Source organism: Pseudomonas sp. NFX224, from assembly GCF_048565165.1.
Taxonomy (GTDB): domain Bacteria; phylum Pseudomonadota; class Gammaproteobacteria; order Pseudomonadales; family Pseudomonadaceae; genus Aquipseudomonas.
Window position 1 is genome coordinate 975,767 of the sequence record NZ_CP183416.1, and the last position, 115,343, is coordinate 1,091,109.

The window sequence follows — 115,343 nt, forward strand, 5'->3', positions numbered from 1 at the left end:
GTTCTCCTGGAACATGTGGAAGTTGAGGCCAAAATTACTGCCACCAGTGGCGGCAATCACCTTCTGGATTTCGCCTTCCAGGACATCGCCAGCAATGGTCGCACCGGCGAGAAAACCGAAACCGCCGGCCCGGGTCGTGGCGATCACCAGGTTGGCGTCAGCGACCCAACCCATCGCAGTTTGCACAATCGGAAAGCGGCACCCCAGGGCTTCGGTCAGCGGCGTGCTCATCCAGCGGCTCATGCCTGCTCTCCGCTGGCGGCAGCTTTGTTCGCCTGGGCCATGGCCTTGGCGTCGAAGCCGCCAAGCTTGTCACCCGACAGCAACTCGTTGTGCGCATGGGCGAAATGGTGCCAGGCAAACGCGGCGTCCATGGCCGTGCGCTTGCCCTGCAGGTCTTCAACATGATTGATCGCCTGCTTGGTCAGGGCCAGGCCCATGCGCGGTTGACGGGCAATATTGGCTGCCAGTGCGTAGGTAGCCTGCTCCAGCGCCTCGCGAGGCAATACCCGATTGACCATACCCATCTGGTAAGCGCGCTCGGCGCTCATGCGATCGCCGGTGAACAGAAACTCCTTGGCGATGCGCGGGTTGAGCTCATAGGGATGGGCAAAATACTCCACCCCCGGAATGCCCATGCGCACCACCGGGTCCTGGAAAAAAGCATCGTCGCTGGCCACGATCAGGTCGCAAACCCAGGCCAGCATCAGCCCCCCGGCGACACAGGCGCCCTGGACCATGGCAATGGTTGGCTTGGGCAATTCGCGCCAGCGCCGGCACATGCCCAAGTACACCTCCTGCTCGCGGGCATAGAGCTGCTCGCCGCCAGGCTTATTGGTGTGGTCCCACCACAGGTGTGCGCGCTCGAACGGTTTGTTGATGTCCCGTCCCGGCGTGCCGATGTCATGGCCGGCGGAAAAGTGTTTGCCTGCCCCACGCAGCACAATGACCTTGACCGCATCATCGTTGACCGCCTGGCGCAACGCCGCGTCCAGCGCATAGGTCATCTGCGAGTTCTGCGCATTGTTGAAGCCTGGCCGGTTCATGGTCAGCGTGGCGATACCCTCCGCCACGGCGTACAACACCGGCTCCTGCGTTTCATAGACCGAATGGTCTTCACGCTGGACGAATTCACTGTCAGGGCTGTTCATGCTCGTGTCCCTCGCGTTAAGCCGCGCGAATGCCGGCCGGGTTGCCCTTGATCGCCGAGCTGCGGTAATCGTGGGGATCGAGTCGACGGATCAGTGCCAACTGCTCAAGAGTCGGGTGCGCGGTTTCCTTAAGCGCCGACGACTTGAGCAACGGGAAACCGGTGCATTCCTGCACCTGTTCGAAGCTCACGCCCGGGTGCAGGCTGCGCACCTGCACGGCACGGTCCGGGCCGTCGAAATCCATCACACACAGATCGGTGACGATCAGGCGAATGTCCATCAGGTCGCGGCGTACCCCTTGCGGCCAGCGCTCGGCCTTGAAGCCAACGCCGGAGACCATGTCCACTTCACCACTGACGAACACCCGGGTGTTGTGGTTGGGGACGAAGAACGAGTTGATATGGTTGATGCTGTTGCCCGGCAAGCCACGGACACCGAGCATGGCGGCCTTTGGTTTGTGGTAATCACCCACGCAGGACAGGTTGCTCTGGCCCCAACGGTCGATCTGGGTCGGGCCGATCATGGCGTGGCGACGACCACCCCAGACGCACTCGAACACCCGCTCGAAGTTCATCGAGCCCGAGTAACGCGGTACAAAGTCACCACGCGGGCCCAGGGGGATGGGGTCCTCGACCAGATAGGCCTCGCTGTCGGTCATCAGCAATTGCGGACTGTGGCTGAGCTTGGCCAGACTCGCGCCCAGGCGCGGGATCACACCAAGGCCCGAAGCGATCAATTCGCCGTTGTCGCGCCAGGCTTCGCTGGCCGCGACGATCATCAGTTCGGCGAGGGTAAATTCACAGGTAGTCGACATTTTCATCTTCCTCAGAACACCGGCAGGGCCAGGGAGCCCATGCGTTCGGCACCGCCGTTTTTATCCAGATAAGCCACTTCGCCCGCCGCCACGTACTCCTCGACGTAGGCTTGCCAGCCGCCTTCCTCGCCAGCACTGGCGGCATAACGCTTGAGGTGGCTCAGGTCCCAGCCGTACTCGGGCTGGCAGGCGGTCGGGTGGGCGCCAAACGGGGCATGGATCACGCCGCTGACCAGGTAGCGTTCGAAGGTGTTGCAACGTGCCTGTTCGGTGCTCAACTCGAGGCGTTCATGCAGCTGTTCGCAAGACACGAAGCACTGCCCGGCAGCACGGGCGAACAAGTGATCGAAGTACGGATCCGGGCCGGTGACCAGCGTGTTGCCCAAGCGGTCGGCGACGTTGACGTGAACAAAGGCGACATCCAGGTTCAGCGCCGGCATGGCGATCAGTACCTCGCCGTCTGGATAGGGCGATTGGATGGTCTTGAGCTCAGGGTTGAGACGCGTGACGTCGGTGGCCAGGCCGCAGCGGGTCGGCAAAAACGGCAGACGCATGGCCGCCGCACGCAGGCCCCACTGGAACATGCCCTCATCGACCTCCATCAATTCCATGCCACCGGCTTCCCGGGCCTTGCGGTAGTAGGGTTCCAGCGGGATGGCGTCGAGAGTGGCAAAGCCGAATACCAGCTTTTTCACCTTGCCCGCAGCGCAAAGCATGCCCACTTCCGGTCCGCCGTAGGCCACCACGGTCAGGTCCTTGACATCGGATCGCAGGATCTCGCGAACCACCGCCATCGGCTTGCGCCGCGGGCCCCAACCACCGAAGCCGATGGTCATGCCATCACGCAGTTGCGCCACCGCGTCAGCCGCCGTCATTTGCTTGTTCATTGCTCATCTCCTTGTTGTTGGCCGACTGAAAAGTCATGCCCCCACAGGCTTACGCGGGTAAATTCGAAGGCCGAGTGTTCGGCCCAGTTCACTTGCAGGCCGCCGTAGCCGTACTCCAGGTCGAAGCCGGATGGGGTCTTCATGTAAAACGAGGTCATCAGATCGTTGAGGTGCTGGCCCAGGGTGGCCGACAGCGGGACCTGATGGGCCAGGCGCCGGTCGTGGGCACGCCCCACTTCGGTCATCGAGCCCACCTCCACCATCACGTGCACACAGCCAGAAGAGACGGCGAACTCCGCGAGCGCCAAAGAGTGGTGGCGACTGTTGCGGCAATGCAGAAAATGGATCCGGATCGGCGGCGCCAGCGGGTCGGGACGAAAGTTGAAGATGTCCGACAGTTCGAACCCCAGCACATCCTTGGCGAAGGCCAGGGTGGCATCGAAGTCCGGGGCCGGCAGCACCGTGTGCCCCAGGCCCATGTCACCAGTGATAAAACCCGGCACACCCTGGGGCGAGACAAATGGCAGGCAGTCGGAGCGATGCCCCCAGCTCAGCTCGTGACGGTTGCCGGACGGATCAAGGACACTGACCAGCGCCTGTACGCCACGCTGCTCGACCTCGACCGCAGTGCCCGCCTGCCAGCGCACGCCGTTCTGCTCCAGGGTCAGTAGCGCGGCATTGAAAGCGCTTTCGCTGGCCAGTTCCCAGCCAGACGCCAGGTAACCCGCTTCGGCGCCCTCGACGATGAGCATGCGAAAGGGTCGCTCGTCCATCTTCACGTACAGTCCGCCACCGGGTGCAGGCACGACCATCATGCCCAGCACGTCTTCGGCATAGCGTTGCCACTGACTGAGGTTTTTGATTTGAGCGACGAAGTAGCTCAACCCCCGGATATCCATCATGCCCTGCTCCTCAATGACTGGACCTTTGTTGGTCTTCATTGTGCTGAGGGCGGGCACGTGCCTCATCGTCCGTTGAGACTAAGGGTCTGATCTATTTGGGAAAGACAAACGTTCGGGGCGCCAGTGGCGCCCCGAGGTCGGTTGCTGTTGCCTTGCGGTTGCGCGAAGGACACCGCACGGCAGGAGCGGGATTACATGTACAGAATCACCAGGTCGTTGATGACCGAAGGGCGATCACTGCCAACCACATGGGTGTTCACTTCCAGCGTGAGCTGGGTACCGCGCTTGACCCTCGCCACCTGCTTGACCCTGGCCCGCGCATGTATCCGCGCACCGGCTGGCACCGGTGCCGGGAATCGCAGGCGGTCCGAGCCGTAGTTGACCATGGTGCCAAAGCCGGTGATCTCATAGCCCAGCTTCAGTTTGAGCCTCGATTGCAGTACCTGTACCAGCGCACCGTGGGCGATGGTGCCGCCAAACGGACTGTCCTTGCGCGCACGCTCAGGATCGGTATGAATCCAGTAGTCATCACCCGACAACAACGCGAAGGCATCAATCAAGGCCTGATCGACAACAATTTCGTTGCTCCATTCGCTGAAGGTTTCACTGACCAGACTCTGCAGCGCCACCTCATCGTCCATGGCAATCAGGCGCGCAGGTGCAACCTCGGTTTGTTCGACAGGTTGCGTCTGAGGCGTCCCGGCCCAGTGCTGCAGCGCGGCGCCGTCCTGCTCCATGCCGGTAAAGCGCAGTAACCGCGAGCCCTTTGCGTCGACCTCGGCAAACACCGGTTTCAAACGCATGCCGATGCGAATCTGATCCTCTTCAAGCCCCACCAGCGTGGTATTGATCCGAACGCCTTCATCCAGCTCGATGACCGCCAGTTTTTGCGGCATTTCATCGGCGAAGTCCGGCAACGTTGGGATGCGGGCCACAGTAAAGCTGTACAGGCTGGCGCCACCGCTCACGTCACGCCAGGTCAGGTCGTGGGCCAGGCAACGCGGGCAGTGCCGACGCGGATAGAACACCCAGTGTTCGCATGCGTTGCACTGCTGAATCAACAGCCGTTGCGCTTTCAGACCTTCCCAGTACGGTGCAGAAATATCCGTCGGTACCGGCATTGGTTTATTGTTCGACATGCGGGTCATGCTCCCTGAAGAATCAACGCGGCCTGCTCGCTCATCACGCCACCGGTCCCGGAGACATAGACGGCGTCGCAACGCTCAAGCTGGCGTTCACCCGCTTCACCGCTGATCTGAGTGACGGCCTCGATCACCTGTGACATTCCCCCGGCAGCGCCGGCTTGGCCGAAACTGAGCTGGCCACCGTGGGTGTTCATCGGAAAATCGCCGCGCCAGGTCAGGTCATGCTCGCGTACAAAGCGCATGCCCTCGCCCTTGGCACAGAAGCCGGCATCTTCCAGCGTCAACAACGCGGTGATGGTGTAGCAGTCGTAGATTTGCGCCGCATCGACATCAGCAGGTTTGAGCCCGGCCATATCAAAGGCGCGACGCGAGGCAGGACCAATCGGAGTGTTGAGCATGTCTTGCGCATACGAGGGCGACTTGAATGCCAGATGCTCGCCGAAGCCTGTGATGAATGCCGGGCGTTTACGCGCACGGGCCGCGACTTCCCTGGAGGCAATGATCATTGCCGCACCGCCGGCCACGGGCATGACTATTTCGAGGATGTGCAGGGGGTCGGCCACCCGTTTGCTCGCCAGCACTTGCTCGATGCTCAACGGCTGACCATGGAACATCGCCTGGGGGTTGGCCAAGGCGTTGGTGCGCTGGTCAACCGCAATCTTGGCCATGGCCACCGGATCGTAACCGTACTGTGCCGCATAGCGCTGGGCAATCATGGCGTAGCCGGTATTCTGGCCCATGTGACCGTAAGGCAAATCGAATTCCGCCTCCGGTGCACCAAAGGCCGTGCTGTGGCCGCCGTAGCGCATGGCACGGGCGATCGCACCGGGATCTTCGTCAGGACCCATCGGCGCCAGACGCGCCGGCAGTACACACAGCACGGCCTGGCATAAGCCCAACTCGATCGCCGCGGCCGCTCGCCAGACCATGCCCACTGAGGTGCAACCTCCCAGGTCGACCACTTCGGCAAAATTCAGGGTCAAGCCCAGGTACTCGGCGGCCATGGCCGGCACGAACACTGAAGCTTCATGAAAATGCGGGCCGTTGATCACTAGACCGTCGAGGTCCTCGGCACGCAATCCTGCGTCCCGTAGCGCTTGCGCCGCCAGGTCGGCCACCTGCTCGAGGTGGAACATCCTCGGCGCAGTGGCGTATTTTTCCGGTTTGTATTGTGCGGTACCTACAATCGCCGCATGACCTTTCAGACCCATGTATCCTCCACTCGAAGGCTGTGCACTTCTGTTTTTGTCTTGCGACCATGCCACAACGAGTGCGGCAAGTGATCGTCCATTTGGACGTGAACATCGCCCAGCGCCAGGATTGACCCGGCGCTGGCGCCTGCACGGTGATCAGAAGCTGTATTTCACCGAGAACGTGCCATAGTCACGATCGGCCAGCAAACGCTTGACCGGGTCCGCGTCACCCAGGTAGCTGGTGACCCGCAGGGCGACTTCCAGGTTGCCCAAATACTTGAAGGTGGTGCCCAGGCTCAGCCGGCGATCGCCTTGCAGCCCGGAAATGGTTCCGGCCATCGGCGTGGCGCCGCTGAACACGTTAGAGAAATTGACCGGCACTTCCAGGTCCCAGCCTCTGAACACGCCCGGGTAGCTGAAGGATGCCCCCAGGGTGTAGGCGCTGGCGGTTTTGCTGCGCCAGCCCGTCGCAGTCTTGTAGGTGTAGTCATCGGACGGCTGCACCAGCGGGCGCATGGCCGGAATCAGACTGTTGCCCAGTGCCTGCAGGTTCGGTGCTGCCGAGGCATCATCCACGCTGTCGACGCGCACATGCACGATCTCGGCCGTCAGCGAAGTCTGGCTCGCCCAAGGCCGGTCGCCGAGGATGCGGATGGCCGACAATTGCATCTGCTGGCCCTTGCCTCGGGTTGGAGTCGGGCCCAAGCCTGTGTTGACCATCACCGGAGCACCATCGCGATAAGACCACTCGCCACCGATCTGGGTTTCGCCGATCTTGGTCGAGGCACTGATCCCGGTCAGCTTGATGTCTTCAAAATAGGTGATCCGATAGCCGTTCGGCGCACCAGCGAATACGCCGGGGGCAACGGGAATGGACTGATACCCCACCAGCGCGGTGGCGGGGTTCTTGTCATGATAATTGACATGGAACAGTGACAATTCCAGGGCCGGTACCGGGCGGAAGCGTACCTGAACCCCCCACTGTCCACTGTCACGGGGTTCATCGGTGCCGTTGTAGTTGATCCGCGTGCCGTTTGCGTTGCGGATAAACTCACGCCCTGGCCCGACCACATCACTGGTAGACAGGTAGCTGCCTACCGGCGGCAGTTCCGTCCCCATCCATTCGTATTGCACATACGCACCAAAGGTCAGTTGCGGGTTCAACCGATAGGAAGCCGATACTTGCCCGACCGGCAACAGCACTTCCTTGACCTCGACCCCAGGTTGGGCCGCCTTGACCGCATCGGACGGGTTCTGCACGCCACTGACACCGGGGTAAAACAGACTTTCACCCCACGACTCGATATGGCGTCCGGCCTTGACGTCGAGCATCGAATCATTTTCGAAGCGCCAGCCGCTGAACACGTAGGCGTCGAGGAACTTGCTGCGTCCGCCGCTGTAGTATTTGTTATCACTGGTGAACTCATTATTGTCCCCGGTCTTGTTGACCGTGGACGGCGAGTCGTTGTCGTTGGAACGATGGTAGACATCATCGTAGAACGTACTGGCACGCAGTACGGCACCGTAGTTGTCTTTGCGCAGGATCATCTCGGCCAAGGCACCCACGCGGTTGGTGACCAGGCTACCCTTGTCGAAGTTGCGGTCGCCGTCATCGGCGTTAAGCGTCAACAGGTTCTTGTCCGGGTCGGATAAGCGAACCCCTAGCCCGTAACTGGTCGTCACGGTCCAGTCAATCGTCGCCCCGTTGTCGAACTCGATGGTTTCACCTGACCATGCGGGTGTGGACACCAGTGCGATCGCCGCCACCAGACCCGATAACTCGAAACCCGATACAGCTGGGCCTGCACCATTTTTGTTGTTTTTATTATTCACACTGCCTCTCCCGATTAACGACCTGATGGCCGCGCAAAGTGCAAGAACACCACTACTTCCCATGACCGCTCAGAGCTGCCCTAGCACAGACTGAGCGGTGACACCTTCAGGCGTGTGTCCGTAACGGAACACGCCGCCTGTTTCTTCACGTACCAAGCGCCCTTGGGCGATGAGGTAATTGACATGAGCCAGGGTTTCGCCGATGGCCATCAATTCATCGAAGCGCCCTTTGACCGTCGGGAACAGCACCGCCATCAGTTGCACGGCACTGCGCGGCGCCGTGCAGGCGTCCAGCAGTCGCTGCAAGTGCTTCTGGTGATGGTCACGTAGTTGGTCAAGGCGCTGATGCAGGTTGAAAAACGGGCGCTCATGTGCCGGAAGCACCAACACGCTATCGGGCACGCTGCGCAGGCATTCGACCGAGTCCAGCCAGTCGCGCAACGGATCGGCATCGGGCTCGGTCACCTGGACGCAGACACTGGAAGTGATGCGCGGCAGCACTTGATCACCCGAGATCAGCAGGCCGTCCTCGGCGCAGTACAGGCAGGCATGTTCCGGCGAATGGCCGCGGCCAATCCGCACCTGCCAGCGGCGCCCGCCGATGGTCAGCTGACTGCCTTCGCTCAAGCGCCTGAAGCTGGTCGGCACCTGCGGGCGAAAATGCGCCGAACCGAGCAGCGGAAACAACGCCTCGGTCTGCTCGGTGCTGAAACCGGCGCGGTGGTAATGCTCGCGAAACGCCCAACTGCTACTGACATCGCTCTGCGTGCCCAACTGATGCATGGCCTGGTATTCACTGGCGCTCATGAACACCGGACAGCGGAAGCGTTCGCTCAACCAGCCGAGCACGCCGACATGATCGGAGTGAAAGTGGGTGCAAATCACCCCGACCAGGGGCAAACCATCCAACGCCGTGTCGAACAGCCCTTCCCAGACTTCGCGGGTCTGCGCATTGTTGAGCCCGGTATCGACCGCCACCCAGCCCTGGCCATGACGCAGCAGGTACAGGTTGATATGGTCAAGCCCAAACGGCAGCGGCATGCGCAGCCACAACAGCCCCTCGGCGACCTGCTGCACCGCGCCATTGGCGGGTGGCTGCGGCCAGGGATAGCGCAGGCCCGAGCGCCACTCATGCCCTTGGGCATCAAGCTTATTCATGGCTGTCACCCGCAAAGGCGGCCAAGCCAACCCGCTCAAGCGCTTGTGTGCTGTACGGCACATAGCTGCCGCGGCTTTCGTCGCGAATGAACAGTGGGTCGCTGAAGGCCGTCGGTGCATAGCCCTGGCGCTGCAGGTCCACCTTGCGCAACTTGAAGGTGCTTGTCAGATCGGCAGCCGCTGAAACGCGCACGAACACCGGCGCGGCATAGCGCGGTAAACGCGCCAGCGTCAGCGCATAAAACGCTTCGGGATCGAAGGTGTGCCCAGGCTGCATCAAGACCGCCGCCATACCGGCCCGCCCCTCTTGCCCTGGCACCTGCACACCATAGATATTGATCAGTTCAAGCCCGGCAAAGTCCCCCAGCGCAGCCGCCACCTCCAGGGTGGAGACGTTCTCGCTCTTCCAGCGGAAGGTGTCGCCGATGCGGTCGATAAAGTAGAGGTAGCCGTCCTCATCAAAACGCAACAGGTCACCCGAGCTCCAGTAGGCATCCCCTTGACTGAACACATTGCGGCGAATCTTGCTATCGGTGGCCTCGGCCGAGGTGTAGCCCTCGAAGCGCCCGCCGCCGATCTCCGGATGGCTGATGATCAAGCCCAGGGCTTCGCCCACCTCACCCTCTTCGCACAACTGGTAAAAGCCGTGTTCGTCCCGTGGGTAGCTGTCGGTTTCAACGTCATAGCGCACTAGGCGCAGGTTGCTCTTTTCCCAGAACGGCACACGACCGCAGGCCCCCAGGTAATTGTCGACGTTGACCACGTTGGTGTTGGATTCGGTGGAACCCCACCCCTCGAATACCTGGATCGCGCCGAAGCGCTGTACCCAGTTCTGCCAGCTCTCACGGGATAACCCGGCGCCGAGCATGCAGCGCAGCCCGTGCTCGCGTTCGCCAGCGACCTCGGGTTGGTTGAGCAGGTAGCGACAGATTTCACCTATGTACTGGAACACGCTGATGTGGTGCTTGCGTACGTCGCTCCAGAACTCCCGGACACTGAATTTGCGCCGTACCACAATTGCCGCGCCGGTTTTCAGCGCGGTAGAGGTCACCGAAGTGGCGGCTGCACCGTGGTACAGCGGCAGGCAGCAATAGAACACGTCCTGGGGCGAGGTCTGCAGGGTGACTTCCATGATGTCGCCCGTCGACATCCAGCGCATATGGCTGTAACGCGCAGCTTTGGGAAGGCCCGTCGTGCCCGAGGTAAAAATCAACAAGCTTGGGGTCTCGGCACTGAGGTCAGCGCGCAGGTCCCGTGGAAATGGCGTGTCCGGCGCCTTGGCCAGCGCTTCACTCAGGCGGGTATCGACATGCGCGGGCATGACGCCCGTCCATGGCTGCTCGGCATCCTCTACCAGCCACAAGGGCAACGGCGGCAAGCCTTCGGTCGCGAGGAAATTGCCCAGCACCTCTTCGCCGACGATCACCGCCTTGGCGGCAATGGCCTCCAGTGCATGCACCAATGGCCGTCCGCTGACCTGGGTGTTGACGAAGCCCACCACCACACCCAGTTTGACCACGCCAAACCAGCTGCAGAAAAATTCCGGGCGGTTCTCCATGGCCAGCGCGCAGACATCCCCGGGGCGCAGGCCACGGGCATGAAAGACGTGGGCCAGGCGGTCGGCCTCGGCATTGATCCTGGCAAAACTCAGGCGCTGCCCGCCATAGATGATGAAGGGCCGCTCGCCGTGGCGCCGGGCCTGCTCTTCGAGGCGATCGGCCAGGGTATAGCGATCTGCCGGCTTGATCCGCGCACTGGCTTCGGCCCGGCGATCGAGGATGGCCTGGGTCTGCTCGCGCGGCACGACGCCGCGGTCGGCACTGGACAGCAGGCTTGCGTTGTTGAAATTGTTCATCCCTACCTCCGATAAATCCTGTTGTTCAAGCACTCGCCTCAGGCTCGATCCGGATAGTCCGAATAGCCTCGCGCGCCTTGGGTATAAAGGGTCTTGCGGTCGAAACCAGCCAGTGGCAGGCCGGCGCGCAAGCGCTCGACCAGGTCCGGGTTGCCGATAAAATGCCGGGCGAACGACACGGCGGCGCCCTGCCCGCCTTCAAGTGCAGCGGCGGCTGAAGGGCCGTCGAATCCGTCGTTGAGAATCAGCGCGCTGGTGCTATGCCGACGGATCAGGTCAAAGGCATCCAGCTGCTCCAGTGGCGAGCGCATGATGTGCAGATAGGCCAGGCCGAGCGGTTCGATCTGGCGGCACAGGGCTTGCGCCGTGCCGGCCGGGTCAACGTCGCTGATGTCGTTGTACGGGTTGCCCGGGCACATCCGAAGTCCCACGCGTCCAGGTCCGATGGCGCTGGCCATGGCTGCCAGCACCTTGGCCGCAAAGCGCACACGGTTCTCGACCGTGCCGCCATAACCATCACTGCGCCGGTTGCTGCTCGACGCCATGAATTGCATGGGCAGGTAGCCGCTGGTGCAATGCAGCTCGACCCCCTCGAAGCCCGCTTCGCGGGCATTCAAGGCGGCGCGCCGGTATTGCTCGATCACCACAGCAATTGCTTCCAGGCTCAGTGCCTCGGGCTCATCGGTATCGACCAGGCCGGCGCCGTCACTGAACACCCCGTCACTGAATAGCTGCGTGCGTGCGCGGATGGCCGAAGGCGCGACGGTCCGCGCCCCGATCGGTTTGTTTTGCCAGCAGGCGACGCGGCCCACATGCATCAACTGCAGCACCATCCGCCCACCGGCGTCGTTCACCGCGCGGGTCACCTGGCGCCATCCCTCGATCTGTGCGTTGTCATAGATGGCCGGCGTGCGGCAATAACCCAGACCATCGGCCGACGGCGCCGTGCCTTCGGCAATGATCAACCCGGCACTGGCGCGCTGGCGGTAGTAGTCGACCATTTCCGCTGTCGGCACCGCGTGCACGCTGGCGCGGCTGCGGGTCATTGGCGCCATGACGATACGGTTGCTCAGCTCCAGCTCGCCCAGGCGCAGGGGTTCAAACAAAATGCTCATCGCAGATCCTCAGCGCACACGAATTTTAGGTGCCGCAGCACCGCGTCGCAGGGTGGCTAGAAAGTGTTCCAGGGGCGCAGCCGGAGCGACGTCTGGCAGTTGATCCTTGTCCGGGCGCCTGGCCCAGAACTCGGCCCAGGACGGGAACAGGTCATGGAAGGTGCCGGCATAGGGCTCACGACCCGGCCAGCGCATTTTTCGCTCACCGATGGGCGGCTTGTTGAGGTCGCTGGCGTACCAGTAGCACGGCAGCCGGCGGCGAAAATACCAACGGCCATCGATGCGCTGGTAGTCATCCCAATAGAGCATTTGCATGGTGACCCACTCAGGGCCCGTCTCATGTTCATTCTTGGAATACACCACGCCCACGGCGTTATCGGCATCGAGCAGTTCAATGATGTGCTGGCCCAGGTGATGCGAAGTGCCGCTGAACTGATCCCGCAACGTGGCATCGACCCACGCTTTGAGGTGCGCACGGCCGATCTTTTCGCGCCCCACGCGAATGTCTTCGGCAAACAGGTTGACGTGAGCATCGAGGTCGCGCATGTCCAGTGACAGCGAGTACTTGGCCGCCAGTTGACGTATTTCTTCAATCGACTCAAGCCGATCGATACGCGCCAGCAAGGTGTCGGGCTCCATGCTCATCACTCCAACACCGTGTAGAGTTCCGAACTGCGCCCGCCATCCACCGGCACACATGCACCGGTGATGTAGGACGCCTCGTCACTGGCCAGAAACAAAATCGCGTTGGCCACTTCCTGCGGCTGGCCGATGCGCCGCAGCGGTATCAACTTCTCGGTGTTACCACGAGCCTTTTCGTCGGACAGCATGCCAGCGGTTGCCGGGGTTTCGATGACGCCGGGAATCACCACATTGCAGCGGATCTTATTGGCGGCCCCTTCACTGGCGGCCGCGCGACTGAAGTTGATCACCGCCGCCTTGGCCGCCGAATAGCCGGCCATCCAGGGCGTACCGAACAATCCGCAGATGGAGGCGATGTTGACAATGGCACCACCACCCTGTGCTTTCATCAGCGCCATGGCCGTGCGCGTGCCCCAGAAGGTGCCGTCCACGGTGGTGCTGAAGTTGGCGTGCCAATCGGCGGTTGTGGTGCTGTCGATGGCGCCCCAGGTGTAAGCCATGGCGTTGTTGATGAGGATATCCAGGCGCCCGTGAAGGCGCGCCGCCGCTTCAATCGCGCCGACGAAAGCACACTCGTCGCTGACATCGGCGGCACTCCAGTGCGCTTGGCCACCCGTGTCGCGAATAGCACTCGCCACCGCTTGCAATGGCGCCTCGTTACGCCCGCAGAGCACCACCGTGGCGCCCTCTTCGGCAAAGCGCCGAGCGGTGGCCGCACCGATCCCGGAACCGGCACCGGTAATAAAAGCGATCTTGCCTTGCAGTCGTCCGCTCATACCCTGCTCCCGGTTCAAATGAAGGCCATGCCGCCGTTGACGGCGAGGTTCTGACCAGTGATGAAGCTGGCGTCTTCGCTGGCCAGAAACACCGCCGCACGGGCAATCTCGTCGACTTCGCCCATACGCCCCAGGGGAATGGCCTTGAGCATGCTTTGCATCCAGTCATCGGGGATGCCAGCCATCATCGGCGTGTTGGTCGGACCGGGTACCAGGGTGTTGACGCGGATACCGCTGGCCGCCAACTCCCGTGCCATGCTGCGGGTCAGCCCCATTACCCCGGCCTTGGCTGCGCAGTAATGGCTTGGGCCTTCGCCGGTCATCGCCGCCGTGCTGGAAATATTGATGACGACGCCGCGGCTGCCATGCTTTTGCATCAGGCGCACACCTTCACGGCTACATAGAAAGGTGCCCGTGAGATTGACGCCAATGACCCGCTGCCAATGTTCGTCAGGGGTGTCGACAAAGCTGTCGACCGAGCCGACGCCGGCGTTATTGACCAGGATGTCGAGACCACCAAAACGGCCCTCGATGACTTCCATGGCCGCTGCCACCGAGGCACTGTCGGCGACGTTGCAAGCCAGGGCCAGCGCCTGATCGCCGAGGCCTTCGATGGTCTGCCGGGCTGCTTGCAGGTTGATGTCGGCCGCCACCACCCGTGCGCCGGCCTGGGCAAAACACTGGGCAATCGCCCGTCCCATACCTTGGCCGGCACCCGTGATCAGGGCCACTTTGTTCGCTAGCTTCATCGTTGTCCTCCCGCACGCCTTGGCTACCCCGATCACCGGCACTGCCTGGCCTGATGATCGAGCACGGGACGAATCATTAACCCTGTTCAGAACCGCAACATCGTCCGATAAGACTAAGCCGCCGCGGTTGTTCGACGCCGCACGAAGGAGTGGTCTGAACGGACGATGCGCCTGGGCTTGATTCGGACGACACTCCTGCTCACTAGAACAAAACCGGGAGCACCCGTTGTGAACTCTTCCATCCGCGTCACCTGGCATACCCACTACGCACTGTTCGTGCTGGCCGTGATTTACATCTTCAACTACATCGATCGGCTGTTGATGGCGATCCTGATCGAACCGGTCAAGGCCGAGTTCGGCATTTCAGACACCGGCATCGGCCTGCTCTCGGGCGTGACCTTCGCGGTGTTCTACACCCTGTTCGGGTTCCCGCTGGGACGGCTCTCCGACCGCATCGGGCCCAAGCCCGTGATTGCCGCCTGCTGTATCGCCTGGAGCTTCATGACCATGGCCTGCGGCCTGGCCACCAGCTTCTGGCTGCTGGTCCTGGCGCGGATCGGCGTGGCGATCGGAGAAGCCGGTGGTACGGCACCTTCGGTCGCGATGATTTCGCAGCTGTATCCGGCCAAAAACCGTTCGACGGCGCTGTCCATCCTCATGCTGGGTTCAAGCTTCGGCGCCATTTTCGGTCTCGGTTTTGGCGGCTGGATCGCTCAGCACTACGGCTGGCGCTCGGCGTTCGTCATCGTTGGCGTGCCAGGCATCGTGCTCGGCCTGTTGCTGTGCCTCACGGTGCGCGCGCCAGCCGTTGCAAGCCAGGCGCGGACCCAGGTCGAAGTGATCCAGGATGGGTGGGCCAAAACCATGGCCAGGCTGATGGAAACCCCATCGTTTTTGTGGCTGGTGCTGACCGGTGCCTCCAGCGCCATTGCCGGGTATGCGATAGGTACCTGGAGTCCGAGCTTTCTGATCCGCTCTCACGGCTTGAACCTGCAGGACGCGGGATTTCTGGTAGGTGTGGTGGGCGGCACTGGCGCCACGTTCGGCACCCTGGCCTGCGGCATTATTTCTGACCGCATGGCCCGCCGCGATGCCGGCTGGCAGATTGGCGTGCCGCTGCTCGCCACCCTCGTCAGCATCCCGTTTGGGCTTGCGTATTTCCTCTGGCCAACCGGCATCCTGTTTCATCTGGGCAGTACCCCGGTGCCCACCGCGTTTTTGTTCTATGCCGGCTTTGCCTTCTTCGGCACCTGGTGGGCGACTCCGTGCCTGGGCGCCGTGACCCATTTGTTCCCCGCTGCGCGCCTGGCCCAGGCCACGTCGATCTTCGTCATGGCCATGACCTTGCTGGGAGTTGGCGTTGGCCCACTGTTGATCGGGGTGCTCAGTGACCTGCTCGCACCGACCCTGGGCACCGAAGCCCTGCGCTACGCCCTGGCCTCGTCGATCGCAATGCTGATGCTGTCGACCATCTTCCTGGGCCTGGCCCTGCCCCGCTACCGCGCTCAAATATTGCGTTCGGCACCGCCGATGACCGCCCCTGAAACTGCAGTAACCGCCTGATGAATGGAGATTTGAAGATGTCAGAACAAGACCTACCCCTGCCCATTGGCCATTTCGTCACCCTCGACAGTGGCTTGCGCCTGCACTACCTGGATGAAGGCAGCGGACCTGTCGTGGTCTGGTTGCACGGCAGTGGGCCAGGCGCCAGTGGCTACAGCAACTTCAAGGGTAATTACCCCGACTTTGTCGCCGCTGGCTTTCGCAACCTGGTGATCGACCTGCCCGGCTTCGGCCGTTCGGACAAACCCGACAACGTCCAGTACAACCTGGACTTCTTCGTCAGTGCGGTGTCCGGCCTGCTCAACGCCCTCGATGTGCAGCGCTGCACTCTGCTGGGCAATTCACTGGGCGGCGCCATCGCCATCGGCCTGGGCCTGGCGCAACCGCAGCTGCTCGACAAGCTGATCCTGATGGCACCCGGCGGTGTCGAGGAGCGCGAAACCTACTTCGCCAAGATCGGCATCCAGCGCATGGTCGAACTGTTCAATGCAGGCCCGCTCGATATCGACAAAATGCGCCAGATCATGAGCCTGCAACTCTTTGACGCCTCGCAACTGCCCGACAGCCTGCTGGCCGAGCGCGTCGCGGTCGCCCGATACCAGCCGCACTGCCTGTTCTCGACCATGATGGTGCCAAACATGACCGAGCGCCTTGAAGAGCTGCGCGTCCCCATCCTTGGCTTCTGGGGCACCAACGACAATTTCAACCCGGTGGGCGGCGCCATGAAAGTGCTCGACAACGCCCCGGACGCCCGCTTTATTGTGCTCAATCGTTGCGGACATTGGGTTCAGGTGGAGCACCGCGAGCTGTTCAACCGTTCCTGCCTCGAGTTCCTGCGCCAATCCTGAGCCCCCTGCAACAGCGGCAGCCTTGCCGCTGTTGCACGCACTGGCCTCCACTAGGCTGACATGACAATGACAAAATTTCCCCACTTGCTCACCCCTGGCAACATTGGTCCCCTCCAACTGCGTAACCGCATCATCATGGCGCCCATGGGCTCCAACTTTGCCGAAGCTGATGGTCACTGTGGCGAACGTATCCAGGCCTACTATGAAGCGCGTGCAGAGGGTGGTGCCGGGCTGTTGATCATGGGCGTGTGCGCCATCGCCTTTCCCGCCGGTACCGCCGAACCGTACCAGGTCGGGGTTTCCTCCGATGAGTTCATTCCCGGCCTGAGCCGCCTGGCCGAGCGCGTGCACAAGCACGGTGCGAAGATCGCCATGCAACTGCAGCACGCCGGGAAGAACGCCATACGCGACATGGCCGCGGGCCGCCCACTGTGGGTGCCGTCGATTCCACCGGCCAGCAGCTCGGACATGATGCAAGCCTTGACTCCCGAGGAGCTTGCCTCGTTTGTCAGCGCCGTGCGCGGCCGCAAAGGCGGGATAGAGATGCGGGTGATGGACCAGGACGACATCGCACAGATGGTCGAATGGTTTGCCGCCGCCGCTGAACGGGCGCAGCGCGCCGGTTTTGATGGCGTGGAGATCCATGCCGCGCACAACTACATCATCGCCGGCTTTCTGTCGTCGTATTACAACAGCCGTGACGATGCGTATGGGGGGTCGCTGGAAAATCGAGCGCGCTTGCTGCTTGAAGTGCTGGCCGCCGTGCGCGCTCGGGTGGGTGCAGGCTTTGGCGTCTGGCTGCGTCTGGATGCCGAAGAGATGCTCACCCCCGGAGGCATCACCCTCGATGATGCCAAGGCGGTAGCGCGCCTGGCTGAAGTCGCTGGCGCCGATGCGGTCAGCGTCTCAGCCTATGCCGCGACCACCAGTGGCGTGGCGTTTACCGAGGCGCCGCTGGTACAGAAGCCTGGCGCGTTTCTCGAATGGACAGCTGCAATCAAACAGTGTGTGAGCATTCCAGTGATTGCCGTCGGACGTATCGAGCCTGAAACCGGCGAAATGGCCATTGCCGCTGACCAGTGCGATTTCATCGCCATGGGTCGCAAACTGCTGGCCGATCCGCAGCTGCCGAACAAGCTGGTATCCGGTCAGCTGCAGGCTATTCGCCCGTGCATTTATTGCTACGTGTGCGTCAGCCAGATCTTTATCAATGAGCGGGTCAAATGCGCGGTCAATCCACAAACCGGGCATGAAGCCGAGCGAATCATCGGCCCGGTGGCCACCGCGCAACATGTGGCGGTGATCGGTGGTGGCCCGGCGGGCCTTGAAGCGGCGCGCGTGGCGGCCTTGCGTGGACATCGGGTGACGTTGTTCGAGCGCAGCGATCGCTTGGGTGGCACACTGTTCTTTGCCGCCCTGGCCTACCCCGAGAACGGCCGTCTGCTGGACAACTTGCTGTACCAGGTACAGCAATTGCCCATTGATGTGCATTTGCAGACTTGTGTGGACGCGGCCTTGCTGCGTGACCTGGGCGTCGATCAGGTGATTGTCGCCACCGGTGCTCAACGCGCGGCACCGGACATCCCCGGGGCCGATCAGAATCACGTGTGGAGCGGCGATGAACTGCGCCGCCTGATGACTGGTGACCGCGCCGAGGACATCGCCAAACGCAAGCTATCGCTGACGCAGCGCACCTTGATGAAGGCCGGCAACCTGATCGGTGTCACCAACAGCACCGAGGCCATGCAAAAGTTGTCGCGGGTGTGGATGCCCTTGGGCAAGCGCGTGACCATTATCGGCGGTGGGCTGGTGGGGCTGGAACTGGCGGAGTTCCTGATCGCCCGTGGGCGTCAGGTCTGTGTGCTGGAAAGCACCGCTCACCTGGGCCGGGAACTGGCGATCGTGCGCCGCTGGCGTGTGCTGCATGGCATCCGCCTGCATGGCGGTCAGCTGCTGACCGGCGTGACGGTGACCGCCATCGAGGGCAATCGCGTCCGTTATCAAACGGTTGAAGGTGAAGCCGCCGAGGTACGCGGTGATTCCGTGGTGTTGGCCAGCGGTGCAACACCTGACACCACCCTGAGTGATGCGCTGGGCAACGCAGGATTCAAAGTCGTCAGTATTGGTGACTGCCAGAACGTGGGTTACATCGAAGGTGCCATCGCAACCGGCAACCGCGCCGGACGAGAAGCCTGAAAACCCGACTGTAGCGAGCTTGCTCGCGATGGACGTCAACGATAACGCGCACTGTCTGAATGGTCGTGGTGTCTGGATGTTTTTCGTGAGCTGGCTCGCTCCCACAATGGGCACTGGAACAGCCCTGCAAGGCGGTCGCTCCAGACAAAAAAAACCCAGGTTTTCACCTGGGGTTTTTTACCTTCACATGATCAGCGCCGTTAGCGCCCCATCGCTCGTGCCGCATCCGCGGTGTACATGTCCGGGGTGAACTTGGCTTCGTTGAGAATCGGCCCCTTCTTTGATTCGTTGGTCATGGCGTAGCCGGTGTACTGCCCTGAGTTCAGGTCCATGAAGAACTGCGAACCGGCCTGCCAGGCGCTCATGTCCGGGTGGTAGTAGTAGTTGATCATCGCATGCTTCCACAGCGCACCACGGCTGTCGTAGTTGTCCGAAACCACCGAGTTCCAGGTGTCTTCGTCGATAAACAACACACGCTTGCCGTAGACATGGCGGTAGCCCTCTTTCAACTTGGCCTCGAGCACCCAGACACGGCGCAGCTCATAACGCATGTAGTCGGGGTTAGGGTGGTTGGGGGTGAGGATGTCGGCGTACTTGATGTCACCGGTGTTCGGCTTGAAAGCGTTGGCCGGCACGTAGATTTCACGCTTGCCGACCAGCGTCCAGTTGAAACGTTCGGGCGAGCCGTTGTAAAGGCGGTCTTCGTCAACAGTCATGGTGCCGTTGGTACCGATCATGGGCTGATCGTAACCGTAGCCAGGCAACTGCCGTACACGTCGGGTGGACGGGCTGTAGCTCCAGGCCTGACGCGGGTTGGTGAGGAAGTTGTAGGGTTCCTGGGAAATACTCACCACACCGTTGTCGCGCGCCGGTTTGAGCGTGGTGTTCCAGCTCATGGCCTGTACCGCGCCTTCAGTCTTGGGCTCGAGTGTCGGCGAGTTGGCTTGCGAGAGATTTCGCGCATAGGCACGGCCCCAGCCGATGCTGCCGTTTGGCAGGACTGACGCCAGGTCGCTGACCTTTTCTTCGGTGTAGGCACGCGCCGGCAACTGGTGGTTCCACAGCAGTTCCATGCCGTTTTTCGGGATTGGGAACGGTATCTGGCCGATCCCTTCGATGCCCATGCCGTCGTCGACCAGCTTGGCGTTCAAGGCGTTTTTCATCGCCCGATCGCAAACATAGTCCGGGTAACGAAAGTCACGATGACCTGGGTAGATGTTCATCTTGTAGGTGGTTGGATAGCGTTTGAGCAAGGCCTTCTGACCTTCGGTCAAATGACTTTCGTACTGGCTCATATTCTGCGCGGTGATCACCAGGATCGGCTTTTCGGAAGCGTAGGGGTCGACCGGCTGGCTGCCGGAAAACTTCACGTGATTCCAGCCTGGAACCTCGCCGAGGTACTTGCCGGTGTAGGGGGGGATGGTGCCTTCGGCGTTGCCGGCTTTCTCGGCACCGACACAGGTCAGTTCCTTGCCGAGTTTGGCAGCCTCTTGCGGCGATACTTGCGCAAGTGCGTTGCCTTGCAGGCCGACATTGACGGCCACTGCAGCTACGAACATCACGCCTTTTGTTGTTATTTTCATCGATTGGCTCCTTCGCAGACCAGGACTACTGGGGTACTCCATTGTTCCTGATCTGCTGGGGAGAACATCGTCCGGAAAGACTAATCAGTCATGCACCGACCAATAATTCACGGATCTGTGCCTTGATCAATTTGCCCGATGCATTACGTGGCAGTGCCTCCTGAAAGCCATGTACCTCGGCGGGTACCTTGTAGGCGGCAAGGCGCTGGCCGATAAAGGCACACACCTGCTCCTGGGTCGGCGCCGGATCAAGTTCGCTGCGCAGTACCAGCACCAGGCGCTCACCCAATTCCTCATCGGCCACCGCAAAGGCGGCCGCTTCGACAACCCCGGGCATTTCGCAGATACAGGACTCCACTTCACTGGCGGATATCTTTTCCCCCGCACGGTTGATCAAATCCTTGGCCCGGTCGGTGATGTAAAGGAAGCCCTCGTCGTCCAGCAGGCCTATGTCACCGGTGTCCAGCCAGCCGTCCTGCAAGGTCTGGGCACTGGCTTCGGGCAAGCGCCAGTAGGCGCTCATCAGCGTTGGCGAACGCAGCCAGATCAGGCCGCTTTGTCCTGCTGGCAGCGGCGAACACGGGTCGGGACCGATGCACACATCAACGATCGGCAGCGGCCAGCCCACCGAATCGGGTTTGTACACGAACTGGTCGCCACCCACCGCCGCTCCGATGCCATTGCTCTCGGTCAGGCCGTAACCACTGCCGCCAATCGCCTTGGGCTTGCGCTTGCTGATCTGCGCCAGCAGCCGGCTCGGCGCCAGCGCCCCCCCCAGGCCCAGACCGTAGAGGCTGTCGCTGTCGGTGCTGTCAAAGCGTGGCGAGCCGAGCAATTGCTGCATCATCACCGGTGCACCGTTGAACTGGGTGCAGCGCTCGTCGCGAATCAGGTCAAAGGCCTTGTCGACGTCCCACTTGTACATCAGCAACAAGCGTCGCCCGCTGCGCAGGGCCAGCAGAAACTGCGCGTGCAGGCCGCTGACATGGAACAGCGGCACCGCCATCAGGTTGGTCGGCGCCAGGCCGCTGTCGATCACCGCCTGGATGCGCTCGGGCGAACTCACAGCGCAGAACGCTGACTGGAACTCCAGGGCCGTCAGCGCCTGGCAAATAGCGCGGTGGCTTGACAGCACACCCTTGGCCCGACTGGTGGTACCGGAGGTATAGAGAATCAGTGCCGGGTCATCGGGGTCGATGGCGATGGCCGGCAACGCCAGCACCGGGGCCTGGATCAACGCTTCAAAACGCTGGCAGTTGGGCGTTAGTGTTTGCCCTTCCTGCACACCGACCACAATGCTGACCAGCCCCTCGTTGAGCATGTCGTCCGCCAGCAGTTGCAGGCGCTGTTCGTCACACACCAGCACCTGGGCGCCACTGTCCTGCAGACCATGGAACAGCTCGTCGCGCAGGCCCCAACTGTTCAGGGGCACACATACCGCACCGCACCGTTGCACCGCGACAAAGGCCACCAGCCAAGCCGGCTGGTTACGCATGGCGATAGCCACCCGATCGCCCTGTTTCACTGAAAAACGTTGGGACAGTTGTGCGGCCAGCCGATCGACCTGGTCAAAAAACCCGGCGAACGTCAACCGCTCCTGATCCCACACCAGAAACTCACGATCACCGTGCACGCGACCTGCATCGATAGCATCGAGCAGGTTGGGTGGTGCATGGCGAAAAGACCGCAGGCTACCGTTGGGCGAAGTCACCACCTCATACGGCGATCCCGGGCCGATCAACTGCTGCCAGGCGTTACGCCACTGTTCCAGCTTCATGTTTTCACTTCTCCAAAGACTCGAAAGCGGCGTAACGCGCACACTGGAAATCACCGTCGCCCAGACACGCCTGGACCACGCGAATCCGCTTGAGGTAAAGGCCCACATCCAGTTCGTCGGTGACACCAATACCGCCGTGCATCTGCACCGCTTCATTGCTGATCCGGGCAGCGGCTTCGCCTGCTTTCCATTTGCCCAGGCTCACCAGGCGCCCACGTTCAGCCGCGCTCAAGGCGCTGTTATCGAGTGCCGACAACGCGGCCATCACGGCGCTGCGGGCCAGTTGCAGTTCCACGTGCAAGCGCGCCGCACGATGCTGCAAGGCCTGGAACGAGCCGATGAGGGCATCAAACTGCACACGGGTCTTGAGGTAATCCAGGGTCAGGGCGAACAACTGCTCGGCGGCGCCAAGTAACTCCGCAGCCAGACACGCACGCCCCCGATCCAGCGCTTCATCCAGGGCTGGCCACGCTGCCCCCACGGTACCGAGCAAGGTTTCGCTGCCCAGTTGCACTGCACTGAATCGCAGCTGCGCGTAATTGCGCGAGTCGATCAACGACAGGGCACTGGCCTGCAGCCCGGGCGTGTCTGCCGGCACCAGGAACACGCTGATGCCCTGCCCTTCACCTGCCTGGCCGTCAGTTCGTGCAGCGACCAGGTAGGCGTCGGCACCCAGGCCATCGATCACGAAGAACTTCTCGCCGTCCAGGCGATAGCCACCGGACTCGGCGGTCGCCGTCAGCGCCGTGTGCAAAGGCCCATGGCGCGGTTTTTCATCCAGGGCCAAGGCCAGGCGCCGTTCGCCGCTGATCAACGCCGTCAGCCACTGATCCTGCTGCGCCGCAGAGCCTGCCAAATGAATCAGCGAGCCACCGAGCACCACACTGGACAACAGCGGTGAGGCCGAGAGGTTTCTACCCATGGCCTCGAAAATCGGCCCCAGACCCATGCATCCAAAATTAAGTCCACCCAGCGCCTCGGGAAACGGTATCGCGCTCCAGCCCAGGCCAACTGTCTCCCGCCACAACTGCGGATCGTAACCGGGCTCGCAGGCCTCGTCTCGCAGGCGTCGCTGCGCCGCTACCGGGCTTCGTGCCGCCAGGAACTCGCGAGCACTGTCCGCCAACAGGCGTTGCTCTTCGCTATACACCAGACTCATGGTCACACTCCCCTTAAACACTCGGCAGGTTCAAGACCCGCTTGGCGATGACATTCAACTGCACTTCTGACGAACCGCCAGAGATGGTCAGGGCAAAGCTGTTGAGCCAACCTCGGGTGACGGCCAGTTCCTCGCTGCTGAAGGGTTCGCCTTCAAGGCCCAAAGCACGGTAGCCGAGGGCGTCCAGGAGGACCTCGAACTTGTCGCGCTCCTGCTCGGTATGCACCAGCTTCATGATCGCCATGATCGCGCTGGTGTCCAGGCCAGCCCGGGCCTCTTCGCCCATGCGTTGCACGGTGAGGTTGTAGGCCTGTTCATCCATTGCACAGGCCTGGGCGCGGGTGCGCAGGGCCTGATCAGCGGGCGACTGGCCGTCTGGCAGGTAACGCTCGATCAACGGCAGTAGATGAAAGTGTGTCGGCAGGCTGAATTCGCCAAACTTGGACATCGCCCTGCGCTCGTGCTGCAACAGGCTCTTGCCCAGGCTCCAGCCGCCATTGAGCGGCCCGATCAACTGGCTCTGCGGGACCCGCACATTGTCGAAGAACACCTGGCAAAACGCCGACTTGCCGCTGATCAGGTCAATCGGCGAGACGCTGACTCCCGGGCTTTTCATGTCCAGCACGATCAGACTGATACCCTGGTGCTTGGGCGCCTTGGGATCGGTGCGCACCAAGGCGTACATCCAGTCGGATTTGTCGCCGTAGGAGGTCCAGATCTTGGTGCCATTGACCACGAAGTCATCGCCATCGGCGACTGCCGAGGTTTTCAAACTGGCCAGGTCGGAACCGGCATTGGGCTCGGAAAAACCCTGGCACCAGCGTACCTCACCGCGGCACATGGGTGGCAACAGCGCCTGCTTCTGCGCTTCGCTGCCGAACTCCAGCAGCACCGGACCAAGCATCCAGATTCCCAGATTGATTTGCGCCGGTCGACATTTGAGCCGACGCAGTTCGCTTTCCAGTACGGCGTTGTATTCGGCGCTCAGTCCACCCCCGCCATATTCGCTGGGCCATTGCGGACAGAACCAGCCTTTGTCGCGCATACGCTCGAACCAGAGGCGGGTGTCTTCATTGGGAAAGGCTACATGACGCCCCCCCCAGACCATCTCGCCCTCGGGAGTGGCGGTGCGCAGCGACGGTGGGCAATTGGCCTCCAGCCAGTCCCGCGTCGCTTGCCTGAATTGTTCGATTGCGCTCATTCGTTCACCTGAAAGGGACGTTATTGTTATTCGCATCAAGGGTACAGTCTGAATCAGCGCCTGGTACGCGGCATCCCCAGGCCAAACTGGGCGATCAACTCACGCTGGATTTCATTGGTGCCGCCGCCAAAGGTCAAGTTGACCGACGCCCGCACTTCATACTCCAGTTCGCCGAGCAGATAAGCTGCCGCAGAACCTGCCCGGGTCAGCCCGCTGGCACCGACAATGGCCGACAACTTGCGCAGGATCTCGATCGCCGACTCCGAGCCATAGACCTTGGTCGTGGAAGCCAGCGCGACGTCGACCCGATCACGCTCAAGGTCGGCGGCGATGCGAAAGTTGATCAGGCGCATCGCTTCAAGCCTTGCATAACACTCGGCCAGGTCGCGCCGTACCCAGGCATGGTCGGTGGCGCGGTGGCCCTGCTCATCGGCACAACGTGCCCACAAGTAAACCCGGCTGAACAAGCTGACGACTTTGTCGGACCATGCTCCCAGCCCCAGGCGTTCGTGGTTGAGTTGCGCGGTGATGAGTTTCCAGCCGCCGTGCAACTCGCCCACCAGCATGTTCCGCGGCACCCGTACGTTATCGTAATACGTGGCCGCCGTGGGGTTGCCGGAAGTCGGAATCAGGGTGCTGGAAAAACCTTCGGTGCGGGTATCGAGAATCAGGATCGAGATACCCTTGTGTCGCGCCTGCTCAGGGTCGGTGCGCGCCGCCAGCCAGATGTAATCGGCCGAGTCGGCACCCGACGTCCAGAGTTTACTGCCATTGATCACAAAGCCGTCGGCATCTTCGCGGGCAGTGGTCTTGAGGACTGCCAGGTCACTGCCGGCACTGGCTTCGGAGTAACCAATGGCAAAGTTGATTTCGCCTGCGGCAATGCCGGGCAGGAATTTTTCCTTTTGCAGCGCCGAACCATGCGCCATCAGGGCCGGGCCGACAGTGCTGATGGTCACGAACGGCAACGGCGCGCCGGCAATGTTGGCTTCTTCGAAGAAGATCAACTGCTCGGTGGCCGCGTAGCCCTGGCCACCGTAAGCCTTGGGCCAGCCGACGGCCAGCCAGCCATCACGGCCGATCTGGGCGATGGTGCGGCGAAACAGCTCGCCGCCTTCGGTGCCACGCATTTGCTGGCGTAGCTCGGGGGTCATCAGGTTCTGGAAGTAGTCCCGGACCTTGAGCCTCAGAGCACGTTGTTCGGGGGTGAGATCGACGAACATGAGACGCTCCTTATACCGCGCCGAGAATCAGGCCGCTGGTAGGTACGCCGGTTCCGGCGGTCACCAGCACGTTTTCCACACTGTCCACCTGGTTGACCGCCGTTCCACGGACCTGTCGCACCGCTTCGGCGATACCGTTCATGCCGTGGATGTAGGCCTCGCCCAACTGCCCGCCATGGGTATTGATCGGGAATTTTCCGCCACGGACATGGTGCCCGGCGCGAATGAACTCCTTGGCCTCGCCGCGCTTGGCCAGGCCGAACTCTTCCAGTTGAGGCAACACGAAAGGCGTGAAGTGGTCATAGATCACCGCCGTCTGCAAGTCTTGCGGGCCCAGGCGCGACTGGCTGTACAGCTCCTTGGCGACCACGCCCATCTCCGGCAGGCCGGTGATGTCGTCACGGTAGAAGGAGGTCATCACTTGCTGCCCCGCGGCGATGCCCTGGGCCCCGGCCTTTATGATCACCGGCTTTTGCGGCAGGTCGCGGGCGCGCTCCGCCGAGGTGATGACCATGGCCACCGCGCCATCGGACTCCTGGCAGCAGTCAAGCAAGTGCAGCGGCTCGCAGATCCAGCGCGAAGCCTGGTGCTCTTCGAGGGTAATCGGCTTGCCGTAGAAAAACGCCTGGGGGTTGGTGGCGGCGAAATCGCGTACCGCGACCGCGACCCGGCCGAAGTCTTCGGAGGTGGCGCCGTAGGTGTGCATGTAGCGCTGGGCAAACATCCCGACCCAGGCCGCAGGGGTGTGGAAGCCGTGGGGCATGTACCAGCCGTAATTGACGTTCTCGAAAGTCGGCGTCGAGGCGAAGCCGTAACTGCCCGTGCCGAAGCGGTACCAGGAACGTTCGTTCATCGCCCGATAGACCACCACCACCTTGGCCACGCCGGTGGCTACCGCCATCGCCGCATGCATCACCGGCCCGCAGGCGGCGCCACCACCGTGGGGCACCTGGGAGAAGAACTTGACGTCCTTGCAGCCCAGCAGGCGAGCTATTTCATACTCCGGAACCTTGTCTACCGAGTAGGAACTGAAGCCCTCGACCTCGGAGGGATCGATGCCCGCGTCCTTCAGCGCCGCCAGGGTCGCTTCCATGGCCAGGCGCAGTTCGGTGCGCCCGGAATTCTTGGAAAACTCGGTCGCGCCTAGCCCGACAATGGCGGCGCGGCCGGAAATCGACGAATTCGTCATTTGTGATGTCTCCCGCGAATTAGGGCAGAACCAGCGCGACCGTACCGGTCACGTGATTGCCCATGGAGTTTTTGCCCTTGAGGGTCACTTCCAGGGTGCGTGTAGCCGCATCCTGATGGGTCACTTCGCCGCTGAAGATCATGCTGTCACCGGGGTAGTTCGGCGCGCCCAGCTTGATTTTCAGCGAGCGGAACTGCACCTGCGGGCCGCTCCACTGCTCGATGAAGCGTTGCACCAGGCCGTTGGTGGTCAGAATGTTCATGAAGATATGCGACGAACCCAGCGCGCGAGCCGCTTCCAGGTCATGATGACCGGGGAAGTAGTCGCGGGTGGCAATCGCACCGCCGGCAATCAGGCCGACCGTGATCGGAATCGTCAGCTCGGGCAGTTGCTCGCCGGTGTGCACGTCTTCAAAGCGCTTGGTGTTCATCGAGGTCATATTTCCATCCCAAGGTGTCGTTATCGCTCAGCCAGTCGCCGAGGCGTTCCAGGATCACCGACGATCCTCCCAATGCACTGCTCAGCGCCCGGCTCCAATACAGGAACCGGTGGATCGGGTACGTCAGGTCGACGCCGATACCGCCGTGCACATGCTGTGCGGTGTGCCCGATGCGGTGCCCGGCTTCGCAGGCCAGGTACGCCGTGGCCAGGGCCTCGGCGGGTGCCGGCAGACCGGCGTCCAGGCGGTAGCACAGTTGCCACAGCGCACTGCGCAGCACTTCAAGGTGCACATGAGTGTCGGCCATGCTCATCTGCACGGCCTGGAAGCTGCCGATGCTGCGGTCGAACTGCTCCCGCTCGTTGACATAAGCCACGGTGCGGTGCACCTGCTCGGCGCTGACACCCAGTTGCAACGCCGCCAGGGCGGCAATCGAGCGCGGTGCCAGCCAGTCCAGCGCAGCCTCGGGCAGCACCTGATGTTTGCCCAGGGCGACGCCTTCGAAGTTCAGGTCGGCAAGGGCTTCACCGTGGGTCATGACCCCGGCCACGCTGCTGATGCCCGCCTGACCCAGTTCAACCAGCACCAGCCGTGGCTGCCCCATGACCTGGGCTAGCACCAGCGCCGCCACTGATTGTTCGGCCAGGGCCAGTGCGGCGACCCGCCCGTCCAGACGCCAGCCGTCAGCCTTGGCGCTGGCCTGAAGTTCAATGCCGCGCACGTTGCTCAGGCCATCGAGGCTCAGGGTCAGCAACCCCGTAGCGGTCACGGCCTGTTCAACCCAGGGTGACAGTGGCGCACCGCCGAATTCGGCCAGGGTGGCCGCCGCCAGTTGGTGACGCCACAGCGGCACTTGCGCCAAAGCGCCACCTTGGGCATCGAGGATCTGCATCAGCTCGGTCATGCCCAGCCCGCTGCCACCGGCCGCTTCGGGGATGGCCAGGGCATGCAGGCCGGTTTCCACACAACCGGACCACAATTCATGCATGTAGGCTTGCCCCGACAGATCCCAGTCCCGCAGACGCTCGTCGGTGCAGTAGTCGTTCATTAGGCTGCCCGCCATTTCGGCAATGGCGCGCTGGTCTTCATTGAGTTCAAAATCCATACCGCCCCCTACTCTGCCAACGGCCGGAACATCGGCAACGCCAGATCGTCGTCGAAGGTCTGGAATTCGACCTGCAAACGCTGGCCGATGCTGATGTCTTCACGCTTGACGCCCACCAGGCCGGCGATCAGGCGCACGCCTTCGTCCAGCTCGATCAGGCCGATTGGATTGGGATGATCAAATGGCGCCACTTGCGGGTAGTGCATCACCACAAAGGAATACAACCGCCCCTTGCCGCTGGCTTGCAGGGTGTCCCAATCGAACGAGTGGCACTCGATACACACCGGTGCCGGCGGATGCCGCAAGGTGGCGCACTGGGTGCAACGCTGGATCAACAACTGGCCTTGCTTGCAGCCGTCCCAGAAAAACCGCGTGTCGTCGCTCATGCCGGGTGTCGGCCGCTTGGCCACCACCGATTCGACGCTCGCTTGGGGCTGCGTCTCGACCTTTTGCGCGCTGGCCGGGCGGAACTTGAAGACCCGGAACAACAGCTCGCCGACCTTTTCGTCGCCAGCGGCCTGTTGCGAGAAGTAGGTCATGACCAGGGTGACAAAAAAGCCGGTGCCAAGGCCCGTGGTCTTTTCATCGCCGACGGACTCCAGGCGCGTGGTGTAGTAGAGCTTTTCACCCAGACGCAGGTTGCGCTCGAAGGTCAGTTCAGAGTTCACCGCCACCACCGACGGATAGCCGTAGGCATCCATCAGTCCAAGCACCTCATAGGGGTTCTCGGTGGTCGAGCCCGGGGCGTAGTTGTTGATGTGAAAGCCTTCCATGCACCAGATCTGCAGCATGGGTGGCGGCGCGATAATCCCGTCGTTGCAGCTGCTGGCTGCCGCCAAGGGGTCGGTGTACAGCGGATTTTCAAGGCCGATGACTTCGCACCACTGGCGAATCATCGGTGCGTTAACTTCGTCCCAGGCGTTCACGCGACCGTATTGGCGCCCAACCAGGGCGCGTACTGTGGATAGCAATTCTGGATCAGCCAAGTTCGTCTCCTGCGTGTTCAAAGCGGCGCCCGTTACTGCAACGCCGACGTGGGTCGATCAGTGCGGCGCGACCTGCGCTGCGCTGAGATAAGCCGGGCGTTCACCGCCGCCATGTAGCAACAAATTGCATCCACTGGCGTAACCGGCCAGCCTGGATGCGATGTACAGACAGGCATTGCCGATGTCTTCCGGCAGGGCCATGCGTCCTGCCGGGATACCGGCACTGACGGCGGCGATACCCGCTTCATCGCCGTAATGCACGTGTGAGAGTTCGGTACGCACCAGGCCAGGGCTCACTGCCACAACCCGCACCTTGGGCGCCCATTCCGCCGCCAGTGATTGCACCAGCGCCAGCACCCCGGCCTTGGCCGCGCCATAGGCTGCAGTGCCCGGCGAGGCGCGCAACCCGCTGATGCTGCCGATAAAGACGATGCAACCGCCCTCGGCCTGGGTTTGCATCATCAGGTTGGCTTGCTGGGCGACGTTGAGCGGGGCAATCAGATTGAGACGGATAATCCCCTCATGAAACCGCGGCGAGGCGCTCGCGGCGTCGGCTGACGGGCTGCCACCGGCGTTGTTGATCAGAACGTCGAGGCGCCCGTAGTCGCTGCGGATACTGTCGAACAGGCTTTGCAGCGAAACCTGGTCTCGCACGTCGGCGGCGATGAAGTCCGCCCGTGCCCCCTCCACGCTTGGCAATTGTTCCGGCGCGTTGCGCCCACATACGATCACCCTGGCACCCGCGGCGAGAAAGCTACGGGCAATACCCGCACCTATACCCTTGGTTCCGCCGGTGACCAATACCACCTTGCCGTTGTAATCCAGCCCCGAGTGACCACTCATGGCACGTTCCTCATGCTTGTGTTGAGGATCACTCTAGGGACAAAGTCGCCCGCCAACTTCGTCTGAACGGACGATGACTCGACGCGCCGCGCTCGCAACAATCCGCCAAACGGCGCCCGCCCGCTGGCGCCCACGACCTGAGGTTGACCATGTCCGAATCACTGCCCGCGCCGGTACTGCTGGAGTACCCGACCCCCGGTGTCGCCCTGCTGCGGCTTAACCGACCGCACGCCACCAATGCCCTGAGCCTGGAGCTACAGGCCCTGCTGTCGCAGTACTTCAGCGAACTGGGAGACAATCCCGAGGTGCGCTGCATCCTGTTGACCGGAGGCGACAAGGTGTTCGCCGCCGGTGGCGATATCAACAGCCTGGCCGGAGTCGGCCCGATCGATATCTACCAGCGCCATACCGAGCGGGTCTGGGCGCCCATCCAGCATTGCCCGAAGCCGGTGATAGCGGCCGTGTGCGGCTACGCCTATGGCGGTGGCTGCGAGCTGGCCATGCTCGCTGACATCATTGTGGCCGGACGCAACGCGCGCTTCTGCCAACCGGAGATTCGCATCGGCATCATGCCCGGCATTGGCGGCACCCAGCGTCTGGTACGCGCGGTCGGCAAGGCCAAGGCCATGCGCATGGCTCTGACCGGGCAGCCGATCACCGCCGAAGAAGCCTGGGTCTGCGGTCTGGTCAGCGAGGTGGTGGATGACGATCAGGTGCAAGCCCATGCCTTGAAACTGGCCCAGCTGATTGCCGCCATGCCGCCGCTGGCCGCCGAACAGATCAAAGAAGTCATACTCGCGGGCATGGATGCTCCGCTGGAGACCGGCCTTGCGCTGGAGCGCAAAGCCAATGCCTTGCTGTTCGCCTCGCGGGACCAGAAGGAAGGGATGCAGGCCTTTATCGAGAAAAGGCCTGCGCAGTTCGAGGGCCGCTAAGGGCAGGAGCGGGCCTGGCCCGCCACTGCTGCGCGCAACTCGCTCTTGACCACCTTGTTCGAGGCGTTCACCGGCAGCGCCTTGAAGAACCGCACCTGGCGCGGCACCTTGTAGTTGGCCATGCGCTCCCTCGCCCAGGCAATCAGCGATGGCTCATCCAGTTCCCGGCCCTGGCGCAACACTACGCAGGCGCAGCCCACTTCTCCCATGCGCTCATCCGCCACCCCGATCACCGCCACCTGGGCGACGGCCGAGTGTTCGATCAGCCCCGCCTCAATCTCTGCCGGGTAACAGTTGAAGCCACCGACAATGAACATGTCCTTGAGCCGGTCGGTGATCTGCAGGTTACCCCCGGCATCCAGGTTGCCGATATCACCGGTGTGCAGCCAGCCGTCGGCATCGATGGCCTGCGCCGTGGCCTCGGGGTCGTTGAAGTAACCCTGCATCACGTGGAAACCGCGCAGGCAGATTTCCCCCGACTCACCCGCCGCCACCGGCTGGTTTTCAGCCGAACGGATGCACACTTCGGTGCCTTCGATCGCCCGCCCGCTGGTGGCGGCGACGATGTCGGCACGATCATCCGGGTTGCAGATGGTTGCCAGGCCGCCGCATTCGGTCAGGCCGTAGGCAGTGGTCACCACGGCGACTCCCAGTTCCTTGCGCATGCGTTCGATCAGCACCGGCGGGATGGTCGATGATCCGGTCACGGCAATGCGCAGGCTCGACAGGTCGGTCTCGGCCAGGCGTGGGTGCGCCAGCATCGACAGGTACAGCGTCGGTGGCCCCGGCAGTACGCTGATGCGCTCGGCGGCGATGCGCTGGAACACCGCTTCGGCATCGAACACCGCATGGGGCAGGATGGTCGCACCGGCCAGCAGGCAGGTCAGCCAACCGGCCTTGTAGCCAAAGGCATGGAAAAACGGGTTGATGATCAGGTAACGGTCACCGGGTTGCAGGCCAATCACCCTGACGTATTCGTTGTATGCGCGCAGGGTTTGCCCGTGGGCGCTCATTACCCCCTTGGGTTTACCCGTGGTGCCTGAGGTGAACAGCAAGTCCGACAAGTGCCGCGGACCGACCGCCACTGCACGCTGGCGGGCCTGCACCTCACTGACCGGCTCGCCCTTGGCGAGAAAACCGTGCCAGCCAAGGTCGGTGGCCGACTGCGGCTGCGCCGGCCCCATGACCACCAGTTGCTCCAGGCTGGCCGGGCGTAGCGGCGCTAGCATCGCCTGGTAGTCCAGGCCGAGAAACTCGCCCTGCATCAACAGCACGCGCGCCTGGCTGCGCATCAGGATGTCAGCGGCCTCAGCGCCTTTCATACGGGTGTTGATCGGTACCAATACCGCCCCTGCGCAATGCACACCCAGGGCTGCGATCACCCAGTCGCAGCAGTTCGGTGCCCAGATCGCCACACGGTCGCCCGCCTCGATTCCCAGTGCCATCAGGCTGCGGCACACACCGAGCGCCAATACCGGTAAATCACGATAATCGATGGCTATACCGTCTTGCTCGATGGCCGCCCGGCCAGCAAAGCGTTCGGCACTGGCGAACAGCAAGGCGGGAATCGACAAGGGCAACGGGGTCCAGGCAGTCAAGGTGCCCGGTAATGCGGAACATGGGGTCATAGTGACAAACTCGGCTATCGGGTTATTCGGGAAAGAGCACCCGCAGGTGCTCGCTGCGGGCCAGGGACTGGCACGCCAGCGTCCAGCCCTGGTCAATTTCCTGTTGATCAAGGGCATCGTTGCGCAGCATCTGCACCTCGCCACTCTCGACGGTACACATGCACGTGGCACAGGAGCCCACCAGGCAGGAACTCGGCGGTTTCAGACCTGCCCGACGCATGGCATCAAGCAGGGTTTCGCCTTCGGCGCAAGGCACCTCGAACTCTTCACCGTCCAGGCGCACCGAAAGCTGGCTGCTCGGCTGGCTGGTATCGATGATGGGCGGCGGCGTGACCGCACCCTCTTCGGGCAGGGAAACGAAACGTTCGACATGGATCTGCGCGGCAGGCATATCCAGGCTTTGCAAGGCGCTGACGGCGGCATCCATGAACGGTCCTGGACCGCAGATAAACGCCTCAGCACGGGCAAACGGCCGGGCCAGTTCCGCCAGTTGGCTCACCGCCACAATGCCTTGCACCGAGTCGAGCCAGTGCACCACCTGCAAACGCTGCGGGTGCGCACTGGCCAGGGCCTTGAGCGAGTCGCGAAAGATCACCGAGGCTTCGTCACGGTTGGCGTAGATCAGCAGGATCCGCCCGGAACCGGCCAGCAGCGCCGAACGCAGGATCGACAGCAACGGGGTCACGCCGCTGCCGCCGCCGAACAAAAGCAGGTCAGTGTCCAGCTGGCGCGGTACAAAGACCCCGGCCGGCACCAGCACCTGCAGGCTGTCGCCCGCCTGCACGGCGTCGCACAGCCAGTTCGAGGCGCGCCCGTCGCGCACCCGCTTGATTGTGACGCGCAGCGGCTCGTCGAGCAGAGGCGTGCTCGACAGCGAATAGCAGCGCGGTAACCAGCCGCCCTGGTGCGGCACACGCAGGGTCAGGAATTGCCCGGGGCGGTAACGGAAACGTTGCGCCAGCGCCTCTGGTAGCTCGAACTCCAGGGAGCGGCTGTCGGCGGTCTCTTCAATCACGCGCGCCACGCGCACTGTCAGGTAGTCCAGGCTCATATCAATTGCTCGCTGGGTTCGACTTCGACGCGTGTCCCGGCAGTCGTCAGCGACCGCCCGGCACGCCGCCCGGAAAACACACAATCGGCCAGCGACAGGCCGCTGACATAAAGGTGCGAAGGAATGCCGATGGCGGTGCGCCCGGCCGCGTAGAGGCCGGGGATCGGCTGCCCCTGGTCATCCACCACCGCGCCGCTGGTTTCATCGACCTTGAGCCCGCCCAGGGTCAGCGCGCCCAAGGGAAAAATGGGATTGCCGACCGAAATGTCGCAGGCGTAGAACGGCCCCTGATCGAGCACCTGGCGGCTGTCAGGGGATTTGCCGAAGGCATCCTCCGCGTCACCCCGTGCGGCGGCGTTGTAGGCAAGCAAGGAGCCGCGCAGCACATCGGCACGCATGCCCGTGACCTGGGCCAGTTGCTCCATGCTATGGCCCTTGCGCACCCCGCGCAGCATCAGCAGCAATGCCGGCAGGCTCTGGAACCACCAGTAACCGGCGAACAGCGCCTGCTTGATCGACTGGCCGCGCAAGCGAGCATCCAGCACCAGCCAGGCCTTGCCACCCTGCTCTTCGCACAGGGGTTGGCCCAGCGTCGCCCCGTAGACTTCTTCGTTGACGAAACGCTGACCGAGGGTGTTGACCACAATACCCTTGGGCCAGCACAACGGCGGGTTGATGAAGCGCCAGGCCGAGACCCGCTGCAATCGATCACTCACCGCGCCGGCACTGAGTCCCAGACGCAGGCCGCTGCCATCGCAGCCGGTCGCCCCGACCTTGAAGTTGCGACGAAACTTCGGCGCATGCTGGCTGATCAGCTCGCGGTTGAAGATGAACCCGCCGGTACTGAGCACCACCCCACGGCAGGCACGCACCAGTTGCGGACGGGCAAAATCACACTCCAGTTGATACACGCGCTGGCGCAACCTGTCGCAGTAGCGTGGAGCGAAATTCTGCAGGCGCTCGGCCCGTGCGGCCCATCTGGCATGCAACCGCGCCTGTGCACTGCCGGCTGGCAGGCACCAGAGTTCGGCACCCAACACCTGCCCCCTGCGGTCAATCACCAGGCGCCGGGCAGCCGCCTGAAGCTTGGGGCGTACACCGTTGCGCAGGCAGGCAGCCTTGAGGTGTGAATACAGCACCGCGCCGCACTGGCCCTTACCCACGGTGCGATGGCCGCGAGGGGCTGGTGGCAGTTCATCGCGGTGCGAAGGCACCAGCTCGTTGCCGGAGTAGTAGAGAAAGTGGCCGTCTGAGGGGTACGAAGTCTTGCCGCCCGGCGGCATGCTGTGGGCATAGGGCACGCCATGGCCTTCCAGCCAGGCCAGGTTGGCCACGCTGTCTTGGCAAAAGCGCCGCAAGGTGGCATCAGCTACCACACCCTGGGTCTCGTGCCGGAGGTAGGTGAACATCGCTTCGGGCGTGTCGGCAAAGCCTGCGGCCGTTTGCTGGCGGGTACCACCGCCGGCGTAGACGACACCACCGCTCTTGGCGCTGGCACCACCGCCGGTAAAGCGATCGGCCACCAGCACATCGGCACCGTTGGCGCGGGCTTCGAGGGCGGCGCAGGCACCCGCCGCCCCCCAGCCGATGACCAGCACGTCACATTGATCATCCCAGTGTACGGCGTTAGCGTCGGCCACCTGCAAGGCCGGCTGGATCGGGGTACAGGTTGAGTTCACAGCGGCAGGCATGGCAGCTCCTCAGCGTTGAGCGGCAATGTGGTTGGCCGCGATGTAGCCAAAGGTCATGGCTGGCCCGAGGGTTCCGCCCGCGCCGGGATAGCTGGTGCCCATCACCGACGCCGAGCAGTTGCCAATGGCATACAGGCCGGGAATCGCTTCACCGTCCTGACTGACGACCTGGGCGTGCTCGTTGGTCAGCAGCCCGCCCTTGGTGCCGATGTCGCCAGCATCCAGTCGCATGGCGTAATACGGTCCCTTGCTCAGTGGTGCCAGGCACGGGTTGGGCTTCACATTGCTGTCACCGTAGTAACGGTCGAAAATGTTGCTGCCACGGCCGAAGTCGGTATCCACGCCACTGCGGGCGAACTCGTTCATGCGTGTCACGGTCTGCTCCAGCCCCACACTGTCGACGCCAATCTGCGCCGCCAGCGCCGACAGGCTGTCCGCCTTGAAGTACAGGGAATTGAGCCATTGCTTGCGCAGGCGGCTGTCGGGCATGACCTGGGCCGGCATCAAAGGCCCCATGGCGTAGTTGAAGCGAAAGTGCCCATCGAAAATCACCCAGGCCGGTATCGACTGCCCACCGGTGTCCTGGTTGTCGCGGTACATAGCGTCGACAAACTCCAGGTATGGGGCCGCCTCGTTGACGAAACGCCGACCCTGGCTGTTGACCACCAGGGCCCCCGGGAACGCCCGCTCGGCAAACACGCCCCGAGGCTTTTCCTCGCCCGGCACGGCAATGGTCGGGGCCCACCAGGCCCAGTCCATCAGGGCCGTTGCCGCCCCCAGCGCAATCCCGGCTTCCAGCGCGGCGCCGGTGTTATTGCCCGGCGGAGTGGCGCTCCAATCCCGCTGGGTCGGCTGCGGCAGGTAGCGCTCGCGCAGCGCCTGGTTTTGCTCGAAGCCGCCAGAGCCGAAGATCACCCCACGCCGGGCATGCAGTTGCAACGTCTCACCTTCCCGGCAGACCTGCACACCACTGACGCGGCCATCCTCGGTCAGCAGCGACTGGAAGTCGGTGTTGAGCCACAAAGGAATGTTGCGGTCCATCAGAGAACGGCGCAGGGAGGCAACCAGGGAACTGCCCAGAGCTGCGCGGCGATCGCGACGACTCTTGCGGCGCCACTTGAAATCCAGCTTGTAGCGCAGCATCAGGCCGAGGATCAGCAGGCGCCAGCCGAACGAGCGGGACATGGCCTTGTGTGCATGCCGGGCAGTCCAGGCAATACGCCCCATCAGCAGGGTCGAAGGTGAAGGCGCACGCAGGTTCACCAGTTCATCCCCCAATAGACTGGTGTCGAACAACTCCGGGTCCAGGGTGCGCCCGCCCGCCAGGGAGCCTGGCAGTTGCGGGTAATAATCAGGGTATTTCTGCGCTACGGCGTAGCGCACGTGACTGGTGTGTTCCAGGGCCTGGATCATCTGCGGCGCGTGTTTGAGGTAGGCGCGCAGACGCGGTTCATCGCCATGCACACCGGTGGCCGCCTTGAGGTATTGCAGGGCCAGGTCAAAACTGTCGCGCCCGCCTTTGGCGGCAAAATAATGGTTGTTGGGAATCCAGATGCCGCCGCCGGAGATCGCCGACGTACCGCCGAACTTGTCGCTTTTTTCCACAACCAATACCGACAGACCCTGGTCGGCGGCAAACAGTGCCGAGGTCATTGCCCCTGCGCCGGAGCCGACGACGATCACGTCATAGTGAGAAACAGGCTGAGCTTTAGCTGTCATTGTTCTTATGCCTTGGCTGTATTCGCAAAGATCCCGGCATGCCGGCCAGGGGTTGGCAAGCCCGGGCCTGCGCGCAGCCCCGGGCACGACTCATACGTACGGGTCGGGGTTGGGCAGGCCCATCTGCACGGCACCGAGGCTGCGACTGAAGGCCATGTAGTTGTTGGCGATATGCCCACGCGCCTGGTGCAGGTCGCGGAACAGGCGCGCCACCGGATTGGTGTTGTACAACCCCGAGGCGGCCATGCAGCGCAACAGTTCGTTGACCTTCTCGGCGCAGATATTGGTGACATAGGAAGACTGGTAGCGGTACAGCAAACGGGTTTCCACGTCCGGGTACTCACCCGCCTCGGCCAGTTGCATCAGGTGCGCGTAGTTGCGCTCAAGCACCAGCCTCAGGCTGTCGACGGTGATCGTGGCCTCCGCCACCGTGGTTTGTGCTACCGGGTCATCGGCGGTTTTCATCCCGTGTTTGCCGATGTGCGCGGCGGCGCTGGCACGAAACTCGTTGATCGCCCCCTGCAAGGCGCCGATCGCCGATGAGGACACCGCCCGGGTGAACACCTGGGCAAAGGGAATGGCGTAGATCGGGTTGGTGTTGACCAGCCGTCCCGGCGTGGCGTCGATTGTGTTGTTGTTGGTGCGTTGCACACGGTGTGCCGGCACGAAGGCATCCTCGACCACGATGTCGTGGCTGCCGGTGCCGCGCAGGCCCAGGACATCCCAGTTATGCTCGATACGGTAGTCGCTGCGCGGGATCAGGAAGGTGCCGTGCTCAGCCGCCTGGTCGCCATCGGCCGGCAGTACGCCACCCAGCAAGCACCATTGACAGTGTTCGCTGCCGCTGGAAAATCCCCAGCGCCCGCTGATACGGTAGCCGCCTTCGACTACGGTGACCTTGGCCACCGGCATGTAGGTGGAGGAAATCAGCGTCGATTGATCCTGGCCCCAGACGTCACGCTGGGCTTCGATCGGGTAACGCGCCAGCTGCCAGGGGTGTACGCCCATCACACCGTAGATCCATGCCGTGGACATGCAGCCTTCGGCGAGAATCATCTGGATTTCAAAGAAGGTGCGCGGATCGACTTCGTATCCGCCGAATGCCCGGGGTTGCAGCGCTCGCAACAGGCCGGTCTCTTGCAGCTCGAATATCGTTTCGTCCGGTACCCGGAACTCGCGATCAGCTCGCGCGGTGCGGTTTTTGAGTGCTGGCACCAGGCGCCGAGCGTGTTCCAGCAGCTGGATTTCTTCCGGCGTTTTTACTCGCATGCTGTCCATCCGTTCGTTCTCCCAATCTCGTTGCGCGGTTGCGCGAGCCTTGGTTGATGATCGAACGCAGCAAACGATTATTCATCGTCAAAGCGGACTAGAGAACACTTGCAGAACAGCCGTGCGACGCCATCCCTGGCGCCGTTTCAGGCTGATTAAATGACAGCGCGTCTGGCGACCCAGGGACGGTCCTGTTCCAGTTGCGACGCAAGGCGCAGCAGCACGTCTTCAGCACCCAGGCGAGCGGTGAACATCATGCCCACCGGCAGTCCGTTGTCGCTCATGCCCAGCGGCAAGGTTATGGCCGGTTGTCCGCTGACGTTGGCCAGCACGGTGAACGCAGCACTGCCCATGGCCTTGCGTGCATAGCTTTCGTACGGCTGGTTGAGCGAGAGCTCGCCCAGGGCCGGCGTCAGGCTGGCGGTGACCGGTGAGAGGATCACATCAAAACGCTCGAACTGCTGCTCCATGGTCATACTGATGTCTTCGAACGCATGCCGCGCCCGGACGACGCCCTCACCCGTGGCCTTGCTGGCTCGCTCCAGCACACCAAAGGTGATGATTTCCAGATCCTGCGGCCCCAACGCGCGGCCCAGTGACTTCTCACGGTCATTGACCGACGCCAGCAGGGAGTTGCCGATCGCCACGCCATGGGCACCGAACAATTGCTGGGCCTGAATCGGCAGGCGCAGTTCATCGACCTCATGACCAAGGCCGAGCAACTGCTTGATCGTCTCCTCCAGGACCTTGGCAATGGCCGGGTCCAACGGGGCACCGGTCAGCGACTCACGCACCAGGCCCACCCGCAAACGACCTGGATCGCGGCCCAGTTCCTCGACGTAGGGCCGTTGCAGTGGCTGTGTCCAGTACGGGCTGCCGATTTCATGGCCCTGCCCGGCATCGAGGAACAAGGCGGTATCACGCACGCTGCGCGAGACCACGTTGGCGACACTGGCACCGAAGGAGCCTTCAAGGCGCGTTGGTCCGCTCGGGGTGCGATAGCGCGTCGGCTTGAGCCCGACCAGTCCGCAATAGGACGCGGGTATGCGGATCGAACCGCCGCCGTCGGTGGCATGGGCGACTGGTATGATGCCCGCCGCCACCGCCGCAGCGGAACCACCGGAAGAGCCACCCGCGCTCAAGGCCAGGTTCCACGGGTTGCGGGTTTGCCCCCACGCCAGCGACTCGGTGGTGGTGGTCAGGCCGAATTCCGGGCTGGCGGCTTTGCCGAAAGGCACCGCGCCGGCCATTTCATAACGGCGGATAAGGGTACTGGTCACGCTCGCCGGCGGCGCATCCTTGAACAGACGGCTGCCGTTGCTGGTAGTCGTGCCTTGCAGGTAGGTGTTGAGGTCCTTGAGCAGGATCGGCACGCCTGCCAGCGAACCCTTGTCCAGGGTCGCGGCCTGACGTCTGGCCGCCAGCAGCGCATGGGCGTAATCGTCATGGCGCATGATCACCGCATTGATTTTCGGATTGACCAGCTCGCACCGGGCAATGGCTCCGGCCAGCAAGTCGTCGGCGCTGAAGTCACCGGCCTGCAGGCCCTTGACCATGGCCCAGGCATCCAGGTCCTGATAGTCGCCGGCAGACAAACCGCTCGCCGCATGGACATCGGCAAAACGTCCCAGGAGCCCCACGCCCAGTGCCGCAACGCTGGCTTTGAGCACCTGGCGTCGAGGCCAGCCGTCAGCAGCATTGGCTCCGAGTGAAACAGCAGTATCGCCTTGTGGCAATGGATCGTGTTCCATGTGCTGAATTCCGTTTTTTATTGTGTTTTTCATGTCGAATGACTCACCTCATGTCAGCAACACCGCTCAGTCCGGGGTGATCTGCGCCACCATCGCGGCGAGAAATTGCTCACTGTAAGGCGGCAGCAAACCCCATTCGCGGCGTGGATCGTGTTCCGGGGCCTTGAGTACCGTGCGCAGATGGCTGAACTCGATAAAGCCTTCGCGGCCGTGATAGTGCCCCATGCCCGACGCGCCGATACCGCCAAAGGGCGCGTCATGCAAGGCGGCATGCATCATCACGTCATTGAGGGTGACGCCACCCGACAAAGTGTGCGTCAGCACATGATCCTGCTCCCGGGCATCATTACCAAAATAGTAAAGGGCCAGCGGTCGCGGGCGGCCGTTTATATGGACAATGACCTGTTCGACGCCGTCGTAGGGCAACACCACCATCGCCGGACCGAAGATTTCTTCGTGCATGATCAGGCTGTCTTGAGGCGGGTCGATCACCAGTTGCAGCGGACGACGGCGGTTTTGTGGATCGGCCGGCTGGGCGTGAGGCAGGCTTTCGACCCTGGCGCCAGCGTGCCGGGCTTGCTGAACCAGCTTTTCAACCCGGGCCAGGTGCTGGGCGTTGACGACCGCCACCACATCCGGGTTGTCACTCACCTCAGGGATCAATTCGCAATAAGCGCTGGCAAAGAAATCGAGAAAGCTTTCCAGTTGCTCGCGTGGCACGTAGACCAAGTCCGGATTGATGCAGACCTGGCCGCTGTTGGTAGTCTTGGACAAGGCAATACGAAACGCTGCGGTCTCCAGCTCAGCGCTGCGCCCGACAATGACCGGCGACTTCCCGCCCAGCTCCAGGGTCACGGGCACCAGGTTATCGGCCGCATTTCGCATCACCGATTTGGCCACGGCGGTACTGCCGGTAAACACCAGATGATCGAAAGGCTGCGCCGTGAAGGCCTGGGCCAGATCCGCACCGCCAGTGACCACGGCCACCTCGAGCGGGTCGAACAGTTCACTGAACAATTGCGCCACCAGCGCGGCCGTACGTGGCACCACCTCCGAAGGCTTGAGGATCGCCCGATTACCCGCCGCCAGCGCCGAAGCCAAAGGGCTGAGCAAGGTATACAGCGGCGCGTTCCAGGTGCCCAGAATTCCCACCGTGCCCTTGGGCTGATACATCACCCAGGCTTGGGCCCCGAGATGATCGTAGGGACTGAAGACTTGCCGAGGCTCATCCTGCATCCAACCTTCCAGATGGTCGCGAGCATGTTTGAGCGAACCCAGGGAGCCCAGCACGTCATTCATTAACGAGAACCCCTGGGGGCGGCCGCCGAAATCGCTATCCATGGCCTCTGCCAGCGCCTGGTGATGCGCCACCAGCATGTCGATCACGCGCTGGATTCGTTCACGCCGTTGCGGCGCACTGACGGCACCCTGGGCGTTGAACGCAGCTTTTTGATCAAGCAACAGGGCCGACAGACCGTCGACGGATGAAATTGCACAACTCATTGGTGCCTCCTCAACTTTACAAGGGCCAGCACTACACCTCTGCACCCACCATGGCCGTCATTGGGCAACGTCCCGAACTGCAAACTAGCCCCAGCCCCCGCCAGCCGCCTCGTCCAAGTGGACGAGTGGGCCAAAAACGTTAGTCCGTTGAGACGATGTGAATCCCCGTTTCGCGAGGAATACTGCCAGCACGCACACTCATTCCATGAGGCCCATCATGGCAACGCCCGCCAGTTTCGACCCTCAAGCGTTTCGCGCCGCGCTCGGCACCTTTACCACAGGGGTGACGATCGTCACCACCCAGGCCGAAGATGGCTCGCCGGTTGGCATCACCGCCAACAGCTTCAATTCGGTTTCGCTCAACCCGCCGCTGGTGCTCTGGAGTTTGTCCAAGGCCGCCCGCAGTCTGCCGGTCTTCAGCAGTGGCGGCCACTGGAACGTGCACGTCCTGTCGACCGAGCAAGAGTCATTGTCCGGACGCTTTGCCCGCCAGGGCGAAGACAAGTTTTCCGAAGTCCAACTCGACACCGGGATCAGTGGTGCACCCTTGCTGCAGGACTGCACGGCACGTTTCCAGTGCCGCACGGCGTTCCAGTATGAAGGTGGCGACCATGTGATCTTCGTCGGCGAAGTGCTCGCCTTCGACCACAGCGACCGTGCGCCGCTGGCCTTCCAGAGCGGCCAATACGCCCTGGCGATGCGCAAGCCACGCAGCGAGCTGCGCCTGGCAACCACCCCACCGCCGCCCGAATGCAGCTACACCGAAGACTTGCTCGGCTACCTGCTCGGCCGCTCGCACTACCAGATGCTATTTGCGTTGCGACGCCTGCTGAAAAACCAGCAGCTCGATGAGCACGCTTTTTTCATCCTCTCGACCTTGTGCATTCGTGACAACTTGACCCTTGATGAGATCAACACATTCGTCGGCTACACCGGTCATGTGGTCAGCGCTTCGAGCATGCGTTTTCTCGAACGCCAGAACCTGGTGGCCCGAGAGATTGACAGCGAGGAAGTGCGCTATGTGCTGACCGCCGACGGACGTGAGGCATCGATGCAAGAAGTCGCCTTGGCCAAAGCCGTCGAGGAAGATATTTCGACGCGACTGGGTGCCGGTGATGCCCAGGCACTCAAGGTGCTGCTCAAGCGCCTTATCGCCACCTCCGACCCAGGCCTGCCGGACCTGTGGGCACCGCGCTGAGTGCGACTTGCATCGCAACGCTTGAGACAGCAACCGCCCCTTTGGAACAACAAGGACAGCCATGAGCATTCTGCAACGCTTCAACCTTGCTGGCAGTGTCGCCATTGTTACCGGCAGCGGCCGTGGCATCGGTCGCGCCATTGCCCTGGCCTACGCCGATGCCGGTGCCGATGTGGTCTGCAGCGCCCGCTCGCTGGAAGACATCGAGGCCGTCGCCGAAGAAGTGCGAAGCCGTGGGCGTCGCGCCCTGGCCTTGAGCTGCGATGTCACCGACAGCGAACAGCGCATTGCACTGGTCAGCAACGCACGCAAACGGATGGGTCGCATTACCCACCTAGTCAATAACGCCGGCGGTGGTGGCCCGAACGACCCATTGACGATGAGTCCGGAAGATTTCGAGCAGGTGATGAACTTCAACGTCACCGCCGCCTACGCCCTGGCGCAGCAGTGCGTCCCGCTGATGCGCGAAGCCGGGGGCGGCAACATCATCAATATCACTTCGGTCGCGGCCCGCTATGCCCAGCGCCATTTCAGCGCCTATGGCACTGCCAAGGCTGCATTGAGCCACTTGACGCGCCTGCTGGCACAAGAGTTCGCGCCGCAGATCAGAGTCAATGCGGTGGCACCGGGACCGATCCTCACCGACGCCCTGGCCGGGGTCATGCCCGACAGCATGCGCAGAACGATGGAAGCCAACACCCCGCTCAAGTGCCTGGGCCAGCCGGAAGATATCGCTGCCGCCGCCCTGTATTTGGCCTGCCCCGCCTCCGCGTGGGTCACCGGCAAAATCATTGATGTCGATGGCGGTGCTGATTCCAGCGTCTGGCCGGGTTGAGGCCTTCTTGCCGGGCGCTGCCGCAAGTCGTCCGGCATTTCATTCACTTGCCACAGAGCGACCTTTCCATGGATGCACACCTGATTGAATCCTTGGGCGACGAACTGTTCAACGCCCTTCAAGCACGCCAAAGCCTGACGCCGCTGACCCAGCGTTACCCGGCCATCAGCCTCGATGAGGCCTACCGAATCTCCCTGCGCTTCCTGGCCCGGCGTGAAGCCCTGGGTGAGCGGGTGATCGGCAAGAAGATCGGCGTTACCAGCCGCGCCGTGCAAGAAATGCTTGATGTCCATCAACCGGATTTCGGCTTTCTGACCGACCGTATGCAGGTCGCCGATAGCAGCGACATCAGCTTTGCCGCGCACCGTCTGGTGCAGCCGCGGGCCGAAGGCGAGATCGCCTTTGTGCTTGGCGAAGACCTGCAAGGTACCGACATCAGCGCCGACGATGTGCTGCAGGCCAGCGAGTGGGTACTGCCGTGCTTCGAGATTGTCGATTCGCGGATCGAGAACTGGCAAATCCGCATTCAGGACACCGTTGCCGACAACGCCTCCTGCGGCGTGTTCGCCCTCGGCCAGCAGCGCGTCAACCCCCGTGAGCTGGACCTGGCGAAGGTCCAGTTAGAGATGTTCAAGAACGGCTATCACGTGGGCAGCGGCCTGGGCTCGGCGGTGCAAGGCCACCCCTGTGCCGCCGTCGCCTGGCTGGCCAATACCCTGGGCAAGCTGGGCATCCCCTTTCGCAAGGGTGAAATCATTCTGTCCGGTGCCCTGGCACCGCTGGTACCGGTCGCCCCGGGAGACATCATCAGCCTGTCGCTGAGCGGCCTGGGCGAGATGCACTTGAATTTCGTGCCCTGAGTCGTCGCCCACTTTTCTTCTGATCGAGAGCAATGCCATGAGCAAAAAGATCAAATGCGCCCTCATAGGGCCTGGCAACATCGGCACCGACCTGTTGTACAAACTCAAGCGCAGCGAAGTACTGGACCCGGTCTGGATGGTGGGTATCGATGCCACCTCCGAAGGCCTGACCCGCGCCGCAGCAATGGGTCTGAAAATCACCAGCGAAGGCGTCGACGGTCTGCTACCGCATGTGCTTGAAGACGGTATCCAGATCGCCTTCGATGCGACCTCTGCGTACGTGCATGCCGAGAACAGCCGCAAGCTCAACGCCCTGGGTGTATTGATGATCGACCTGACGCCGGCGGCCATCGGTCCCTACTGCGTGCCTCCCGTCAACCTCAAGCACAACCTCGGCCTCGGCGCGATGAACGTCAACATGGTCACGTGCGGCGGCCAAGCGACCATTCCACTGGTAGCCGCTGTGTCCCGCGTGCAACCGGTGGCCTATGCCGAAATCATTGCCACCGCGGCCTCCAAATCGGTGGGCCCGGGCACACGCAAGAATATCGATGAGTTCACCCGCACCACTGCCGCCGCCGTGGAACAGGTCGGCGGCGCGAAAAAAGGCAAGGCGATCATCATCGTCAACCCCGCCGAACCGCCGTTGATCATGCGTGACACCGTGCATTGCCTGACCGAAACCGAGCCTGACCAAGCGGCCATCAGCGCCTCGATCGCGGCCATGATCGAGGAGGTCCAGCGCTATGTGCCCGGCTACAAACTGGTCAACGGTCCGGTGTTCGACGGCAATCGGGTGTCGATCTATATGGAAGTCGAAGGCCTGGGAGACTACCTGCCCACCTATGCCGGAAACCTCGACATCATGACCGCCGCTGCGGCGCGCACTGCCGAAATGTTTGCCGAAGAAATGCTCAAGGGTGCGCTGACTCTCGGCGCCACCAGCACCCCACAACCTGCCACCGTCTAAGGAGCGCGCCATGGACCTTCACGGCAAAAAAATAACCGTCCACGACATGTGCCTGCGTGACGGCATGCACCCCAAACGCCATCAGATCACCTTGCAGCAAATGAAAGACATTGCCTGTGGCCTGGACACCGCCGGCGTACCCTTGATTGAAGTCACCCACGGCGATGGCTTGGGCGGAAGCTCAGTGAACTACGGGTTTCCGGCACACAGTGACGAGGAGTATTTGTCGGCCGTCATCGGGCTGATGAAAAACGCCAAGGTCTCGGCGCTGCTGTTGCCGGGTATCGGCACGGTCGATCACCTGCACATGGCTTATGAACTGGGTGTCAACACCATTCGCGTCGCCACCCACTGCACCGAAGCTGACGTTTCCGAGCAGCACATTGCCGCAGCCCGCACGCTGGGTATGGACACCGTCGGCTTTCTGATGATGGCCCATATGAACAGCCCGCAAGGCCTGGTCAACCAGGGCAAGCTGATGGAAAGCTACGGCGCCAATTGCATCTACATTACTGATTCGGCGGGCTACCTGTTGCCCCATGATGTCAGCGCGCGAGTGAGCGCATTGCGCGCCGCGCTCAAGCCGGAAACCGAAATCGGCTTCCATGGCCACCACAACCTTTCGATGGGCGTGTCCAACTCGATCGCGGCGATCGCCGCGGGCGCCACCCGCATCGACGCTGCCTGCGCGGGTCTGGGCGCTGGAGCGGGCAATACACCGATGGAGGTGCTGGTTGCCGTCTGCGACCGCATGGGTATCGAAACCGGAGTCAGTGTTTTTGGCATCCAGGACGTTGCCGAGGATCTGGTAGTGCCGATCATGGACTTCCCGATCCGCAGTGACCGCGATGCACTGACCATGGGTTATGCCGGTGTCTACGGCTCATTCCTGCTGTTCGCCAAGCGTGCCGAGAAAAAGTACGGCGTCTCCGCGAGGGAAATTTTGGTGGAGATGGGCAGACGCGGCATGGTCGGTGGCCAGGAAGACATGATCGAAGACACCGCCATGACCCTGGCCAAGCAACGCAAAGCCAGCGCGTGAGCAAAGCCTGAGCGCACTACAGGGGACCAGGTACCGCCTGGTCCCCTGCCCCGGATCCATCGCCTGGCCAGGAGTCATCCATGAGCAGTATGCACCCTCAACCCACTGGCTGGCGCAGCCATGGCCTGCTGTTCCTGCTCGCGATAATGTACGCCGACAGCTTTGTCGGGCGCCAGATCATTGCCGTGATGATCGAACCGATCAAACGAGAGTTCGGCGCCAGCGACACCGCCATGGGCCTGGTCTCCGGCCTGGCCTTTGCAGCGGTCTACGTGCTGCTGGGATTGCCCGCCGGGCGCCTGGCCGACCACCTGCCGCGCACGCGCCTGCTGGCCGTGTCCTGCCTGTTGTGGGCCCTGGCCACCGTGGCATGCGGCCTGTCCACCAGCTTTGCGATGCTGGTGATCGCGCGCATGGCCGTGGCCGTGTTCGAGTCTCCGAGCACCTCCACCTCCATGTCGATTATCGCCGATGTCTACCCACCGCACCGGCGCTCGTTTGCCATCAGTTGCTACACTGCGGCGCCGACTTTTTCGACGATCATCGCCCTCAGCGTCGGCGCCTGGGTGGTCGACAACCATGGCTGGCGCAGCGCCTTCGTTGCCGTTGCCCTGCCCGCCCTGGTGATCAGTGCGGTATTCGCCTTCGTGATGCGCGACCCGGCACGAGGTCGGTTTGACCTCAGGCACACGCACACCGCGCACCCGGTGCAAAGCCTGCTGGGAAGCGCCCGCGAACTGCTCGCTCAACCAGCCTATCGCTGCCTGGTGCTGGCTTGCGGCATCACCAGCTTCAGCGCCTATGCCTACGCCATGTGGAACGCCAGTTTCCTGGTGCGCTCCCACGACATGCCCCTGCAATACGCCGGCATCCTCGCCGGCCTGGTTGGCGGCACCTGCGCCGGACTCGGCGCCCTGTTCAGCGGCTGGCTGACCGACCGCCTGGCGGTGAAGAACCCGCACTGGCAAATCGGCATCCCGGTCATCGGCCATCTGCTCGGCGGCTGCGCGATGGTCATCTACCTGCTCTGGCCCCGCGACATTCTCCTGCACGCAGGCGCAGTACCGGTGCCCAGCGCCATGCTCTGGTGCGCCCTGACCAGCTTCTTCTCGGTCTGGTGGGTCGGCCCCTCGTTCTCACTCCTGACCCAGCTGGTACCGGCGCACCGCCGCGCGACCGGCGTAGCGCTGCAGACCATCATCTCGACCCTGTGTGGCGTCGGCATCGGCCCGCTGACCACCGGTTTGCTCAGCGATGCCCTGATGCCGCTGTTCGCTGGAGAGTCGTTGCGTTACGCCTTGCTGCTGGTCAATTGCACCCTCGTCATTGCGATCATACTGCTCTGGCGGACCTACCAGCATTTGATACTGAACCCGACAACTACAAACACTGGAGTATTTTCATGTCCACCTACCACTACAAAATCGCCGTCATCCCTGGGGACGGTATCGGCAAGGAGGTGACGCCTGAGGGTGTTCGCGTAATCCAGGCGGCGGCAAATGAATTTGATATCGACCTGCAGTGGGACTGGTTTGATTTCGCCAGCGCCGACTACTATCTGACCCACGGCAAAATGATGCCGGATGACTGGTTCGACATTCTCAAGAAGTACGACGCGATCTACTTCGGCGCGGTCGGTTGGCCGGACGTTGTACCCGACCACATTTCATTGTGGGATTCGCTGTTGCAATTTCGCCGCAAGTTCGACCAGTACGTCAACCTGCGTCCCTGCCGCCTGATGCCCGGCGTCAAAGCACCGTTGGCTAATCGCAAGCCCGGTGACATAGATTTTTGGGTGGTGCGAGAGAACACCGAAGGCGAATACTCCAGCGTTGGCGGCAAGATGTTTCCCGGCACCGAGCGCGAGATCGTGCTGCAGGAAACCGTTATGACGCGCATTGGCGTCGATCGCGTCTTGAAGTTTGCCTATAACCTGGCTCAGAGCCGTCCGAAGAAACACCTGACTTCTGCCACCAAGTCCAATGGCATCGCAATTACCATGCCCTACTGGGACGAGCGCGTCGCCGAAATGGGCAAGCAATACACCGACGTGAAAGTTGATAAATATCACATTGACATTCTCACCGCGAACTTCGTCCTGCACCCGGATTGGTTCGATGTCGTGGTGGCGAGCAACCTGTTCGGCGACATCCTGTCCGACCTCGGCCCGGCCTGCACCGGCACCGGCACCGGCACCATCGGCATAGCGCCTTCGGCCAACATCAACCCGGAACGTAACTTCCCGAGCCTTTTCGAACCCGTGCATGGTTCTGCGCCCGATATCGCTGGAAAAGGCATAGCCAATCCGATCGGGCAAATCTGGTGCGGAGCCATGATGCTTGAGCACCTGGGGCACGCTGACGCGGGTGCTGCGGTATTGGCAGCGATCGAGGCAGTGCTTGCCCAAGGCCCGGAACATGCTCCGCTGACCCGTGACCTGGGTGGCACAGGAAGCACTGTTGAACTGGGCAAGGCGATTGAAAAACAGCTTTCTCGAACTTGTTAAACGCTGTTTTTCAGCGGCTAACACCCCGTTGTACAGCTGTAAAAACGTAGGTCGTAGCGCATGGCGCTGTGCACGTCACGCCAGCCGCATACTCCATCAAGGCTTTGGGGCTTCCCGAAATCGCCTGGTGAACGAAGGAACTTGCCCAATAGCAGGTTCCTCATTCAAGGTACTCAGTTACGCTGGCCCTTGGTCTCCGCCTCTTTCTCCACTTCCTGGATGTACGCGTTCAGGCCAGCCTGCAGCACATCGTACTTAGTGGGAGAGTGACGTAAAAGGAAGTGAGAATTTTGTCTAACCCGTTCGGGCACTTCTGTGTCGCGAGCAAGCTCCGGCAGGAAAGCGTGAGTTTGTGCCACGGACCTGCTCCGTTCGAATGGCACGCTTCTTCAGAGTGCGTTTGCACAGCAACTCAGGAAAACGAGCGCTCACCCCACTACCAAGCAGGCTTTCACAACGCTTACACATAAGCATTGCGATGGAGCACCTGCCTCGCGTGGCGAGCGCAGCACTCAATCAGGCAGAGATGCCGCGTAGCTGGTAAGATGCGCGGCGTTATTACTTATGAGGATTGTTTCAATGGCCACTAACCGCTCCCAGCGTCTGCGCAAAAAGCTCTGTGTAGACGAGTTCCAGGAATTGGGCTTCGAGCTGAACCTGGACTTCAAGGAAGATTTGGCTGACGAGGCAATCGATGCATTCCTCGACGCGTTCCTGAAAGAAGCCATGGAAGCCAACGGCCTGGGCTATGTTGGCGGCGACGACTACGGACTGGTTTGCCTGCAGAAGCGCGGCTCGGTCAGCGCTGAACAACGCACCGCCGTTGAAGCCTGGCTCAAAGGCCGCACCGAGCTGACCAGCGTTGAAGTCAGCCCGCTGCTGGACGTCTGGTACCCGGAAAAGCCGATCAATCCGGTAGCTTGATGTTTTAAGGGCCATCCATCGTGATGGCCCTTTTTGTTTCTGCCTCATGAAACGCGCATTTATCGTCAAGTTGAGGCCCCGAACTCCCCCACTCGAGCCGCCCACTGTCCGTGATCAATCACGGGGACGATCCTATTCTCGTCATGGCCTGCCGGCATCACCGCCTCTCCATTCCCCTCACAACTGAAACGCAGCACTTGGAATCTTAGTGTCGCCCGCTGAGTGACTTACCCATGATTTCGATATGATGGCCATTCTCAAATACAGCGGAGGCACGCTTCGCTTTGACAGACGTAATAAAGGCCGGCACTTCAGCAGTTTAAGCCGCCAATTGCCCGTCTCTGAACGGCCGCAGCCTACCGCCGGTAAAAAAATAGCGGATTGGAAGGCCAAGGCACGGCACAAGCCACGACACCTTGGGGCATAATGCCGACACTTTCATGACCGCGGAGGGCTTTCATGTTCATGCCCTCGTCTTTTCCCCTCGGCTGTAGGGTTTTATTTCACATGATCAAATCGTTGCGTCCATTGCTGCTGGCCAGCCTTCTTTTGCCGCTGGCCCTCCCCGTCTCAGCTGAACCGATCAACACCGCTCTGTCGCCCAACGTTGAAAAAGCCCTCAAGGCCAGCAAGTTGCAGGACAACGCCTTGTCCCTGGTGATGATTCCGCTCACCGGCCCGGGCACCCCGACCATTTTCAACGCCGACGTGTCGGTCAACCCGGCGTCGACCATGAAGCTGGTCACCACCTATGCGGCGCTGGAAATGCTCGGCCCGAACCACCAGTGGAAAACCGAGTTCTACACCGATGGCACCCTCAACGGCGGCATCCTCAACGGCAACCTCTACCTCAAGGGTGGCGGCGATCCGAAGCTGAACATGGAAAAACTCTGGCTGCTGATGCGCGACCTGCGCGCCAACGGCGTGACCCAGGTCACCGGCGACCTGGTGCTGGACAAGAACTTCTTCGTGCAACCGCAACTGCCCGAGTTCAATGACGACGGCAATGACGAGAACAAGCCGTTCCTGGTCAAACCCGATGCGCTGCTGGTCAACCTCAAGGCCCTGCGTTTCGTTGCACGCAATGATTCGGGCAAGGTGCTGGTCTCCGTTGAACCGCCAATCGCCAGTATCCGCATCGACAATCAGGTCAAAGCCCTCAACTCCAAACAATGCACCGGCGGCGTGCGCTACAACCCGGTGCCTCAGGCCGATGGCAGCGTGACCGTGACGGTCGGCGGTCAGTTGGGCGAAGGCTGCAGCTCGCAGACTTACCTGTCGCTGCTCGACCACGCGACTTACACTGCTGGCGCCGTGCGCGCGATCTGGAAAGAGCTGGGTGGCAGCATCCAAGGCAAGGATGTGCTGGCGCCAACGCCGAAAGACGCTAAGGTGCTGGCACGGGCGTTCTCGCCGGACCTCGCGGAAATCATCCGCGACATCAACAAATACAGTAACAACACCATGGCCCAGCAGCTGTTCCTGAGCCTGGGGCAGAAATTCCGCACCGACGCCGATGGCGATGACGCCAAGGCTGCCCAGCGCGTCGTGCGCCAGTGGCTGGCGAAGAAAGGCATCACCGCGCCGCACCTGGTGATGGAAAACGGCTCCGGACTGTCCCGCGCCGAACGCGTCAGCGCCCGGGAAATGGCTTCGATGCTGCAAGCTGCGTGGCACAGCCCTTACGCGGCCGAGTACATCAGCTCGATGCCGATTGCCGGCACCGACGGCACCATGCGCAAACGCCTGAAGACCACCGCGATGCGCGGTGAAGCCCACGTCAAGACCGGCACCCTGAACACCGTGCGCGCCATCGCCGGTTTCAGCCGCGACATCAACGGCAACACCTGGGCGGTGGTGGCGATCCTCAACGACAAGGCCCCGTTCGGCGCATCGTCGGTTCTGGATCAGGTGCTGCTGGACCTGTATCGCCAGCCGAAACTGCCGCAGACCGCTTCGGTCCTGTAATACACCACAGTCCCATGTGGGAGCGACTTGCTCGCGAAGACGGCAGCACATTCAACATTGATGTGACGGCCAGACCGCTATCGCGAGCAAGCTCGGCGCCTACAGGGATTGCGTACAGCGCCTGTCAATTCGTCTCGCCCTGCACCCGATCCCTGCCCTCCTGCTTCGCCGCATAAACCCCCGAGTCCGCCCTCAGAAGCAGTTCATCCGCGCCCTCGCCGACCCGCCAACTGGCAATCCCGAAACTCGCGGTGACGACACCGACCTCGTCGATTGGTGAACTGCGCAAGCCTTGCCACAACTCCAGCGCCAGCACGTAAGCCTGTTCGCCGTCGATGTCCGGGCACAGCACCATGAACTCCTCACCGCCCAAGCGACAGAACACATCCGTGCGCCGCAACCGATGGCCGATGCGATCGCACACCACCTGCAACACCCGATCGCCGACGGCGTGACCATGCTGGTCATTGATGCGCTTGAAATGGTCGATGTCGAGCATGATCACTGACAACTCGCCGCCACCGCGCTCCACCCGGGCCATCTCGGTGGTCAGGCGCTCCTGGAAATAGCGGCGGTTATGGATGCCCGTCAGCGAATCGGTGACCGACAGCGCACGCAGTTCTTCTTCCACCCGCTTCGTGTCGGTAATGTCCGAGATGTAGCCGTGCCACAGTACACCGCCGCCCGGCAGTTCTTCCGGCGTCGCCTCGCCACGGACCCAACGCAGGCCTCGCTGGGGCAACTGCACGCGGTACTCTTCGCGCCAATGGCCGAGGGTATCCGCCGAAGCCCGGATAGAAGCGCGAACGCGCGTGGTGTCCTGGGGGTGAATCCGCGTGAAGATCGCTTCGGCGTTGAGCAACAGCACGTCGGGTTCGAGTTCGTAGATTTCGCGTATACCGTCGCTGGCATAGATGGCGCTGAAGCGCCCGTCGAATTCCATCTTGAATTGATAAATGCCGCCGGGGACATGGGCACTGAGTTTCTTCAACAAAAGGTCCCGTGCGGCCAGGGCCTCATGCACGCGTTTGCGCTCGGTGATGTCGATGCACACCGCCAGGTGACCGACCCACAGACCTTGCTCGTCAAGCACGGGCGTAGCCAGCATGTTAACGCTCAAATGGCTGCCATCACCTCGCACCAGCGTCCACTCCCGCGCCTCATGACCACCCTCGAAGCTGTTTTCCACCAGCATCGCGTGACAGGTCGGCACCGGCTTGCCGAAACGCGCACTCAACTCGGCGGAACGCGCCGCGAGCTCCCGGGGCAGGTGCAGATTCTCCAGGGTCATGTGCCCCACCACCTCGCAGGCCTTGTAGCCGAGCATCTGCTCGGCACCGGCATTGAAGGTGCTGATCACCCCTCGCAGGTCCGTGGCGATGATCGCCACTTGGGTCGCGGCATCCAGCACGCCACGCAACTGGCCGTGGGTGCCGCGCAATTCCTGTTCGCGGGCGCGCAGTTCTTCGGTCCGTTGCTCCACCATTTTCAGCGCACGTTGCCGCTGACTGACCAGCACGTAGAGCAAGGCGCTGAGCAGCATGCTGAGCAAACCACCGAGCACCACCAGTGAGGTCACCGACGAATGGTTGGCCTGCAGAAAAGCTTCGCTGGGCTGGATGTCGACTTGATACTCATGATCCGCCAGGCGCAGCAGCCGGGTCGTGGACAATTCGCTGACGGCCGGCGGATTCGGTGATTCAAACAGGACTTCATGCTGGTCATCGATGGACAGGTCGAGGATGCGCACCGAGAGATAATCCCGGCCCGCCTCCGGCAATCCGTCGGCCAGTAACTGACGCATGCTGATCACCGCCATGACGTAGCCGAACGGTTTGCTCCTCGACACATCCGGTTGATTGCGCAGCATGACCGGTGCGACCAGCAGCACGCCCCGCGCATACGCCGGATCGATACTGACCAGGTGCATCGGTTGCGAGACTGCCGTGCGCCCATGCTGGTCAGCCCGCTCCAGAGTCGCGCGGCGTAAGGGATGCGCGAGCAAGTCGAAGCCCAGCGGCGAACCAAGTTTGCTTTGCGTCTGGCTGTACACCACCACCACGTACTCATCCCGCTCGGCGGCCAATTGCAGCTGCTCGTCAGCATTGAGTTCGCGCAGGCTAAAATCACTCAAGCCTTCATCCCGAGCACGGCGCTCGAAAGCTGCGCGCTCGTCGCGACTCACCCGTTCGGCAAACGAATACGCCTGAGTGCGATGTAAAAGAGGTTGGGTGTAACCGTTGAATTCCTCTCGGGAGACCGAATCGGAATTGGCAAAGAACCGGCGCAGGCCATCGAGGCGCTGCTCCTGATCTTCGAAACGTTCTTCGATACGGCTGTAACGCTCAGTGGCCAGCAGTTGGAAACGTTGCCGCAATTGATGGTGAAACAGGTTAAGCGTTGACCACGCCAGCAATCCCGTGAGAATCCCGCCGACGAGCAAAACCAGGAGCGCGACCAGCCAGGCCGAGACATCTTCGCTGATAAAACCCAGGATCTTTGGGCGCACGGCGTGCAACGACATAAAACGCAACTCAAAACGCCAGGTGCGGGAAAGCCCTTTGGCCCTGAGTTGAGTTATAGCTATTAGCCACTAATTTGACCAGCACCGAGCAGACCCACAGCGCCTTAAAAATCAAGGCTCTGTGGATCCAATCACATCAGGCGTCAACGAGCCGTGATTTTCCAGGCGCGGTGGATCTTGGGATTACGGGCAAAATCCGGATCGATGGTCTGTGCGCTGATCTCTTCGACCGCGTAGCGCTCGCTGAGATTCGGCTCCAGATCGAACTTGCGGAAGTTGTTGGAGAAGTACAAGACGCCTCCGGGTGCCAGGCGTGCCATGGCCAGGTCGATCAATTGCACCTGATCACGCTGCACATCGAACACCCCTTCCATGCGCTTGGAGTTGGAGAAGGTCGGCGGGTCGATGAAGATCAGGTCGTACTCGTCACGGCTGGCTTCCAGCCAGGCCATCACATCGCCCTGCTCCAGACGGTTCTTGTCGGAGAAACCGTTGAGCGACAGGTTACGCCGCGCCCAGTCCAGATAGGTTTTCGACAAGTCGACGCTGGTGGTGCTACGCGCACCGCCCTTGGCTGCATGAACACTGGCAGTGGCGGTGTAGCAGAACAAGTTGAGGAAGCGCTTGCCGGCCGCCTCTTTCTGAATCCGCATGCGCATTGGCCGGTGGTCGAGGAACAGACCGGTGTCGAGGTAGTCGGTGAGGTTCACCAACAGCTTGATCCCGCCTTCATTGACCTCGACGAATTTGCCCTGCGCAGCCTGACGCTCGTACTGTTTGGTGCCGCTCTGACGCTCGCGGCGCTTGACCACTACGCGGCTCTTGTCGATGTTCAACGCCTGCGGAATCGCCGCCAGGGCATCGAACATGCGCGCCGACGCTTTTTCCGGATCGATGGATTTCGGCGCGGCGTATTCCTGGACGTGGACCCAATCGTGATACAGGTCGATGGCCATGGAGTATTCCGGCATGTCGGCATCGTAGACGCGATAGCAATCGATGCCTTCACGCTTGACCCACTTGCCCAGAGCCTTGAGGTTCTTTTGCAGGCGGTTGGCAAACATCTGCCCGCCTTCGCTCAGGCGTGGCTGCTCGATCACCGGAGCCGGTGCGGGGGCCGGTTTGATCGGGTTGCCGTTTTTGTTGTACTGGCGTTCTTGCGGCTCGCTCGGCGCCTCATCGTAGGCCGCTTGCTCGCGTTCGGCCTGACGCTGCTCCGGGGTGCGACGCTCGCCAGTGACGAACTGATCCGGCAGCACCTTGATCAGCAGCAGCTTGCACGGCAACGCGCCGTTCCAGAACGAATACTGCTTGTGGCTGCGGATGCCCATGCGCTTGCCAAGGTCCGGCGCGCCGGTGAACACCGCCGCTTCCCAGTTCAGGCAGGCCTGACGCAGGCGTTCCCCGAGGTTCTGGTAGAGGTAGAGCAGGCTCGCCTCGTCGCCCAGACGCTCGCCGTACGGAGGGTTGCAGATCACCAGGCCTTTCTGGTTCTGGTCCGGACGCGGCTCGAAGGTCGCGACTTCGCCCTGGTAGATCTTGATCCACTCGCTCAGGCCGGCACGCTCGACGTTGTTGCGGCCTGGCTGAATCAGGCGTGGGTCGGCTTCGTAACCGCGAATCCACAGCGGCGGCTTGGCCAGACCGGCAGCGGCGCGCTCGGACGCTTCTTCGTGAAGCTTTTTCCACAGCGCCGGGACGTGCCCGAGCCAGGCGGTGAAGCCCCACTGCTCGCGACGCAGGTTCGGCGCGATGTCGGCGGCGATCATTGCTGCTTCGACGAGGAACGTACCCACACCACACATCGGGTCAGCCAGTGCGCCGCCTTCGGCCGCGATGCGTGGCCAGCCGGAACGGATCAGGATGGCGGCCGCGAGGTTTTCCTTCAGCGGTGCCGCACCTTGCTGCAGGCGATAGCCGCGCTGGTGCAGGCTGTGGCCGGAGAGGTCGAGGGAGAGGATCGCTTCGCCGCGGTCCAGGCGCAGGTGAATGCGCAGGTCCGGGTTGAGCTTGTCGATCGACGGACGGTCGCCCTGCGGGGTGCGCAGTTTGTCGACGATGGCGTCCTTGACCTTCAAGGCGCCGAAGTGGGTGTTGTCGATGCCGGAGCCATGACCGCTGAATTCGACGGCCAGGGTGCCGTCGTTGAGCATATGGTCTTGCCACTCGATGTCGAGTACGCCGTGATAGAGGTCTTCAGCGTCTTTCATCGGGAAACGCTTGAGCACCAGCAGCACCCGGTTGGCCAGACGCGACCACAAGCACAGGCGATAAGCGGTTTCCATGGTGGCCATGCCGCGCACGGCAGAGGTGTGCTCACGTGCTTCCTCAAGGCCAAGCCCGACGGCTTCCTCGATGAGCAGGCCTTCAAGGCCTTTTGGGCAAGTGAGGAAGAGTTCGAAACGATCGGACATGAGGATTTCAGAGCCTTTGGCTGAGTGGACCGGCAACGCATTGCCGGCCCGGTTTTCAATCAGGTGCTTTTCTCGAAGAGCGCCCGCGTGGCACGAAGGTGTGCCGTTCCACCCCTGCTGCCCGGGTTAAGTGAGCTTAGATGCAAGGACAGATAAAAAAGTTGATGCAACAAATTGTCTTAAGTCGACCCTTCGTCGAATAGTCCCTTTGCGCAACAGGAGCCATTCTCAGCAAAGGACTAAGCCGACCATCCAACGCAGCGCCGATCATACCGGGGTTTGCCTAAAAAATACGCAGCGAACATCAGGTTACTTATGGCGTTAGCACATGAACAGTTACGTCCTTATGACAAAACGATCATTCCCTCGATGTGACGCATTGGTTAGAACTCAACACAGGTTGGCGCCGCAATGACGTCAACACCTTGGCTCGTCACGCCGGCAACGAGCCCCCCAATGGCAGAGTTTTTCTGCCTGACCTCAATAGAGGTCGACGCGATACCTACAGTCAACAAGTGAGGGCAACACCCTATGAGAAGACTTAAGCGTGATCCGTTGGAAAGAGCATTTTTGCGCGGATATCAATATGGCGTTGGTGGCAAATCCCGTGAGCTTTGCCCATTTACTCTACCGTCGGTACGTCAAGCCTGGATTAACGGCTGGCGAGAAGGACGCGGCGACAACTGGGACGGTATGACCGGCACTGCGGGAATCCACAGACTCAACGAACTTCACGCCGTCGGCTAATTACAGGGCACAACACTCCGACACGACAATCTGATTTTGTACTGAATTAACCACGCACGTCCCATCCGGACGGCGGGCTCCGGCCCAGGGGCTCCTTTAAAGGAGCCCTTTTTTATGCCTGATGAAAATGCGATTCCTGTAGGAGCGAGCTTGCTCGCTCCTACAAAGGATCAGCGCAGAGCAGCGATCGCGTCTACCGACTCACGAATCAACGCCGGGCCTTTGTAGATGAAGCCCGAGTAGATCTGCACCAGGCTCGCACCCGCGGTGATTTTCTCCGCCGCATGTTTGCCTTCAGTGATGCCACCCGCCGCGATGATCGGCAAACGACCACCCAGCTCCGATGCCAGCACTTTCACGGTGTGCGTGCTCTTGTCGCGAACCGGTGCACCGGACAAACCGCCCGCCTCGTCACCATGTTCCATGCCTTCGACGCCGACGCGGCTCAGGGTGGTGTTGGTGGCGATCACCGCGTCCATGCCGGTTTCGATCAACGCTTGCGCGACCTGCGCGGTTTCTTCGTCGGTCATATCCGGAGCGATCTTGATCGCCAGTGGCACGTGTTTGCCGTGACGCAGCGCCAGTTCCGCACGGCGCGTGGCCAGGTCGGCCAGCAATTGCTTGAGCGAGTCACCGAATTGCAGGCTGCGCAGGCCCGGCGTGTTCGGCGAACTGACGTTGACCGTCACATAGCTGGCGTGGGCGTAGACCTTGTCCAGGCAGATCAGATAATCGTCGACCGCACGCTCGACCGGCGTATCGAAGTTCTTGCCGATATTGATCCCCAGTACGCCCTTGTACTTGGCTGCTGCGACGCGGGCCAGCAGGTGATCGACGCCAAGGTTGTTGAACCCCATGCGATTGATGATCGCCTCGGCTTCCGGCAGACGGAACAGGCGCGGCTTCGGATTGCCTGGCTGCGGACGCGGGGTGATGGTGCCGATTTCGACAAAACCGAAACCCAACTGGGCAAAGCCGTCGATGGCCGCACCGTTCTTGTCCAGACCCGCCGCCAGCCCTACAGGATTGGGGAAGTCCAGGCCCATGACATTCACCGGCACATTCGCCGGCGCCTTGCACAGCAAGCCGTTGAGCCCCAGGCGTCCGCCCGCGCCGATCAGGTCCAGGGACAGATCGTGGGAGGTTTCCGGGGAAAGTTTGAACAACAGCTGACGGGCCAGGGTGTACATGGGCGGTTTTGACTCGATTGGCGGCGAAATGAGGCGGCGATTATAGCCGGGCATGGGGGGCGCTAGCGAGGCGCAACGATAAAAACAGCGGGCGATGGCATATGCCTTGCACCCGCTCAGTCATCAGCACACAGGCCAACGGCGGAAAGTGTGCAAGGACAATGGCGTCGTCACCCGGCCTGGCTTGTAGAAGGGCCTGGGACGACGTTTTTTTTGAAGGTGCGAAATCGATGAACGAACCATCAGCAGGCCCTCTGGCCTGGGTCAATGGCAGCGATGCCCCGGAAAAGACCGAAATCAACCTCGGCTTCATGGCACTGAGCGACTGCGCCTCGGTGGTGGTGGCCGCCACCCAGGGTTTCGCCCAGCCTTACGGCCTGACCCTGAACCTCAAGCGCCAATCATCCTGGGCCAACCTGCGGGACAAACTGGTCAGCGGTGAACTCGATGCCGCCCACAGCCTGTACGGCCTGATCTACGCCGTGCACCTGGGCATCGGCGGCGTGGCCCCGACCGACATGGCGGTGCTGATGGGGCTGAACCAGAACGGCCAGAGCATCAACCTCTCCCATGGCTTGCAGGGCCTTGGCGTGACCGGTCCTGAAGCACTTCACCGGCACGTGCACCAAAATCGCCCAAAACTGACGTTCGCCCAGACCTTTCCAACCGGCACCCACGCCATGTGGCTGTATTACTGGCTCGCGAGCCAGGGCATTCATCCGCTGCTGGATGTCGACAGCGTAGTGGTGCCACCGCCGCAAATGGTCGCGCACCTGCAAGCGGGGCGCATCGACGGCTTCTGCGTTGGCGAACCGTGGTCCGCCAGTGCGGTGCAACAGGATCTCGGCTTTACCCTGGCGACCACTCAAACCATCTGGCCCGATCACCCGGAAAAAGTCCTCGGCTGCACCCGCGCCTTCGTCGAGCAATATCCCAACACCGCCCGAGCGTTGGTGATGGCGATCCTGGAAGCCAGCCGCTTCATCGAAGACAGCACCGAGAATCGTCGCAGCACCGCGCAATTGCTCAGTGCCCCCCAGTACCTCGACGCACCGCTTGAATGCATCGAACCGCGCCTGCTGGGCGACTACGCCGACGGTCTGGGCAATCGCTGGCAAGACCCACACGCCTTGCGCTTCCATGGCGCTGGCGAGGTCAACCTGCCTTACCTGTCCGATGGCATGTGGTTCATGACCCAATTCCGTCGCTGGGGTTTGCTGCGCGACGATCCGGATTACCTTGCGGTGGCCCGTCAGGTCCAGCAACTAGACTTGTATCGAGAAGCCGCCAGTGCCGTCGGTGTCGCATCGCTGGGTAAAGAGAAGCGCAGCAGTCAGATGATCGACGGCAAAGTCTGGGACGGCTCTGATCCGGTCGGCTATGCCCGCAGCTTCAAGCTGCACGCCATGAGCGATAGCTCGCCCCGACTCGCCAGCCGCTGACAGGAGACTGCGAACATGTTGCGTATCCTGCTGATCAACGACACCGCGAAAAAAGTCGGACGTCTGAAAGCGGCCCTCACCGAAGCCGGATTCGAAGTGATCGACGAGTCCGGGTTGACCATCGACCTGCCCCAACGCGTCGAAACGGTGCGTCCGGATGTGATTTTGATCGATACCGAGTCACCGAGCCGTGATGTCATGGAGCAAGTGGTGCTAGTCAGCCGCGACCAGCCACGCCCCATCGTCATGTTTACCGACGAACACGACCCCGACGTGATGCGCCAGGCGATCAAATCCGGGGTCAGTGCCTACATCGTCGAAGGCATTCACGCACAACGCTTGCAGCCGATTCTCGACGTGGCCATGGCGCGCTTCGAAAGCGACCAGGCCCTGCGCGCGCAACTGCACGCCCGCGACCAGCAACTGGCCGAGCGCAAGCGCATCGAGCTGGCCAAGGGGCTGCTGATGAAAATGAAAGATTGCAACGAGGAAGAGGCCTACACCCTGATGCGCCGCCAGGCCATGAGCCGCCAGCAGAAGCTGATCCAGGTGGCCGAGCAGATCATTGCCATGAGTGAATTATTGGGTTGACCCGACAACGATCGGCATGTGGCACAGATCTGGCTAAGTAATCACCACAGGTAACCAACGGCGGTTGCCCAATCTACGACAAAGACGTCGCTCACCTCATTTGCCTCCCGGCAAATCAGGTGGCGGCGTTTTTTTGTTTTGGCTCCCGTTCGAGACTCCTATTCAGTTTGAGGTGCGCGATGAATTCAAGCTTCTGGAAATCCGGCCATACCCCGACCCTGTTCGCGGCCTTCCTCTACTTCGACCTGAGCTTCATGGTCTGGTACCTGCTCGGCCCCTTGGCGGTGCAGATCGCCGGTGACCTGCACCTGACCACCCAACAACGAGGGCTCGTGGTGGCCACCCCGATCCTGGCCGGGGCGATCCTGCGTTTTGTGATGGGCATGCTGGCTGATCGCCTGTCGCCAAAAACTGCGGGCCTGATCGGTCAAGTGATCGTGATCTGCGCGCTGTTCGGCGCCTGGAAACTCGGCATCCACTCTTATGAGCAAGCGCTGCTGTTGGGGCTGTTCCTCGGCATGGCTGGCGCGTCCTTTGCCGTTGCCTTGCCGCTGGCCTCGCAATGGTATCCGCCACAGCATCAAGGCAAGGCGATGGGCATTGCCGGTGCGGGTAACTCGGGCACCGTGCTTGCCGCACTGATTGCGCCGGTGCTGGCCGCCGCGTTTGGCTGGAGCAATGTGTTCGGCTTCGCCCTGATCCCGCTGATCCTGACCCTGATCGTCTTCGCCTGGCTGGCCAAAAATGCTCCTGAGCGGCCGAAAGCCAAGTCGATGGCCGACTACTTCAAGGCCTTGGGTGACCGCGACAGTTGGTGGTTCATGTTTTTCTACAGCGTGACCTTTGGCGGCTTCATCGGCCTGGCCAGCGCCCTGCCCGGCTACTTCAACGACCAGTACGGCCTGAGCCCGGTGACCGCCGGTTACTACACCGCCGCCTGTGTGTTCGGTGGCAGCCTGATGCGCCCATTGGGCGGTGCACTGGCCGACCGTTTCGGCGGTATTCGTACCCTGTTGGGGATGTACACGGTCGCCGCGGTTTGCATTGCAGCCGTCGGTTTCAACCTGCCAAGTTCCTACGCAGCCCTGGCACTTTTCGTGTGCACCATGCTCGGTTTGGGTGCAGGTAACGGTGCGGTTTTCCAATTGGTTCCGCAGCGTTTTCGCCGCGAGATCGGCGTGATGACCGGTCTGATCGGCATGGCTGGCGGCATCGGTGGCTTTGCCCTCGCGGCGGGCATGGGCGCGATCAAACAAAGCACCGGCAGCTATCAGATGGCCTTGTGGTTGTTCGCCAGCCTCGCGGTTCTCGCCTGGTTCGGTCTGCACGGCGTGAAACGCCGCTGGAGAACCACCTGGGGTTCGGCTGCCGTGACCGCTGCGCGGGTCTGAGGTCTGAATGAGCCTGCAACTGAGTTTTGCCGAAGCCAGCGCCATCGGCCCTCGCGAAGAGAACCAGGACGCCTTGCGCCTGGTCACGCCGGCCCCGGCACTGGCGGCCAGCAAAGGTTACTTGTTCGCCATCGCCGACGGCGTCAGCCAGTGCGCCGATGGTGGCTTGGCCGCCCGTTCGACATTGCAGGCCCTGGCACTGGATTACTACGCCACCCCGGAAACCTGGGGGGTAGCACAAGCCCTGGATCGCCTACTGCTGGCGCAGAACCGCTGGTTGCAGGCCAACGGTGGCGGGCAACCGCTATTGACCACTGTGAGCGCTCTGGTGCTGCGTGGCAGGCGATTTACCCTGGCTCACGTCGGCGATTGTCGGGTGTATCGCTGGCACGGGGATCAATTGCAGCGAGTCAGTGAGGATCACGTCTGGGATCAACCGGGCATGCAGCATGTGCTCAAGCGGGCCTTGGGCCTGGATCAACACCTGGTGCTGGATTTTCTCGACGGTGAGTTGCGCCTTGATGAGAGCTTTGTGCTGCTCAGCGACGGGATCTGGGCGGTACTGGGCGACACCGCGATTGCCGCAATTCTGCGTGATCAGCCGGATCTGCATAGCGCTGCGCAAACGCTGGTCAACGCCGCGCACCTGGCCGGCAGTCAGGATAACGCTAGCGCCTTGCTGGTGCGGGTCGATGCCCTCGGTGAAACCAGCATTGGCGATGCACTGATCCACTTGCAGCAATGGCCGCTGCCGCCGGCACTGAAACCGGGACAGGATTTCGAAGGCTGGCAAGTCGAAGCAATCCTTGGGCAGAGCCAGCAATCATTGCTCTATCGGGTACGTGACGCTCAGCAGCAACCCTGGCTGCTGAAAACCCTGCCCGGCCGCCTGCACGACGATCATCAGGCCGGGCAAGCCTTGCTATCGGAGGAATGGTTTCTCAAGCGCGTGGCCGGGCGGCATTTTCCTGAAGTCCATGCCGCCAGTCAGCGCCAGCATTTGTACTACGTGATGCGCGAATATTCCGGTTCGACCCTGGCGCATCTGCATGACCAGGTCGGTCCATTGCCGCTGGCGCAATGGCAGGACCTCGCCGAGCGCTTGCTTCGAGCGATCGGCATGCTGCATCGGCGACAGATTCTCCACCGCGACATCAAACCGGAAAATCTGCTGCTGGGGGACGACGGTGAGTTGCGCCTGCTGGATTTCGGGCTCGCCTACTGCCCCGGACTGTCCGCAGACCAGCCTTCTACCCTGCCCGGAACGCCGAGTTTCATTGCACCGGAAGCTTTTCGCGGTGAAGCGCCAACCCCGCAACAGGATCTCTATGCGGTTGGCGTGACCTTGTACTACCTGCTGACCGGGCATTTCCCCTACGGCGAGATTGAAGCGTTCCAGCGGCCACGATTCGGTGTACCGATCAGCGCCAGTCGCTATCGGCCCGATTTGCCAGAGTGGCTCACACAAAGTCTGGAACGTGCGGTCGCCGCAGATCCAGCGCTGCGCTATGAAACGGCGGAAGAATGGCTGCTACTGATCGAACAAGGCGAACGGCACAGTTTGACCGTGCGCCCACGCCCGTTGCTCGAGCGCGAACCGCTGAAGGTATGGCGAACGCTGGCGCTGCTGTCATTGGTGGCGAATCTGGCGCTTTTATTTGCGGTATTTCATGGCTGATGTCATGCCAAATGAGGAAAACACGATGAACGCAAAAGTCTGGCTGGTGGGCGCAGGCCCTGGTGATCCGGAATTGCTGACGCTCAAGGCTGTGCGGGCGTTGAAAGAGGCGGATGTAGTGCTGATCGATGATCTGGTGAATACCGCCATCCTCGAACATTGCAACCAGGCGCGGATCATTCCTGTGGGTAAGCGCGGCGGCTGCCGGTCCACCCCACAAGCGTTCATTCATCGCCTGATGTTGCGTTATGCGCGCCAGGGCAAGTGCGTGGTGCGACTCAAGGGTGGCGATCCATGCATTTTCGGGCGTGGCGGTGAAGAGGCGCAGTGGCTGCGTGAGCGCGGGGTTGAGGCTGAACTGGTCAATGGCATCACGGCCGGGCTCGCCGGTGCGACGCAATGCGATATACCACTGACGCTGCGTGGCGTGGCGCGCGGTGTGACACTGGTCACCGCCCATACTCAGGACGGCAGCAGCCTGAACTGGCAGGCACTGGCCCAAAGCGGCACGACGTTAGTGATCTACATGGGTGTGGCCAAGCTCAGCGAAATCCGTGAACAGTTGCTGGCCGGCGGGATGACGGCAGACATGCCGGTGGCGATGATCGAAAACGCTTCATTGCCGCATCAGCGCGAATGCCGGAGCCATCTGGCAGCGATGGAAAAAGATGCCCATGACTTCGAGCTGAAAAGCCCGGCCATTTTGGTTATCGGCACCGTGGCAGCGCGTGCAACCGCCTCTCTATGGGAGCGTGGCTTGGCCAATCAAACCGCCTAATCCAAACCTTTTTCAGTAAATTGCAGACAAAGAAAAGCCCGGCCTAAGCCGGGCTTTTCTCAGAGCTGCAGGCTAATTACTTAGCTTGAGCTTCAACCTGCGCTTCTACGCGACGGTTTACAGCGCGGCCAGCGTCAGTAGCGTTGTCAGCAACTGGGCGGGATTCGCCGTAGCCAACAGACTGAACGCGGGACGATTCAACACCGTACTGGTTGGTCAGAACTTGCTTAACGGCGTTCGCACGACGCTCGGACAGTTTCTGGTTGTAAGCGTCAGGACCGACGGAGTCAGTGTGACCTTCAACAGTAGTGGTGGTGGATGGGTACTGCTTCATGAAGTCAGCCAGGTTCTTGATGTCGCCGTAGCTGTTTGGCTTGACTACCGACTTGTCGAAGTCGAACTTCACGTCCAGCTCTACACGAACAACTTCAGCAACTGCTGGGCAGCCATCAGCGTCAACAGTTACGTTGGCTGGGGTGTCCGGGCACTTGTCAACGTTGTCGCAAACGCCATCGTTGTCGCTGTCGGAGCAGACTTCTGGTGCTGGAACTGGAGCAGCAGCAGGCTTGGAGCCGCCACCGAAGTTCACACCGATACCGACGCTAGGAGCCCACTCGGTGTTGCCCTGGTCGATGTTGTACTGAGCTTCAACGCCGGCACGGGCGTAGAAGTTGTCGGTGAAGTACAGCTTGGCGCCGCCACCAACGTTGGCGAAGGTGGAGCGGTCACGACCGTTCGAACCGTTCTGGTCGATGCTCTGGTCGGAGAAGCCGGCCGAGACGTAAGGACGCAGCATGTCGCCTGGGTTGTTGAAGTGGTACAGAGCGTCCAGAGCGGTGTTCGCGCCCTTGATGTTCTGGCCGGAGTCGGAACGCACGTTGTGCACTTCGTCGTAGCCCAGACGCAGTTCAACGTCGTCGGTCAGGAAGTAACCAACAGAACCACCGAACAGGTTGCCGTCGTTTTTGAAGTTACGGGTGCTGTCGTAGTACTCTTTCTTTGCGAAGCCTTCGATTTCAACTGCGCCTTGGCCCTGTGCCAGAGCGCCGAACGAAGTGGCGGCAATAAGAGAACCAATGGCCAAGCCCAAGGTGTTTTTCAGTTTCATCCGTTAAATCCCCATCTGGTGATTGTGAAGCAGTCCCGCAAACCGGGGGACAACTCGGCGGCAAGTCTATCAGAACTTGCCTACACGTAAGAGATATTTGCGCCGAACTAAGTTTCAGCAATGCCTGCAAATTTCTCACGCAATTTATCTAGAGCGCGTTTGTACCGCATTTTTGTAGCACTCAAACCCATGTGCATGATATCTGCGATCTCCTGAAACTCCAGCTCTGCGACAAATCGTAGCACCAGAATTTCACGGTCAATCGGGTTCACATACACCAGCCAGCGATCAAGTCCGCCCTTCTCTTCGGGTTTCGGCGCCTTTTCTTCGGACGCTTCCTCAAGAGGGTCAAGACTCAATGCGTCCATCAAGCGACGCTTTCGCCGTTCCTTCCGATACTGCGTAATACACTCGTTGTACGTGATGCTATATAGCCATGTCTTGAACTTCGATTTGCCCTCGAAGTTCTTCAGGCCATACAGCACCTTCAACATGACTTCCTGACAGACATCATCTGCATCGCGATCGTTCCCGAGATATCGTGCACAGACGTTAAATAATGTTCGCTGGTAACGCCGCATCAGTTCTTCATAGGCGCGCGTTACGTGAAACAGCTCGGTATGCGAGCGCGCGACCAACTCCTCATCAGAGAGCTCGCGGGGATCATAGCGCATGGATAACGATTGGGCTTTATTCAAAACAAGTCGGGCCGACAGTCAGGTCAATGTCCGCCGCAGCCAGTATCAGGCGGCATTTTGCGGCGGCATACATTAGCAGGGTTTGCCGGGTTACCGGCTACTCACATGCTGCTCAAGGAGGATCCGATTGGAAAGAGAGACTAGCTCACCCTCATCGGTCAGCAATGTGGTTTTAACCGTGCCGATCTCTTCGATCTGGCCTTCGACCTCTCCAACACGCACTTGTTGCCCAACCTGGTACAACTCACGCACATAGATTCCCGCAAGAATCTGACCGGCAATTTCCCGGCTTCCCAAACCCATGGCCAGCGCAACCGCCAGACCAACGGTAATCAAAACGATCACAATCACATGGTTGAGCAGGTCAGTCTTGACCTCCAACTGACTGATCGCAACCGAAATACTGATGATAATCACCAAGCCTTGGGCAATTCGCCCAAGTCCTGAAGCGTAGTCCAGGCCTACGCCTTCTGCCGCCCCGCGCACCAGGCCATTGGCCAATTGCGCCAACAAGACACCGACCAGCAACACCAGCGCCGCGCCGAACACCTTCGGCAAATACAGCGCAAGCATGTCCAGCGTAGCTGAAACTCGCTCAAGTCCAAGGGATTCTGCGGCAGAAACCAGAAAAATCAGCAGAACGAACCAATAGACGATTTTTCCGATCAGCGTGGAAATCGGCACTTGCAGGCCGGCGCGGGACAGCAACTTGGTCAGGCCGGTGCCGCCCATCAGGCGATCAAGGCCCAGTTTGGCGAGCAATTTGGAAAGCAGCGTGTCCAGCAGCTTGGCCACGACAAAACCCAACAGCAGCACAACCAGTGCGCCGAACAGGTTCGGAATGAAGTTCGCAACTTTGGTCCATAACGCAGTCATTGCAGTGACGAGGCTCTGTGTCCAGAGATCAAGTTCCATATTCAATCAGCCTTATCAGCAGTGCGAGCGGTAGGTTTACGAAGACGGGACACCGGCGCAACGTGGGCCGAGCCGTTATTCAGGGCGATCATCAGCGCGGGCAGCCAGCGGCCCAGCAGGCTGAACAGATCGCCGGCGCCGACCTGGCGGTTGGCGGTTTTCAGTACACGGCCAAGGCACGCATCGTCGTCCCGGGTGGACGGTGATGCCTTGAGCATGTCGCGCAAAGACTGTTCAAACGGATCGTGCATACGCACCTCTCGTGATGTCTGTGAAAGACGCGGTCAAATTTGGTCGGGTCACATGCTTTACCGTTACACCCAGCGCAAACGTCGGAACAACCACCACTGCCCGAGCGCCACCGAGAGCATCAGCAGGCAGGCAACGAGGAAGCCGTAGGGGCTTGCGGAAAACGGAATTCCCCCGACGTTGATCCCCAAAAGACCGGTCAAAAAACTCATCGGCAAAAAGATCCCGGTGATGATCCCGAAGCGATACATCGTGCGGTTCATGCGCACGCTCAATCGTCGGTCTTCGGCCTCCAGGACAAGCCCCACGCGCTCTCGGGTCAATTCCAGCTCTTCGAGATAGCGGGTCAGGCTGTTGTTCAATTCGTTCCAGTAATCACCATCATCTTCGACGAACCAGGGCAATTTGATCCGCGTCAGCTGACCAAAAATATCACGCTGCGGAGCGAGAAACCGTTTCAACGCAGCGGCCCGGCGACGGATCTGCAAAACAGCGCCGTGTTCCGGTGTATACCGTTCGTCGGCGTCCAGCTTTTCTTCTTCCTCATCGACCACTTCCGAGAGGCAACTGACCAGGTCCTGCACCTTGTTGGTCAGGTACTGCGCCATATAAAGAATGAGCTCGGAGGCGGTTTTCGGCCCCTTGCCCTCCTCCAGTTGCACCAGCAGCTCTTCGGTGGCGCGCAACGGGCGCAAACGCAGGGAAATCACCCGTTGGGCGGAACCGAAGATCCGTACCGACACCATGTCTTCAGGCTCGGCACCCGGATTAAGGTTTACCCCACGCAAAAATAGCAGCAGTTCGCTGTCGGAAAGCTGTAAAAGCCGCGGACGGGTATTTTCTTCAAGCAAGAGGTCACAGCTGAATTCACTCAGACCACTCGATTTGCGCAGCCAGGTCTGGGTTTGCGGGTGACTGCGATCCCAGTGCAGCCACAGGCTTTCATGGGCCTGCAGCTGCAAGTCATCAAGTTCTGTCCGGGCTATCGAACGCGCGCCGCCTTTACCATCCAGCACCAGAGCATGTACCAGCCCCCATTGCGCGTTTTCTTCCTCGAACATCCGCATTCCTTCAGTCAATCGGGGATTTTATTCAGGCATTTTCAGCGGGCTCGGCGAGATGATCACGCCGTTGTTGTCCGCATAGATGTAGTGGCCGGGATGGAAGGTCACGCCAGCGAAGGTCACGGCAACGTTGAGGTCGCCGATACCGCGCTTGTCGGTCTTCATCGGATGGCTGGCCAAGGCCTGAACCCCCAGATCGGTTTGCGCGATGACGTCGACGTCACGGATGCAACCGTAGATCACCAGCCCCTCCCAACCGTTTTTCGCGGCTTTCTCGGCCAGCATGTCGCCGAGCAACGCGCGACGCAAAGAACCGCCACCGTCGACCACCAGGACTTTGCCATTACCCTTCAGCTCGACTTGCTCCTTGACCAGCGAGTTGTCTTCGAAGCACTTGATGGTCACGATTTCGCCACCGAAGGAGTCACGGCCGCCGAAATTGCTGAACATCGGTTCCAGCACCTGCACCAGCTCCGGATAGGCGTCGCACAGGTCAGGCGTGAGGTAATGGTTCATCGAGAAACTCCTGTAAAGAGGAAGACGGCACGAACATCATTGATGATTCAATCATCGAAAATGACCAGAACAGCTCAATCCGTCATATCTTAGCCGCAAGCCGATCAGAGCGAAATGCCCCTGATAGAGCGTCCAGCTTAGTTTGCCGTGGCCAGGTTCGCTTGCTCACCCAACAGAGGCGTTTGCTGATCCGCTAGCCAACGGGCCACCAACGGCCAGACCTCCGCCTGCGCGGCTTTGCTGACCAGCATTTCTACATGACCGAAATTGTCGCCGAAGCCCTGCTCGCGCCCCAGATTGATGAATTGCTTGTGCTCGGAACCGATCTGCTCGAACAGCTTGCGACAGGCCCAGGCAGGGTCCTGATGATCATTGACGGCACTCACGGCCAGTACCGGCACCTGAACGTTAGCCAAACCGGCCCACCAGTCCTTGTCGGCATCGCCGAAGCGCCCGAACAAACCGTACCAACGCATGCTTTCCAGGGCCAGGCCAATTGGCTCGTCCTCCGGGCCGCGCTTGAGTCGGGAACCGGACAGCTGGGCAAAGCGCTTGAGGATGAAGCGACCGCTCCACTCCACCGGCGGAATTTTCAGCGGCCAGTAGGTGCGGCTGACTTGCGTGCCGAAAAACGCCGCAGACGCGACCACAGGCTCGCCGATGTACTCACCGCCCAGTGCCGCCGCCAGGGTGATGCCGCCCAGCGAGTGACCGATCCAGTGCGGGACCTGGCCGCTCTGTTCGCGGACGAAGGCGCCAATGGCCGGCAAATCGTAACGTGCATAGTCGGCGACACGGTTCTTGCGGTAGTTCTGGTTGCGCTGGGACAGGCCGTGCCCGCGCATTTCCGGAATCCACACATCGAATCCCAGACGCGTCAGATGAGCCCCGAGACCCAGGCCTTTAGGCGAAAACCAGAAGCGCCGATTGGAAAAGCTGCCATGCAACAGAATCACTGGCACGCCGCGCACCGCAGGCTCATCGGCCAGGCCCAGGCGGGTGACCGCCAACTCGACACTCGGATCCGGGCTGTTGGCCGGTTTCAAACGATAAACATCTTCGCTCAGATCACCGCGCCGCTCGGCGCTGATCAGGGCGACAGGAAATAGGTTGCTGCTGCTTTGCATAATCTCTTGCACAAAAAAGGGCGGCATCCTGATGGAGCCCGCCCTGCTTGAAACTCAAAAAGGCCGCCCCCCTGTGGGAACGGCCCGTTCACATCGGATCAAGCCTGAGCCTGACCCTCAGCCAGGAAGAACCAGGTTTCCAGTACGGAGTCCGGGTTCAACGAAACGCTTTCGATGCCTTGTTCCATCAGCCACTTGGCCAGGTCCGGGTGGTCCGAAGGGCCTTGACCGCAGATGCCGATGTACTTGCCAGCCTTGTTGCAGGCGGCAATGGCGTTGGCCAACAGCTTCTTGACGGCTGGGTTACGCTCATCGAACAGGTGCGCGATGATCCCGGAGTCACGGTCCAGGCCCAGAGTCAACTGGGTCAGGTCGTTGGAACCGATGGAGAAACCGTCGAAGAACTCAAGGAACTCCTCCGCCAGAATGGCGTTGGACGGCAGTTCGCACATCATGATCACGCGCAGGCCGTTCTCGCCACGGGCCAGCCCGTTTTCGGCCAGCAGATCGACCACCTGGCTCGCTTCGCCCAAAGTACGGACGAACGGCACCATGATTTCAACGTTGGTCAGGCCCATCTCGTTGCGCACACGCTTCAGAGCACGGCACTCGAGTTCGAAGCAGTCACGGAACGATTCGCTGATGTAACGCGAAGCGCCACGGAAGCCCAGCATCGGGTTTTCTTCTTCCGGCTCGTAGAGCTTGCCGCCGATCAGGTTGGCGTATTCGTTGGACTTGAAGTCCGACAGACGCACGATGACCTTTTTCGGCCAGAACGCAGCGGCCAGGGTGCTGATGCCTTCGACCAGTTTTTCGACGTAGAAGCCGACCGGGTCGTTGTAACCGGCGATGCGCTTGTCGACGCTTTCCTTGATGTCCAGCGGCAGACCGTCGTAGTTCAGCAGTGCTTTGGGGTGCACGCCGATCATGCGGTTGATGATGAACTCCAGACGGGCCAGGCCCACACCGGCGTTCGGCAGCTGTGCGAAGTCGAAGGCGCGGTCCGGGTTGCCGACGTTCATCATGATCTTGAACGGCAGATCCGGCATGGCGTCCACGGAGTTCTTCTTGATGTCGAAACCCAGTTCGCCTTCGAAAATGAAACCGGTGTCGCCTTCAGCGCAGGAAACGGTCACGCCCTGGCCGTCTTTCAACAGCTGGGTGGCATTGCCGCAACCGACCACGGCCGGGATGCCCAGCTCACGGGCGATGATCGCCGCGTGGCAGGTACGACCGCCACGGTTGGTGACGATGGCGCTGGCGCGCTTCATGACCGGCTCCCAGTCCGGGTCAGTCATGTCGGAGACCAGAACGTCACCTGGCTGGACTTTGTCCATCTCGGACACGTCCTTGATGATGCGGACCTTGCCGGCGCCGATGCGCTGGCCAATTGCACGACCTTCCACCAGCACGGTGCCGGTTTCTTTCAACAGGTAACGTTCCATGACGTTGGCCTGGGTGCGGCTTTTCACGGTTTCCGGACGAGCCTGCACGATGTACAGCTTGCCGTCGTCACCGTCCTTGGCCCACTCGATGTCCATCGGGCACTGGTAGTGCTTCTCGATGATCATCGCCTGCTTGGCCAGCTCGCTGACTTCAGCGTCGGTCAGGCAGAAGCGTGCGCGCTCGGCTTTGTCCACGTCGACGGTTTTCACCGAACGACCGGCCTTGGCTTCGTCGCCGTAGATCATCTTGATGGCCTTGCTGCCCAGGTTGCGGCGCAGGATCGCCGGGCGACCAGCGGCCAGCGTGCCCTTGTGGACGTAGAACTCATCCGGGTTCACCGCACCTTGCACGACGGTTTCACCCAGGCCGTAGGCGCCGGTGATGAATACAACATCACGGAAGCCCGATTCGGTATCGAGGGTGAACATCACGCCGGCAGTGCCGGTTTCGGAGCGAACCATGCGTTGCACGCCAGCCGACAGGGCGACCAGTTTGTGGTCGAAGCCCTGGTGCACGCGATAGGAAATTGCACGGTCGTTGAACAGCGAAGCGAACACCTCTTTGGCGGCGCGAATGACGTTTTCGACACCACGGATGTTCAGGAAGGTTTCCTGCTGGCCAGCGAAAGAGGCATCCGGCAAGTCTTCGGCGGTAGCGGAAGAACGGACGGCCACGGCCACGTCAGGGTTGCCGGCGGACAGCGCGGCGAACGCAGTACGGATTTCGGCGTTCAGTTTTTCCGGGAACTCGGCTTCCATGATCCATTGACGGATCTGGGCACCGGTCTTCGCCAGGGCATTCACGTCATCGACGTCGAGGGCATCAAGGGCGTCGTGAATCTGCTGATTCAGGCCGCTCAGTTCCAGGAAATCACGATACGCCTGAGCGGTCGTGGCGAAGCCACCGGGTACCGATACACCGGCACCTGCAAGGTTGCTGATCATCTCGCCCAGGGATGCGTTCTTGCCCCCCACGTGCTCAACATCGTGTTTGCCGAGCTTGTCGAGGGAAACTACGTACTCTACCAAGGTGATCTCTCCACTAACTGTGTTGGAAAAGCTCAGAAACCGGCTGCTTAAGTGTGCATTTGCCGGCTATATGGCCTGGACCTGGAAAATAAGTGAGAATGCGGGCCATTGGCGGCCGGCAAACCGCGCCTATCATATCCAAGATTCGTCACTAGCTTAAGGCCCAAGGTGCAAATGAAACGATCTGCTTTCTTTATCTCCGATGGCACGGGCATTACCGCCGAAACCCTCGGCCAGAGCCTCCTGGCGCAGTTCGAAAACATTACCTTCAGCAAAGTCACGCGGCCGTACATCGACAACGTGGACAAAGCGCGGGCCATGGTACAACAAATCAACAAAGCCGCCGAAACCGACGGCTTCCGTCCGATTATCTTCGACACCATCGTCAATCAGGACATTCGTGAGATTCTCGCGACCTCGAATGGTTTCATGATCGACATTTTCTCGACGTTCCTGGCACCACTTGAGCAGGAACTGACCGAGCATTCTTCCTATACCGTGGGCAAATCCCATTCCATCGGCACCAGTTCCAACTACATGGAACGTATCGAGGCCGTCAACTTCGCCCTCGACAACGACGACGGTGCCCGCACGCACTATTACGACAAGGCCGACCTGATACTAGTGGGCGTGTCGCGATGCGGTAAGACACCGACGTGCCTGTACATGGCGATGCAATTCGGCATCCGCGCGGCCAACTACCCGCTGACCGAAGACGACATGGAACGCCTGCAACTGCCCGCCGCCCTGCGCGCCCACCAGCACAAGCTGTTCGGCCTGACCATCGACCCGGACCGCCTCACCGCGATCCGCAACGAGCGCAAGCCCAACAGCCGCTATTCGAGCTACGCCCAGTGCGAGTTCGAAGTGCGCGAGGTGGAAAACCTGTTCCGCCGCGAGAACATTCCGAACATCAATTCCACACACTTTTCGGTGGAAGAAATCTCCGCGAAGATCCTTGTGGAGAAAGGCGTCGAGCGGCGGTTCAAGTAATTCTTTATTGCCTGTTCTGGCCTCATCGCTAGCAGGCTAGCGGCCCACAGTTGACTTGTGTTCACCGCAAATCCCCTGTGGGAGCTAGCTGCTAGCGATTTACCGATAACGCGATCGCCTAGATAACAAACAAATCCACAAACCGGTTCACCGGCGTCGCTTCAAGCGCTACCTGGTCCTTGCACAATTCAAAAACCTCCTCGCTGCGCTGCCCGGTGAATCGTGTCAGCAAGTTCGCCTTGAACTTGTCTTCCAGCAACGGAATGCCTTCGACCCGGCGCCGACGATGGCCAATCGGGTACTCCACCACCACGTTCTCTGTGCTGGCCCCATCCTTGAAAAATACCTGTACCGCGTTGGCAATGGAGCGCTTGTCGGGCTCCAGGTATTCACGGGTGAAACGCGGCTCCTCAACTATCACCATCTTGTCGCGCAGCACATCGATGATCGGATGCGCCTTGTGGAAATCATCCTCGTAGTACTCGGCGATCAGGTTACCGAAGGCCAGCGGCACGGCAGTCATGTACTGGATGCAATGATCGCGGTCGGCGGCATTGGCCAGCGGGCCGACCTTGGAGATGATGCGGATCGCCGACTCGTGGGTGGTGATGACGATTTTATCGATTTCATGCAGGCGATTGCGCACCTGCGGGTGCAAGGTCACCGCCGCTTCACAGGCCGTTTGCGCGTGAAACTCGGCGGGAAAACTGATTTTGAACAACACGTTTTCCATCACATAACTGCCGTACGGCCGCGAAAAACTGAAAGCCCGTTTGTCTTCAGGCTTTAGCGCCAGATCGTTGTTGGTATGGCTGAACAATACGTCGTAAAAACCCCACTGTTTGGCGCTCAGAATACCGGGAATACCCATCTCGCCGCGCATCGCAATATCCGCCAGGCGCACGCCACGACTCGACGCATCGCCTGCCGCCCACGATTTGCGCGAGCCGGCATTCGGCGCATGCCGATACGTGCGCAACGCCTGACCGTCAGCAAAGGCGTGGGACAACGCCGACAACAATTGCTCGCGGTTGGCACCCATCAGTTTGGCGGTGACCGCGGTCGAGGCGACTTTCACCAGGATGACGTGATCGAGGCCGACACGGTTGAACGAGTTTTCCAGAGCGATCACGCCTTGAATTTCATGGGCCATGATCATCGCTTCAAGAACTATACGAACAGTCAGCGGTGCTTCGCCATTGGCCAGACGTTTTTGTGAAAAATGGTCAGCCACCGCGAGAATGCCGCCGAGGTTGTCCGACGGATGCCCCCACTCGGCGGCGAGCCAGGTGTCGTTGTAGTCGAGCCAGCGCACGATGCAGCCGATGTCCCAGGCAGCCTTGACCGGATCGAGCCGGTAACTGGTGCCCGGCACGCGCGCACCGAATGGCACGACGGTGCCTTCGACCACAGGTCCGAGATGTTTTGTGCACTCGGGAAAACGCAGGGCCAGAAGGCCGCAACCCAAAGTATCGATCAGGCAGTTGCGCGCGGTATCCAGCGCCTCTTTGGACTCGATCTTGTAGTTGAGGACGTAATCGGCAATGTCCTGCAGGACCTTGTCGTAGTCGGGACGGTTGTTCAGATCGACGTTGGCACTCATGTTCGATTCACTCTATGAAGTGGGTCGTTGATGGGACCTCGGTTCAGGGCATTCTCAGTCAATGACAAATTCTTATTATTGAAATGCAGCCCACTGTGGGAGTGAGCCTGCTCGCGATGACTTCGGCACATCCGACATTGATGTCAACTGACACTCCGCTATCGCGAGCAGGCTCACGCCTACAGTAGTTCTGGGTGGATCCTAGAAAGAATCACCCGGCACTCGCACAAACCCTTCCATCAACACCCGGGCACTGCGGCTCATGATGGCCTTGTTCACGGTCCATTCGCCGTTGGCCTGGCTGGCTTCGGCGCCGACGCGCAAGGTGCCGGACGGATGGCCGAAGCGCACCGCGTTGCGTTCGATACCGCCCGCCGCGAGGTTGACCAGCGTGCCGGTGATCGCCGCCGCCGTGCCGATGGCGACTGCCGCCGTGCCCATCATCGCGTGGTGCAGCTTGCCCATGGACAGTGCGCGCACCAGCAGGTCGACATCGCCCGCCGCAATGGCTTTGCCGCTGGACGAAACGTAGTCCGCCGGTTTGGCTACGAAGGCCACTTTCGGCGTGTGTTGGCGCTTGGCTGCTTCGTCGATGTTGGCAATCAGGCCCATGCGCAGTGCGCCATAAGCGCGGATGGTTTCGAACATCAGCAAGGCTTTCGGGTCGCCGTTGATCGCACCTTGCAGCTCGGTGCCCTTGTAGCCGATGTCCTCGGCGTTGACGAAAATCGTCGGGATGCCGGCGTTGATCAGGGTCGCCTTGAAGGTGCCGACGCCAGGCACTTCGAGATCGTCCACGAGGTTGCCGGTGGGGAACATTGAACCGCCACCGCCCTCTTCGTCCGCTGCCGGATCGAGGAACTCGATTTGCACTTCAGCTGCCGGAAAGGTTACGCCGTCGAGTTCGAAATCGCCGGTCTCCTGCACCTCACCGTTTGTGATTGGCACATGGGCGATGATGGTCTTGCCAATGTTGGCTTGCCACACGCGAACCACCGCCACACCGTTGTGCGGAATGCGGCTGGCGTCCACCAGTCCGTTGCTGACCGCGAACGAACCGACCGCCGCCGACAGGTTGCCGCAGTTGCCGCTCCAGTCCACGAACGGCTTGTCGATGGAGACCTGACCGAACAGGTAATCGACGTCGTGATCGGCCTTGATGCTTTTCGACAGGATCACGGTTTTGCTGGTGCTGGAGGTCGCGCCGCCCATGCCGTCGATTTGCTTGTCGTACGGGTCGGGGCTGCCGATCACACGCAGCAGCAAAGCGTCGCGGGCCGGGCCGGGAACCTGTGCCGCTTCAGGCAAATCCTTCAGGCTGAAGAACACGCCCTTGCTGGTGCCGCCGCGCATGTAGGTCGCGGGAATCTTGATCTGAGCTGCGTGAGCCATGTTGCTCTTTCTCCTAACCTTGAAAACAGACACGGGACTTAAAGTCCCGTGTTTGCACAGCTGTATTAAACGGCAACCGCCGACTCTTCGAGGAAGTCCTGGGCGAAGCGTTGCAACACGCCGCCGGCCTCGTAGATCGACACTTCTTCAGCCGTATCGAGGCGGCAGGTCACCGGTACGTCGACGCGTTCGCCGTTCTTGCGATGGATCACCAGCGTCAGTTCGGCACGCGGGGTACGCTCGCCGATCACGTCGTAGGTTTCACTGCCATCAATCGCCAGGGTGTGGCGGTTGGTGCCCGGCTTGAACTCCAGCGGCAACACGCCCATGCCCACCAGGTTGGTGCGGTGAATACGCTCGAAACCTTCGGCGGCAATCGCTTCGACACCGGCCAGGCGCACGCCTTTTGCTGCCCAGTCGCGGGACGAACCCTGACCATAGTCGGCACCGGCAATGATGATCAGCGGCTGCTTGCGGTCCATGTAGGTTTCGATGGCTTCCCACATGCGCATGACCTGGCCTTCCGGCTCGACGCGGGCCAGCGAACCCTGCTTGACCTTGCCGTTTTCCTGAACCATTTCGTTGAACAGTTTCGGGTTGGCGAAGGTTGCGCGCTGCGCAGTCAGGTGGTCACCACGGTGAGTTGCGTAAGAGTTGAAGTCCTCTTCCGGCAGGCCCATTTTCGCCAGGTATTCGCCAGCGGCGCTGTCCATCATGATCGCGTTGGACGGCGACAAGTGATCGGTGGTGATGTTGTCCGGCAGCACGGCCAGCGGGCGCATGCCCTTGAGCGGACGCGCACCGGCCAGTGCACCTTCCCAGTAAGGCGGACGGCGAATGTAGGTGCTCATCTCGCGCCAGTCGTACAGCGGCGTGACTTTCGGGCCGGTGTCTTCATGGATGGCGAACATCGGGATGTACACCTGACGGAACTGCTCAGGCTTCACCGAAGCTTTCACCACTGAGTCGATTTCTTCATCGCTCGGCCAGATGTCTTTCAGGCGGATTTCCTTGCCGTCGACCACGCCCAACACATCTTTTTCGATGTCGAAACGGATGGTCCCGGCGATGGCGTAAGCGACCACCAATGGCGGCGAAGCGAGGAACGCTTGCTTGGCGTACGGGTGAATCCGGCCGTCGAAATTACGGTTGCCCGAGAGCACCGCTGTGGCGTACAGGTCGCGGTCGATGATCTCTTGCTGGATCACCGGGTCCAGTGCGCCGGACATGCCGTTGCAGGTGGTGCAGGCAAAGGCGACGACGCCGAAACCGAGCGCGTCCAGCTCATCGGTCAAGCCGGCTTCATCGAGGTACAGTGCGACCGTTTTCGAACCCGGTGCCAGGGACGACTTGACCCATGGCTTACGGGTCAGGCCGAGCTTGTTGGCGTTGCGCGCCAGCAGGCCGGCGGCGATCACGTTGCGCGGGTTGCTGGTGTTGGTGCAGCTGGTGATGGCGGCAATGATTACCGCGCCGTCCGGCATCTGGCCCGGCACATCGTCCCACTGACCGGAGATGCCTTTGGCGGCCAGATCCGACACCGCGACGCGGGCGTGCGGGTTGCTCGGGCCGGCCATGTTGCGCACGACCGAGGATAGGTCGAAGGTCAAACCGCGCTCGTATTGCGCGCCCTTGAGGCTGTCAGCCCACAGGCCGACCTGCTTGGCGTAGTTCTCGACCAACTGCACCTGTTCGTCTTCACGACCGGTGAGTTTGAGGTAGTCGATGGTCTGCTGGTCGATGTAGAACATCGCCGCGGTGGCGCCGTATTCCGGGGCCATGTTGGAGATGGTCGCGCGGTCACCGAGGGTCAGTGCCGATGCACCTTCGCCAAAGAATTCCAGCCAGGCGCCCACCACTTTTTGCTTGCGCAGGAACTCGGTCAGCGCCAGCACCATGTCGGTAGCGGTGATGCCCGGTTGCAGCTTGCCGGTCAGTTCGACGCCGACGCTTTCCGGCAGGCGCATCCACGAGGCGCGGCCGAGCATCACGCTTTCGGCTTCGAGACCACCGACACCGATGGCGATCACGCCCAGCGCATCGACGTGCGGGGTGTGGCTGTCGGTGCCGACACAGGTATCAGGAAAGGCCACACCGTCACGCACCTGAATCACCGGAGACATTTTCTCCAGGTTGATCTGGTGCATGATGCCGTTGCCCGGCGGGATCACGTCGACGTTCTTGAACGCCTTCTTGGTCCAGTTGATGAAGTGGAAACGGTCTTCGTTGCGACGGTCTTCGATGGCGCGGTTCTTCTCGAACGCTTCCGGATCGAAACCACCGCGCTCGACGGCCAGGGAGTGGTCGACGATCAGTTGCGTCGGCACCACCGGGTTGACTTGCGCCGGGTCGCCGCCTTGCAGGGCGATGGCGTCGCGCAGGCCGGCGAGGTCGACCAGTGCGGTCTGGCCGAGGATGTCGTGGCACACCACGCGGGCCGGGAACCAGGGGAAGTCGAGGTCGCGTTTGCGCTCGATGAATTGCTTCAGGGATTCGGTAAGCGTGGCCGGGTCGCAGCGACGCACAAGGTTTTCCGCCAGTACGCGAGAGGTGTAAGGCAGGGTGTCGTAGGCGCCGGGCTGAATGGCCTCGACTGCTGCACGGACGTCGAAGTAATCCAGTTGGCTGCCAGGCAGCGATTTGCGGAATTCAGTGTTCATCGGTCAGGACTCGGGTCACGGTAGTTTCAAAAGGCGGGGCCTGGCAAGGTCCAGAAATTCACACGATCCACTGTAGGAGCGAGCCTGCTCGCGATAGCGATGTAGCGGGTGACATTGATGTTGAATGTCAGTCCGTCATCGCGAGCAGCCTCGCTCCTACAAGGATCTGCGTTGCATTCAGATCCCGGCGTCAAGCCTCCACCATTCAGCGTTGTTCGATTGGCACGAACTTGCGCTGTTCAACGCCGGTGTATTCGGCGCTTGGACGGATGATGCGGTTGTTGGCGCGTTGTTCGTACACGTGGGCGGCCCAGCCGGTCAGGCGCGAGCAGACGAAAATCGGTGTGAACAACTTGGTTGGAATGCCCATGAAGTGGTACGCCGAGGCATGGTAGAAGTCCGCGTTCGGGAACAGTTTCTTTTGCTCCCACATGGTCTTGTCGATGGCTTCGGAAACCGGGAACAACACCTTGTCGGCCACTTCGTCAGCGAGTTTTTTCGACCAACCCTTGATCACCTCGTTACGCGGATCGTTGTCCTTATAGATCGCGTGACCGAAGCCCATGATCTTGTCCTTGCGCTCGAGCATGCCGAGGGTGCCTTTGATCGCGTCTTCCGGCGACGAGAAGCGCTCGATCATTTCCATCGCCGCTTCGTTGGCGCCGCCATGCAGCGGACCGCGCAGCGAACCGATGGCCGCGGTGATGCACGAATACAGGTCGGACAGGGTCGACGCGCAAACACGGGCGGTGAAGGTCGATGCGTTGAACTCGTGCTCTGCGTAGAGGATCAGCGAAACATTCATCACCTTGACGTGCAACTCGCTCGGCTTCTTGCCGTGCAGCAAGTGCAGGAAGTGGCCGCCGATGGACTGCTCGTCGCTCACGCAATCGATGCGCTTGCCTTCGTGGCTGAAGCGATACCAATAGGTCATGATCGCCGGGAAAGCCGCCAGCAGACGGTCGGTCTTGTCGTGCTGCTCGGAGAAGCTGTTCTCCGGCTCAAGGTTGCCCAGGAACGAGCAACCGGTACGCATCACGTCCATCGGGTGCGCGTCGGCGGGAATACGCTCCAGCACTTCTTTCAGTGCTTGCGGCAGGTCACGCAGCTTGCTCAGTTTGGTGATGTAGGCGCTCAGTTGCGCTTTGCTCGGCAGTTCGCCGTACAGCAGCAGGTAAGCGACTTCTTCGAACTGTGCGTCAGCCGCCAGTTCACGAACGTCATAACCACGATAGGTCAGACCGGCACCCGACTGGCCCACGGTGGACAGTGCGGTTTGCCCGGCTACCTGGCCACGGAGCCCGGCGCCACTGAGTACTTTTGCTTCGGCCATTTGTGCCTCCAATTGTTCTTGAATTTATCAGGGAGTAATTCGACTTACTTCTTCGCCGCGAACAACGCATCGAGCTTCTGCTCGAAGGTGTGGTAGTCGATGCGATCGTAAAGCTCCATGCGAGTCTGCATGGTGTCGATGACGTTCTGTTGCGTGCCGTCGCGACGGATCGCGGTGTAGACGTTTTCCGCAGCCTTGTTCATGGCACGGAAGGCGGACAGCGGGTACAGCACCAGCGACACGTCGGCAGCGGCGAGTTGCTCGGTGGTGTACAGCGGGGTCGCGCCGAATTCGGTGATGTTGGCCAGGATCGGTGCTTTCACGCGGTTGGCGAACAGCTTGTACATTTCCAGTTCAGTGATGGCTTCCGGGAACACCATGTCGGCGCCGGCCTCGATGCACGCGGCGGCACGGTCCAGGGCAGATTCCAGACCTTCCACCGCCAGGGCGTCGGTGCGGGCCATGATCACGAAGCTGTCGTCGGTGCGCGCATCAACGGCTGCCTTGATGCGGTCGACCATTTCCTGCTGGGTCACGATTTCTTTATTAGGACGGTGGCCGCAACGCTTGGCGCCGACCTGGTCTTCGATGTGAATCGCCGCCGCGCCGAACTTGATCATCGACTTGACGGTGCGCGCCACGTTGAACGCCGAGGAACCGAAACCGGTGTCGACGTCCACCAGCAGCGGCAGGTCGCAGACATCGGTAATGCGGCGCACGTCGGTCAGCACGTCATCCAGGCCAGTGATGCCCAGGTCCGGCACGCCGAGGGAACCCGCGGCCACCCCGCCACCCGACAGGTAGATCGCCTTGAAACCGGCGCGCTTGGCCAGCAGCGCGTGGTTGGCGTTGATCGCGCCGACCACTTGCAATGGATGCTCGCTGGCGACCGCATCGCGGAAACGCTGGCCTGGAGTGCTCTTGTTCAAACTCATGACTCACCTCGTTTGGCTGTCGGGTTGGCGCCGTCCTGGTAATGACGGGCGATGTTGCGTTTGGAGGCGCCGATGTGACGGCGCATCAACAACTCGGCCAGTTCACCGTCACGGTCGGCGATGGCATCGAGAATTCGGTGGTGTTCGGCAAAGGCCTGGTGCGGGCGATTGGGCGTAGTGGAAAACTGGATGCGGTACATGCGCACCAATTGATACAGCTCGCCGCAGAGCATTTGCGTCAGGGTGCGGTTGCCGCTGCCCTGGATGATTCGGTAGTGAAAGTCGAAATCGCCTTCCTGCTGGTAATAGCCGCGACCGGCCTGGAAGGCCTCGTCGCGCTCGTGGGTTTCCAGCACCCGACGCAGCTCGTCGATTTCTTCGACGCTCATGCGCTCGGCGGCCAGACGACAGGCCATGCCTTCAAGGGATTCACGGATTTCGTAGAGTTCGATCAGCTCGGCGTGATTGAGCGAAACCACCCGCGCCCCGACATGCGGCACGCGCACCAGCAAGCGTTGACCTTCGAGGCGGTGGATAGCCTCACGCAGCGGGCCGCGGCTGATGCCGTAGGTCCGGGCCAGTTCCGGTTCGGAGATTTTGCTGCCCGGAGCGATATCGCCTTTGACGATTGCCGCCTGAATACGGCGGAAGACGTTCTCGGAAAGCGTCTCCGTATCGTCTTGCGTAGAAACCGGGGGATCGAGTTGATCCAGCATATTGTCGACACCTTGAAATACAATGACGCAAAAACTAGCGAATACGCCCACATTAGTCAAATGATAAATAAACATTGTCGACAATCGTCCAATAACCGGTTGCACCATAACGAAGCAGCCCTTCTGTTTATAGCTACCCGTCGGCGCTGGCGCCACAAACCTGCCGTGCTAGAATGCCGCCCGCATTTGTTTGTCACATCTGCACTGCCTGTCATAAATAGCTGATAGGCATACGAGGAGCTTGCGCAGCGATGCCAGGGTCTTGAATCAAAGTACGGACCGCTGCGCACCAGGATTTATGAGACTCAAGCCCTTCCCCGCATTCCTTTATTTTCTTTTCTTGCCTGGCGCAGCGATGGCGGGAGAAAAGACTGTGTATGGCCTCAACGAATACGCGTCTCTGGGTGGCATCGACCTGGAAGTGGCCGCCAAACTCGATACCGGCGCGAAAACCGCTTCCCTGAGTGCCCGCGATATCAAGCGTTTCAAACGCAATGGTGAGTCCTGGGTGCGTTTCTATCTGGCCATCGACGCCGCCCATTCGCACCCGATCGAACGCCCGCTGGCCCGCGTCAGCAAGATCAAACGCCGGGCCGGCGACTACGATCCGGAAGAAGGCAAGAAGTACACCGCCCGTCCGGTGATCGAGCTGGATATCTGCATGGGCTCGGCTTTACGCAGCATCGAAGTGAACCTTACTGACCGAAGCGCTTTCCAATACCCGCTCTTGATCGGCTCCGAAGCGCTCAAACGCTTCGATGCGCTGGTCGACCCCAGTCTTAAATACGCTGCCGGCAAACCCGCCTGCGCTACCGACGCTCATACCGCAGAGTAATTCCAATGCGCTCTCTTACCCTTCATCTGAAAATGCTGATCGCCATCCTGGTGGTGCTGGGCATTTCAGTTACGGCCTATCAGATCTTCGTGCTGGGCATTCCCGTGACCGAAGACGCCACCGACGACTTGTGGAACATCGACGCCAAGGTCGAGTTCGTCGCCAGTGCCAAAGACCCGGTCAAGATCCAGATGTTCGTGCCGCCTTTGAGCCGCGATTACGTGAGCCTCAACGAGAGCTTCATCTCCAATAACTACGGCGTGGCCGTGAACCGGGTCGACGGTAACCGCAAGGTCACCTGGTCGGCACGTCGGGCCAAGGGCAACCAGACGCTTTATTACCGCCTGGTGCTGACCAAGCGCTACACCGCCGAAAAAGCCAAGGTCAAAGGCCCGACCTTCCGCGACAGCATCGCCATCGAAGGCCCGGAAAAAATCGCCGCCGAAGCCCTGCTCGCGCCGATCCGCCAGCATTCGGCCGACGTCGAGACCTTCATCAGCGAAGCAATCAAACGGGTCAACAACAGCAACGACGACAACGCCAAGATGCTGCTGGCCGGTGACCCGACGCCGGCGCACAAGGCAAAAATCGTCGAATTGCTGCTCTCCATCGCCCATGTGCCGGTGGAAAAAGTGCACACCATTCGCCTGGTGGCCGACCAGCCGCAAACGCCGGAACTCTGGCTGCGCAGTTTCAACGGCACCGACTGGCTGTACTTCAATCCGGAAACCGGTGAGCAAGGCCTGCCGACCGACCGCTTGCTGTGGTGGACCGGCGATGAAAACCTGATCACCGTCGATGGCGGCAAGAAAGCCACTGTCACGTTCAGCATGAACAACAGCGAAATGAACGCCATTCGCCTGGCCAAGCTGACCGACGAAAACACCGACGCCAATTTCCTCGAATACTCGCTGTACGGCTTGCCGCTGCAAACCCAGCAGACGTTCATGATCATGGTGATGATCCCGATCGGCGTACTGGTGATCCTGATCCTGCGCAACCTGATCGGCCTGCAGACTCTCGGCACCTTTACCCCGGTGCTGATTGCCCTGGCCTTCCGCGAAACCCAACTCGGTTTCGGCATCGTCCTGTTCACCATCATCACCGCGCTGGGACTGTCGCTGCGTTCCTACCTTGAACACCTGAAGCTGCAAATGCTGCCGAGACTGTCGGTGGTGCTGACGTTCGTGGTGGTGCTGATCGCAGCGATCAGCCTGTTCAGCCACAAGCTCGGCCTGGAGCGCGGCTTGTCGGTGGCGCTGTTCCCGATGGTGATCCTGACCATGACCATTGAACGCCTGTCGATCACCTGGGAAGAACGCGGCGCCAGCCACGCCATGAAAGTGGCGATCGGCACGCTGTTCGCCGCGTCCCTGGCGCACCTGATCATGAGCGTGCCGGAACTGGTGTACTTCGTGTTCACGTTCCCGGCGATTCTGTTGATTCTGGTGGGCTTCATGCTGGCGATGGGGCGCTATCGCGGCTACCGCCTGACTGAACTGGTGCGTTTCAAGGCCTTCCTGAAAAAGGCTGACGCTTGATGTTCGGTTTCTGGAAAACCTGGAAAGCCCTGGAAGCCCGGGGCATCATGGGCATAAATCGGCGTAACGCAGACTACGTGCTGAAGTACAACAAGCGCAGCCTGTACCCGATTGTCGATGACAAGATCATCACCAAGGAACGTGCGATTACCGCCGGCATCCATGTGCCGGAGCTGTATGGCGTGATCTCCACCGAGAAGGAAATCGACAAGCTCGGCGAGATCATCGGCGGGCGCAACGACTTCGTGATCAAGCCGGCACAGGGCGCAGGCGGTGACGGCATCATTGTCGTCGCCGACCGCTTCGAGGGTCGCTACCGCACGGTGTCCGGAAAAATCATTCCCCATGAAGAAATCGAACACCATATTTCCAGCATTCTCACCGGCCTGTACTCCCTCGGCGGGCACCGCGACCGGGCGCTGATCGAATACCGGGTGATACCGGACCAGATCTTCAAGAGCATCAGCTATGAAGGTGTGCCCGACATCCGCATCATCGTACTGATGGGTTACCCGGTGATGGCCATGCTGCGCCTGCCGACCCGGCAGTCCGGCGGCAAGGCCAACCTGCACCAGGGCGCCATCGGCGTCGGTGTCGATCTCGCCACCGGTCTGACGCTGCGCGGCACTTGGCTGAACAACATCATCACCAAGCACCCCGACACCACCAATGCGGTGGACGGCGTGCAATTGCCCTACTGGGACGGTTTCATGAAACTCGCCGCCGGTTGCTATGAGCTGTGCGGGCTGGGTTACATCGGTGTTGATATGGTGCTGGACCAGGAAAAAGGTCCGCTGATCCTGGAACTCAATGCCCGTCCGGGCTTGAATATCCAGATTGCCAACGATTGCGGCCTGACGCTGCGCACCCATGCCGTCGAGGCGCGACTGGAAGAGTTGAAGGCGCGCGGCGTGACTGAAACCGTCGAAGAACGTGTGGCGTTTGTGCAGGAAATGTTTGGGCATATTCCGCCGGTTGAAGGTTGACCCGACATATCCCCTCTAGGAGCAATTCCCCGAGGGGACTACAATCGCCACCCCGCCTCGATGGCTGATCTACTCCGCCCATGCTGACCTGTTCCGTACACCCGCTACCCTATCGCGCCAACCCCGCCGAATACTTCGCGGCCATTCGTCATGCCCCTGGCGCCGTGCTGCTCGACAGTGGCCGCCCCAGCGCCGAGCGTGGGCGGTTTGACTTGCTCAGCGCCTGGCCGCTGGAGCAAGTCACGGTATCGCCCGACGAAAGTGGCGACGATTTCCTGCAACGCCTGCGCGACAATCTGACACAACTCGGTGAAGCGACGGTCGCCCATGATCTGCCCTTCGCCGGCGGTTTGATCGGTTATCTGAGCTACGACTTCGGTCGCCATCTGGAGAACCTGCCGAGCCAGGCGCAGGACGATCTGCAATTGCCGGATGCACGTTTTGGCTTGTACGCCTGGGCGCTGATCAGCGATCACCAACAGGCCACCAGCCAACTGGTGTTTCACCCGACGCTGGTCGACAGCGAACGTCAGCGCTTGATCCGCCTGTTCAGCCAGCCTGTTGCTGAAACAGTCGCACCTTTCAAACTGCTGGCACCGATGAATGCCGAGCTGAGTGCTGAGCAATATCGCCACGCAATCGAGCGCATCCAGCACTACATCCAGGCCGGTGACTGCTATCAGGTCAACTTCGCCCAGCGTTTCCGCGCACCGTGCCAAGGTGATCCCTGGACCGCGTACTGCGCACTGCGGCTAGCATGCCCGACACCGTTTTCCGGTTTCCAGAGCCTGCCCGATGGCGGCGCTGTGTTGAGCCTGTCGCCGGAGCGTTTCGTCAAAGTCAGCGAGCGCCATGTGGAAACCCGCCCGATCAAAGGCACGCGCCCACGCGGCCTGACGCCTGCCGAAGACGCAGCAAACGCCGCCGAACTGTTGGTCAGCCCCAAAGACCGCGCGGAAAACCTGATGATCGTCGACCTTCTGCGCAACGATCTCGGCCGCACCTGCCGCACCGGTTCGGTATCGGTGCCGGAATTGTTCAGCCTGGAAAGCTACCCGAACGTACATCACTTGGTGAGCAGCGTGACCGGCGAACTGGCGGATGATCGGGATGCACTGGACCTGATTGCCGGCAGCTTCCCTGGCGGCTCGATCACCGGAGCGCCGAAGATTCGGGCGATGCAGATCATCGACGAACTGGAACCGACGCGACGCGGGTTGTATTGCGGCTCGTTACTGTATCTGGACGTGCGTGGGGAGATGGACAGCTCCATCGCCATTCGCAGTTTGCTGGTCAAGGATGGGCAGGTGTGTTGCTGGGGCGGTGGCGGGATTGTTGCCGATTCCAAGTGGCAGGCTGAGTATCAGGAATCGATCACCAAGGTGAAGGTGTTGCTCGATACCCTGCAAAACCTCTGACACCCTGACCCTGCAGGAGCAGCCTCGTTTCACTCGGCAGCGCCTGCAGGTCAGCGGGTTTACAAGCTCAAAGTGCGGTTAGACGCCTTGATGAACGCCTGCTTCAGCGCTTCAAACGTATGCACCGCCGGGAACTGCGGGAACTCGGCAATCACGTTATCCGGTGCATGGAACAGAATCCCGGCATCGGCCTCGCCCAGCATCGTGGTGTCGTTGTAGGAATCGCCCGCCGCGATCACCCGGTAGTAGAGGCTCTTGAACGCCAGGACCGACTGACGCTTGGGATCTTTCTGACGCAACTGATAGCTGGTCACCCGCCCGGTGTCGTCGGTAATCAGGCGATGGCAGAGCAAGGTCGGGAAGCCCAATTGACGCATCAGCGGCTGGGAAAACTCGTAGAAGGTGTCCGACAGAATCACCACTTGGAAGCGCTCACGCAGCCAGTTGACGAACTCGACCGCGCCGTCTAGCGGCTTGAGGGTGGCGATCACTTCCTGGATGTCGGCGAGTTTCAGGCCGTGTTCGTCGAGAATCCGCAGGCGCTGCTTCATCAGTACGTCGTAGTCGGGAATGTCCCGGGTGGTGGCCCTGAGGGATTCGATCCCGGTTTTTTCGGCAAAGGCGATCCAGATTTCCGGGACCAGCACACCTTCAAGATCCAGACAGGCAATTTCCACAAGACACTCCCATTTGTATTGTTTATTGAGTCGAGCGAGGCCGAACTCTAGCGACTCCTCTCCCACCGCGCAACGCAGAGGAAGCCCCGAGCGGCGCAGCTTTTTGTTACCATCGGCCCCATATAGAGCGCCCAGCGCCACCGACCTGTAGGAAGCCGCCCTGATGAGCACAACGTTCGACGTCGTGGAACTCGCCACGACCTATGCCAACAAATCCGCCCAGGACATCCTGAAGCTCGCGTTTGCCGAGTTCGGCGATGACCTGTGGATATCTTTCAGCGGCGCCGAGGACGTGGTGCTGGTGGACATGGCCTGGAAGCTGAACAAGAACGTCAAGGTGTTCAGCCTCGACACCGGCCGCCTGCATCCCGAGACCTACCGCTTCATCGATCAGGTGCGCGAGCACTACAAGATCGACATCGAACTGGTGTCGCCGGACCACACCAAACTCGAACCGTTCGTGAAGGAAAAAGGCCTGTTCAGTTTCTACAAGGACGGCCACGGCGAATGCTGCGGCATCCGCAAGATCGAACCGTTGCGCCGCAAGCTGTCCGGCGTGAAAGCCTGGGCCACCGGCCAGCGCCGCGACCAGAGCCCCGGCACCCGCAGCGCCGTCGCGGTGATGGAAATCGACACCGCGTTCTCCACCCCGGAACGTACCCTGTACAAATTCAACCCGCTGGCGCAGATGACCAGCGAAGAGATCTGGGGCTACATTCGCATGCTGGAGCTGCCGTACAACAGCCTGCATGAGCGCGGTTTCATCAGCATCGGTTGCGAACCGTGCACCCGTCCGGTCCTGCCGAACCAGCATGAGCGCGAGGGGCGCTGGTGGTGGGAAGAAGCCACCCAGAAAGAATGCGGGCTGCATGCGGGGAATATCATCAGCAAGGCATAACACTTACTTTCCTGCCCTGTGAAATCTCCTGTGGGAGCTAGCCTGCTAGCGCCCACATTGATCTGCATCAGGCGCCGAACAAATGTGTACACACGAATGTCACCATAGGTGCCATTTATGTGTGCACTTTTTTGTTTAAACGCCCCCAAAAGTTACATTTCCCTCCTGACGCGATTCATCTGCGCTTGCCCCATCTACTCGTAAAAAATAAATACCTGTTCAAACGGTCAATTTATATTGCCTGTTTTTCAGTAACTTGGCGTAACGCCATAACAAAACGAAATGAGCAGCACCTTTCATAGATCTCTCCACTGGCATGGAACTGGCTTAAGTGCATACATGTTTTGTATACAATCAAGACAAAACATACACACACTCAAGATCCGCAAGCCTGAAGCGCCCTATCCCGTACAGGCTGCAGATGCCCCGTAACCAATGATATTCGCTACACCGCGACGAAGATTTGTCGAGCCATGCGCTCATGCACAGTCATCGCGGCGTCGAGCATCAGGAGCCTGCCGGAATGCGTACAAGTCTCTCAAACAACAATATTGCGCTGGATCTGCCCTCCCCCCATCTCACCCCAACCGCTTTTGATCAAACGGCTGAATCTGTCGTGCTCAGCCCCCGCCTGCACAACAAAGACCTCGCGCCAACCAAGGCCGAAGGCCGACGCTGGGGCCGCTACAGCATCTTCGCGTTGTGGACCAACGACGTCCACAACATCGCCAACTACTCGTTCGCCATCGGGCTGTATGCCTTGGGCCTTGGCGGCTGGCAGATTCTCCTGTCGCTGGGGATTGGCGCCGCGCTGGTGTACTTCTTCATGAACCTGTCCGGCTACATGGGCCAAAAGACCGGCGTGCCGTTTCCGGTCATCAGCCGGATCAGTTTCGGCATTCATGGCGCGCAGATTCCTGCGTTGATCCGTGCCGTGATCGCCATCGCCTGGTTCGGCATTCAAACCTACCTGGCGTCGGTGGTCTTCCGTGTCTTGCTGACAGCCATCCATCCCGGCTTCGCCGACTACGACCACGATTCGATCCTCGGTCTGTCGACCCTGGGCTGGGTGTGTTTCGTGGCGATCTGGTTCGTGCAGTTGGCGATCCTCGCCTACGGCATGGAGATGGTGCGGCGTTATGAGGCGTTTGCCGGTCCGGTGATTTTGCTGACCGTCGCCGCCCTCGCCGCCTGGATGTACTTTCAGGCCAACGCAACTATTGCCTGGTCGATCCGCGAACCACTGACCGGTGGCGAGATGTGGCGCAACATCTTTGCCGGCGGCGCACTGTGGCTGGCGATCTACGGCACGCTGATCCTCAACTTCTGCGACTTCGCGCGCTCGTCGCCGTGCCGCAAGACCATCAAGGTCGGAAACTTCTGGGGCCTGCCGGTCAACATTTTGGTGTTCGCCGCCATCACCGTCCTGCTGTGTGGCGCGCAATTCCAGATCAATGGGCGGATCATCGAAAGCCCGACTGAAATCATTGCCTCGATTCCCAACACATTCTTCCTGGTCCTCGGTTGCCTGGCGTTCCTGATCGTTACCGTGGCGGTGAACATCATGGCCAACTTCGTCGCGCCAGCCTTCGTGCTTAGCAACCTCGCGCCGAAGTACCTGACCTTCCGCCGCGCCGGGCTGATCAGCGCGACCATCGCCGTGCTGATCCTGCCGTGGAACCTCTACAACAGCCCGTTGGTGATCGTGTACTTCCTGTCGGGTCTCGGCGCGCTGCTCGGCCCGCTGTATGGCGTGATCATGGTCGATTACTGGCTTGTACGAAAAGGTCAAGTCAACGTGCCGCAGTTGTACAGCGAAGACCCGAACGGCCCTTATTACTACAGCCGCGGAGTCAATTTGCGTGCGGTGGCGGCGTTCATTCCCGCAGCCCTGATCGCCATCGTCCTGGCGCTGGCACCGGGCTTCCATCTGGTGTCGCCGTTCTCCTGGCTGATTGGCGCCGCGATTGCCGGCTTGCTCTACCTGATCATCGCCAAACGCCAACCGCACTACGCAGACGTCAGCGGCGAAGCCATCGCGGTCGACAACGTCAGCCATTAACTCCATCGCGGCCCGGCAGCGTCGGGCCGCAGAACCACCTGCTATAAGGACTTCCCATGCGAATTCTCGTGGTCAACGTCAACACCACCGAATCCATCACCCAGGCCATCGCCCGCTCGGCCCAGGCCGTGGCCGCACCGGGCACGGAAATCGTTGGCCTGACGCCCTTCTTCGGTGCCGATTCCATCGAAGGTAATTTCGAAAGCTACCTGGCCGCTATCGCGGTCATGGATCGGGTGATGTCTTACGACCAGCCCTTCGATGCCGTGATCCAGGCCGGCTATGGGGAACACGGCCGCGAAGGTCTACAGGAATTGCTCAACGTGCCTGTTGTGGACATCACCGATGCAGCGGCGAGTACCGCGATGTTCCTCGGTCACGCCTACTCGATCGTCACCACGCTCGACCGCACCGTGCCTTTGATCGAGGATCGCCTGAAACTCTCCGGGCTCTGGGACCGCTGCGCGTCAGTGCGAGCCAGCGGTTTGGCGGTGCTGGAACTGGAACACGAACCGCAACGCGCATTGGAGGCCATCGTGCACCAAGCCGAGTTGGCGGTGACCCAGGACAAAGCCGAAGTGATCTGCCTGGGCTGCGGCGGCATGGCCGGGCTGGATGAGCAGATTCGCCAACGTACCGGCGTGCCGGTGATTGATGGTGTGACGGCGGCGGTAACCATTGCCGAGTCGTTGGTGCGACTGGGATTGTCGACGTCGAAAGTGCGGACTTATGCGACACCGCGACCGAAGAACATCATTGGCTGGCCGCAGAAGTTTATGCGGTAGACCGCGTTATCGTTCATCGCCAGCAGGCTGGCTCCCACAGGGTCAGCGCAGCCCTGTAGGAGCCAGCCTGCTGGCGATGGCCACACCTCGGTCTAAGGCCATACTTAAAGAGCACTAAACCGCTGACCCAACTCCCGCTCAGAAAACTGCTCAATAATGAAATCGACAAACGCCCGGGTCTTGCCCGGCAACAGTTTGTGCTCCGCGTAGTAGATCGAAATACTGCCGTCATCGATGTACCAGTCCGGCAACACTCGCTGCAACGTGCCCGCCTCCAGATAATTCACCGCAAACGGCATGCTCACCAGCGCAATGCCCAGGCCTTGTGTTGCTGCGGCGCATGCCGCATCCGAATCGCTCATGGTCATGCGCGCCTTGAGTATCAACGGCCGGCAGTGTTGGGGGCTGCGGCCGATCAACTGCCAGGAACGCACGCGTCCGGTTTGCGGCGACCGGATCAGGATGCCGTCGTGATGCTGAAGATCGTCCGGCTCCGTGATCGCTTCATGTCGCTTTAAATAGTCTGCAGAAGCCAGCAACACCCGATGCGCTGGTGCCAGCTTGCGCGCAACCACGCCTTGGGGCAGCTCAAAACCGCCACCGATCGCCGCATCGAACCCCTGACCAATCAGGTCGACCTGGCGATTGTCGAAATGCCAGTCCGGATTGATCGCCGGATAGCGCCGCAGAAACTCGCCGAGCAGCGGCACCACATATAGCCGCCCGAACACCGTGCCCATGCTGACTTTCAAAGTCCCCGCCGGCAGCCCTTCGGCGTTAGCCAGATGGGCCACGGCGTTCTGGATGGTCGTCAGGCTGGCACTGACCTGACTCAAGAACAGCTGGCCGGCCTCGGTCAGCGTCAGGCTACGGGTGCTGCGTTGAAACAACCGCACACCCAGTCGCGCTTCCAGTTTGGCGACGCTTTTACCCACCGCCGCCGGCGTCAGGCTCAAGCGCCGCGCGGCTTCGGCAAAGCTGCCGACTTCGGCGCTGCGCACAAAGCATTCGATACTGCTGAAGGTTTCCATGGCGCACCACTATAAACTTCCGGTTTACACAGACTATAGCAATTACCGTCTACACAGCCTGCAATCCTGAATCAATACTAGGCTCCATCAACCGGGACATCTCGCCTCGGGACTTGGAGATTGATATGACTACTCAGAACCTCAGCGGCAAAGTGGCATTGATTCAAGGCGGTTCCCGGGGCATCGGCGCAGCCATTGTCAAACGCCTGGCCGCTGAAGGCGCGACCGTTGCCTTCACCTACGTCAGCTCCACGGTGAAGGCCGAAGAACTGCAAAACAACATCATCGCCAACGGCGGCAAGGCCCTGGCCATCAAGGCTGACAGTGCCGATGCCGACGCCATTCGCAACGCCGTGACCGCGACGGTAGAAACCTTTGGTCGACTGGATATCCTGGTCAACAACGCTGGCGTGCTGGCCGTTGCACCGCTGGAAGATTTCAAACTCGAAGATTTCGATCAGACCCTGGCCATCAACGTGCGCAGCGTGTTCATCGCCACCCAGGCCGCGGCCAGATACATGATTGAGGGCGGCCGGATCATCAACATCGGCAGCACCAACGCTGATCGCATGCCCTTCGCCGGTGGCGGCCCGTACGCCATGAGCAAATCGGCGCTGGTCGGCCTGACCAAGGGCCTGGCCCGTGACCTCGGCCCTAAAGGCATCACCATCAACAACGTGCAACCCGGTCCGGTCGATACCGACATGAACCCGGCCGAAGGCGACTTCGCCGACAGCCTGATCCCGTTGATGGCTGTAGGGCGCTATGGCAAAGCCGAAGAGATCGCCAGTTTTGTTGCCTACCTCGTCGGCCCCGAGGCCGGCTACATCACGGGTGCGAGCCTGACCATCGACGGCGGTTTTGGCGCCTGATGCGTTAAACGCAATCCAAATGTGGGAGCAGGCTTGCTCCCACATTTTTTATCGTCACACCCACTCAAGCGCTGGCAGGCCAAAAGCACTCGGCTTGAAGGCCTTCAGCGTACGAAGAATGCCATCGGCGTGTGCAAATTTTTCATCCGCCATGGCCGCATCCGGAATCGCAATCGCCGTCATCCCCGCCGCTTTCGCTGCCGTGACACCGAATGGCAAATCCTCGAACACCAGACAATCCTGCGGTGAGACACCCAAACGCCGCGCTGCGGTCAGGAAGATATCCGGCGCCGGTTTGGCCGCGCCGACTTCCGGATCATCGGCGGTGACAATGAAGTCGAACAGGGCGAACCAATCGCGGTGCAATGTGGTTTTCTGGCCGAACGACTGACTCGACGAGCTCGTGCCCACCGCAATGGGAATGTTGTGAGCCTTCAGATGCCGGACCAGTTCCTGTGCGCCAGGCATCGCCTGTGCTGTAGGAAAACGCTCGCGCATCAACGGCTCGCGGATCAGCAGAAACTCTTCGGCTGTAATCGGCAATTCCAACGTCTCGACCACGTAGCGTGCGAGGTCACCAGCACCGCGCCCGATGATGTGCTGCTTGAGGCTCCAGTCGAAGGTCCGTCCGTAACGCCCGGCAATGATCGACGTCACTTCGGTGTAAATGCCCTCAGTATCCAGCAGCAAGCCGTCCATATCGAAAATCACGGCCTTAATCGGGCCAAACCCATCCAGCGCTGCATTCATCGCATCTGATCCGTTTTCAATGACATCCCAGGCGGCTCAGGTGTGGCCGGCTCCGTGATTGATTAAAGGTTTCAGCAGCATAGCGGGCGGCGACAACGGGGAGCAACGGGAAAAACCCGAGCCGAACAGAAGCGATATCGATGATTTAGCGATTCGCCCTACACCAAATGCCGTTTTTCCCGACTTCTTTCTCGATTGATCCATCGCAGAGTTTCGCGCCCCCTCTTCACCCGAGCGAAAGACCGCGAATGTTCGATCCCGACAAGCTGCTGGCCCTGAACAACACCATTGGCTTGCTGGTGGTGGCGGCGATGAACCCGAAGCAACCGGACATCGAAGCGCTACTCGGTGATTTCCGTCTCAGCCTCAACGATTACGAAGCCTGGGCGGAAAACTACTGGGCGGGCGGGACTCTGGATGTCGAGCAGGTGTTCAAGGTCGGCCATGAAGTCCGCCTCAGCGCATCGAAGAAATCCACCACTGCGGTCAGTTCAACGGTAGCCATGTGCCCGGCCAGCGGCCCGCTGACACTGGTTCACATGTTTGAAGCCGCGCGCTTCGTGCCCATCGGCAATACGCCGGTGATGCTCGAACGATTGCTTAACGAAGGCCAGGGCGAACCGCAGTATGGCAAGCCGATTCATAAAACTATCGGCCCCAGCGGCATCCTGGAAATCGACGATTGCTGGCGCGGCAATCGCTATCGCATCACCTTTTTCCCCAACGTCACCAGCGATCACGTCAAGACGCTTTATGACTCCTATAAAGGCGTCCTCGGCGAGCTTGAGGGCTGGTTGCGCAATGAATGGAGCACCGACTTTCAACCGTTGTGGGCCGGGTTTTCCCAGGCAGACTTCATTGAACGCTACGGCATGCTGCAACGTGCTGACTGGCGCGGCGTCGAAAACTCGCTGCACGGCCTGTGGGATGACGTTAAGCAGCTCTACGCCCTGATCTCCGACCTCCAGGCCAATAGCGAAAAGCTCCTGGAGTACTTGAGCGAAGCGGATATCGAGGCGCTGTTGAAAGCGTCGTCTGAAACCTTCGCCAATGTGTTGCTGGTGCTAAGCGACGAACCATTGATGTTCATTCATCTGGCGGCTTTCACCACTTGGCTGCGGATGCTGCCGCCGCAATACATCGCCGACGTCGTGGCGCAAGTTCGTACAGAGCTGTTGATCAGTTTCCTGTTGGTGCGCTTGACCGGTCCTGCAGGCTTGAGGCTCGGCATCAGTGCCAAGGTGCTCAACAAGATCAAGTCCGAGCGTACTCGACGTTGGTTGGCTGCGGCAGGTTTGCGACTGGCGGAACTGACGAGCCGTTCTGATCTGAGCACTCATGCGAGCGCACTCAAACCGTTGATGCTCAATGCCCGGAACGCACCGCTGAAGCCTGCGCCGGCGGTGCCTTTGCAGATCAGTGCGGCAGGAGCAGCGGATGTTTTGGTGGACAATCCGGTCGCCATTACTCGCAACAAATCCGAAGCCAAGACACGGCTGGGCCGGCAGGAACATCGGGATGATGTTCCTGTTCAAGCGAAAAACCCCAACGGCGACAGCGCCGATTCCGCAGACCGCACCGCCACCCACGGCTGCCCGGTGTCGCTGGTCACCGGCGAGGAACTGCTGACCCTGACTGACGGCGTACTCGATGGCGTGCTGCCGTTCGAGTTCACCCGCCTGTATCGCACCAGCGCGGTGGAGGTCGACAGCGGCCTCGGGTTTGGCTGGAGTCATTCGCTGGCCCAGCGCCTGGCCATCGACGGCGACACGGTCATCTGGATCGATGCGGAAAACCGGCGCACGCCGTTTCCGCTGCCGAACCTGACGCGTCCGGCGATCCACAACAGCCTGTCGCGGGCGGCGATTTACCTCGGTGATGAACCGGAAGAACTGATTGTCGCCTTGGCTGGCGAGTCGGTGCGCTTCCAGCATTTTCGCAATGGCCAACTGAGCGCGATCAGCGACGCCTATGGCAATCGTCTGAGCGTGCAGCGCGATTTTTCCGGGCGGATCGAGCGCCTGGACAACGGCGCCGGGCGCTGCTTGTTGCTGCGCTACGAGCGTAGCCACTTAGTCGCCGTCGACTACCAGCGGTTTCACCTCGGCGACGATCAGCCACCGGCCTGGCGCACCGAGCAGACGCTGGTGACTTACCGCTACGACGCGCGCTGGCGGCTGATCGAAGCAACTAATGCGGCCGGTGAAAGCGAGCGCTACGACTACGACGAACAGCAGGTCATCCTGCAACGGCAACTGGCCGGCGGCGCGAGTTTCTTCTGGGAGTGGGAAAAGTCCGGCAAGGCTGCCCGCTGCGTCCGTCACTGGGCCTCGTTTGCGCAGATGGACACGCGGTATCGCTGGGATGACGACGGCGGTGTCGTCCTGAAACACGCCGATGGCAGCGAAGAGCTTTACGTCCACGACTCGCAGGCACGGCTGGTACGCCGGGTCGCGGCCGATGGTGGGCAACAGCAAAAGACCTACGACGCACAGGGCCGCTTGCTCGCCGAACAGGACGCCCTCGGCGCCGTCACCGAATACCGCTACGACGACGTCGGACGGCTGATCGCGCTGATTCCGTCGGAGGACGAACCCACGTCCTACGAGTACCGCAACGGTTTCCTGCATGCGCGTTATCGCGGTAAGGCCAAGTGGACCTACAAACGCAACGCCCAGGGCGATGTCACCTGGCTGACCGATCCCGATGGCCAGAGCACCTACCACGAGTACGACGGGCAAGGGCGTCTGCTGGCGATCCGTTATCCGGATCACAGCCGGCAGGTGTTCGAGTGGAACGACCTCGGCCAGTTGCTCGGCGAAACCCTGCCCGACGGCGGGCGTCGGCGGTTTTCTTACGATGCGCTCGGGCGACGGACGACAGCTGAGGATGAGCTCGGCGGGGTCAGCCGTTACCAGTGGGATGCGGTCGGCCGCCTGTTGCAGTCGACCTCGCCGAACGGCGCCAGTCGCCAGTTCAGCTACAACGCCTACGGCCGGATCACCGCTGAAACCGACGAACTGGGGCGGGTCACGCGTTTTGAGTACGCCGACGATCTGCACCTGGTCAGTCGGCGGATCAACCCCGACGGCAGCGAACTGAAATACCGCTACGAGCACGCGCAGCTGTTGCTGACCGAGATCGAAAACGAGGTCGGCGAGCGTTATCGGCTGGACTACACGCCGAACGGCTTGATCCGACAGGAACGCGGCTTCGACGGCCGGCGCACGGCCTATGCCTACGACCTCAACGGCCAGTTGCTGGAGAAAACCGAGTTCGGTGATGACGGTTCGCAGTTGCTCACCGCTTACCAGCGCGACGCCGCCGGACGCTTATTGGTCAAGACCCTGCCCGACGGGGTCAAGGTCGAGTACCGCTATGACGGACTGGGCCGGCTGGTCAGTGTCGACGACGGCCAGGACCATCCGCTGGAGTTCGAGTACGACGTTCATGACCGGCTGATCACCGAGCATCAGGGCTGGGGCACCTTGCGTTATGGCTACGACGTCAGCGGCCAACTCAAGCATTTGCGCCTGCCGGACAACAGCCGCCTTGAGTACCACCGCGCCAAGGGTGGGGCGATGACGGCCATCGACCTCAATGGCTCACGTCTCACCGGCCATCATTTCGAGTTCGGTCGTGAAAAAAGCCGCCAACAAGGCCTGCTGTCCAGCGACTATGCCTACGACGAACAGGGCCGTTTGCAGGCCCATGCCGTCCGGCAAAACCAGCGTCCGCTGTACCGCCGCGAGTATGCCTACAGCGCCAACGGCAACCTCACACAGATCAGCGACACGCGCCACGGCCCACGGCGCTACCAGTACGACCCGCTCGATCGCCTGACCGGCGTACGCCACGGCCGCGATCAGGCCCCGGAAAACTTCACCCACGACCCGGCCGGCAACCTGCTGATCCACGACCGCCCCGGCCCCTGGCAACTCAAAGGCAACCGCCTGCGGCGCCACGCCGACCGGCATTACGACTACGACGCCTACGGCAACCTGATCCGCGAACGCCGCGGCCACGACGTCACCGCCTACCGCTACGACAGCCAGCACCGCCTGACCGGCCTCACCTTGCCCGACGGCCGCACGGCGAGCTACCGCTACGACGCCTTCGGCCGCCGCATCCAAAAAACCGTCGACGGCCAGACCACGCAGTTTTTCTGGCAAGGCGACCAGATCGTCGCCGAAAGCGGCCCCAACCACTACCGCAGCTACCTCTACGAACCGGGCAGCTTCCGTCCGCTGGCCATGCTCGACGGCAAAGGCCCGAAAAAAGCCTGCCCGTTTTACTACCAACTCGACCACCTCGGCACCCCGCAGGAACTGACCGACTACGGCGGCGAAATCGTCTGGTCGGCGCGATACACCGCCTACGGCAAAGTCAGCCAAATCACCCACGGCGGCGGTGAACAGCTTGAACAGCCATTGCGCTTCCAGGGCCAATACTTCGACACCGAAAGCGGCCTGCACTACAACCGCCACCGCTATTACCAGCCGGATACCGGGCGTTATCTGACGCCGGATCCGGTGAAGCTGGCGGGTGGCTTGAACGCGTATCGCTATACGCCGAACCCGACGGGGTGGGTGGACCCGTTGGGGTTGAGCGATTGCCCTGGTGGAGATGGGTGTAGGAAGCCGGTGATTGGGGTTCAAAACCCTGCAGACAATACGATTGCTGACAACGGCGAGCCCAGCTTACCAATCGTAATTCATGGTATTGATCCGAGAGCCTTAAAGAGAACGCACGCCATTTCAGGTAAGGGGTCGACTAAAAGAGTTGAAAGTATTTCAAAAGAAATGCGTGCTGTGGGTTTCGACAGCCAGTTCCCAATTGAGGTCGCCGAAAAGGACGGAGAATTTTATATCCTTGATGGGCATCATCGTGCCTCTGCCGCTAGGCAAACGTCGACTGACGTGATAATAAAACTCGTAAGAAATATTAAAGATCACAAAGGATATCTGAACACTATCGAAGAAGTCCTAGAGTCGGCAGCTAACACTGGGCACGACAGGCTGGAGCAACGTAGAAGATGAGTATAAAAACCAACAATCTAGAACAACTAATACTTGAATTTCTTTCCAAGGTAGAAAGGGCGACGACTTTGCTTGAGGAGAAATTTGGAATGCGCTGTATTCTAGGGCTATGGCGCTCCAATAAAATAGAGCGATGTGGAACAATAACGGGAAATATTACATATGAGCTACATGGAGTTGGCTGTGCTGTTTACCTACCTGAAGCATGCATAGACTTTGACTATGGCACGGATGGAAGAACCGACGGATTCGACGTTTGGCGACTATACCTGCTCGCCTGCGAATTACCATCGCAGTATAAAAAATATACCGATAAGAAAGTTTTAAAGTCTGAGTTTGACGAATATATAGCGATGGGAAAACTTGAAAAAATGTCACCAGACACAAACGACTTGTATGTATTCAAAGAACAACGCACATAAAACTTATTAGTAGAAAACTCTAATGAGACGCATCAAATTTTCATAAAATCAAAGCCCGGAAAAATTCCGGGCTTGATTCCGTCCAAATCATATCAACCGCCACTGTCCGCTTTCGTATTATCCGCCCCACTCCGCTCACTATCCGAGTTCACACTACTCCCCTTCGAACTCCCACCACTCAGGGACCCGCTTCCTAACCCCGGGCGGGTGCTGCTCCCGTTTGCATCGCCACCATTCCCACCACCAATCGACCCCGGCGGTAGTGCATTCTCGGGCCCAGAGCCCGCATTCATTTCCGTAGACGGCGGCATCCCGCCCTTGTCGACGGGTGCGTCGCTGCCGGAATACGCCGCAAGTGAACTCAGCGACAACAATCCGGCCACCGCCAAAGCAGTCAATGCTGACCTGTTCATGACGAGTCTCCTTTGAAAGTTGCTTACCTGACTTCTGGCAGCAGTCACTTTTCAAGGGTGCCGCTCAATCGACGAGCGGCAGCTCGATACCGGGCGAATCAACTGGGTTCGCCGGAGCAATCCTTGCCGGCAATGTCTGGATCATCCGGGGTGGCCTCAACATCAGTGCGCTTCGCGTCTTCGTTGGGAACCTGCTCGACACCCGCATCGTCGTCGGGTGGACGCTGGTCGCGACTCAAGGGGTCAGTCGGTGAAGGCAACGGATATTCCGGGGTTTCGTCGATGTCAGTGTCATTCGGGTCAGCATTCATCGTGCACCTCTCAAAGAGCCTGAAAAGCAGGCCCTGATCTTTCGAGAAAGGTGCAACGTGGAGGTTCGATCAGCAAGACAACCGGTCAACCAAATCAAAAGACTCAATCAGTCGTCTTCTCCGTCATCGTCCTCTTCTTCAAACTCGATGTTTCCGACATCACCCGCATCATCGGAATCGTTGAGCGGAACTGTCGCGTCATCCATCAAGGAACCCGGGTCTTCATTGCCGGGATCGTTGATGAATGGCAGCCCGCTCGGACCTTTTTGTTCCTTGCCTTCGGTTTCCGGGGTCATGGTGTGCCTCACTTAGCCAAGATGTATAACTGCGACCGAATCAGTGATGTTTGTTTTTATGCTTGTTCTTGTGTTTATGCCCGCCACCGGAATGGGAGCTACCGTTATCGCTTCCCAAATTGTTGCCGACTGCACCACCCGCCGCCCCACCGAGGCCTGCACCAATGGTCGAGCCCGTGGAGCCGCCGAGGCTATTGCCGATCACTGACCCACCCGCCGATCCCAGGCCACCGCCCACTGCCGCTTCTGTACGGCTGCCCTTGGGCGCGCCAACCGCGCTACCGGCCGCGCCGCCGACACCGGCGCCAATCGCCGCACCTGTGCTGCCACCCATTTGTCCACCGACCACGTTACCCAGCGCACCACCCAGACCACCACCGACCGCCGCGGTGCCGTCGCCGGCCGCCATGGCCAATTGAGAGAGGAACAATCCAAAAACAAATACGGGCAACGTCAAACGCCGATTTTTTGCCTTGCCTTTGGTTCTCGGGTTCATGGCACGCCTCACTTTTTCAGGGGTATGCAAGATTTGAGGCGACGCCCCGAGAAACGTTCAAATCGAGTAGGAGGCGGATTCACATCCGCCGTCCTCTCACACCACCGTACGTACGGTTCCGTATACGGCGGTTCAGGTTTAGCGGTTAAGCCGGGTTATCGTATCCAGTATCGAGACCAGCCCGAGTCGATCCCATAGTTTCTTCGGCAGCGCCTGATTCATATGGGGGGCTCCGGAGTTCCACCAAGGGCCTCGACCATTGAATGCCGAGTTACAAGCACGCGCCTCGTTGAGTCCCAAGCGCATCAAGTTGCGGGCCCTCGTAGAGGGCTGCTTCCATTGGCGCCAGATGATACAGCGAAGTTTATGTCGCACCCACCCATCCAGTGTCTCAAGTGCCCGCTTGCTCTGACTTAGCTTGAAATAGCCTGCCCAACCGCGCAGTACGGGGTTTATCCGTTCGATGACGTTCGCCATCTTGCGGCTCCGCGTTGCACGCAGCAGGCTTCTAAGTCGGTCGCGTAGGCGATTCAGACTCATCGTCGCCACTCTCAGTCTCGGCTGTTGATGCCAGCTCATCCCGTAGCCCAGGTAATCACACATCCACGACCCGGCTACTCGGCTCTTTTCCCGGTTCAGCGTCAGTTTCAGGCGCTGTCTCAGGAAGCGCTCAACGCCAGCCATCACCCGGCGCGCCCTTGTTGCTGACTACGCGTTGATACGCACGCCTGAGGTTGGCGGATGCAAGCACTTGCTCCATCAACGTGTCCGGCTCCGCTTTCGTCCACGTCACAGACGCCGTCGATACCTGTGCGCTGTCAGCCGTCATCCTCGGATTCTGTCCGGGACTCGGAGTAACAGTCTTCTCTGGGAGAAATTTCTGCATTTCGGTATTCAACGAGACTGTGACGCCTACTGGCGGCATAACCTGTTCGGCCCTTGGTGGCGTGGTTTTTTTCCGCCACTTACTACGGCCTCGGCTGACTTCTGCAGGTTCATCCCGTCGCCTCTCGACGCTCGGTAGCACAGTGGCAAACCTGCAGATCTCCCAGGGTAATTCGCGCGACCTTCCTGCTTATGCCTGTCGGATCTACGTCACAGCGTTCCGTGCAAGTATCGGGCTTTGAAGATGCTTGCCTTCTTACCCCGCTGCGCCGCCTCTATCCGCTTCCTGTTCGTCAAGCCAGCAATTTGCCTCGGGCTTCCTTCAGATTCGCAGTCACCCGCGACACCCTTGCCTCTGGCTAACACTTCCCCTTGCCGGGTGTGTAGAGGACTTTCACCTCCAAGTCACCAGCGAGGCCACCACAGCCAAGCTGGTTGCGCTTACGCGCAACGCGCCATGCCTGGCGCACAAACGAAAAAGCCCGGCATTTAGCCGGGCTCTTCTAAAGGATCAATCTGATCAGTGACGCTTGTGACCTTTGGCCAGGTTGCTGCCGACGCCGCCGCCCAGTGCGCCACCCAGGCCTGCGCCGATGGTCGAACCGGTCTTGCCGCCCAGGCTGTTGCCGATCACCGAACCACCGGCAGCGCCAACACCACCGCCGATGGCAGCGCTGGCACGGTGGCCTTTTTTGGCCGCAACGGCACTGCCTGCTGCGCCGGCTACACCCGCACCAATGGCTGCACCGGTGCTGCCGCCCATGCTCTGGCCCACAACGTTACCCAACGCACCGCCCAACCCACCACCAATGGCGGCAGTGCCGTCGCCGGCGATTGCACCTTGAGCAACCAGAAGACCCAGAACCAGAGCAGGCAGTGTGAAACGCATGACAAAAACCTCAAAAAATAGGGGTGTAAACAAAAGGGGCGAGATTGAATACTTTAGGGGAGAAAATGTCCAGACATGCGCGCGCTCAACCTCGTTGTTGGCGACGGTTGGACAGCTTTTTTGGAAAAGGTTTTATCGCAGGCAAAAAAAAGCCCGCTGGGGAACGGGCAGGGTGTTGCTTCTAACGGATGAGTTGAGCCTACGTACGACCTTGTGAAAACTTTGTGAAAATCCTTCCGGTTAAATATTCGTTCACATAATCCATCGCGCACAAAAAACCCCGTTCGATGACGGGGTTCGCTTGCTGGTCCACTACTTCTTCACCGGCGCCGATACCTTGGGAAGAAATTTCCCCTTCAGTACCCGGCAGGCACGGGTCTTGATCTTGTCGACCTCGGTCTGATCCTCGCCGAAGCTGGCCACATATTCAGTCTGGCCGCACTGCACGTAATTGTTGATCGGAAATTCTGCGCCGTCGTCCTCGATATACGGATCAGCCATCTCATCACCCCTCTCAAAAACGGGATCGACACCGGCAATCCCTATTTGCCCGAAAAATATCGATCACCAAGGATTTTGAGACTAGCCGGTCATTACTGGACTTGCCGTTCAGACCAGCCAAAGCCCGACGAATGGCCCACCACTGGATCAGCGCAATTTGACCGCCGTCCCGGTCACGAACACCACCACCATCCCGCCCTTGCCGGCAGGCATGCTGATCTCATAATCGAGCCCCACCACCGCGTCCGCCAGCAGTGCCCGCGCCCTTTCCTTGATCTCGTCTGTGGCCTGCTCGCGCGCTTCCTTCAACGCACGCTCCAGCGTCTGCGAGCGCCCACCGAAGATGTCCCGCATCCCGGCGAACATATCGCGGATGACGTTGACCCCCTGCACCGACTCGGCGCTGACGATGTCCAGATACGCAGTAATCTGACGGCCTTCGACCGAATGGGTTGTGGTGGTGATCATAAAAATCCTTTAAAGAGGCACGCATTCTGACGGCATGGCAAAGATGACAGATAAGAAACCGACACGCCAAAACAACAAAACCCCTGGCTTCTTTCGAAACCAGGGGTTTTGTTTACATCGAATTTGGCGGTGAAGGAGAGATTCGAACTCTCGATACAGTTTCCTGTATACACACTTTCCAGGCGTGCTCCTTAAGCCACTCGGACACTTCACCGTATCTCTTCAAACATGTTCTGTCTGTCGAGGCGCGCTAATGTAGTCGAAAGCTTTTCTGATGGCAAACATTTTTTTCAGAATTTTCATGCGGTTAACGCGATTAGCAGAATGCCCTTGCTCAAGGACATGGCAAACCGGCCAATCTCCGGCTTCGCACCCGCGTCTATATAGAGGGCAATTCGCCGCTGGCGTGGCGAGCTACGCTTGCCGGGCGGGGAAAGGGTGACTGGCGGGTCAGTCACGGCGCTTTACCTGGCCTGTGGCGGTGGGTAACTTCTGCCCAACTTTATTGAAAGGAATAGCGTCATGAGTGAGTTGATTTCCTACCATCTCGAAGACGGTATCGCGACCCTGACCTTGAGCAATGGCAAGGTCAATGCCATTTCTCCAGACGTGATTTCGGCGTTTAACGCTGCGCTGGATCAGGCGGCAACTGATCGTGCGGTGGTGATCATTACCGGTCAGCCCGGGATTCTCTCGGGTGGCTATGATTTGAAAGTGATGACCTCCGGCCCTAAAGAGGCGGTGGCGCTGGTCACGTCCGGCTCGACGCTGGCCCGTCGCCTGTTGTCGCATCCGTTCCCGGTGATTGTAGCTTGCCCAGGCCATGCAGTGGCCAAGGGCGCGTTTCTGCTCTTGTCGGCCGACTACCGCATCGGTGTCGATGGTCCGTTCAGTATCGGTCTGAATGAAGTGCAGATCGGCATGACCATGCACCACGCCGGTATCGAACTGGCCCGTGATCGCCTGCGCAAGTCGGCATTCCACCGCTCGGTGATCAATGGCGAGATGTTTAACCCGCAGAGCGCGGTGGATGCCGGCTTCCTCGACGTGGTGGTTTCGGCCGAAGAGCTGCAAGGTGCAGCGCTGGCCGCGGCGCGTCAGTTGAAGAAGATCAACATGACCGCTCACAAGAACACCAAGCTGAAAGTCCGCAAAGCGTTGCTGGATACCCTGGACAAAGCAATCATCCAGGATCAGGAGCATTTGGGTTAAGCCCAACGCTGCGTTAGCGAAAAGCCCGACCGTCATGTCGGGCTTTTTCGTACGTACGTCGATGAAAAGCCTGTAACCGCTCTAGAACGCGTCTGACCCATCAGTCGGAAACATGCGCTTAAACATCGGCTATCTCCCGCCTCTGTAGTGGCAATTGCTGAAAACAGTGCACATCCGTACACTGCGCCACCTTTTGTCCCGGTGGGGCCTGAAAATGCTGTTTGCTTTACGTATGTCATTGATGGGCCTGCACTTTATTTTGGCAGGTGTACTGGGCGTGATTCTCGGCCTGTGTCGCCCGTTCAATCCGGACAACAGTCGTCTGTGCGCACGCCTCTACGCGTGGCCAGCCATGTGCATTTTGCGTTTGCGCGTGAAGGCCGATGTCGGACCGTTGATGAATAAACCCGACAGCTGCGTGATCATCGCCAACCACCAGTCCAACTACGATCTGTTTGTATTCGGCAACGTCGTACCCCGCCGCACCGTATGTATCGGCAAGAAGAGCCTGAAGTGGGTGCCACTGTTCGGTCAGTTGTTCTGGCTCGCCGGTAACGTGTTGATTGACCGGGGCAACGCGCAGAAGGCTCGTCAGTCGATGTTGACCACCACCCACACCTTGCAAAACGAAGACACCTCGATCTGGGTATTCCCGGAAGGTACGCGCAATCTGGGCGAGGAGTTGCTGCCGTTCAAGAAAGGTGCGTTCCAAATGGCCATCGCAGCAGGCGTGCCGATTGTGCCGGTGTGTGTCAGCAGTTACGTCAAGCACATGCGATTGAACCGCTGGCGCAGTGGGAACATTCTGATTCGCTCGTTGCCGGCGATTCCTACTGTGGGCCTGAGCCTTGATGACATGCCCATGCTGATTGCCCAATGCCGTGAACAGATGCGCGAATGCATCGATTCAATGGACCGGCAACTGCAAGTCGCTTGAAAGAAACCCGCCCTGTGCGGGTTTTCTTTTTGCAGTGAACTGCGCAGATTTCACTGACTCTCAAACAGCAGACAAGGCTAAGCTGAACGCTGTCTGCCACGGCCATTTGCCAATTCGAAGTTGCCAATAAGAAGTGAACCTGGATTATGGGTAGAGTTGTTGCTGCTGCGGTTTATAGCGCTGGGAAGAAAGTCACCAATATCACCCTGGACGAAGGCGCGGCCTGGGCTGCAAAACCTGGTCACTTTGTCTGGATCGGCCTCGAAGAGCCGAATGCAGAGGAACTGTTCAATCTGCAACGACAGTTCAACCTGCATGAACTGGCCATTGAAGACGCCCTTGAGAAACACAGTCGCCCGAAACTGGAAACCTTCGGCGATGCGCTGTTCATCGTCACGTATTCGCCAATACGCGAAGACGGCAAACTCAAGTTCATCGAGACCCATATTTTTGCCGGTAACGGCTACATCATTACCGCACGCAACGGTCACTCGGCGTCCTACGCCTACGTCCGCCAGCGCTGTGAGGCACGTCCGCTGCTGCTGGAGCACGGGGAAGATTTCGTACTCTATGCCATCCTCGATTTCGTGATCGAGAACTACCAGCCCATGGGTGAAGCGATCCACGCTGAAATCGACGAGCTGGAACACAACGTCATGTGCGGTTCCCTGAATGAACGCGACATTCAAAAACTCCACAGCCTGCGCCGCGATGTATTGCGCTTGCGTCGATTTGCAGCGCCGATGGTGGAAATCGGCGAAGAACTGCAAAAGCTCAGCTTTCCGTTCATCGACAAAAACATGCGTCCGTACTTCCGCGATGTGCAGATTCATGTGACGCGGCAAATGGAAGACCTGACGACCTTGGCCGATATCGCCAGCCAGACCATCGAGGTCGGGGTGTTGCTGGAGGCGTCACGTCAAAGCGTGGTGCAGCGCAAATTTGCCGCGTGGGCGGCGATTCTGGCGTTCCCGACCGCGGTGGCGGGGATTTACGGGATGAACTTCCAGAACATGCCCGAGTTGACCTGGCATTACGGGTATTTCGCGGTGCTGGGATTTATTACGGTGGGATGTGTGAGTTTGTGGGCGAGTTTCAAGAAGTCGGGGTGGTTGTAGTCGGGGCCGGGTTGTCCAGGAGAATCGCGAGCAGGTTCGCTTCCACAGTGATACGCGATCACCTGTGGGGCAAGCCTGCTCGCGAAGCTTTTAGCCTTTAAACCGTTTCTGGCTTGTGCGCCACAAACCGCATCATCCACTCGGCCACCGTGGTCCCGTGGTGTTCACTGTCCAGGCTGGCGATGCCTTTCGAGTAAATCTGTTCACCCAGCGCTTGCTGACGAATTTCCAGCAAGGCGCGGGAATAGTCGTGGATGAATTCCGGGTGGCCCTGGAAGCACAGCACCTGATCGTTGATGTGATACGCGGCGAACGGGCAGAAATCGCTTGAGGCAATGACCGTAGCGTTTTCCGGCAGCGCCGTCACCTGGTCCTGGTGACTGATCAACAGGGTCAGCTCTTCGCGCACCGGACTCATCCACGGCGCCTTGGCCGCGAGTTTGTAACTGTGGGTGCCGACGCCCCAGCCCTGGGTCGCCCGCTCGCTCTTGCCGCCCAGCAACAGCGCCAGCAACTGATGGCCGAAACACACGCCCAGCAGCTTGTCGCCACGCTCGTAGCGGGTCAGCAGGTATTCCTTGAGGGTCTGGATCCACGGGTCGGTGCCGAAGGAGTCGGCCTTGCTGCCGGTGACCAGGTAGGCGTCGAAGGTCAGGTCATCGCTTGGATAATCACCCTGCACGACGTTGTAGATGGTGAATTCAGCGGCGATGGGTTGCTGCGAAAACAGGTGTTTGAACATCTGCCCGTAGCCCTGATATTGGTCGACCAATTCCGGACGCAGGTTGTCGGTTTCCAGAATGCAGATGCGTAACGACATAAAAAATACCTGACACGTGATGGGAATAATGCACACCCCAGAGCCTGCCTTGAAACACGGTATCAAGGCAAGCCCCACGGTGCGTCAGTTATCCCTTAGAAGGCCTCCCCTTTGGCAGCCTTCTCCAGCAGCAGCGCCGGTGGCGCGAAGCGCTCACCGTATTGCCCGGCCAGATACTGGGCGCGGGCGACGAAGTCCTTGACCCCGTACTGATTGATGAACTGCAGCGCACCGCCGGTCCAGGCGGCGAAGCCGATGCCGAAGATCGAGCCGACGTTGGCATCCGCCGTCGAGGTCAGCACGCCCTCCTCCACGCAGCGCACGGTTTCGATGGCTTGCACAAACAGCAGACGATCACGCACATCTTTTGGCGAGATCTGTCCGTCGGCCTTTTCGAAGCGGGTTTTCAGTTCCGCCCATAAATGCTTTTGACCGCCGGCCGGGTATTCGTAGAAACCACCCCCGGCAGCCTTGCCCGGACGCTTGTACTCGTTGAGCAACAAGTCAATCACGGCGAACGCCGGGTGCTCAATCAGCGGTTTCCCTTCTGCTTGCAGGTCTTTGGCGGTTTGCTGACGGATATGGCTCATCAGACTGAGGGAAACTTCGTCAGAGATCGCCAGAGGCCCGACAGGCATACCGGCCTTGCGCGCCTCGGTCTCGATCATCGGCGCACTCACGCCTTCGCCCAACATGGCGATGCCTTCATTGGTGAACGTGCCGAACACCCGCGACGTGAAGAAACCACGGCTGTCGTTGACCACAATCGGGGTTTTCTTGATTTGCAGGACGAAGTCGAACCCGCGAGCCAGGGTTTCATCGCTGGTGTTGGCGCCCTTGATGATTTCCACCAACGGCATTTTTTCCACAGGACTGAAGAAATGCAGGCCGATGAATTTGCTTGGGTCCGGTACTGCCTTCGCCAGTCCGCTGATCGGCAGTGTCGAGGTATTGGATGCAATCACCGAGTCCGCGCCGACTACTTTTTGCGCAGCCAAAGAGACCTTGGCTTTCAGTTCACGGTCTTCAAACACCGCTTCGATGATCAGGTCGCAGCCTGCCAGGTCGGCATCGTTTTCAGTGGGATGAATGCGCGCCAGCACGGCTTCACGTTGCTCTGCGCTCATTTGCCCACGCGCCACTTTCTTGTCCAACAGCGCCGCCGAGTGCGCCTTGCCCTTCTCGGCCGCGGCGAGAGTGACGTCCTTGAGCACCACGTCGATGCCGGCCGATGCACTGACAAAAGCGATACCCGCGCCCATCATCCCGGCGCCGAGCACGCCGACTTTCTTCGTCACATAAGGTGCGAAGCCTTGAGGTCGAGAACCACCGGCGTTGATGTCGTTGAGCTGGAACCAGAAGGTGCCGATCAGGTTTTTCGAGACCTGGCCGGTGGTCAGTTCTGTGAAGTAACGGGTTTCGATCAAGTGCGCGGTGTCGAAATCGACCTGTGCACCCTCGACTGCCGCACACAGGATTTTCTCGGGAGCGGGCATCGTGCCTTGGGTTTTACTGCGCAGGATTGACGGCGCAATCGCCAGCATCTGCGCGACTTTCGGGCTCGATGGCGTACCGCCAGGAATCTGATAACCCTTCACATCCCAACGCTGTACAGCCGTCGGATTGGCAATAATCCACGCTCGCGCCTTGGCCAGTAGCGCTTCATGATCCGCCGCCAGTTCATCGATCAATCCCGCCTGCAACGCCTGCTGCGGCCGCACTTTTTTACCTTCGAGCAAGTACGGCAGGGCTTTTTCAAGGCCGAGCATGCGCACCATGCGCACCACTCCGCCGCCGCCCGGCAGCAGGCCAAGGGTCACTTCCGGCAGGCCGAGTTGCACCGACGAATTGTCCAGCGCCACCCGATGATGGCAGGCCAGACAGATTTCCCAGCCGCCGCCGAGCGCAGCGCCGTTGATCGCTGCGACCACCGGTTTGCCAAGGGTTTCCAGAGTGCGCAGTTGCCCCTTGAGGGTCAGCACCATGTCGTAAAAGGCTTTGGACTCGGGTTTGCCGACCTTGATCAGCTCATTGAGGTCGCCGCCGGCGAAGAAGGTTTTCTTGGCCGAGGTGATGATGACGCCGGCGATGGCATCCTTTTCGGCGACCAATCGGCCGACACAGTCAGCCATGGCCTCGCGGTACACCGCGTTCATGGTGTTGGCACTCTGGCCCGGCATGTCGATGGTCAGGACGACGATCTGGTCCTGGCCTTTTTCGTAACGAATGGCTTGGCTCATAAACAGGTTCCTTGAAGTCCGGACTCAGAGGCGTTCGATGATGGTGGCAATGCCCATGCCGCCGCCGACACACAAGGTCGCGAGGCCATAGCGCAGACGTCGGTTTTCCAGTTCATCGAGCAGGGTGCCGAGAATCGCGCAACCGGTGGCGCCCAGCGGGTGGCCCATGGCGATGGAGCCGCCGTTGACGTTGACCTTTGTCGGGTCGACGGCCATGTCCTTGATGAACTTCAACACCACGGAAGCGAAAGCCTCGTTGACCTCGAACAGGTCGATGTCTTCGACCCGCAGCCCGGCCTTGGCCAATGCCTTGCGAGTGGCCGGCGCGGGGCCCGTGAGCATGATGGTCGGGTCAGTGCTGGTCACCGCCGTGGCAACGATTCGTGCCCGTGGTTGCAGGCCCAGCGCCCGGCCCTTGGCTTCGGAGCCGATCAGCATCAACGCCGCGCCGTCGACGATCCCGGAACTGTTGCCGGGGGTGTGGACATGGTTGATCCGTTCGACATGGCTGTAGACCCGCAGCGCCGTGGCATCGAACCCCATCTGCCCCATCATCTCGAAACTCGCCTTGAGCTTGCCCAGGCCTTCCAGGGTCGATTCGGCGCGAATGAACTCATCGTGATCGAGCAGGATGATGCCGTTCTGATCCTGCACCGGCACCAGGGATTTGTTGAACGAACCGTCGGTCCGCGCCCGTGCGGCTTTTTGTTGCGAGTGCAGCGCGTAGGCATCGACGTCCTGACGGCTGAAACCTTCGAGCGTGGCGATCAGGTCCGCACCTACGCCTTGGGGGGTGAAATGGCTGTGCAGGTTGGTTTCCGGGTCCAGCGCCCATGCCCCGCCGTCGCTGCCCATCGGCACCCGCGACATGGACTCGACGCCACCGACCACCACCAGGTCCTCGAAACCGGAACGGACTTTCATTGCGCCAAGGTTCACCGCTTCCAGCCCCGATGCACAGAAACGATTGATCTGCACCCCGGCAACACAGACATCCCAATCGGCCACCTGAGTCGCCGTTTTGGCGATGTCCGAGCCTTGATCGCCGATGGGTGTTACGCAGCCGAGCACAACGTCATCCACCTGGCTGGTGTCGAGGGCGGTTCGCTGTTGCAGCGCCGTGAGCAACCCCGCCACCAGGTTCACCGGCTTGACGCTGTGCAAGGCGCCATCGGCCTTGCCTTTGCCACGGGGCGTGCGTAATGCGTCGAAAATCAAAGCTTGGGTCATGACGTCCTCGAACCGCAGTGCAGGTGAGTAAAAACACAGCCCTCACTCTTGGGCCAGAGCGCAATGGATTCAATGACCGCAACGCTCATCGGCGTTGACGGACACGCTCAGACGGACGGTCATCAACCGCCTGGTGAACCGGTTCAGGACACGCAGGTGTCTAGCAAAAGGCCGCCCAAGAAGCTGGCAATAGGCCTCATGCCTTTTTAATAGCATCCAGCGAGAACACCATACTAAATGGATCTAAACCAAGCATGACGCGGGCTCTAAGGTGAAGGTGTACGAAGTTGTCGTCGGGTTTTGCCGAGGCGCTCGTCCTACAGGAAGTGCAACGTTTGCCGTCATGGAGATGTGCAGGCAGGCATCAGGAAATAACAAAAAGAAGGCGGTCAGCCATGTTTAAACAATCGAAAGTTCGTCAAGCCGGGCTCATTCTATTCGCCACCACACTGTTGTTGATTTTGCCGAACCTGACCAAGGTGATCGGCTAGCCGGTCCATAAAAATACGGTTCCAGAGTTTTTTATCGCCACATTAAAAATGTGACTGGCTCACTACCCGGGCCAGCGTGGCTGTGCCAACCTTTACGGCACTTCCACGACACGGACGGCGATCCTTTGAAAACGCTCATTCTGTTTGGGGCCTTGCTGCTCGGCACGCCCCTTTACGCCGCACAGCTGAACCTTGAGCTGGGCGCGAACAGTCGCACCTGGCAGACCGAGGAGTTGCTCAAGCACCCTCAAATCCAGACCATCACCATTGCCAATGACGTTTCCTATAAGCGGGACATGAGCTACCGCGCCGTGCCCCTGGCCGCCTTGTTGACCGGTATCAAGCCTGACGATCACCTGCAAGCCGTGGCGCTTGATGGTTTTGCCGCCGAACTGTCGGCTGCGCCACTGCTCAACACCCAGGGCGCGCGCGCCTGGCTGGCCATCGAGGACCCGGCCAAGCCCTGGCCGCCGCTTTCGGAGGGTAAACACAGCGCCGGGCCGTTTTATCTGGTCTGGACCGATCCACGGGCAGGCAACATCAGTCCGGAACAATGGCCGTTCGAAGTCGCCAGCATCAAGCGCATGGCGCCGGTGGCCGCGCGCTTCCCTACCCTGCTGCCCGACCCTGCATTGAAAGCCGATGACCCGGTGAACAAGGGGTTTGCGTTGTTCCAGAAGAACTGTCTGGCGTGCCACCGCTTGAACGGTGCTGGCGATTCACAGTTCGGGCCGGACCTGAATATTCCATACAATCCTACCGAGTACTTCGGCACGGATTTCCTCAAGCGCTACATTCGCGATCCGCAGAGTTTGCGCCAGTGGCCGCAGGCGAAGATGCCGGCGTTTTCGGCTGAAGTGCTGCCGGAGGAGGATCTGGGGATGTTGGTGGGGTATTTGCAGCACATGGTTGGGCGCAAGGTTAAGCCCTGACTCGGGTACCCCAAGGAACTGCCGCAGGTTGCGGCAGCTCCGGGGTGATCTGTCAGGTTATTGCTGCTGCACTGAAATCACCGGCGCAGGCGTAGGGCTCACCAAGACCTTGGCGTGCATCTGCTCACACCCGCCACCCCGGCGCATGCCACGCACCGGGCAGGCATCCAGGTAATCCAGACCCACCGCCAACTTCAGATGTCGCTCAGGCCGAGCGAGTTCATTGGTCACGTCGAAGCTGTACCACGCGTCATCAAGCCAGGCTTCGGCCCAGGCATGACTGGCCAGGTGCTCGCTGTTCTCGCTGTACAGATACCCCGACACATACCGCGCCGGAATGCCCAGGCTGCGGGCACAAGCGAGGAACGCGTGGGTGTGGTCCTGGCACACACCCGAACGCCCGGCGAAAGCCTGCGCAGCGCTGGTGTCCACTTCGGTGGCGCCTGGCGTGTAGGTCATATGCTGGTTGAGGCCATGCATCAGGTCGATCAGCGCGGTGCGATCGCGGCGTTGCTTGCACTCTTTCTCGGCAAACGCACGCAAGGCGGCGTCGGCTTCGGTCAAGCGGGTAAAACGCAAGAACGGCAGCGCCGACTGGCTCTCATGCTCGGCTTCGCGCAGTTCGTCGATGTCGACCTGGCCACGAGCGCCAATGATGATCGCCTCGTGCGGCTCGTCCATGGTCAGTACGTGCAGGATGTTGCCGAATGGATCGAGTTGCGCGCGCACCGGGCGCGGCAGATCGAGCTGCCAACTGAGCACGTGCTGGCGCTCGCTGTCGTGGGGTGTCAGTCGCAGGTACTGGATGCTCGCCCGCACCTGATCTTCGTAGTGATAGGTGGTCTCGTGGCTAATGGAAAGTCTCATGCAGCCTCCAGGTATGAACTGTGTATCGCGTTGCCCAACTGGCGCACCAGCGGGATGAACTCCGTCAGCCAGGCGTGCAGGCCTTCGTCGAGAATTTCGTTGATGCCGGTGTAGCGCAGACGCGCGTCCATTTCCGCCGCCAGACGCTGTGCCGGTCGGCCGTTGGCCCCCGGCAATTGTGCGAGGATCTGGTCGATTTCTTCGGTGCAGGCGCGCAGGGAGCGCGGCACATCAGCGCGTAGCAGCAGCAATTCCGCCACATGCCGCGCGCCGGGAGCGTCGCGGTAGATTTCGGTGTAGGCCTCGAACGACGACAAGGCCCGCAGCAGAGCGCTCCACTGGTAATAGGCGTGAGCCGTGCCATCGCTGACGGCTTCGGCCTGATCACCGGCCATTTCGTAACGGGCATCGAGCAGGCGCAACGTGTTGTCGGCCCTTTCGATGAACGTCCCCAGACGAATGAAGCGGAACGCGTCATTACGCATGATGGTGCCGTAGGAGGCGCCGCGGAACAGGTGGGAACGTTCCTTGATCCACTCGCAGAAACGGCTCATGCCGTAGCGACTGAGGCCCTGTTCTGCGATGCCGCGAATTTCCAGCCAGGTGGCGTTGATGTTTTCCCACATGTCGGCGGTGATTCGCCCACGCACCGCGTGGGCACTGGCCCGCGCCGCACCGAGGCAACTGTAGATGCTCGCCGGGTTGGCCGCGTCCAGGGCAAAGAAATGCAACAACCGTTCTGCATGCAGTTCGCCGTGGCGTTCGAGGTAATCGTCCAGGGTGCCGGTGATCAACAGCGGCATCGCCAGCTCGTGCAGGCCGTTACCGCGGCCATCCTGTGGCATCAGCGACAGCGAGTAGCTGATGTCGAGCATCCGTGCGAGGTTTTCCGCCCGCTCCAGGTAACGCGACATCCAATACAAATCCGAGGCAGTTCTACTTAGCATGACAGGCTTCCTTCAATCCTCGACCACCCAGGTGTCCTTGGTTCCGCCACCCTGGGAGGAGTTCACCACCAGGGAGCCTTCGCGCAGGGCAACACGGGTCAAACCGCCGGGCACGACCCGGGTTTCGCGGCCAGACAATACAAACGGACGCAGGTCGATATGGCGCGGCGCGATGCCGTTTTCGACAAAAGTCGGACAGGTCGACAGCGACAGCGTCGGTTGCGCGATGTAGGCATGCGGCTTGGCAATGATCC

At 60.6% G+C, this 115,343-nt stretch carries 98 protein-coding genes, 1 tRNA gene and 1 pseudogene (2 of these 100 running past the window's edge); 34 read left to right on the top strand and 66 right to left on the bottom strand.

The window, feature by feature from the left end; all coding sequences use genetic code 11:
- The 14 genes from ACNYC6_RS04240 to ACNYC6_RS04305 all read right to left on the bottom strand — a co-directional run.
- On the bottom strand, positions 1 to 243 hold the 5' portion of the coding sequence (locus tag ACNYC6_RS04240; RefSeq protein WP_419711229.1) for an NAD(P)H-dependent flavin oxidoreductase. It extends 888 nt beyond the left edge of the window; only the first 243 of its 1,131 coding nucleotides appear in the window; the start codon lies at positions 241 to 243; its stop codon lies beyond the left edge, outside the window.
- Entirely contained in the window at positions 240 to 1,151 is a 912-nt protein-coding gene (locus ACNYC6_RS04245) for an enoyl-CoA hydratase (protein WP_008056570.1), read from the bottom strand. Before ACNYC6_RS04245 ends, ACNYC6_RS04240 begins: the two co-directional genes overlap by 4 nt.
- Positions 1,152 to 1,167: 16 nt before the next feature.
- The gene (locus ACNYC6_RS04250) at positions 1,168 to 1,965 is read right to left on the bottom strand and encodes a CoA-transferase subunit beta (RefSeq protein ID WP_419711230.1); all 798 of its coding nucleotides are present in this window, start codon (positions 1,963 to 1,965) and stop codon (positions 1,168 to 1,170) included.
- Positions 1,966 to 1,976: 11 nt separating this feature from the next.
- Positions 1,977 to 2,852, bottom strand: a complete 876-nt coding sequence (locus ACNYC6_RS04255; protein ID WP_419711231.1) for a CoA transferase subunit A — start codon at positions 2,850 to 2,852, stop codon at positions 1,977 to 1,979.
- Complete coding sequence (locus tag ACNYC6_RS04260) at positions 2,849 to 3,754, bottom strand: VOC family protein (RefSeq protein ID WP_419711232.1); 906 nt, start codon at positions 3,752 to 3,754, stop codon at positions 2,849 to 2,851. Before ACNYC6_RS04260 ends, ACNYC6_RS04255 begins: the two co-directional genes overlap by 4 nt.
- A 191-nt stretch (positions 3,755 to 3,945) precedes the next feature.
- Entirely contained in the window at positions 3,946 to 4,893 is a 948-nt protein-coding gene (locus tag ACNYC6_RS04265; RefSeq protein ID WP_419711233.1) for an OB-fold domain-containing protein, read from the bottom strand.
- 5 nt (positions 4,894 to 4,898) lie between these two features.
- The gene (locus ACNYC6_RS04270; RefSeq protein ID WP_419711234.1) at positions 4,899 to 6,110 is read right to left on the bottom strand and encodes a thiolase family protein; all 1,212 of its coding nucleotides are present in this window, start codon (positions 6,108 to 6,110) and stop codon (positions 4,899 to 4,901) included.
- Between the two features lie 138 nt (positions 6,111 to 6,248).
- Positions 6,249 to 7,925: a DUF1302 domain-containing protein gene (locus tag ACNYC6_RS04275; RefSeq protein ID WP_419711235.1), complete on the bottom strand. Its 1,677-nt coding sequence runs from the start codon at positions 7,923 to 7,925 to the stop codon at positions 6,249 to 6,251.
- Positions 7,926 to 7,994: 69 nt separating this feature from the next.
- A complete protein-coding gene (locus ACNYC6_RS04280; RefSeq protein WP_419711236.1) occupies positions 7,995 to 9,083 on the bottom strand; it encodes an MBL fold metallo-hydrolase in 1,089 nt (362 codons plus the stop codon).
- Positions 9,076 to 10,938, bottom strand: coding sequence for a long-chain-acyl-CoA synthetase (locus ACNYC6_RS04285; RefSeq protein WP_419711237.1), 1,863 nt, complete (start codon positions 10,936 to 10,938; stop codon positions 9,076 to 9,078). The genes ACNYC6_RS04280 and ACNYC6_RS04285 overlap by 8 nt, the downstream gene beginning before the upstream one ends.
- Positions 10,939 to 10,976: 38 nt before the next feature.
- Positions 10,977 to 12,053 (bottom strand): alkene reductase, encoded by a 1,077-nt coding sequence (locus tag ACNYC6_RS04290; protein ID WP_419711238.1) that lies wholly within the window; start codon positions 12,051 to 12,053, stop codon positions 10,977 to 10,979.
- Positions 12,054 to 12,062: 9 nt separating this feature from the next.
- Positions 12,063 to 12,692, bottom strand: a complete 630-nt coding sequence (locus ACNYC6_RS04295; protein WP_419712910.1) for a nuclear transport factor 2 family protein — start codon at positions 12,690 to 12,692, stop codon at positions 12,063 to 12,065.
- Between the two features lie 5 nt (positions 12,693 to 12,697).
- Entirely contained in the window at positions 12,698 to 13,471 is a 774-nt protein-coding gene (locus ACNYC6_RS04300; protein WP_419711239.1) for an SDR family NAD(P)-dependent oxidoreductase, read from the bottom strand.
- A gap of 14 nt (positions 13,472 to 13,485) precedes the next feature.
- The gene (locus tag ACNYC6_RS04305; protein ID WP_419711240.1) at positions 13,486 to 14,220 is read right to left on the bottom strand and encodes an SDR family NAD(P)-dependent oxidoreductase; all 735 of its coding nucleotides are present in this window, start codon (positions 14,218 to 14,220) and stop codon (positions 13,486 to 13,488) included.
- A gap of 228 nt (positions 14,221 to 14,448) precedes the next feature.
- Between ACNYC6_RS04305 and ACNYC6_RS04310 the strand changes: the two genes are divergently transcribed.
- The 3 genes from ACNYC6_RS04310 (at position 14,449) to ACNYC6_RS04320 (ending at position 18,827) form a co-directional block, all read left to right on the top strand.
- Complete coding sequence (locus tag ACNYC6_RS04310) at positions 14,449 to 15,783, top strand: spinster family MFS transporter (protein WP_419711241.1); 1,335 nt, start codon at positions 14,449 to 14,451, stop codon at positions 15,781 to 15,783.
- 17 nt (positions 15,784 to 15,800) lie between these two features.
- The gene (locus ACNYC6_RS04315) at positions 15,801 to 16,631 is read left to right on the top strand and encodes an alpha/beta fold hydrolase (RefSeq protein WP_419711242.1); all 831 of its coding nucleotides are present in this window, start codon (positions 15,801 to 15,803) and stop codon (positions 16,629 to 16,631) included.
- Between the two features lie 66 nt (positions 16,632 to 16,697).
- Positions 16,698 to 18,827: an FAD-dependent oxidoreductase gene (locus tag ACNYC6_RS04320; RefSeq protein WP_419711243.1), complete on the top strand. Its 2,130-nt coding sequence runs from the start codon at positions 16,698 to 16,700 to the stop codon at positions 18,825 to 18,827.
- Positions 18,828 to 19,027: 200 nt separating this feature from the next.
- Here ACNYC6_RS04320 and ACNYC6_RS04325 read toward each other — a convergent pair whose 3' ends face one another.
- From ACNYC6_RS04325 to ACNYC6_RS04370, 10 genes are all read right to left on the bottom strand, one after another.
- Positions 19,028 to 20,410, bottom strand: coding sequence for a DUF1329 domain-containing protein (locus ACNYC6_RS04325; protein ID WP_419711244.1), 1,383 nt, complete (start codon positions 20,408 to 20,410; stop codon positions 19,028 to 19,030).
- An 88-nt stretch (positions 20,411 to 20,498) separates the two neighbouring features.
- Entirely contained in the window at positions 20,499 to 22,187 is a 1,689-nt protein-coding gene (locus ACNYC6_RS04330) for a class I adenylate-forming enzyme family protein (RefSeq protein WP_419711245.1), read from the bottom strand.
- Between the two features lie 4 nt (positions 22,188 to 22,191).
- Complete coding sequence (locus ACNYC6_RS04335) at positions 22,192 to 23,346, bottom strand: acyl-CoA dehydrogenase family protein (RefSeq protein WP_419711246.1); 1,155 nt, start codon at positions 23,344 to 23,346, stop codon at positions 22,192 to 22,194.
- 13 nt (positions 23,347 to 23,359) lie between these two features.
- A complete protein-coding gene (locus tag ACNYC6_RS04340; RefSeq protein WP_419711247.1) occupies positions 23,360 to 24,547 on the bottom strand; it encodes an acyl-CoA dehydrogenase family protein in 1,188 nt (395 codons plus the stop codon).
- A 53-nt stretch (positions 24,548 to 24,600) separates the two neighbouring features.
- Positions 24,601 to 25,770 carry an acyl-CoA dehydrogenase family protein gene (locus tag ACNYC6_RS04345; protein WP_419711248.1) on the bottom strand — a complete coding sequence of 390 codons (1,170 nt, stop codon included), beginning with the start codon at positions 25,768 to 25,770 and terminating at the stop codon, positions 24,601 to 24,603.
- 10 nt (positions 25,771 to 25,780) lie between these two features.
- A complete protein-coding gene (locus tag ACNYC6_RS04350; protein ID WP_419711249.1) occupies positions 25,781 to 26,959 on the bottom strand; it encodes a lipid-transfer protein in 1,179 nt (392 codons plus the stop codon).
- Positions 26,960 to 26,978: 19 nt separating this feature from the next.
- A complete protein-coding gene (locus tag ACNYC6_RS04355; RefSeq protein WP_008062504.1) occupies positions 26,979 to 27,398 on the bottom strand; it encodes a MaoC family dehydratase in 420 nt (139 codons plus the stop codon).
- The gene (locus ACNYC6_RS04360; protein WP_419711250.1) at positions 27,370 to 28,503 is read right to left on the bottom strand and encodes an acyl-CoA dehydrogenase family protein; all 1,134 of its coding nucleotides are present in this window, start codon (positions 28,501 to 28,503) and stop codon (positions 27,370 to 27,372) included. The genes ACNYC6_RS04355 and ACNYC6_RS04360 overlap by 29 nt, the downstream gene beginning before the upstream one ends.
- 8 nt (positions 28,504 to 28,511) lie before the next feature.
- Positions 28,512 to 29,489, bottom strand: coding sequence for a bifunctional MaoC family dehydratase N-terminal/OB-fold nucleic acid binding domain-containing protein (locus ACNYC6_RS04365; RefSeq protein WP_419711251.1), 978 nt, complete (start codon positions 29,487 to 29,489; stop codon positions 28,512 to 28,514).
- Between the two features lie 57 nt (positions 29,490 to 29,546).
- On the bottom strand, positions 29,547 to 30,332 hold the full coding sequence (locus tag ACNYC6_RS04370) for an SDR family oxidoreductase (RefSeq protein WP_419711252.1): 786 nt from the start codon (positions 30,330 to 30,332) through the stop codon (positions 29,547 to 29,549).
- 149 nt (positions 30,333 to 30,481) lie between these two features.
- Here ACNYC6_RS04370 and ACNYC6_RS04375 point away from each other — a divergent pair, with 149 nt between their 5' ends.
- On the top strand, positions 30,482 to 31,267 hold the full coding sequence (locus ACNYC6_RS04375; RefSeq protein ID WP_419711253.1) for an enoyl-CoA hydratase: 786 nt from the start codon (positions 30,482 to 30,484) through the stop codon (positions 31,265 to 31,267).
- On the opposite strand, the gene ACNYC6_RS04380 is transcribed toward ACNYC6_RS04375, so the two are convergent.
- The 7 genes from ACNYC6_RS04380 to ACNYC6_RS04410 form a co-directional block, all read right to left on the bottom strand.
- Complete coding sequence (locus ACNYC6_RS04380; protein ID WP_419711254.1) at positions 31,264 to 32,895, bottom strand: FadD3 family acyl-CoA ligase; 1,632 nt, start codon at positions 32,893 to 32,895, stop codon at positions 31,264 to 31,266. The two genes, ACNYC6_RS04375 and ACNYC6_RS04380, sit on opposite strands and share 4 nt — an antisense overlap.
- 22 nt (positions 32,896 to 32,917) lie before the next feature.
- Positions 32,918 to 33,946 (bottom strand): 2Fe-2S iron-sulfur cluster-binding protein, encoded by a 1,029-nt coding sequence (locus ACNYC6_RS04385; protein WP_419711255.1) that lies wholly within the window; start codon positions 33,944 to 33,946, stop codon positions 32,918 to 32,920.
- Positions 33,943 to 35,637, bottom strand: coding sequence for an FAD-binding protein (locus ACNYC6_RS04390; RefSeq protein ID WP_419711256.1), 1,695 nt, complete (start codon positions 35,635 to 35,637; stop codon positions 33,943 to 33,945). Before ACNYC6_RS04390 ends, ACNYC6_RS04385 begins: the two co-directional genes overlap by 4 nt.
- A gap of 9 nt (positions 35,638 to 35,646) precedes the next feature.
- Positions 35,647 to 37,356: an FAD-dependent oxidoreductase gene (locus ACNYC6_RS04395; RefSeq protein ID WP_419711257.1), complete on the bottom strand. Its 1,710-nt coding sequence runs from the start codon at positions 37,354 to 37,356 to the stop codon at positions 35,647 to 35,649.
- A gap of 90 nt (positions 37,357 to 37,446) precedes the next feature.
- The gene (locus ACNYC6_RS04400) at positions 37,447 to 38,634 is read right to left on the bottom strand and encodes an acyl-CoA dehydrogenase family protein (protein ID WP_419711258.1); all 1,188 of its coding nucleotides are present in this window, start codon (positions 38,632 to 38,634) and stop codon (positions 37,447 to 37,449) included.
- A 146-nt stretch (positions 38,635 to 38,780) separates the two neighbouring features.
- On the bottom strand, positions 38,781 to 40,376 hold the full coding sequence (locus ACNYC6_RS04405) for an amidase (RefSeq protein ID WP_419711259.1): 1,596 nt from the start codon (positions 40,374 to 40,376) through the stop codon (positions 38,781 to 38,783).
- Between the two features lie 66 nt (positions 40,377 to 40,442).
- Positions 40,443 to 41,879 (bottom strand): coniferyl aldehyde dehydrogenase, encoded by a 1,437-nt coding sequence (locus ACNYC6_RS04410; protein ID WP_419711260.1) that lies wholly within the window; start codon positions 41,877 to 41,879, stop codon positions 40,443 to 40,445.
- Positions 41,880 to 42,096: 217 nt separating this feature from the next.
- Between ACNYC6_RS04410 and ACNYC6_RS04415 the strand changes: the two genes are divergently transcribed.
- The 7 genes from ACNYC6_RS04415 to ACNYC6_RS04445 all read left to right on the top strand — a co-directional run bounded on the left by ACNYC6_RS04415 (position 42,097) and on the right by ACNYC6_RS04445 (position 49,290).
- Positions 42,097 to 43,077: a flavin reductase gene (locus tag ACNYC6_RS04415; protein WP_419711261.1), complete on the top strand. Its 981-nt coding sequence runs from the start codon at positions 42,097 to 42,099 to the stop codon at positions 43,075 to 43,077.
- 61 nt (positions 43,078 to 43,138) lie between these two features.
- Positions 43,139 to 43,912, top strand: coding sequence for a glucose 1-dehydrogenase (locus ACNYC6_RS04420; protein WP_419711262.1), 774 nt, complete (start codon positions 43,139 to 43,141; stop codon positions 43,910 to 43,912).
- 68 nt (positions 43,913 to 43,980) lie between these two features.
- A complete protein-coding gene (locus ACNYC6_RS04425; RefSeq protein ID WP_419711263.1) occupies positions 43,981 to 44,772 on the top strand; it encodes a fumarylacetoacetate hydrolase family protein in 792 nt (263 codons plus the stop codon).
- A gap of 37 nt (positions 44,773 to 44,809) precedes the next feature.
- Positions 44,810 to 45,742 carry an acetaldehyde dehydrogenase (acetylating) gene (locus ACNYC6_RS04430; RefSeq protein ID WP_419711264.1) on the top strand — a complete coding sequence of 311 codons (933 nt, stop codon included), beginning with the start codon at positions 44,810 to 44,812 and terminating at the stop codon, positions 45,740 to 45,742.
- A 10-nt stretch (positions 45,743 to 45,752) separates the two neighbouring features.
- Positions 45,753 to 46,784, top strand: a complete 1,032-nt coding sequence (gene dmpG / locus ACNYC6_RS04435; protein ID WP_419711265.1) for a 4-hydroxy-2-oxovalerate aldolase — start codon at positions 45,753 to 45,755, stop codon at positions 46,782 to 46,784.
- Between the two features lie 80 nt (positions 46,785 to 46,864).
- Positions 46,865 to 48,247 carry a spinster family MFS transporter gene (locus tag ACNYC6_RS04440; protein WP_419711266.1) on the top strand — a complete coding sequence of 461 codons (1,383 nt, stop codon included), beginning with the start codon at positions 46,865 to 46,867 and terminating at the stop codon, positions 48,245 to 48,247.
- Positions 48,187 to 49,290 (top strand): tartrate dehydrogenase, encoded by a 1,104-nt coding sequence (locus ACNYC6_RS04445; RefSeq protein WP_419711267.1) that lies wholly within the window; start codon positions 48,187 to 48,189, stop codon positions 49,288 to 49,290. Before ACNYC6_RS04440 ends, ACNYC6_RS04445 begins: the two co-directional genes overlap by 61 nt.
- Before the next feature lie 173 nt (positions 49,291 to 49,463).
- Here ACNYC6_RS04445 and ACNYC6_RS04450 read toward each other — a convergent pair whose 3' ends face one another.
- Complete coding sequence (locus tag ACNYC6_RS04450; RefSeq protein ID WP_419711268.1) at positions 49,464 to 49,649, bottom strand: BPSL0761 family protein; 186 nt, start codon at positions 49,647 to 49,649, stop codon at positions 49,464 to 49,466.
- Between the two features lie 220 nt (positions 49,650 to 49,869).
- Here ACNYC6_RS04450 and ACNYC6_RS04455 point away from each other — a divergent pair, with 220 nt between their 5' ends.
- On the top strand, positions 49,870 to 50,214 hold the full coding sequence (locus ACNYC6_RS04455) for a YggL family protein (RefSeq protein WP_419711269.1): 345 nt from the start codon (positions 49,870 to 49,872) through the stop codon (positions 50,212 to 50,214).
- 507 nt (positions 50,215 to 50,721) lie between these two features.
- Positions 50,722 to 52,182, top strand: coding sequence for a D-alanyl-D-alanine carboxypeptidase/D-alanyl-D-alanine-endopeptidase (gene dacB, locus ACNYC6_RS04460; RefSeq protein ID WP_419711270.1), 1,461 nt, complete (start codon positions 50,722 to 50,724; stop codon positions 52,180 to 52,182).
- Positions 52,183 to 52,306: 124 nt separating this feature from the next.
- On the opposite strand, the gene ACNYC6_RS04465 is transcribed toward dacB, so the two are convergent.
- Both ACNYC6_RS04465 and rlmKL read right to left on the bottom strand, forming a co-directional pair.
- Positions 52,307 to 54,706 (bottom strand): diguanylate cyclase, encoded by a 2,400-nt coding sequence (locus ACNYC6_RS04465; RefSeq protein WP_419711271.1) that lies wholly within the window; start codon positions 54,704 to 54,706, stop codon positions 52,307 to 52,309.
- 143 nt (positions 54,707 to 54,849) lie between these two features.
- Positions 54,850 to 57,120: a bifunctional 23S rRNA (guanine(2069)-N(7))-methyltransferase RlmK/23S rRNA (guanine(2445)-N(2))-methyltransferase RlmL gene (rlmKL, locus tag ACNYC6_RS04470; RefSeq protein ID WP_419711272.1), complete on the bottom strand. Its 2,271-nt coding sequence runs from the start codon at positions 57,118 to 57,120 to the stop codon at positions 54,850 to 54,852.
- A gap of 531 nt (positions 57,121 to 57,651) precedes the next feature.
- Here rlmKL and rmf point away from each other — a divergent pair.
- A complete protein-coding gene (rmf, locus tag ACNYC6_RS04475; RefSeq protein ID WP_003223300.1) occupies positions 57,652 to 57,867 on the top strand; it encodes a ribosome modulation factor in 216 nt (71 codons plus the stop codon).
- 170 nt (positions 57,868 to 58,037) lie between these two features.
- Here rmf and ACNYC6_RS04480 read toward each other — a convergent pair whose 3' ends face one another.
- A complete protein-coding gene (locus ACNYC6_RS04480; RefSeq protein WP_419711273.1) occupies positions 58,038 to 59,057 on the bottom strand; it encodes a quinone-dependent dihydroorotate dehydrogenase in 1,020 nt (339 codons plus the stop codon).
- 230 nt (positions 59,058 to 59,287) lie between these two features.
- Between ACNYC6_RS04480 and ACNYC6_RS04485 the strand changes: the two genes are divergently transcribed.
- The 5 genes from ACNYC6_RS04485 to cobA all read left to right on the top strand — a co-directional run bounded on the left by ACNYC6_RS04485 (position 59,288) and on the right by cobA (position 64,937).
- Complete coding sequence (locus tag ACNYC6_RS04485; protein WP_419711274.1) at positions 59,288 to 60,499, top strand: CmpA/NrtA family ABC transporter substrate-binding protein; 1,212 nt, start codon at positions 59,288 to 59,290, stop codon at positions 60,497 to 60,499.
- A gap of 15 nt (positions 60,500 to 60,514) precedes the next feature.
- Positions 60,515 to 61,090: an ANTAR domain-containing response regulator gene (locus ACNYC6_RS04490; protein ID WP_419711275.1), complete on the top strand. Its 576-nt coding sequence runs from the start codon at positions 60,515 to 60,517 to the stop codon at positions 61,088 to 61,090.
- Positions 61,091 to 61,269: 179 nt separating this feature from the next.
- A complete protein-coding gene (locus tag ACNYC6_RS04495; RefSeq protein WP_419711276.1) occupies positions 61,270 to 62,481 on the top strand; it encodes a nitrate/nitrite transporter in 1,212 nt (403 codons plus the stop codon).
- A 7-nt stretch (positions 62,482 to 62,488) separates the two neighbouring features.
- Positions 62,489 to 64,159 carry a protein kinase domain-containing protein gene (locus tag ACNYC6_RS04500; RefSeq protein ID WP_419711277.1) on the top strand — a complete coding sequence of 557 codons (1,671 nt, stop codon included), beginning with the start codon at positions 62,489 to 62,491 and terminating at the stop codon, positions 64,157 to 64,159.
- A 25-nt stretch (positions 64,160 to 64,184) separates the two neighbouring features.
- Complete coding sequence (cobA, locus tag ACNYC6_RS04505; RefSeq protein ID WP_419711278.1) at positions 64,185 to 64,937, top strand: uroporphyrinogen-III C-methyltransferase; 753 nt, start codon at positions 64,185 to 64,187, stop codon at positions 64,935 to 64,937.
- 76 nt (positions 64,938 to 65,013) lie between these two features.
- On the opposite strand, the gene ACNYC6_RS04510 is transcribed toward cobA, so the two are convergent.
- The 8 genes from ACNYC6_RS04510 to ppsA form a co-directional block, all read right to left on the bottom strand.
- Entirely contained in the window at positions 65,014 to 66,045 is a 1,032-nt protein-coding gene (locus ACNYC6_RS04510; RefSeq protein WP_419711279.1) for an OmpA family protein, read from the bottom strand.
- Positions 66,046 to 66,152: 107 nt separating this feature from the next.
- Positions 66,153 to 66,743 carry an RNA polymerase sigma factor SigX gene (sigX, locus tag ACNYC6_RS04515; RefSeq protein ID WP_075949123.1) on the bottom strand — a complete coding sequence of 197 codons (591 nt, stop codon included), beginning with the start codon at positions 66,741 to 66,743 and terminating at the stop codon, positions 66,153 to 66,155.
- Between the two features lie 90 nt (positions 66,744 to 66,833).
- Positions 66,834 to 67,658, bottom strand: a complete 825-nt coding sequence (locus tag ACNYC6_RS04520; RefSeq protein WP_008048604.1) for a mechanosensitive ion channel family protein — start codon at positions 67,656 to 67,658, stop codon at positions 66,834 to 66,836.
- Positions 67,659 to 67,660: 2 nt separating this feature from the next.
- Entirely contained in the window at positions 67,661 to 67,909 is a 249-nt protein-coding gene (locus ACNYC6_RS04525) for a hypothetical protein (RefSeq protein WP_020801096.1), read from the bottom strand.
- A 63-nt stretch (positions 67,910 to 67,972) separates the two neighbouring features.
- Positions 67,973 to 68,968 (bottom strand): zinc transporter ZntB, encoded by a 996-nt coding sequence (locus ACNYC6_RS04530; RefSeq protein WP_419711280.1) that lies wholly within the window; start codon positions 68,966 to 68,968, stop codon positions 67,973 to 67,975.
- A gap of 27 nt (positions 68,969 to 68,995) precedes the next feature.
- On the bottom strand, positions 68,996 to 69,487 hold the full coding sequence (rraA, locus tag ACNYC6_RS04535; protein WP_046027054.1) for a ribonuclease E activity regulator RraA: 492 nt from the start codon (positions 69,485 to 69,487) through the stop codon (positions 68,996 to 68,998).
- Positions 69,488 to 69,624: 137 nt separating this feature from the next.
- Positions 69,625 to 70,614 (bottom strand): alpha/beta fold hydrolase, encoded by a 990-nt coding sequence (locus tag ACNYC6_RS04540; protein WP_419711281.1) that lies wholly within the window; start codon positions 70,612 to 70,614, stop codon positions 69,625 to 69,627.
- Between the two features lie 98 nt (positions 70,615 to 70,712).
- Positions 70,713 to 73,088 (bottom strand): phosphoenolpyruvate synthase, encoded by a 2,376-nt coding sequence (gene ppsA, locus ACNYC6_RS04545; RefSeq protein ID WP_419711282.1) that lies wholly within the window; start codon positions 73,086 to 73,088, stop codon positions 70,713 to 70,715.
- A 174-nt stretch (positions 73,089 to 73,262) separates the two neighbouring features.
- Here ppsA and ACNYC6_RS04550 point away from each other — a divergent pair, with 174 nt between their 5' ends.
- On the top strand, positions 73,263 to 74,081 hold the full coding sequence (locus ACNYC6_RS04550) for a pyruvate, water dikinase regulatory protein (protein ID WP_338585538.1): 819 nt from the start codon (positions 73,263 to 73,265) through the stop codon (positions 74,079 to 74,081).
- Between the two features lie 118 nt (positions 74,082 to 74,199).
- Here the strand turns inward: ACNYC6_RS04550 and prpD are convergent, their stop codons facing one another.
- From prpD to ACNYC6_RS04580, 6 genes are all read right to left on the bottom strand, one after another.
- A complete protein-coding gene (gene prpD / locus ACNYC6_RS04555; protein WP_419711283.1) occupies positions 74,200 to 75,684 on the bottom strand; it encodes a 2-methylcitrate dehydratase in 1,485 nt (494 codons plus the stop codon).
- Positions 75,685 to 75,885: 201 nt separating this feature from the next.
- Positions 75,886 to 77,076, bottom strand: a complete 1,191-nt coding sequence (gene prpF / locus ACNYC6_RS04560; protein WP_419711284.1) for a 2-methylaconitate cis-trans isomerase PrpF — start codon at positions 77,074 to 77,076, stop codon at positions 75,886 to 75,888.
- A gap of 65 nt (positions 77,077 to 77,141) precedes the next feature.
- A complete protein-coding gene (acnD, locus tag ACNYC6_RS04565; RefSeq protein WP_419711285.1) occupies positions 77,142 to 79,736 on the bottom strand; it encodes a Fe/S-dependent 2-methylisocitrate dehydratase AcnD in 2,595 nt (864 codons plus the stop codon).
- 205 nt (positions 79,737 to 79,941) lie between these two features.
- Positions 79,942 to 81,069 carry a bifunctional 2-methylcitrate synthase/citrate synthase gene (gene prpC, locus ACNYC6_RS04570; RefSeq protein ID WP_419711286.1) on the bottom strand — a complete coding sequence of 376 codons (1,128 nt, stop codon included), beginning with the start codon at positions 81,067 to 81,069 and terminating at the stop codon, positions 79,942 to 79,944.
- A gap of 44 nt (positions 81,070 to 81,113) precedes the next feature.
- Entirely contained in the window at positions 81,114 to 82,004 is an 891-nt protein-coding gene (prpB, locus tag ACNYC6_RS04575) for a methylisocitrate lyase (protein ID WP_008017616.1), read from the bottom strand.
- Positions 82,001 to 82,720, bottom strand: coding sequence for a GntR family transcriptional regulator (locus ACNYC6_RS04580; RefSeq protein WP_419711287.1), 720 nt, complete (start codon positions 82,718 to 82,720; stop codon positions 82,001 to 82,003). The genes prpB and ACNYC6_RS04580 overlap by 4 nt, the downstream gene beginning before the upstream one ends.
- Before the next feature lie 298 nt (positions 82,721 to 83,018).
- Here ACNYC6_RS04580 and ACNYC6_RS04585 point away from each other — a divergent pair, with 298 nt between their 5' ends.
- The 4 genes from ACNYC6_RS04585 to pabB all read left to right on the top strand — a co-directional run bounded on the left by ACNYC6_RS04585 (position 83,019) and on the right by pabB (position 87,500).
- Positions 83,019 to 83,555, top strand: coding sequence for an ATP-dependent zinc protease (locus tag ACNYC6_RS04585; RefSeq protein WP_338585533.1), 537 nt, complete (start codon positions 83,019 to 83,021; stop codon positions 83,553 to 83,555).
- 5 nt (positions 83,556 to 83,560) lie between these two features.
- Entirely contained in the window at positions 83,561 to 85,096 is a 1,536-nt protein-coding gene (locus tag ACNYC6_RS04590) for an inactive transglutaminase family protein (protein ID WP_419711288.1), read from the top strand.
- A complete protein-coding gene (locus ACNYC6_RS04595; RefSeq protein WP_419711289.1) occupies positions 85,096 to 86,082 on the top strand; it encodes an alpha-L-glutamate ligase-like protein in 987 nt (328 codons plus the stop codon). The genes ACNYC6_RS04590 and ACNYC6_RS04595 overlap by 1 nt, the downstream gene beginning before the upstream one ends.
- An 80-nt stretch (positions 86,083 to 86,162) precedes the next feature.
- A complete protein-coding gene (pabB, locus tag ACNYC6_RS04600; RefSeq protein WP_419711290.1) occupies positions 86,163 to 87,500 on the top strand; it encodes an aminodeoxychorismate synthase component I in 1,338 nt (445 codons plus the stop codon).
- Between the two features lie 59 nt (positions 87,501 to 87,559).
- Here the strand turns inward: pabB and thrH are convergent, their stop codons facing one another.
- Positions 87,560 to 88,177, bottom strand: coding sequence for a bifunctional phosphoserine phosphatase/homoserine phosphotransferase ThrH (gene thrH, locus ACNYC6_RS04605; RefSeq protein ID WP_419711291.1), 618 nt, complete (start codon positions 88,175 to 88,177; stop codon positions 87,560 to 87,562).
- A gap of 163 nt (positions 88,178 to 88,340) precedes the next feature.
- On the opposite strand from thrH, the gene ACNYC6_RS04610 reads away from it, so the two are divergent.
- From ACNYC6_RS04610 to ACNYC6_RS04620, 3 genes are all read left to right on the top strand, one after another.
- Entirely contained in the window at positions 88,341 to 89,075 is a 735-nt protein-coding gene (locus tag ACNYC6_RS04610) for a phosphoadenylyl-sulfate reductase (RefSeq protein ID WP_419711292.1), read from the top strand.
- Between the two features lie 523 nt (positions 89,076 to 89,598).
- The gene (locus ACNYC6_RS04615; protein ID WP_419711293.1) at positions 89,599 to 91,137 is read left to right on the top strand and encodes an NCS1 family nucleobase:cation symporter-1; all 1,539 of its coding nucleotides are present in this window, start codon (positions 89,599 to 89,601) and stop codon (positions 91,135 to 91,137) included.
- Between the two features lie 56 nt (positions 91,138 to 91,193).
- Positions 91,194 to 91,922: an aspartate/glutamate racemase family protein gene (locus ACNYC6_RS04620; RefSeq protein WP_419711294.1), complete on the top strand. Its 729-nt coding sequence runs from the start codon at positions 91,194 to 91,196 to the stop codon at positions 91,920 to 91,922.
- A 104-nt stretch (positions 91,923 to 92,026) separates the two neighbouring features.
- Here the strand turns inward: ACNYC6_RS04620 and ACNYC6_RS04625 are convergent, their stop codons facing one another.
- The gene (locus ACNYC6_RS04625; protein ID WP_419711295.1) at positions 92,027 to 92,953 is read right to left on the bottom strand and encodes a LysR family transcriptional regulator; all 927 of its coding nucleotides are present in this window, start codon (positions 92,951 to 92,953) and stop codon (positions 92,027 to 92,029) included.
- A gap of 125 nt (positions 92,954 to 93,078) precedes the next feature.
- Here ACNYC6_RS04625 and ACNYC6_RS04630 point away from each other — a divergent pair, with 125 nt between their 5' ends.
- The gene (locus ACNYC6_RS04630; protein ID WP_419711296.1) at positions 93,079 to 93,825 is read left to right on the top strand and encodes a 3-oxoacyl-ACP reductase family protein; all 747 of its coding nucleotides are present in this window, start codon (positions 93,079 to 93,081) and stop codon (positions 93,823 to 93,825) included.
- A 54-nt stretch (positions 93,826 to 93,879) separates the two neighbouring features.
- On the opposite strand, the gene ACNYC6_RS04635 is transcribed toward ACNYC6_RS04630, so the two are convergent.
- Entirely contained in the window at positions 93,880 to 94,575 is a 696-nt protein-coding gene (locus tag ACNYC6_RS04635; protein ID WP_419711297.1) for an HAD-IA family hydrolase, read from the bottom strand.
- Positions 94,576 to 94,823: 248 nt separating this feature from the next.
- Between ACNYC6_RS04635 and ACNYC6_RS04640 the strand changes: the two genes are divergently transcribed.
- Both ACNYC6_RS04640 and ACNYC6_RS04645 read left to right on the top strand, forming a co-directional pair.
- Entirely contained in the window at positions 94,824 to 99,614 is a 4,791-nt protein-coding gene (locus tag ACNYC6_RS04640; RefSeq protein WP_419711298.1) for an RHS repeat-associated core domain-containing protein, read from the top strand.
- Positions 99,611 to 100,036: a DUF6896 domain-containing protein gene (locus tag ACNYC6_RS04645; protein WP_419711299.1), complete on the top strand. Its 426-nt coding sequence runs from the start codon at positions 99,611 to 99,613 to the stop codon at positions 100,034 to 100,036. Before ACNYC6_RS04640 ends, ACNYC6_RS04645 begins: the two co-directional genes overlap by 4 nt.
- A gap of 511 nt (positions 100,037 to 100,547) precedes the next feature.
- On the opposite strand, the gene ACNYC6_RS04650 is transcribed toward ACNYC6_RS04645, so the two are convergent.
- The 8 genes and pseudogenes from ACNYC6_RS04650 to ACNYC6_RS04685 all read right to left on the bottom strand — a co-directional run bounded on the left by ACNYC6_RS04650 (position 100,548) and on the right by ACNYC6_RS04685 (position 104,509).
- Positions 100,548 to 100,760, bottom strand: coding sequence for a hypothetical protein (locus tag ACNYC6_RS04650; protein ID WP_419711300.1), 213 nt, complete (start codon positions 100,758 to 100,760; stop codon positions 100,548 to 100,550).
- Positions 100,761 to 100,867: 107 nt separating this feature from the next.
- Positions 100,868 to 101,056 carry a hypothetical protein gene (locus ACNYC6_RS04655; protein WP_419711301.1) on the bottom strand — a complete coding sequence of 63 codons (189 nt, stop codon included), beginning with the start codon at positions 101,054 to 101,056 and terminating at the stop codon, positions 100,868 to 100,870.
- A gap of 40 nt (positions 101,057 to 101,096) precedes the next feature.
- Positions 101,097 to 101,552, bottom strand: coding sequence for a glycine zipper domain-containing protein (locus tag ACNYC6_RS04660; protein WP_419711302.1), 456 nt, complete (start codon positions 101,550 to 101,552; stop codon positions 101,097 to 101,099).
- Between the two features lie 138 nt (positions 101,553 to 101,690).
- Positions 101,691 to 102,477, bottom strand: a pseudogene (locus ACNYC6_RS04665) (group II intron maturase-specific domain-containing protein).
- Between the two features lie 480 nt (positions 102,478 to 102,957).
- On the bottom strand, positions 102,958 to 103,326 hold the full coding sequence (locus tag ACNYC6_RS04670; RefSeq protein WP_419711303.1) for a bacteriocin: 369 nt from the start codon (positions 103,324 to 103,326) through the stop codon (positions 102,958 to 102,960).
- A 312-nt stretch (positions 103,327 to 103,638) separates the two neighbouring features.
- The gene (locus ACNYC6_RS04675) at positions 103,639 to 103,827 is read right to left on the bottom strand and encodes a hypothetical protein (protein WP_416130491.1); all 189 of its coding nucleotides are present in this window, start codon (positions 103,825 to 103,827) and stop codon (positions 103,639 to 103,641) included.
- Between the two features lie 147 nt (positions 103,828 to 103,974).
- A complete protein-coding gene (locus tag ACNYC6_RS04680) occupies positions 103,975 to 104,295 on the bottom strand; it encodes a YbjQ family protein (RefSeq protein WP_419711304.1) in 321 nt (106 codons plus the stop codon).
- Between the two features lie 124 nt (positions 104,296 to 104,419).
- A tRNA-Ser gene (locus tag ACNYC6_RS04685) sits at positions 104,420 to 104,509 on the bottom strand.
- Positions 104,510 to 104,817: 308 nt separating this feature from the next.
- On the opposite strand from ACNYC6_RS04685, the gene ACNYC6_RS04690 reads away from it, so the two are divergent.
- The 3 genes from ACNYC6_RS04690 (at position 104,818) to ACNYC6_RS04700 (ending at position 107,562) form a co-directional block, all read left to right on the top strand.
- Complete coding sequence (locus tag ACNYC6_RS04690) at positions 104,818 to 105,507, top strand: crotonase/enoyl-CoA hydratase family protein (protein ID WP_419711305.1); 690 nt, start codon at positions 104,818 to 104,820, stop codon at positions 105,505 to 105,507.
- A 214-nt stretch (positions 105,508 to 105,721) separates the two neighbouring features.
- The gene (locus ACNYC6_RS04695; protein WP_419711306.1) at positions 105,722 to 106,444 is read left to right on the top strand and encodes a lysophospholipid acyltransferase family protein; all 723 of its coding nucleotides are present in this window, start codon (positions 105,722 to 105,724) and stop codon (positions 106,442 to 106,444) included.
- A gap of 146 nt (positions 106,445 to 106,590) precedes the next feature.
- Positions 106,591 to 107,562 (top strand): magnesium and cobalt transport protein CorA, encoded by a 972-nt coding sequence (locus ACNYC6_RS04700; RefSeq protein ID WP_419711307.1) that lies wholly within the window; start codon positions 106,591 to 106,593, stop codon positions 107,560 to 107,562.
- 97 nt (positions 107,563 to 107,659) lie between these two features.
- Here the strand turns inward: ACNYC6_RS04700 and ACNYC6_RS04705 are convergent, their stop codons facing one another.
- The 3 genes from ACNYC6_RS04705 to ACNYC6_RS04715 all read right to left on the bottom strand — a co-directional run bounded on the left by ACNYC6_RS04705 (position 107,660) and on the right by ACNYC6_RS04715 (position 111,852).
- Positions 107,660 to 108,382 (bottom strand): amidotransferase, encoded by a 723-nt coding sequence (locus tag ACNYC6_RS04705; RefSeq protein WP_419711308.1) that lies wholly within the window; start codon positions 108,380 to 108,382, stop codon positions 107,660 to 107,662.
- Between the two features lie 95 nt (positions 108,383 to 108,477).
- Positions 108,478 to 110,622, bottom strand: a complete 2,145-nt coding sequence (locus tag ACNYC6_RS04710; RefSeq protein WP_419711309.1) for a 3-hydroxyacyl-CoA dehydrogenase NAD-binding domain-containing protein — start codon at positions 110,620 to 110,622, stop codon at positions 108,478 to 108,480.
- A gap of 24 nt (positions 110,623 to 110,646) precedes the next feature.
- Positions 110,647 to 111,852 (bottom strand): acetyl-CoA C-acetyltransferase, encoded by a 1,206-nt coding sequence (locus tag ACNYC6_RS04715; protein WP_419711310.1) that lies wholly within the window; start codon positions 111,850 to 111,852, stop codon positions 110,647 to 110,649.
- A 616-nt stretch (positions 111,853 to 112,468) separates the two neighbouring features.
- Between ACNYC6_RS04715 and ACNYC6_RS04720 the strand changes: the two genes are divergently transcribed.
- Complete coding sequence (locus tag ACNYC6_RS04720; RefSeq protein ID WP_419711311.1) at positions 112,469 to 113,275, top strand: c-type cytochrome; 807 nt, start codon at positions 112,469 to 112,471, stop codon at positions 113,273 to 113,275.
- Positions 113,276 to 113,332: 57 nt separating this feature from the next.
- Here ACNYC6_RS04720 and ACNYC6_RS04725 read toward each other — a convergent pair whose 3' ends face one another.
- The 3 genes in view from ACNYC6_RS04725 to ACNYC6_RS04735 are tightly spaced (at most 12 nt apart) and all read right to left on the bottom strand, a layout consistent with a single transcriptional unit that may run on beyond the window.
- The gene (locus ACNYC6_RS04725) at positions 113,333 to 114,142 is read right to left on the bottom strand and encodes a transglutaminase family protein (RefSeq protein ID WP_103402595.1); all 810 of its coding nucleotides are present in this window, start codon (positions 114,140 to 114,142) and stop codon (positions 113,333 to 113,335) included.
- Positions 114,139 to 115,089, bottom strand: coding sequence for an alpha-E domain-containing protein (locus ACNYC6_RS04730; protein WP_175390617.1), 951 nt, complete (start codon positions 115,087 to 115,089; stop codon positions 114,139 to 114,141). The genes ACNYC6_RS04725 and ACNYC6_RS04730 overlap by 4 nt, the downstream gene beginning before the upstream one ends.
- Positions 115,090 to 115,101: 12 nt before the next feature.
- On the bottom strand, positions 115,102 to 115,343 hold the 3' end of the coding sequence (locus ACNYC6_RS04735; protein ID WP_339552769.1) for a circularly permuted type 2 ATP-grasp protein. 1,168 nt of this gene lie beyond the right edge of the window; 242 of the gene's 1,410 nt are visible here — the last part of the coding sequence; the start codon falls outside the window, past its right edge; the stop codon is at positions 115,102 to 115,104.

Coding starts and splice junctions, on each gene's coding strand:
- ACNYC6_RS04245 (WP_008056570.1), bottom strand. CDS start 1,151: ATGAACAGCCCTGACAGTGAATTCGTCCAGCGTGAAGACCATTCGGTC.
- ACNYC6_RS04250 (WP_419711230.1), bottom strand. CDS start 1,965: ATGTCGACTACCTGTGAATTTACCCTCGCCGAACTGATGATCGTCGCG.
- ACNYC6_RS04255 (WP_419711231.1), bottom strand. CDS start 2,852: ATGAACAAGCAAATGACGGCGGCTGACGCGGTGGCGCAACTGCGTGAT.
- ACNYC6_RS04260 (WP_419711232.1), bottom strand. CDS start 3,754: ATGATGGATATCCGGGGGTTGAGCTACTTCGTCGCTCAAATCAAAAAC.
- ACNYC6_RS04265 (WP_419711233.1), bottom strand. CDS start 4,893: ATGTCGAACAATAAACCAATGCCGGTACCGACGGATATTTCTGCACCG.
- ACNYC6_RS04270 (WP_419711234.1), bottom strand. CDS start 6,110: ATGGGTCTGAAAGGTCATGCGGCGATTGTAGGTACCGCACAATACAAA.
- ACNYC6_RS04280 (WP_419711236.1), bottom strand. CDS start 9,083: ATGAATAAGCTTGATGCCCAAGGGCATGAGTGGCGCTCGGGCCTGCGC.
- ACNYC6_RS04285 (WP_419711237.1), bottom strand. CDS start 10,938: ATGAACAATTTCAACAACGCAAGCCTGCTGTCCAGTGCCGACCGCGGC.
- ACNYC6_RS04290 (WP_419711238.1), bottom strand. CDS start 12,053: ATGAGCATTTTGTTTGAACCCCTGCGCCTGGGCGAGCTGGAGCTGAGC.
- ACNYC6_RS04295 (WP_419712910.1), bottom strand. CDS start 12,692: ATGGAGCCCGACACCTTGCTGGCGCGTATCGATCGGCTTGAGTCGATT.
- ACNYC6_RS04300 (WP_419711239.1), bottom strand. CDS start 13,471: ATGAGCGGACGACTGCAAGGCAAGATCGCTTTTATTACCGGTGCCGGT.
- ACNYC6_RS04305 (WP_419711240.1), bottom strand. CDS start 14,220: ATGAAGCTAGCGAACAAAGTGGCCCTGATCACGGGTGCCGGCCAAGGT.
- ACNYC6_RS04315 (WP_419711242.1), top strand. CDS start 15,801: ATGTCAGAACAAGACCTACCCCTGCCCATTGGCCATTTCGTCACCCTC.
- ACNYC6_RS04320 (WP_419711243.1), top strand. CDS start 16,698: ATGACAAAATTTCCCCACTTGCTCACCCCTGGCAACATTGGTCCCCTC.
- ACNYC6_RS04325 (WP_419711244.1), bottom strand. CDS start 20,410: ATGAAAATAACAACAAAAGGCGTGATGTTCGTAGCTGCAGTGGCCGTC.
- ACNYC6_RS04330 (WP_419711245.1), bottom strand. CDS start 22,187: ATGAAGCTGGAACAGTGGCGTAACGCCTGGCAGCAGTTGATCGGCCCG.
- ACNYC6_RS04335 (WP_419711246.1), bottom strand. CDS start 23,346: ATGAGTCTGGTGTATAGCGAAGAGCAACGCCTGTTGGCGGACAGTGCT.
- ACNYC6_RS04340 (WP_419711247.1), bottom strand. CDS start 24,547: ATGAGCGCAATCGAACAATTCAGGCAAGCGACGCGGGACTGGCTGGAG.
- ACNYC6_RS04345 (WP_419711248.1), bottom strand. CDS start 25,770: ATGTTCGTCGATCTCACCCCCGAACAACGTGCTCTGAGGCTCAAGGTC.
- ACNYC6_RS04350 (WP_419711249.1), bottom strand. CDS start 26,959: ATGACGAATTCGTCGATTTCCGGCCGCGCCGCCATTGTCGGGCTAGGC.
- ACNYC6_RS04355 (WP_008062504.1), bottom strand. CDS start 27,398: ATGACCTCGATGAACACCAAGCGCTTTGAAGACGTGCACACCGGCGAG.
- ACNYC6_RS04360 (WP_419711250.1), bottom strand. CDS start 28,503: ATGGATTTTGAACTCAATGAAGACCAGCGCGCCATTGCCGAAATGGCG.
- ACNYC6_RS04370 (WP_419711252.1), bottom strand. CDS start 30,332: ATGAGTGGTCACTCGGGGCTGGATTACAACGGCAAGGTGGTATTGGTC.
- ACNYC6_RS04375 (WP_419711253.1), top strand. CDS start 30,482: ATGTCCGAATCACTGCCCGCGCCGGTACTGCTGGAGTACCCGACCCCC.
- ACNYC6_RS04380 (WP_419711254.1), bottom strand. CDS start 32,895: ATGACCCCATGTTCCGCATTACCGGGCACCTTGACTGCCTGGACCCCG.
- ACNYC6_RS04385 (WP_419711255.1), bottom strand. CDS start 33,946: ATGAGCCTGGACTACCTGACAGTGCGCGTGGCGCGCGTGATTGAAGAG.
- ACNYC6_RS04390 (WP_419711256.1), bottom strand. CDS start 35,637: ATGCCTGCCGCTGTGAACTCAACCTGTACCCCGATCCAGCCGGCCTTG.
- ACNYC6_RS04395 (WP_419711257.1), bottom strand. CDS start 37,356: ATGACAGCTAAAGCTCAGCCTGTTTCTCACTATGACGTGATCGTCGTC.
- ACNYC6_RS04400 (WP_419711258.1), bottom strand. CDS start 38,634: ATGGACAGCATGCGAGTAAAAACGCCGGAAGAAATCCAGCTGCTGGAA.
- ACNYC6_RS04405 (WP_419711259.1), bottom strand. CDS start 40,376: ATGGAACACGATCCATTGCCACAAGGCGATACTGCTGTTTCACTCGGA.
- ACNYC6_RS04410 (WP_419711260.1), bottom strand. CDS start 41,879: ATGAGTTGTGCAATTTCATCCGTCGACGGTCTGTCGGCCCTGTTGCTT.
- ACNYC6_RS04415 (WP_419711261.1), top strand. CDS start 42,097: ATGGCAACGCCCGCCAGTTTCGACCCTCAAGCGTTTCGCGCCGCGCTC.
- ACNYC6_RS04420 (WP_419711262.1), top strand. CDS start 43,139: ATGAGCATTCTGCAACGCTTCAACCTTGCTGGCAGTGTCGCCATTGTT.
- ACNYC6_RS04425 (WP_419711263.1), top strand. CDS start 43,981: ATGGATGCACACCTGATTGAATCCTTGGGCGACGAACTGTTCAACGCC.
- ACNYC6_RS04430 (WP_419711264.1), top strand. CDS start 44,810: ATGAGCAAAAAGATCAAATGCGCCCTCATAGGGCCTGGCAACATCGGC.
- dmpG (WP_419711265.1), top strand. CDS start 45,753: ATGGACCTTCACGGCAAAAAAATAACCGTCCACGACATGTGCCTGCGT.
- ACNYC6_RS04440 (WP_419711266.1), top strand. CDS start 46,865: ATGAGCAGTATGCACCCTCAACCCACTGGCTGGCGCAGCCATGGCCTG.
- ACNYC6_RS04445 (WP_419711267.1), top strand. CDS start 48,187: ATGTCCACCTACCACTACAAAATCGCCGTCATCCCTGGGGACGGTATC.
- ACNYC6_RS04455 (WP_419711269.1), top strand. CDS start 49,870: ATGGCCACTAACCGCTCCCAGCGTCTGCGCAAAAAGCTCTGTGTAGAC.
- dacB (WP_419711270.1), top strand. CDS start 50,722: ATGATCAAATCGTTGCGTCCATTGCTGCTGGCCAGCCTTCTTTTGCCG.
- ACNYC6_RS04465 (WP_419711271.1), bottom strand. CDS start 54,706: ATGTCGTTGCACGCCGTGCGCCCAAAGATCCTGGGTTTTATCAGCGAA.
- rlmKL (WP_419711272.1), bottom strand. CDS start 57,120: ATGTCCGATCGTTTCGAACTCTTCCTCACTTGCCCAAAAGGCCTTGAA.
- rmf (WP_003223300.1), top strand. CDS start 57,652: ATGAGAAGACTTAAGCGTGATCCGTTGGAAAGAGCATTTTTGCGCGGA.
- ACNYC6_RS04480 (WP_419711273.1), bottom strand. CDS start 59,057: ATGTACACCCTGGCCCGTCAGCTGTTGTTCAAACTTTCCCCGGAAACC.
- ACNYC6_RS04485 (WP_419711274.1), top strand. CDS start 59,288: ATGAACGAACCATCAGCAGGCCCTCTGGCCTGGGTCAATGGCAGCGAT.
- ACNYC6_RS04490 (WP_419711275.1), top strand. CDS start 60,515: ATGTTGCGTATCCTGCTGATCAACGACACCGCGAAAAAAGTCGGACGT.
- ACNYC6_RS04495 (WP_419711276.1), top strand. CDS start 61,270: ATGAATTCAAGCTTCTGGAAATCCGGCCATACCCCGACCCTGTTCGCG.
- ACNYC6_RS04500 (WP_419711277.1), top strand. CDS start 62,489: ATGAGCCTGCAACTGAGTTTTGCCGAAGCCAGCGCCATCGGCCCTCGC.
- cobA (WP_419711278.1), top strand. CDS start 64,185: ATGAACGCAAAAGTCTGGCTGGTGGGCGCAGGCCCTGGTGATCCGGAA.
- ACNYC6_RS04510 (WP_419711279.1), bottom strand. CDS start 66,045: ATGAAACTGAAAAACACCTTGGGCTTGGCCATTGGTTCTCTTATTGCC.
- ACNYC6_RS04520 (WP_008048604.1), bottom strand. CDS start 67,658: ATGGAACTTGATCTCTGGACACAGAGCCTCGTCACTGCAATGACTGCG.
- ACNYC6_RS04525 (WP_020801096.1), bottom strand. CDS start 67,909: ATGCACGATCCGTTTGAACAGTCTTTGCGCGACATGCTCAAGGCATCA.
- ACNYC6_RS04530 (WP_419711280.1), bottom strand. CDS start 68,968: ATGTTCGAGGAAGAAAACGCGCAATGGGGGCTGGTACATGCTCTGGTG.
- rraA (WP_046027054.1), bottom strand. CDS start 69,487: ATGAACCATTACCTCACGCCTGACCTGTGCGACGCCTATCCGGAGCTG.
- ACNYC6_RS04540 (WP_419711281.1), bottom strand. CDS start 70,614: ATGCAAAGCAGCAGCAACCTATTTCCTGTCGCCCTGATCAGCGCCGAG.
- ACNYC6_RS04550 (WP_338585538.1), top strand. CDS start 73,263: ATGAAACGATCTGCTTTCTTTATCTCCGATGGCACGGGCATTACCGCC.
- prpD (WP_419711283.1), bottom strand. CDS start 75,684: ATGAGTGCCAACGTCGATCTGAACAACCGTCCCGACTACGACAAGGTC.
- prpF (WP_419711284.1), bottom strand. CDS start 77,076: ATGGCTCACGCAGCTCAGATCAAGATTCCCGCGACCTACATGCGCGGC.
- acnD (WP_419711285.1), bottom strand. CDS start 79,736: ATGAACACTGAATTCCGCAAATCGCTGCCTGGCAGCCAACTGGATTAC.
- prpC (WP_419711286.1), bottom strand. CDS start 81,069: ATGGCCGAAGCAAAAGTACTCAGTGGCGCCGGGCTCCGTGGCCAGGTA.
- prpB (WP_008017616.1), bottom strand. CDS start 82,004: ATGAGTTTGAACAAGAGCACTCCAGGCCAGCGTTTCCGCGATGCGGTC.
- ACNYC6_RS04580 (WP_419711287.1), bottom strand. CDS start 82,720: ATGCTGGATCAACTCGATCCCCCGGTTTCTACGCAAGACGATACGGAG.
- ACNYC6_RS04585 (WP_338585533.1), top strand. CDS start 83,019: ATGAGACTCAAGCCCTTCCCCGCATTCCTTTATTTTCTTTTCTTGCCT.
- ACNYC6_RS04590 (WP_419711288.1), top strand. CDS start 83,561: ATGCGCTCTCTTACCCTTCATCTGAAAATGCTGATCGCCATCCTGGTG.
- ACNYC6_RS04595 (WP_419711289.1), top strand. CDS start 85,096: ATGTTCGGTTTCTGGAAAACCTGGAAAGCCCTGGAAGCCCGGGGCATC.
- pabB (WP_419711290.1), top strand. CDS start 86,163: ATGCTGACCTGTTCCGTACACCCGCTACCCTATCGCGCCAACCCCGCC.
- ACNYC6_RS04610 (WP_419711292.1), top strand. CDS start 88,341: ATGAGCACAACGTTCGACGTCGTGGAACTCGCCACGACCTATGCCAAC.
- ACNYC6_RS04615 (WP_419711293.1), top strand. CDS start 89,599: ATGCGTACAAGTCTCTCAAACAACAATATTGCGCTGGATCTGCCCTCC.
- ACNYC6_RS04620 (WP_419711294.1), top strand. CDS start 91,194: ATGCGAATTCTCGTGGTCAACGTCAACACCACCGAATCCATCACCCAG.
- ACNYC6_RS04625 (WP_419711295.1), bottom strand. CDS start 92,953: ATGGAAACCTTCAGCAGTATCGAATGCTTTGTGCGCAGCGCCGAAGTC.
- ACNYC6_RS04630 (WP_419711296.1), top strand. CDS start 93,079: ATGACTACTCAGAACCTCAGCGGCAAAGTGGCATTGATTCAAGGCGGT.
- ACNYC6_RS04635 (WP_419711297.1), bottom strand. CDS start 94,575: ATGAATGCAGCGCTGGATGGGTTTGGCCCGATTAAGGCCGTGATTTTC.
- ACNYC6_RS04640 (WP_419711298.1), top strand. CDS start 94,824: ATGTTCGATCCCGACAAGCTGCTGGCCCTGAACAACACCATTGGCTTG.
- ACNYC6_RS04645 (WP_419711299.1), top strand. CDS start 99,611: ATGAGTATAAAAACCAACAATCTAGAACAACTAATACTTGAATTTCTT.
- ACNYC6_RS04650 (WP_419711300.1), bottom strand. CDS start 100,760: ATGAATGCTGACCCGAATGACACTGACATCGACGAAACCCCGGAATAT.
- ACNYC6_RS04655 (WP_419711301.1), bottom strand. CDS start 101,056: ATGACCCCGGAAACCGAAGGCAAGGAACAAAAAGGTCCGAGCGGGCTG.
- ACNYC6_RS04660 (WP_419711302.1), bottom strand. CDS start 101,552: ATGAACCCGAGAACCAAAGGCAAGGCAAAAAATCGGCGTTTGACGTTG.
- ACNYC6_RS04670 (WP_419711303.1), bottom strand. CDS start 103,326: ATGCGTTTCACACTGCCTGCTCTGGTTCTGGGTCTTCTGGTTGCTCAA.
- ACNYC6_RS04675 (WP_416130491.1), bottom strand. CDS start 103,827: ATGGCTGATCCGTATATCGAGGACGACGGCGCAGAATTTCCGATCAAC.
- ACNYC6_RS04680 (WP_419711304.1), bottom strand. CDS start 104,295: ATGATCACCACCACAACCCATTCGGTCGAAGGCCGTCAGATTACTGCG.
- ACNYC6_RS04690 (WP_419711305.1), top strand. CDS start 104,818: ATGAGTGAGTTGATTTCCTACCATCTCGAAGACGGTATCGCGACCCTG.
- ACNYC6_RS04695 (WP_419711306.1), top strand. CDS start 105,722: ATGCTGTTTGCTTTACGTATGTCATTGATGGGCCTGCACTTTATTTTG.
- ACNYC6_RS04700 (WP_419711307.1), top strand. CDS start 106,591: ATGGGTAGAGTTGTTGCTGCTGCGGTTTATAGCGCTGGGAAGAAAGTC.
- ACNYC6_RS04705 (WP_419711308.1), bottom strand. CDS start 108,382: ATGTCGTTACGCATCTGCATTCTGGAAACCGACAACCTGCGTCCGGAA.
- ACNYC6_RS04710 (WP_419711309.1), bottom strand. CDS start 110,622: ATGAGCCAAGCCATTCGTTACGAAAAAGGCCAGGACCAGATCGTCGTC.
- ACNYC6_RS04715 (WP_419711310.1), bottom strand. CDS start 111,852: ATGACCCAAGCTTTGATTTTCGACGCATTACGCACGCCCCGTGGCAAA.
- ACNYC6_RS04725 (WP_103402595.1), bottom strand. CDS start 114,142: ATGAGACTTTCCATTAGCCACGAGACCACCTATCACTACGAAGATCAG.
- ACNYC6_RS04730 (WP_175390617.1), bottom strand. CDS start 115,089: ATGCTAAGTAGAACTGCCTCGGATTTGTATTGGATGTCGCGTTACCTG.